Origin of the sequence: Streptomyces sp. NPDC053474, from assembly GCF_044544845.1 — a bacterium.
GTDB lineage: Bacteria > Actinomycetota > Actinomycetes > Streptomycetales > Streptomycetaceae > Streptomyces.
The window spans coordinates 303,482-418,824 of the sequence record NZ_JBITXV010000008.1 but is presented as its reverse complement, the minus strand read 5'-3'; the positions used below and the strand labels follow the sequence as shown (position 1 = coordinate 418,824).

Annotated in this window: 93 protein-coding genes (2 of these 93 running past the window's edge); 39 read left to right on the top strand and 54 right to left on the bottom strand. The window is 74.1% G+C overall.

Features of this window, described 5'->3' with window-relative positions; all coding sequences use genetic code 11:
• Positions 1-610, top strand: the 3' portion of a protein-coding gene (locus ACIG3E_RS21520; RefSeq protein WP_399618685.1) for a MerR family transcriptional regulator. It extends 20 nt beyond the left edge of the window; only the last 610 of its 630 coding nucleotides appear in the window; its start codon lies off the left edge, out of view; it ends in the stop codon at positions 608-610.
• A gap of 33 nt (positions 611-643) precedes the next feature.
• Here the strand turns inward: ACIG3E_RS21520 and ACIG3E_RS21515 are convergent, their stop codons facing one another.
• The 3 genes from ACIG3E_RS21515 to ACIG3E_RS21505 all read right to left on the bottom strand — a co-directional run bounded on the left by ACIG3E_RS21515 (position 644) and on the right by ACIG3E_RS21505 (position 2,838).
• A complete protein-coding gene (locus tag ACIG3E_RS21515; protein ID WP_399618683.1) occupies positions 644-1,246 on the bottom strand; it encodes a Uma2 family endonuclease in 603 nt (200 codons plus the stop codon).
• A gap of 130 nt (positions 1,247-1,376) precedes the next feature.
• Positions 1,377-1,766, bottom strand: coding sequence for a VOC family protein (locus ACIG3E_RS21510; RefSeq protein ID WP_399618680.1), 390 nt, complete (start codon positions 1,764-1,766; stop codon positions 1,377-1,379).
• 106 nt (positions 1,767-1,872) lie between these two features.
• Positions 1,873-2,838 (bottom strand): SMP-30/gluconolactonase/LRE family protein, encoded by a 966-nt coding sequence (locus tag ACIG3E_RS21505; RefSeq protein ID WP_399618678.1) that lies wholly within the window; start codon positions 2,836-2,838, stop codon positions 1,873-1,875.
• An 89-nt stretch (positions 2,839-2,927) separates the two neighbouring features.
• Here ACIG3E_RS21505 and ACIG3E_RS21500 point away from each other — a divergent pair, with 89 nt between their 5' ends.
• Positions 2,928-3,386 carry an Lrp/AsnC family transcriptional regulator gene (locus tag ACIG3E_RS21500; protein ID WP_399618675.1) on the top strand — a complete coding sequence of 153 codons (459 nt, stop codon included), beginning with the start codon at positions 2,928-2,930 and terminating at the stop codon, positions 3,384-3,386.
• A 147-nt stretch (positions 3,387-3,533) separates the two neighbouring features.
• On the opposite strand, the gene ACIG3E_RS21495 is transcribed toward ACIG3E_RS21500, so the two are convergent.
• From ACIG3E_RS21495 to ACIG3E_RS21480, 4 genes are read right to left on the bottom strand one after another with little or no spacing between them, the layout of a single operon-like run.
• On the bottom strand, positions 3,534-5,795 hold the full coding sequence (locus tag ACIG3E_RS21495) for a HEAT repeat domain-containing protein (protein WP_399618673.1): 2,262 nt from the start codon (positions 5,793-5,795) through the stop codon (positions 3,534-3,536).
• Positions 5,796-5,810: 15 nt separating this feature from the next.
• Positions 5,811-6,488 carry a DUF7019 family protein gene (locus ACIG3E_RS21490; RefSeq protein ID WP_399618670.1) on the bottom strand — a complete coding sequence of 226 codons (678 nt, stop codon included), beginning with the start codon at positions 6,486-6,488 and terminating at the stop codon, positions 5,811-5,813.
• 13 nt (positions 6,489-6,501) lie between these two features.
• Entirely contained in the window at positions 6,502-6,690 is a 189-nt protein-coding gene (locus tag ACIG3E_RS21485; protein ID WP_399618667.1) for a DUF397 domain-containing protein, read from the bottom strand.
• The gene (locus tag ACIG3E_RS21480; protein WP_399618664.1) at positions 6,687-7,514 is read right to left on the bottom strand and encodes a Scr1 family TA system antitoxin-like transcriptional regulator; all 828 of its coding nucleotides are present in this window, start codon (positions 7,512-7,514) and stop codon (positions 6,687-6,689) included. The genes ACIG3E_RS21485 and ACIG3E_RS21480 overlap by 4 nt, the downstream gene beginning before the upstream one ends.
• A gap of 111 nt (positions 7,515-7,625) precedes the next feature.
• On the opposite strand from ACIG3E_RS21480, the gene ACIG3E_RS21475 reads away from it, so the two are divergent.
• Complete coding sequence (locus tag ACIG3E_RS21475) at positions 7,626-8,072, top strand: ATP-binding protein (protein ID WP_399618661.1); 447 nt, start codon at positions 7,626-7,628, stop codon at positions 8,070-8,072.
• On the opposite strand, the gene ACIG3E_RS21470 is transcribed toward ACIG3E_RS21475, so the two are convergent.
• From ACIG3E_RS21470 to ACIG3E_RS21455, 4 genes are all read right to left on the bottom strand, one after another.
• Positions 8,026-11,883 carry a GH92 family glycosyl hydrolase gene (locus tag ACIG3E_RS21470; RefSeq protein ID WP_399618658.1) on the bottom strand — a complete coding sequence of 1,286 codons (3,858 nt, stop codon included), beginning with the start codon at positions 11,881-11,883 and terminating at the stop codon, positions 8,026-8,028. The two genes, ACIG3E_RS21475 and ACIG3E_RS21470, sit on opposite strands and share 47 nt — an antisense overlap.
• 157 nt (positions 11,884-12,040) lie before the next feature.
• On the bottom strand, positions 12,041-13,225 hold the full coding sequence (locus ACIG3E_RS21465; RefSeq protein ID WP_399618655.1) for a serine hydrolase domain-containing protein: 1,185 nt from the start codon (positions 13,223-13,225) through the stop codon (positions 12,041-12,043).
• A gap of 36 nt (positions 13,226-13,261) precedes the next feature.
• Positions 13,262-14,923, bottom strand: a complete 1,662-nt coding sequence (locus ACIG3E_RS21460; protein WP_399618653.1) for an alpha/beta hydrolase — start codon at positions 14,921-14,923, stop codon at positions 13,262-13,264.
• Positions 14,924-14,926: 3 nt separating this feature from the next.
• On the bottom strand, positions 14,927-15,352 hold the full coding sequence (locus ACIG3E_RS21455) for a DUF4190 domain-containing protein (protein WP_399618650.1): 426 nt from the start codon (positions 15,350-15,352) through the stop codon (positions 14,927-14,929).
• A gap of 137 nt (positions 15,353-15,489) precedes the next feature.
• Between ACIG3E_RS21455 and ACIG3E_RS21450 the strand changes: the two genes are divergently transcribed.
• The 11 genes from ACIG3E_RS21450 (at position 15,490) to ACIG3E_RS21400 (ending at position 29,974) form a co-directional block, all read left to right on the top strand.
• Positions 15,490-16,722: a sensor histidine kinase gene (locus ACIG3E_RS21450; protein WP_399618647.1), complete on the top strand. Its 1,233-nt coding sequence runs from the start codon at positions 15,490-15,492 to the stop codon at positions 16,720-16,722.
• Positions 16,719-17,426, top strand: a complete 708-nt coding sequence (locus ACIG3E_RS21445; RefSeq protein WP_399618644.1) for a response regulator — start codon at positions 16,719-16,721, stop codon at positions 17,424-17,426. Before ACIG3E_RS21450 ends, ACIG3E_RS21445 begins: the two co-directional genes overlap by 4 nt.
• Positions 17,427-17,846: 420 nt before the next feature.
• Positions 17,847-19,289, top strand: a complete 1,443-nt coding sequence (ngcE, locus tag ACIG3E_RS21440) for an N-acetylglucosamine/diacetylchitobiose ABC transporter substrate-binding protein (protein WP_399618641.1) — start codon at positions 17,847-17,849, stop codon at positions 19,287-19,289.
• Positions 19,290-19,323: 34 nt separating this feature from the next.
• A complete protein-coding gene (locus tag ACIG3E_RS21435) occupies positions 19,324-20,253 on the top strand; it encodes a carbohydrate ABC transporter permease (protein ID WP_399618638.1) in 930 nt (309 codons plus the stop codon).
• A gap of 15 nt (positions 20,254-20,268) precedes the next feature.
• Positions 20,269-21,201 carry a carbohydrate ABC transporter permease gene (locus ACIG3E_RS21430; RefSeq protein ID WP_399618634.1) on the top strand — a complete coding sequence of 311 codons (933 nt, stop codon included), beginning with the start codon at positions 20,269-20,271 and terminating at the stop codon, positions 21,199-21,201.
• A 248-nt stretch (positions 21,202-21,449) separates the two neighbouring features.
• A complete protein-coding gene (locus tag ACIG3E_RS21425) occupies positions 21,450-22,649 on the top strand; it encodes an ROK family protein (protein WP_399618631.1) in 1,200 nt (399 codons plus the stop codon).
• Positions 22,650-22,771: 122 nt separating this feature from the next.
• The gene (locus ACIG3E_RS21420) at positions 22,772-23,869 is read left to right on the top strand and encodes a substrate-binding domain-containing protein (RefSeq protein WP_399618629.1); all 1,098 of its coding nucleotides are present in this window, start codon (positions 22,772-22,774) and stop codon (positions 23,867-23,869) included.
• 164 nt (positions 23,870-24,033) lie between these two features.
• Entirely contained in the window at positions 24,034-24,828 is a 795-nt protein-coding gene (locus ACIG3E_RS21415; RefSeq protein WP_399618861.1) for an ATP-binding cassette domain-containing protein, read from the top strand.
• The gene (locus tag ACIG3E_RS21410) at positions 24,825-26,126 is read left to right on the top strand and encodes a sugar ABC transporter permease (protein ID WP_172386991.1); all 1,302 of its coding nucleotides are present in this window, start codon (positions 24,825-24,827) and stop codon (positions 26,124-26,126) included. Before ACIG3E_RS21415 ends, ACIG3E_RS21410 begins: the two co-directional genes overlap by 4 nt.
• A 236-nt stretch (positions 26,127-26,362) precedes the next feature.
• The gene (gene dxs / locus ACIG3E_RS21405) at positions 26,363-28,291 is read left to right on the top strand and encodes a 1-deoxy-D-xylulose-5-phosphate synthase (RefSeq protein WP_399618859.1); all 1,929 of its coding nucleotides are present in this window, start codon (positions 26,363-26,365) and stop codon (positions 28,289-28,291) included.
• A gap of 159 nt (positions 28,292-28,450) precedes the next feature.
• Positions 28,451-29,974 carry an amino acid permease gene (locus tag ACIG3E_RS21400; RefSeq protein ID WP_399618625.1) on the top strand — a complete coding sequence of 508 codons (1,524 nt, stop codon included), beginning with the start codon at positions 28,451-28,453 and terminating at the stop codon, positions 29,972-29,974.
• Between the two features lie 11 nt (positions 29,975-29,985).
• On the opposite strand, the gene ACIG3E_RS21395 is transcribed toward ACIG3E_RS21400, so the two are convergent.
• The gene (locus tag ACIG3E_RS21395; protein WP_399618622.1) at positions 29,986-30,957 is read right to left on the bottom strand and encodes a hypothetical protein; all 972 of its coding nucleotides are present in this window, start codon (positions 30,955-30,957) and stop codon (positions 29,986-29,988) included.
• A gap of 110 nt (positions 30,958-31,067) precedes the next feature.
• Here ACIG3E_RS21395 and ACIG3E_RS21390 point away from each other — a divergent pair, with 110 nt between their 5' ends.
• The 5 genes from ACIG3E_RS21390 (at position 31,068) to ACIG3E_RS21370 (ending at position 38,227) form a co-directional block, all read left to right on the top strand.
• The gene (locus ACIG3E_RS21390) at positions 31,068-32,267 is read left to right on the top strand and encodes a CapA family protein (protein ID WP_399618619.1); all 1,200 of its coding nucleotides are present in this window, start codon (positions 31,068-31,070) and stop codon (positions 32,265-32,267) included.
• 289 nt (positions 32,268-32,556) lie between these two features.
• Positions 32,557-34,794, top strand: coding sequence for a HAMP domain-containing protein (locus tag ACIG3E_RS21385; RefSeq protein ID WP_399618616.1), 2,238 nt, complete (start codon positions 32,557-32,559; stop codon positions 34,792-34,794).
• Between the two features lie 6 nt (positions 34,795-34,800).
• Complete coding sequence (pgsB, locus tag ACIG3E_RS21380) at positions 34,801-36,648, top strand: poly-gamma-glutamate synthase PgsB (RefSeq protein WP_399618614.1); 1,848 nt, start codon at positions 34,801-34,803, stop codon at positions 36,646-36,648.
• On the top strand, positions 36,645-37,127 hold the full coding sequence (locus tag ACIG3E_RS21375; protein ID WP_030682587.1) for a poly-gamma-glutamate biosynthesis protein PgsC/CapC: 483 nt from the start codon (positions 36,645-36,647) through the stop codon (positions 37,125-37,127). Before pgsB ends, ACIG3E_RS21375 begins: the two co-directional genes overlap by 4 nt.
• 26 nt (positions 37,128-37,153) lie before the next feature.
• Positions 37,154-38,227, top strand: a complete 1,074-nt coding sequence (locus ACIG3E_RS21370; protein ID WP_399618611.1) for a C40 family peptidase — start codon at positions 37,154-37,156, stop codon at positions 38,225-38,227.
• A gap of 154 nt (positions 38,228-38,381) precedes the next feature.
• Here ACIG3E_RS21370 and ACIG3E_RS21365 read toward each other — a convergent pair whose 3' ends face one another.
• The gene (locus ACIG3E_RS21365; RefSeq protein WP_399618608.1) at positions 38,382-38,756 is read right to left on the bottom strand and encodes an NTP pyrophosphohydrolase; all 375 of its coding nucleotides are present in this window, start codon (positions 38,754-38,756) and stop codon (positions 38,382-38,384) included.
• Between the two features lie 117 nt (positions 38,757-38,873).
• On the opposite strand from ACIG3E_RS21365, the gene ACIG3E_RS21360 reads away from it, so the two are divergent.
• On the top strand, positions 38,874-39,908 hold the full coding sequence (locus ACIG3E_RS21360) for a hypothetical protein (protein ID WP_399618856.1): 1,035 nt from the start codon (positions 38,874-38,876) through the stop codon (positions 39,906-39,908).
• A gap of 62 nt (positions 39,909-39,970) precedes the next feature.
• On the opposite strand, the gene ACIG3E_RS21355 is transcribed toward ACIG3E_RS21360, so the two are convergent.
• The 6 genes from ACIG3E_RS21355 to ACIG3E_RS21330 form a co-directional block, all read right to left on the bottom strand.
• Positions 39,971-42,100: a 3-hydroxyacyl-CoA dehydrogenase NAD-binding domain-containing protein gene (locus tag ACIG3E_RS21355; RefSeq protein WP_399618605.1), complete on the bottom strand. Its 2,130-nt coding sequence runs from the start codon at positions 42,098-42,100 to the stop codon at positions 39,971-39,973.
• Positions 42,097-43,311, bottom strand: a complete 1,215-nt coding sequence (locus tag ACIG3E_RS21350; protein ID WP_138962318.1) for an acetyl-CoA C-acyltransferase — start codon at positions 43,309-43,311, stop codon at positions 42,097-42,099. The genes ACIG3E_RS21355 and ACIG3E_RS21350 overlap by 4 nt, the downstream gene beginning before the upstream one ends.
• Before the next feature lie 390 nt (positions 43,312-43,701).
• Positions 43,702-44,064 (bottom strand): DUF1304 domain-containing protein, encoded by a 363-nt coding sequence (locus ACIG3E_RS21345; RefSeq protein WP_399618601.1) that lies wholly within the window; start codon positions 44,062-44,064, stop codon positions 43,702-43,704.
• Between the two features lie 333 nt (positions 44,065-44,397).
• Positions 44,398-45,681, bottom strand: coding sequence for a ribonuclease D (locus ACIG3E_RS21340; RefSeq protein ID WP_399618599.1), 1,284 nt, complete (start codon positions 45,679-45,681; stop codon positions 44,398-44,400).
• A gap of 78 nt (positions 45,682-45,759) precedes the next feature.
• Positions 45,760-46,422 (bottom strand): response regulator transcription factor, encoded by a 663-nt coding sequence (locus ACIG3E_RS21335; RefSeq protein WP_242725025.1) that lies wholly within the window; start codon positions 46,420-46,422, stop codon positions 45,760-45,762.
• Positions 46,423-46,709: 287 nt separating this feature from the next.
• Positions 46,710-47,369: a DUF3000 domain-containing protein gene (locus ACIG3E_RS21330; protein ID WP_399618596.1), complete on the bottom strand. Its 660-nt coding sequence runs from the start codon at positions 47,367-47,369 to the stop codon at positions 46,710-46,712.
• Between the two features lie 155 nt (positions 47,370-47,524).
• Here ACIG3E_RS21330 and hemE point away from each other — a divergent pair, with 155 nt between their 5' ends.
• The gene (hemE, locus tag ACIG3E_RS21325; RefSeq protein ID WP_399618594.1) at positions 47,525-48,592 is read left to right on the top strand and encodes a uroporphyrinogen decarboxylase; all 1,068 of its coding nucleotides are present in this window, start codon (positions 47,525-47,527) and stop codon (positions 48,590-48,592) included.
• A gap of 4 nt (positions 48,593-48,596) precedes the next feature.
• Here the strand turns inward: hemE and ACIG3E_RS21320 are convergent, their stop codons facing one another.
• The 9 genes from ACIG3E_RS21320 to ACIG3E_RS21280 form a co-directional block, all read right to left on the bottom strand.
• Positions 48,597-49,289 (bottom strand): spherulation-specific family 4 protein, encoded by a 693-nt coding sequence (locus ACIG3E_RS21320; RefSeq protein ID WP_399618592.1) that lies wholly within the window; start codon positions 49,287-49,289, stop codon positions 48,597-48,599.
• Positions 49,286-50,215, bottom strand: coding sequence for an NAD-dependent epimerase/dehydratase family protein (locus ACIG3E_RS21315; RefSeq protein WP_399618589.1), 930 nt, complete (start codon positions 50,213-50,215; stop codon positions 49,286-49,288). The genes ACIG3E_RS21320 and ACIG3E_RS21315 overlap by 4 nt, the downstream gene beginning before the upstream one ends.
• Positions 50,216-50,218: 3 nt before the next feature.
• Complete coding sequence (locus ACIG3E_RS21310; protein WP_399618586.1) at positions 50,219-50,932, bottom strand: NDP-sugar synthase; 714 nt, start codon at positions 50,930-50,932, stop codon at positions 50,219-50,221.
• 39 nt (positions 50,933-50,971) lie between these two features.
• Positions 50,972-51,973 carry an SDR family NAD(P)-dependent oxidoreductase gene (locus ACIG3E_RS21305; RefSeq protein WP_399618583.1) on the bottom strand — a complete coding sequence of 334 codons (1,002 nt, stop codon included), beginning with the start codon at positions 51,971-51,973 and terminating at the stop codon, positions 50,972-50,974.
• A 49-nt stretch (positions 51,974-52,022) separates the two neighbouring features.
• Positions 52,023-53,525, bottom strand: a complete 1,503-nt coding sequence (locus tag ACIG3E_RS21300; RefSeq protein ID WP_399618580.1) for a hypothetical protein — start codon at positions 53,523-53,525, stop codon at positions 52,023-52,025.
• The gene (pelF, locus tag ACIG3E_RS21295) at positions 53,522-55,099 is read right to left on the bottom strand and encodes a GT4 family glycosyltransferase PelF (protein WP_399618577.1); all 1,578 of its coding nucleotides are present in this window, start codon (positions 55,097-55,099) and stop codon (positions 53,522-53,524) included. The genes ACIG3E_RS21300 and pelF overlap by 4 nt, the downstream gene beginning before the upstream one ends.
• 263 nt (positions 55,100-55,362) lie before the next feature.
• The gene (locus ACIG3E_RS21290; RefSeq protein ID WP_399618574.1) at positions 55,363-57,522 is read right to left on the bottom strand and encodes a hypothetical protein; all 2,160 of its coding nucleotides are present in this window, start codon (positions 57,520-57,522) and stop codon (positions 55,363-55,365) included.
• Positions 57,523-58,262: 740 nt separating this feature from the next.
• Entirely contained in the window at positions 58,263-59,648 is a 1,386-nt protein-coding gene (locus ACIG3E_RS21285) for an FAD-dependent oxidoreductase (RefSeq protein ID WP_399618571.1), read from the bottom strand.
• A gap of 97 nt (positions 59,649-59,745) precedes the next feature.
• Complete coding sequence (locus ACIG3E_RS21280) at positions 59,746-60,732, bottom strand: DUF4349 domain-containing protein (protein WP_399618568.1); 987 nt, start codon at positions 60,730-60,732, stop codon at positions 59,746-59,748.
• A 154-nt stretch (positions 60,733-60,886) separates the two neighbouring features.
• On the opposite strand from ACIG3E_RS21280, the gene hemG reads away from it, so the two are divergent.
• Both hemG and hemQ read left to right on the top strand, forming a co-directional pair.
• Positions 60,887-62,377, top strand: a complete 1,491-nt coding sequence (gene hemG, locus ACIG3E_RS21275) for a protoporphyrinogen oxidase (protein ID WP_399618564.1) — start codon at positions 60,887-60,889, stop codon at positions 62,375-62,377.
• Between the two features lie 4 nt (positions 62,378-62,381).
• Positions 62,382-63,101, top strand: coding sequence for a hydrogen peroxide-dependent heme synthase (hemQ, locus tag ACIG3E_RS21270; protein ID WP_138962332.1), 720 nt, complete (start codon positions 62,382-62,384; stop codon positions 63,099-63,101).
• A 9-nt stretch (positions 63,102-63,110) separates the two neighbouring features.
• Here the strand turns inward: hemQ and ACIG3E_RS21265 are convergent, their stop codons facing one another.
• The 6 genes from ACIG3E_RS21265 to ACIG3E_RS21240 all read right to left on the bottom strand — a co-directional run bounded on the left by ACIG3E_RS21265 (position 63,111) and on the right by ACIG3E_RS21240 (position 70,057).
• Positions 63,111-64,715, bottom strand: coding sequence for an alpha/beta hydrolase (locus ACIG3E_RS21265; protein ID WP_399618560.1), 1,605 nt, complete (start codon positions 64,713-64,715; stop codon positions 63,111-63,113).
• 102 nt (positions 64,716-64,817) lie between these two features.
• Positions 64,818-65,615: a TIGR04222 domain-containing membrane protein gene (locus tag ACIG3E_RS21260; RefSeq protein WP_399618557.1), complete on the bottom strand. Its 798-nt coding sequence runs from the start codon at positions 65,613-65,615 to the stop codon at positions 64,818-64,820.
• Positions 65,616-65,687: 72 nt separating this feature from the next.
• Positions 65,688-66,494 carry a DUF4142 domain-containing protein gene (locus ACIG3E_RS21255; RefSeq protein WP_399618554.1) on the bottom strand — a complete coding sequence of 269 codons (807 nt, stop codon included), beginning with the start codon at positions 66,492-66,494 and terminating at the stop codon, positions 65,688-65,690.
• 207 nt (positions 66,495-66,701) lie between these two features.
• Positions 66,702-67,769, bottom strand: a complete 1,068-nt coding sequence (locus tag ACIG3E_RS21250) for a TIGR04222 domain-containing membrane protein (protein WP_399618551.1) — start codon at positions 67,767-67,769, stop codon at positions 66,702-66,704.
• A 46-nt stretch (positions 67,770-67,815) separates the two neighbouring features.
• Positions 67,816-69,177, bottom strand: a complete 1,362-nt coding sequence (locus ACIG3E_RS21245) for a DUF692 family multinuclear iron-containing protein (RefSeq protein ID WP_399618549.1) — start codon at positions 69,175-69,177, stop codon at positions 67,816-67,818.
• Between the two features lie 115 nt (positions 69,178-69,292).
• Positions 69,293-70,057 (bottom strand): DUF4142 domain-containing protein, encoded by a 765-nt coding sequence (locus ACIG3E_RS21240; protein WP_399618854.1) that lies wholly within the window; start codon positions 70,055-70,057, stop codon positions 69,293-69,295.
• Between the two features lie 177 nt (positions 70,058-70,234).
• Here ACIG3E_RS21240 and ACIG3E_RS21235 point away from each other — a divergent pair, with 177 nt between their 5' ends.
• A complete protein-coding gene (locus tag ACIG3E_RS21235; RefSeq protein WP_399618546.1) occupies positions 70,235-70,837 on the top strand; it encodes a hypothetical protein in 603 nt (200 codons plus the stop codon).
• Here ACIG3E_RS21235 and ACIG3E_RS21230 read toward each other — a convergent pair.
• Complete coding sequence (locus ACIG3E_RS21230; RefSeq protein ID WP_399618543.1) at positions 70,771-71,490, bottom strand: peptidyl-tRNA hydrolase; 720 nt, start codon at positions 71,488-71,490, stop codon at positions 70,771-70,773. The two genes, ACIG3E_RS21235 and ACIG3E_RS21230, sit on opposite strands and share 67 nt — an antisense overlap.
• Positions 71,491-71,550: 60 nt before the next feature.
• Between ACIG3E_RS21230 and ACIG3E_RS21225 the strand changes: the two genes are divergently transcribed.
• Positions 71,551-72,441: an ATP-binding cassette domain-containing protein gene (locus tag ACIG3E_RS21225; protein WP_399618540.1), complete on the top strand. Its 891-nt coding sequence runs from the start codon at positions 71,551-71,553 to the stop codon at positions 72,439-72,441.
• A complete protein-coding gene (locus ACIG3E_RS21220; RefSeq protein WP_399618537.1) occupies positions 72,438-73,109 on the top strand; it encodes an ABC transporter in 672 nt (223 codons plus the stop codon). The genes ACIG3E_RS21225 and ACIG3E_RS21220 overlap by 4 nt, the downstream gene beginning before the upstream one ends.
• Positions 73,110-73,119: 10 nt before the next feature.
• Here the strand turns inward: ACIG3E_RS21220 and ACIG3E_RS21215 are convergent, their stop codons facing one another.
• Positions 73,120-73,983: a polysaccharide deacetylase family protein gene (locus ACIG3E_RS21215; protein WP_399618535.1), complete on the bottom strand. Its 864-nt coding sequence runs from the start codon at positions 73,981-73,983 to the stop codon at positions 73,120-73,122.
• Between the two features lie 148 nt (positions 73,984-74,131).
• On the opposite strand from ACIG3E_RS21215, the gene ACIG3E_RS21210 reads away from it, so the two are divergent.
• On the top strand, positions 74,132-75,289 hold the full coding sequence (locus ACIG3E_RS21210; RefSeq protein WP_399618532.1) for a methyltransferase: 1,158 nt from the start codon (positions 74,132-74,134) through the stop codon (positions 75,287-75,289).
• A 19-nt stretch (positions 75,290-75,308) separates the two neighbouring features.
• Here ACIG3E_RS21210 and ACIG3E_RS21205 read toward each other — a convergent pair whose 3' ends face one another.
• Together ACIG3E_RS21205 and zapE are read right to left on the bottom strand one after the other, a co-directional pair.
• Complete coding sequence (locus tag ACIG3E_RS21205; RefSeq protein WP_399618530.1) at positions 75,309-76,691, bottom strand: alkaline phosphatase PhoX; 1,383 nt, start codon at positions 76,689-76,691, stop codon at positions 75,309-75,311.
• A gap of 55 nt (positions 76,692-76,746) precedes the next feature.
• Positions 76,747-77,841, bottom strand: a complete 1,095-nt coding sequence (gene zapE / locus ACIG3E_RS21200; RefSeq protein ID WP_399618527.1) for a cell division protein ZapE — start codon at positions 77,839-77,841, stop codon at positions 76,747-76,749.
• Positions 77,842-77,888: 47 nt separating this feature from the next.
• Between zapE and ACIG3E_RS21195 the strand changes: the two genes are divergently transcribed.
• The 4 genes from ACIG3E_RS21195 (at position 77,889) to msrB (ending at position 81,230) form a co-directional block, all read left to right on the top strand.
• Positions 77,889-78,674: a pyrimidine reductase family protein gene (locus tag ACIG3E_RS21195; protein WP_399618525.1), complete on the top strand. Its 786-nt coding sequence runs from the start codon at positions 77,889-77,891 to the stop codon at positions 78,672-78,674.
• 133 nt (positions 78,675-78,807) lie between these two features.
• On the top strand, positions 78,808-79,281 hold the full coding sequence (locus tag ACIG3E_RS21190) for an indole-3-glycerol phosphate synthase (protein WP_399618522.1): 474 nt from the start codon (positions 78,808-78,810) through the stop codon (positions 79,279-79,281).
• 96 nt (positions 79,282-79,377) lie between these two features.
• Positions 79,378-80,778 carry a UDP-N-acetylmuramate--L-alanine ligase gene (gene murC / locus ACIG3E_RS21185; RefSeq protein WP_399618851.1) on the top strand — a complete coding sequence of 467 codons (1,401 nt, stop codon included), beginning with the start codon at positions 79,378-79,380 and terminating at the stop codon, positions 80,776-80,778.
• Between the two features lie 44 nt (positions 80,779-80,822).
• Positions 80,823-81,230: a peptide-methionine (R)-S-oxide reductase MsrB gene (gene msrB, locus ACIG3E_RS21180; RefSeq protein WP_399618518.1), complete on the top strand. Its 408-nt coding sequence runs from the start codon at positions 80,823-80,825 to the stop codon at positions 81,228-81,230.
• Between the two features lie 27 nt (positions 81,231-81,257).
• Here msrB and ACIG3E_RS21175 read toward each other — a convergent pair whose 3' ends face one another.
• Positions 81,258-82,538: a cytochrome P450 gene (locus tag ACIG3E_RS21175; protein ID WP_399618848.1), complete on the bottom strand. Its 1,281-nt coding sequence runs from the start codon at positions 82,536-82,538 to the stop codon at positions 81,258-81,260.
• 80 nt (positions 82,539-82,618) lie between these two features.
• Entirely contained in the window at positions 82,619-83,422 is an 804-nt protein-coding gene (locus ACIG3E_RS21170) for an alpha/beta fold hydrolase (protein ID WP_399618516.1), read from the bottom strand.
• Positions 83,423-83,579: 157 nt separating this feature from the next.
• Between ACIG3E_RS21170 and ACIG3E_RS21165 the strand changes: the two genes are divergently transcribed.
• The 4 genes from ACIG3E_RS21165 to ACIG3E_RS21150 all read left to right on the top strand — a co-directional run bounded on the left by ACIG3E_RS21165 (position 83,580) and on the right by ACIG3E_RS21150 (position 89,031).
• Positions 83,580-85,949 (top strand): GTPase-associated protein 1-related protein, encoded by a 2,370-nt coding sequence (locus ACIG3E_RS21165; protein ID WP_399618513.1) that lies wholly within the window; start codon positions 83,580-83,582, stop codon positions 85,947-85,949.
• 146 nt (positions 85,950-86,095) lie between these two features.
• The gene (locus ACIG3E_RS21160) at positions 86,096-86,755 is read left to right on the top strand and encodes a tellurium resistance protein (protein WP_138967199.1); all 660 of its coding nucleotides are present in this window, start codon (positions 86,096-86,098) and stop codon (positions 86,753-86,755) included.
• Positions 86,752-87,660, top strand: coding sequence for a protein phosphatase 2C domain-containing protein (locus ACIG3E_RS21155; protein ID WP_399618511.1), 909 nt, complete (start codon positions 86,752-86,754; stop codon positions 87,658-87,660). The genes ACIG3E_RS21160 and ACIG3E_RS21155 overlap by 4 nt, the downstream gene beginning before the upstream one ends.
• An 18-nt stretch (positions 87,661-87,678) precedes the next feature.
• Entirely contained in the window at positions 87,679-89,031 is a 1,353-nt protein-coding gene (locus ACIG3E_RS21150) for a protein kinase (protein ID WP_366795414.1), read from the top strand.
• 11 nt (positions 89,032-89,042) lie between these two features.
• Here the strand turns inward: ACIG3E_RS21150 and ACIG3E_RS21145 are convergent, their stop codons facing one another.
• The 10 genes from ACIG3E_RS21145 to ACIG3E_RS21100 form a co-directional block, all read right to left on the bottom strand.
• Positions 89,043-91,109, bottom strand: a complete 2,067-nt coding sequence (locus tag ACIG3E_RS21145) for a hypothetical protein (RefSeq protein ID WP_399618509.1) — start codon at positions 91,107-91,109, stop codon at positions 89,043-89,045.
• A 3-nt stretch (positions 91,110-91,112) separates the two neighbouring features.
• Complete coding sequence (locus ACIG3E_RS21140; protein WP_399618506.1) at positions 91,113-91,601, bottom strand: hypothetical protein; 489 nt, start codon at positions 91,599-91,601, stop codon at positions 91,113-91,115.
• Positions 91,598-93,130, bottom strand: a complete 1,533-nt coding sequence (locus tag ACIG3E_RS21135) for a hypothetical protein (RefSeq protein WP_399618503.1) — start codon at positions 93,128-93,130, stop codon at positions 91,598-91,600. The genes ACIG3E_RS21140 and ACIG3E_RS21135 overlap by 4 nt, the downstream gene beginning before the upstream one ends.
• A gap of 63 nt (positions 93,131-93,193) precedes the next feature.
• Positions 93,194-95,179: an Hsp70 family protein gene (locus ACIG3E_RS21130; RefSeq protein ID WP_399618501.1), complete on the bottom strand. Its 1,986-nt coding sequence runs from the start codon at positions 95,177-95,179 to the stop codon at positions 93,194-93,196.
• The gene (locus tag ACIG3E_RS21125) at positions 95,176-97,317 is read right to left on the bottom strand and encodes an Hsp70 family protein (RefSeq protein WP_399618499.1); all 2,142 of its coding nucleotides are present in this window, start codon (positions 97,315-97,317) and stop codon (positions 95,176-95,178) included. Before ACIG3E_RS21125 ends, ACIG3E_RS21130 begins: the two co-directional genes overlap by 4 nt.
• Positions 97,314-97,778, bottom strand: coding sequence for a nucleotide exchange factor GrpE (locus tag ACIG3E_RS21120; RefSeq protein WP_399618496.1), 465 nt, complete (start codon positions 97,776-97,778; stop codon positions 97,314-97,316). Before ACIG3E_RS21120 ends, ACIG3E_RS21125 begins: the two co-directional genes overlap by 4 nt.
• Positions 97,779-97,820: 42 nt before the next feature.
• A complete protein-coding gene (locus ACIG3E_RS21115) occupies positions 97,821-98,168 on the bottom strand; it encodes a hypothetical protein (protein WP_399618494.1) in 348 nt (115 codons plus the stop codon).
• The gene (locus ACIG3E_RS21110) at positions 98,165-103,933 is read right to left on the bottom strand and encodes a CHAT domain-containing protein (protein WP_399618491.1); all 5,769 of its coding nucleotides are present in this window, start codon (positions 103,931-103,933) and stop codon (positions 98,165-98,167) included. Before ACIG3E_RS21110 ends, ACIG3E_RS21115 begins: the two co-directional genes overlap by 4 nt.
• 9 nt (positions 103,934-103,942) lie before the next feature.
• A complete protein-coding gene (locus tag ACIG3E_RS21105; protein ID WP_399618488.1) occupies positions 103,943-106,111 on the bottom strand; it encodes a tetratricopeptide repeat protein in 2,169 nt (722 codons plus the stop codon).
• Between the two features lie 35 nt (positions 106,112-106,146).
• Entirely contained in the window at positions 106,147-106,662 is a 516-nt protein-coding gene (locus ACIG3E_RS21100) for a hypothetical protein (RefSeq protein ID WP_399618485.1), read from the bottom strand.
• Positions 106,663-106,997: 335 nt separating this feature from the next.
• On the opposite strand from ACIG3E_RS21100, the gene phsA reads away from it, so the two are divergent.
• Complete coding sequence (gene phsA / locus ACIG3E_RS21095; protein ID WP_399618845.1) at positions 106,998-108,875, top strand: O-aminophenol oxidase PhsA; 1,878 nt, start codon at positions 106,998-107,000, stop codon at positions 108,873-108,875.
• Between the two features lie 126 nt (positions 108,876-109,001).
• On the opposite strand, the gene ACIG3E_RS21090 is transcribed toward phsA, so the two are convergent.
• Positions 109,002-109,718, bottom strand: a complete 717-nt coding sequence (locus ACIG3E_RS21090; protein ID WP_399618482.1) for a hypothetical protein — start codon at positions 109,716-109,718, stop codon at positions 109,002-109,004.
• A gap of 469 nt (positions 109,719-110,187) precedes the next feature.
• On the opposite strand from ACIG3E_RS21090, the gene ACIG3E_RS21085 reads away from it, so the two are divergent.
• Positions 110,188-111,075: a LysR family transcriptional regulator gene (locus tag ACIG3E_RS21085; RefSeq protein ID WP_399618479.1), complete on the top strand. Its 888-nt coding sequence runs from the start codon at positions 110,188-110,190 to the stop codon at positions 111,073-111,075.
• 48 nt (positions 111,076-111,123) lie between these two features.
• The gene (locus ACIG3E_RS21080) at positions 111,124-111,807 is read left to right on the top strand and encodes a PDZ domain-containing protein (protein ID WP_399618476.1); all 684 of its coding nucleotides are present in this window, start codon (positions 111,124-111,126) and stop codon (positions 111,805-111,807) included.
• Between the two features lie 53 nt (positions 111,808-111,860).
• Here the strand turns inward: ACIG3E_RS21080 and ACIG3E_RS21075 are convergent, their stop codons facing one another.
• On the bottom strand, positions 111,861-112,616 hold the full coding sequence (locus tag ACIG3E_RS21075; protein WP_399618473.1) for a metallophosphoesterase: 756 nt from the start codon (positions 112,614-112,616) through the stop codon (positions 111,861-111,863).
• A gap of 286 nt (positions 112,617-112,902) precedes the next feature.
• On the opposite strand from ACIG3E_RS21075, the gene ACIG3E_RS21070 reads away from it, so the two are divergent.
• Positions 112,903-114,030, top strand: a complete 1,128-nt coding sequence (locus ACIG3E_RS21070; protein ID WP_399618470.1) for a M24 family metallopeptidase — start codon at positions 112,903-112,905, stop codon at positions 114,028-114,030.
• A gap of 98 nt (positions 114,031-114,128) precedes the next feature.
• On the opposite strand, the gene ACIG3E_RS21065 is transcribed toward ACIG3E_RS21070, so the two are convergent.
• A complete protein-coding gene (locus ACIG3E_RS21065) occupies positions 114,129-115,109 on the bottom strand; it encodes an aldo/keto reductase (RefSeq protein WP_399618468.1) in 981 nt (326 codons plus the stop codon).
• A gap of 59 nt (positions 115,110-115,168) precedes the next feature.
• Positions 115,169-115,343 carry the end of a malto-oligosyltrehalose trehalohydrolase gene (gene treZ / locus ACIG3E_RS21060; RefSeq protein WP_399618465.1) on the bottom strand. Its footprint extends 1,580 nt past the window's final position, so 175 of the gene's 1,755 nt are visible here — the last part of the coding sequence; its start codon lies off the right edge, out of view; the stop codon is at positions 115,169-115,171.

The following is a 115,343-nucleotide window of genomic DNA, read 5'->3' as shown; positions in this document are numbered from 1 at the left end:
GCGGGACAGCGCGGTGTCCATCGGTGAAGCGGCGGCTCTGTACGGCCTGGCGCCGTCCACGGTGCGGTGGTGGGAGCGGCAGGGCGTGCTCAACGAGCCCGCCCGCGAGGGCGGCAAGCGGCGCTACGGCGCTACTGACCTGCGCCGCATCGGCCTCGCCTATCTGTGCTGTGTCGTCGGGCGGATGCCCCTCGACCAGGCCGCGGTCGTCACCTCCGGCAAGGCCACGCGCGGCGCCTGGCAGGGCGCGATCGAGGCCCAACTCGTGCGGGTGGAGCGGCAGATCGCGGAGTTGGAGGCGGCCCGGCGCTATCTCCGCCACGCCCTGGCCTGCACGAACGACGACATCGCGGGCGACTGCCCGGTCCTGGACGCCGAGTTGGCCACCCACACCCCACGCGGGCGCGTCCCGACCCCGGACCTCATCACCGCCGCCCGCACGGCTGAGCCGCCGCGTGACGAAACCCCGGCACCCACCCCTCCACGTGACGAAACCCCCTGCCCCACCTGCGGCACCCCGCCCCCACGCTCACCGCGCGGACGCCCCCGGACGTACTGCTCGGCCGCGTGCCGCCAGCGCGCCTACCGCGCGCGTAGCGGTGGCCAGTGAGGGCTCGAGCGCGGTCCGGGTCGGGCGGCCGGGTCAGAACTCCAGCAGTGCCGCGAGATCGATCTCGACCGGGAAGGGGAGTTCCGTGCTCAGCTTGTCGTGGTGCACGGGGTGCATGGGGGCGGGGATGTACGTCCGGGTCTCGGCGTGCTGCCAGTACTCGTGTACGGCGAGGCGCTTGTCCCGGTCGAGCTCCACGCGCCAGTAGCACGGGACTTTGGTCTCGGCGAAGAGCGCGGGCTTGAGGATGCGGTCGTCATGACGGGAGCCGGGGGAGACCACCTCTACGGCCAGCGAGACCTCGTCGACCGGTACGCACTCCAGCTCGAAGAGGTCGAGCTTCCTGGGGTCGAAGACGATGACGTCGGGTTTCACCACGTTCTGGTTGTCGAGCATGACGCACTGCTCAAGGACGACCTCATACGGTGTCGCGGCAGCGTCCTCCAATGCGCGCGCGATCCTGTCCCGCACTCGGTTGTGCCAGAACTTGGTCTGCCCACGTACCACGATCACTCCGTCCACGAGGTCCCAGTCGAAGGGCAGCTCCAAGTGTTTGACCTGGTCGAACGTCCAGCCGTCGGCAGGCGGGAACATCCAGGTCTCTTCGGTGGCCCGCTGCTGCCGCTGTGTGGTCATCACTGCTCCCATGGGTGCGAGTGCGGACGCGGTACGCGCCGTGGTCTCATGCACGACGGTACCGTCACTCGAAGTGATGACGGGTGGGACCGAGGTCGCGTCGGCGCGTGGCCCCACCCGTCCGCTGAGGCTATGCGGGGAAGCCGCCGTACGGGACTGTGATCAACTCCATGGCGTGGCCTGTTGGGTCCAGGAAGTAGACGCCCTTGCCGCCGTCGTTGTGGTTGATCTCTCCGGGGTGCTTCTGGTGGGGGTCGGCCCAGTGGGGGAGGCCGCGTGTCTGGATCTTCTCGTACGCCGCGTCGAATTCGGGTTCCGAGACCAGGAAGGCGTAGTGCTGCGGGGTGATGTGTTCCGCGGGGACGGTGGCGAAGTCGAGGGTGATGCCGTTCGCCAGGGCCACCGCGATGAACGGGCCCCATTCGGCGGTGATGTCGAGGCCGAGGAGGTCCGCGAGGAAGGTGGCGGACTCCCGGTTGTCCCGGGCGTGGACGATCGTGTGGTTGAGCTGAACTGACAAGGAATGCCTCCGAGGGCATGTCCCGCACCTCCATGCCTCACCCGGTCGGTGACCGGCACGCGATGCTGGCGGGATCTTAGGCGGGCCCGCGGCGCCCTGTCGAGCGTCAGTTCGCGGCGTCGCGCCAGGGGCGGTGGCCCGGCCCCGTCGGGTGGGTGCCCGTGACGCCCATGACCACCGAGTACAGGCTGGTCTGGGCGGTGATGAAGAGGCGGTTGCGCTTGGCGCCGCCCCAGGCGATGTTGGCGACGGTCTCGGGCACGTTCAGGCGGCCGATCAGGGTGCCGTCGGGGTCGTAGCAGTGCACCCCGTCGTCCATGGCCGCCGCCCACAGCCTGCCGCCGTCGTCGAAGCGCAGGTTGTCGAAGCGGGCGCCCGCCCGCGCCCCCGCCTCGGCGAAGACCTCGCCGTCCGACAGCGTGCCGTCGTCGCGCACGTCGAAGACGCGGATGCGGCCGCCCCGGGTGTCGGAGACGTACAGGCGGCTCTCGTCCGCCGAGAAGACGAGGCCGTTCGGCGCCTCCAAGGAGTCGGCGACCAGGCGTACTTCGCCCGTCGCCGGGTCGATCCGGTACACGTTGTTGGCACCGATCTCGCTGTCCGCGCGGAAGCCCTCGTAGTCGCTGGTGATGCCGAAGTCCGGGTCGGAGAACCAGATGGAGCCGTCCGACTTCACCGCCGCGTCGTTCGGACTGTTGAGGCGCTTGCCCCGCCAGCGGTCGGCGAGGACGGTGACGGTGCCGTCGTGCTCGGTCCTGGTCACGCGGCGATTGCCCTGCTCGCAGCTGATGAGGCGGCCCTCGCGGTCGAGGGTGTTGCCGTTGGTGTACCCGGCGCCCCGCCGGAAGACGCTGACGGCGCCGGTCTCCTCGTCCCAGCGCAGCATCCGGTCGTTGGGGATGTCGCTCCAGACCACCTGCCGCCAGGCGGGTACGTAGAGCGGCCCCTCGGCCCAGCGGCAGCCGGTGTACAGGACCTCCAGGCCGTCGTCGCCGTTCATGCACCGGCCCGTGCGGAACCGGTCGTCGAACATCTCGTACAGCGCGGGTCGTTCGCTCGACGTGCCTGCCATGAGTCCGTCCCCTCCGAATGTGATCTGGCTCAGTGCGCAGATTGCAGTACGGGATATGGTTCGGACAAGAACCTGTCGAATGGAGAGTCGTGGATCACATTGACCGGGCCCTGCTGGCGCAGCTCCAGGAGGACGCCACCCGGCCGTACGCCGCCCTGGGCGAGGCCGTGGGGCTCTCCGCGGGCGCCGCGCACGAGCGCGTGCGGAAGCTGCGGGAGCGCGGCGTCATCCGCCGCACCGCGGCCGACGTCGACCCGGCGGCGGTGGGCAGCGGCGTCCTCGCGTACGTGATGGTCGACTCGACGTCGTGGATGGGCGACTCGGCGGACGCCTTCGCCGCGCTCCCCGAGATCCTGGAGGCCCACGTCATCGCGGGCAGCGCCTCGGTCCTGGTGAAGGTCAGGACGGCGACGACGGAGCAGCTCCAGGACGTGCTGCGCCGGATCTACGCGATCGGCGGTGTCAGCGGGACGCAGGCCACGGTGGTCCTGGAGACCTTCTTCGAGCGGCCGGTGTCGCCGCACGTGGGGGCCGACCTGCCGGGCTGAGCGGTTCGCTGGGATTGCCGGGATGGGCCGTCGATCGCCTGCGGGTTCGTCGTGGCTGGTCGCGCCCGCGCGGCGGAGCCGCATATCGGCACAGCCCCGCGCCCCTTCGGGGCGCTGCCGAACTGCGCCACACTTCCACAAGACCGCTTAGTCGAGCCGGACGCCGCGGGCCTCGGCGACGGTGTCCAGGGCCTCGACGTGCCAGTCGTAGAAGTGCGTGGCCCGGCGGCAGAACGCCAGCACGTGGTCGTGCGCCTCGGCGGTGCCGATCGTCAACAGGGCCTGTACGGCGGCCTCTTGGGCGCCGGACCAGGCGCCGGGGGCCAGGAGCGCCGTCAGGGGAGCGAGGTCCTTGGGGGTGCCCCGCTCGAGCAGCGCGAGGGACGCGGCCTCCCGGGCCGGGCTCGACAGGGCGAGCGGCCCGCCGAGGGGTGCGCCGTACCTGGCCTTCGACTCCGGCGCCGCCGCGAGCCGGAGCAGGACGGCGGTCGCCTCGGGTTCGGGGCGGGCGGCGAGCGCGGCGACGATCTGTTCGGCCAAGTCGTCGCCGAGGTCGTCCGCGCCGATGGCGAGCGAGGTGAGGACGGGCAGGGCGGGGGTGCCGATCCGGCCTAGGGCGTGCACGGCGGCGCGGGCGAGCTCGGCCCTGGCGCTGTCGGCCTGGGCGTCGCCTGGCGTGGTGCCGCTCGGTGTGGTGCGGTCTGGCCTGGTGCCGCTCGGCGTGGTGTGGCCTGGCTTGGCGTCGCTCGGTGTGGTGCGGTCTGGCCCGGTCTCGTCCGGCGTGGTGTGGCCTGGCCCCGTGCTGCCCGGCCTGGTGCCGCTCGGTGTGGTGCGGTCCGGCTCGGTGTCGTCCGGCGTGGTCCGGTCCGGCCCGGTCTCGTCCAGCGTGGCGTCGTCCGGCGTGGTGCCGTCCGGCCCGGGATCGCCCGGCCCCCCGCGCCCCTTGACGACCTCCCCGAGCGCCCGTGCGGCCTCCGGTACCGGGAACCCGCCGAGCGCCGTCACCGCCCGCGCCCGTACCGCCTCGTGCGGCGAGCGCGCGCAGGCAAGGACCACGGGCAGGGACTCCGGCGCGCCGATCAGGCCGAGGGCCCGGACGGCACGGGCGCGCAGGGTCCCGGGCTGCTCCGCGTCCGACGCCAGGGCCGCGAGGGGCGCGGCGGCCTGCCGGTGGCGCAGGGCGCCGAGGGCGTCGGCGGCGGACGCGCGCACCGCCACCGGGGCCGCGTGGTCCGTCGCGAGGGCGAGCAGCGCCGGGGCGGCCCCCGCGTCCCCGATGCCGCCCAACGCCCGTGCCGCGCCCCGCTGTTGGCCCGGCGTCGCGAGCAGACTCAGGAGCCTCGCAAGCGGTGGATGGGCGAGCCCGGCGACGAGGTCCGCCGCCGTGTCCCTGACGTGCGGGTCGCCAAGCGCCGCGAGCAGGGCGTCCGCCGCCCCGCCACCCTCGAACGCGGCGAGGGCCCCGGCGGCAGCCCGGCGCACGGTCGGCGCGGCCGACGCGCGCAGGTGGTGCCGGAGCAGGGCGCGGTGCTCGCCGGGGTCCGCCACGGCGAACAGTCCGGGCTCCGCCGCCACCCGCGCGCAGACGGCGGCGACGGCGTGGGGCGGGCACTCGGGGTCGCCCGGGGCGCTCGCCGCCGCCCGCAGGACGTGCCACAGATGGTCCCTGCCAGCGGCCGTCCTGGAGAGCAGGGCGGTCGCGCGGCGCGCCGTTTCGGGGTCGGGGTCGCGCTGCGGGGCGTGGAGAAGCGATTCAGCGGCCGGATACGGGTGCGCGGGCGGCCACGCGGCCTCGGGCAGCTCGTGCAGCGCCCTGAGCGCGGCCCTGCGCAGCCGGGTGCCCGACGCGGGCGACTGCGCGAGAACGAGCAGGGCGGAGCCCGCGCGCGGGTCGCCGATCTCCCCGAGCGCCCGCACCACGTGCTCCGCCTGGGCGGGCAGGCGGCTCCAGAGCGTGGCGAGCAGCGGGGTCACGGCCTCGGGCGCCCGCAGCCGGGCCAGCGCGTCGATCACCCGGAACGTGCCCTTCCCCGTGGCCGTCTGCTCCTCCAGCAGCTCGACCAGGCCGCGGACGACCTGCGGTCCGCCGATGTCGACCAGGGCGTCGGCGGCCGGGAGGTCCAGTTGCTCGCGGTCGTGCGGGCCCGCCGCAAGGAGCCGCAGCAGGTCCGGCACGGCGCGGTCCGCCCGCAGCCGCCCCAGCGCCCTGGCCGCCTGCCAGCGCGACCCGACCGGCCGCTCGCCCCGCTGCCGCAGGCGGGCCAGAAGCGTCTCGACGACCTCCGGCGTTCCCGCGCCCCCACCCAGCGCCCTCGTGGCGAACGCCGCTACGGCGATGGAGTCCGACCCCGTGGCCCGGCACAGCCCCGCCGCGTCCCCCGCCATCCGCAGGTCCACCAGGTCGGCCATGGCTCCCCGCCCCACTCAGGCCCCCTGCTCCCCGGGCTCCCCGTCCGACATCGCCACGTACACCGGCGTCCCCACGACGACCGTCAGCTCCCGCCCGTCCTCCCGCGTCACGGTGCCGCTCAGCAGTCGCCGCGCCAGGAACTCGCAGTACACCGGTGGCACCGTCAACGCCTCCGCGAAGTGCAGCACGTCGCGCGTCACGCTCTCCCTGCTCGGCATCCGGCCCCGCCAGCGCACGTTGAACTGGCCCTCCCACTCCGGTGGGACCTCCTGGAGCAGCCGGAACATCGACGGCAGCCCCGAGTGGCCGACCCGGTGCAGGTCCGGCGCGGCCTGATGCCCGATCAGGTGGTGTGCCGACCCGATCAGCGCGACGACCGTGTCGCCGTCGCGGCCCGTCATCAGCGTCGGGCCGTTCGGCCCGCCGTCCCCCACGATCCGCAGCCCCGCCTCTCCCCGGAACCAGGCCGTCGGCTCCGACATCCAGCTGACGTCGAACTCCCGCTCCAGGTACGCCTCCACGAGGTCGAGCCGGTCGTACGCACCCGTGTCGCCGCGCGGCGCCTGCACGGCCAGGCTGAGCACCTTCAGGTCGACCTTGGCCTCCACGGCGAGGCGCCGCGCCAGCGGGGGCGGGATCTGCGCGTGGAGCATGTCCAGTTTGGCCGTGGAGAGGTAGATGTAGTACCTCACGCGCCCGCCGTTCTCAGGGCTGCCGCGGGAGGGCCAGGAAGGCGGTCCAGGTGGCCGGGGTGACGGTGAGGTGCCCCCTGCTGGGGTCCTTGGAGTCGCGTACGTGGATCGTGGTGAGGTGCGTGGCGACTTCGAGGCAGGCCTGCCCGTCTTCGTCGCTGTAGCTGGACTTGAACCACTCAAGCGCGCTGCTGTCGCTCATAGCTCTCCTAGCAACCGGTCCAACAGTTCCCTGGTGTGCTCGACGTTGAGGGCCTCTGCGCGCAGCATTCCATACTTCTGGACGAGGATCGCCACCGAGTCCGGGTCGGCGATCAGGTGGCTGCCGCGATGGGTCTCCGTGTAGACGAGCCGCTGGTGCTCGGGGGTCTCCAGCACGATGAACGGGCCTGTGAGCGCCGCGTTGGAGGTATGGCGCAGGGGCAGAACCTGCAAGGTGAGACCGGGCAGTTCGGAGCACTCCCGCAAGTGGCGCAGTTGCTCGGCCTGCACACTCTTCCCGCCCAGGCGGGCGTGCAGCGCCGCCTCCGCCACCACGAAGCTGACGATCGGCGGATGCTTGCGATGGAGAAGGCCCTGCCGCGCCATCCGCTTGGTGACGAGTTCCTCGATCTTGTCCTCGTCGAACGGCGGAATGCGGCCCCGGAAGAGCTCTCGCGCGTACGCCTCCGTCTGGAGCAGGCCGGGCACCAGCATGGTCTCCAGCCACTCGATCACGATGGCCTCTTGCTCCTGGTCCATGAACTCCTCGGCGAACCGGGGAAGCAGGTCGACCTCCGGCATGTGCTCAACGGCCGTCTCGAACGTCCGGTACGTGCCCAGTAGTTGGTCGAGTTGGATCGCCAGGTCCAACTTCAGGAGTCGTCGGCCCTGCTCGATGGAGGCGATCTGGTCCTCGCTGAGGGCGAAGTGTTCGGCCAGGGACTTCTGGGTGTACCCGGCGCGTTCTCGATGGAGGGCGAGCAGCGCGCCCACCATCTTCATAGCTGAGGCGTTCTTCCGCGATCGTCGCTTCGGCCTACTCATGCGCTGTAACTCCCCGCGAGGGCGGCTGTGTTCACACGTTCAGCTCGTACAACGGATCTGTACGAGTTCGCGTACTGCACACCGGGCGGTGCTACCTGTGACTCTCGTCACGTGAATGCGAAAGCTCCCCCCACGCCCCTGCGCGAACGCTTCTACCGGCGTGAGCGGCAGTCGATCCCGGCGGCCCGGGCGTACACACGCTCCGTGCTCGCCGCCTGGGGGATCGAGGACCGGGCGGACGACATCACGCTCTGCGTAGGCGAGCTGACCACCAACGCCCTCGTGCACGGCGCCCCGCCCGGGCGGGGGTTCAAGCTCCGCCTCACCCGGAACGGGGCCGCCGTACGGATCGAGGTCCACGACAGTGGCGACGGCACGCCCCGGCTCGGCGGCGGCGGGGACGCCGACGAGTCGGGGCGCGGGCTCCTGCTGGTGGCGGCCCTGGCCGACAGATGGGGCGTGGCGGAGCGTCACCCCGGCAAGGTCGTGTGGGCCGAGTTCGCCGAAGGCGTCAGCGCAGCAGCTCCACCTCCGAGAGGCTGGCGCGGCCCCCGGTGAAGACCAGGCGGTACTTCACGTACGAGCCGGGATCGCTGACGGTGAACGGACGGGTCTGCCGGTCCCAGGCGAAGGTCTGGCCGGACCGCTTGTCCACCGTCGTCCACTTCTCGCCGTCGGGCGAGCCCTGGAGCACCCACCCGCGCGGAGCCTTCGCGGCGTCCGCCGAGGTGAGGGTGTACTGCACGGCCTTGGTGCGGGAGCCGACCGGCACCACGACCGACGAGGCGCTGGCGTACGTCGACGAGGAGTTGTCGAACAGCTCACCCTCGACCCTGGTCGCATCCTCGCGCGGCGACGGAACCTTGTCGTCGTCCGTGACGGACACCGGCTGGGCGCCCTTGCCGGAGCCCCACGCGGACGGCTTCGGGCCCATGTCGAATTCGAGGACGCCGCCGCGCGCGATCTCCTCGTGCGGCAGGGCGGTCGAGTTCCACTTCTTGCCGTTGACCTTCAGCCCCTGCACGTACACGTTCCGCGCACTGTTCTTCGGAGCCTTGACGACCAACGTGCCGCCGTTGTCGAGGCGTACCGTCGCCTTCTTGAACTGCGGGGAGCCGACGGCGTATTCACCGCTGCCCATGACCAGCGGGTAGAAGCCGAGCGAGGAGAACAGGTACCAGGCCGACTGCTCGCCGTTGTCCTCGTCGCCGTGGTAGCCCTGGCCGATCTCGCTGCCCGTGTACAGGCGGGAGAGGACCTCGCGGACCTTCTCCTGGGTCTTCCAGGGCTGCCCGGCCGCGTCGTACATGTACGCGGCGTGGTGCGCGACCTGGTTGGAGTGCCCGTACATGCCCATGCGCACATCACGCGCCTCGGTCATCTCGTGGATGACGCCCGGGTAGGAGCCGACGAACTCCGGGGACGCGGTCTCGGGCGTCGCGAAGTACGTGTCGAGCTTCTTGGCGAGGCCGCCCCGGCCGCCGTACAGATTGGCCAGACCGCGCGAGTCCTGCGGCGCGGTGAAGGCGTAGCCCCAGGCGTTGGTCTCCGTGTAGTCGTGGCCCCACACGCGCGGGTCGAACTTCTCCGAGGGGACGCGCCAGGCGCCCTTCTTGTCCTTGCCCTGGAAGAACCCGGCCTTGGCGTCGAAGAGTTGCACGTAGTCACGGGCGCGGTTGAGGAAGTAGGACGACTCCTCCTTGTAGCGCTTGTCGCCCGTCTTCTTGTAGAGGGCCTGGCCCATCCTCGCGATGCCGTAGTCGTTGACGTATCCCTCAAGGGCCCACGAGAGGCCCTCGTGGGTCTCGGACGGCGTGTAGCCGAGGAACGGCGCGTTCGTCATGCCCTTGCGGCCGTAGCCCGGCTTGTCGGGGGCGACCGTCGCGTTCTTCACGGCCGCGTCGTACGCCGCCTTCGCGTCGAAGCCCTTCACGCCCTTCACGTACGCGTCGGCGAACGCCACGTCCGAGGACGTGCCGGTCATCAGGTCCGCGTAGCCCGGCGAGGACCAGCGCGAGGTCCAGCCGCCGTCCTTGTAGTGCTGCACGAAGCCGTCGACCAGCTCGCCCGCCTTCTTCGGCGTCAGGAGCGAGTACGCGGGCCATGTCGTGCGATAGGTGTCCCAGAAGCCGTTGTTGACGTACGGCTTGCCCTCGACGACCTTCGCGCCGGTGTGGGTCGGCGTGTCCGGACTCGGCTGCTTGGTGAACGGCGACGCGTACTTGTACGTCGAACCGACCTTCTCGAAGCCGGAGTTGGGGTAGAGGTAGAGCCGGTACAGGCTGGAGTACAGCGACGTCCGCTGGCCCTCGCTCGCGCCCTCCACCTCGACCCGGCCGAGAATGTCGTCCCACTGCTGCTGGGCCTTGTCCTTGACCTTCGCGAAGGACGTGCCCGCGGGGATCTCCGCGTCCAGGTTCGCCTTCGCCTGGTCGACGCTGATCAGGGAGGTGGCCAGGCGCAGCGAGACCTCGCGGTCGGCGCCGGTCTTGAAGCGGAAGTAGCCGGTGGCGTCCGTGGTGCCGCCGCCCGTCAGCTTGCCGCCGCCGGTGACCGGACGGTCGAACGTGCCGTACACGAACATGCGGGTCGCGCCCACCGACAGGCCCGACTTCACGTCGGAGTAGCCGGTGACGATCCCCTTCTCCTTGTCGAGGGTGAGGCCGACGGCGTGCTTGGTGTCGCCCGTCTTCTCGATGTTGTCGAAGATCACGCTCGCGTCGTCACCGGGGTAGGTGAACTTGAACATCGCCGCGTGGTCGGTCGGCGTCATCTCGGCCTTCAGGCCGTTCTCGAAGGTCACGCCGTAGTAGTGCGGGCGCGCCGTCTCGTTCTCGTGCTTGAACGGCAGCGCGCGCTTGTCACGGGCCGCGTCCGGGGTGTCCTTCGCGGCCGACGGCATGATCTGGAACGTCTGCCGGTCACCCATCCACGGGCTCGGCTCGTGACTCGCGCCGAACGCCTGGAGGGTGGGGAGGTTGTCGTCGTTGTTGCCCCGGGCGTAGTCGTACAGCCAGTCGATGCTGCCAGCGTTGGTCACCGGGGTCCAGAAGTTGAAGCCGTGCGGGACGGCCGTCGCGGGGAAGGTGTTGCCGCGCGAGAAGTCACGGCTGGAGTTGGTGCCGCGCGTGGTCGAGGCGTAGTCGGAGGGGTGCGCCTTGGGTTTCGGCTGTGCCTTCTCCGCCAGGGATATGTCGTCCACCCAGCCGCGGAACTTCACCGGGCCCTTGGGGGAGTCGTACGCGAGCAGGATCCGGTCCACGGTCTTGCCCGCGGCCACCTCGCCGATCCGCGACGCCACGTCGTTCCACTGGTTGACGTAGAGCACCTTGGCGTCGCCCTGCCCGCGCGGCGTGAGCGGGAAGCCGTGCTGGTCGGTGGCGCCCAGATCGCTCAGATACGTACCGTCGGTGAAGGCGAGGTCCACGGAGACGTTCGTGGCGTCGTACGGCGCCTTCTTGTACTCCTCGTCGTCCATCGACGGGAAGACGCGGTACCCGAGCTCGGTGTCCCGCTGCACCTGCACGTCCACGTCGAAGACCTTGTTGTACGAGTAGCCGCGTGCGTCGGCGGTGTGCGTGCCCGCGTACCTGAGGGCCTGCTTGCCGGTGAAGCCCGCCCGGCCCTTCGCCGTCGGCGACCCGGCCGGGCCCCGGTCGACCGCGCTGCGCATGTCCTCGGGCGGCACGGGGCTGTCGGAGCCGCCGACGGACAGCTGGAGGTCGGCCAGCTGGATCTCGGCGCCGCCGTTGTTCGCCGCGATGTCCAGGCGGAAGTGCGTGTACGCGGTGTCGTTCGCGAAGTCGTACGTCTTGGTCTGGAACCGCTCGCCGAAGGTCTCGCCCTCGCGCCTGTCGAGGTCCTTCCAGTCCCGGCCGTCCGTGGAGCCCTGGAGCGTCCAGCTCTTCGGGTCGCGCTGCGCGTGGTCGTTCGCGGAGGTCAGCGCGTACCGCACCACCTTGGTGGGGGAGTCGAGCGTGAACTCCACCCAGCCGGACTTGGCGAACGTGAGCCACTTCGTGGTCTTCTCGCCGTCGACCAGGTTCTCCTTCACCTCGCCGGAGCCGCTGTGCTCACCGCTGGCCCTGACGCCCACGACCCGGTCGTTGACGCCGCCGGGTATCCCGGAGGTGAAGGCGCCGTTCACCCCGCCCGCGCGCTTCTTGCCGTCAGGACCGGTCTCCACGGTGTTCAGCCAGTCCGGCGCGGGCTGCCCCGCCTCGAACGAGGAGCTGAACTCCCGCTCCGCGCGCGGCCTCTGCTCCGGCCCCGCCACGGCCGTGCCCTGCGAGGCGGCGACCACGGTCAGGGCGGTGACCCCGACAAGCAGCCCCCCGCCCGGTCTGCGTCCCCGACGTCCGTACCCCATCCCTGACTCCCTCCCTGCCCATCCGGACAACGTTGTCACGCGGCTGCGCAAGGACCAGTAGGGCGGCAAGTGGCGAGCGGTGTCAAGGGTGTTGCGGATGCCGAGAGGCACCCCCTGGGGGCGGGGGTGCCTCGCGGGTCCGTCCGTCATCCGTCCGTCAGCGGCAGAGGGCCTTGTTCACGATGCGGTCCATGTCGTCCTTGACCGCCTGGCCCGGTTGCGTGGTCACGGCGACGTTGACCGCGCGGACCGGCTTGCCGTGCTTCAGGACGACGCCGCCGCGGGTCTCGTAGCCCGTCATGCTGCCGCCGTGGCCCCAGTAGACGCCGCCGCAGGCCAGGGGCGTCTTTACGAGGCCGAGGCCGTACCCGGCGCCCTTGGGGAAGGGGTACTTGGCGTCCACGGTCTTCTGCATCTGCCTGAGCTGGGGCTCCTTCAGCAGGCGGCCACCCAGGAGCGCGGTGTAGAACCGGTTCAAGTCGGTGTTCGTGGAGACCATCTGCCCCGCGGCCCAGGCCCAGGAGGGGTCCCACTCCGTGGCGTTGACCAGCGGCGCGCCCGCTGCGGACTGGTAGTAGCCCTGGGGGTGGCGTTCCTTGATGGTCGCGTCGCCGTGGGCGGGGAAGTAGGTGTGGCGCAGGCCGATGCGCTTGATGACGCGCCGGTCGATCTCCTGGGCGATCGAGTGGTGGGTGACCTTCTCCACGATGAGGCCGAGGACGAGGTAGTTGGTGTTGTTGTACTCCCACTTCCCCTTCTGGCCGGGCTTGAAGTGGGCCTTGTGCTTCAGGGCGCGGGCCAGGAGGTCGCGGGGCTCGTAGGGGTGGATGTCCTCGTCGAGGTAGTCGACGTAGCTGGGCAGGCCGCTGCGGTGCTGGAGGAGGTGGCGGATGGTGATCTTCCGCCCGTCGATGCCGTCGCCGCGCAGGACGCCGGGCAGATGGTCGTCGACCTTGTCGCTCAGCCGGATCTTCTTCTCGCCGACCAGCTGGAGCACGACCGTCGCGGTGAAGGCCTTGGTGTTGCTGCCGATCCGCACCTGCCCGTCCTGGGGCACCCGCGCGCCGGTGGCGACGTCACCGACGCCCGCGGTGTACGTACGGGTGCGGCCTTCGCGGTCCGTCACGCTCGCCAGGGCGCCGGGCACGCTGTCGGGGTTCACCAGGGCGTTCAGCCCCTTCTGTACGGGGTCCGGCGCGGCGGAGGCCGTCGCCGATGGGGCGAGTGCGCCGAGGGCCATCACGGCGGCGGCTGCCACGGACACCGTCGGCACGAGGGAGCGCCGACTGTGTCGTCGCCGCGGCTCGGACGGGCGGGGCCTCTGCCATGTCTGCGTGCGCATGGGTCAACTCCTCAAGGGGGATGTTTGGGATGGGTACTAGTCGGCCGGGCAGGTCAGGTCCCTGGCGGGGAGCCTGCCCGTGGTCAGGTAGCGCGTGGCGGCGTCGTCCGCGCAGGAGTTGGTGCCGTTGACGATGTGGCCCTCTCCTCCGGCGACGGTGACCATCCGGGAGCCGCGCAGGGCCCGGTGCATGGCCTGGGCACCGGCCAGGGGGGTGCTGGGGTCCCACGCGTTCTGCACGATCAGCGCGCGGGCCGTGTTGTTGACCGTGGTCGCGGGCTCGCTGCCCGGCTGCCAGAAGGCGCACGGCTTGATACCGGACGCGAAGTCGCCGGACAGCGGATACCGGGCCTTGTCGCGGATCGCGTCACGGCGGTACCGCTCGGGGTCGCCCGGCCACGAGGCGCGGGTGTCGGCGCAGAGGACGGACCAGGCGGCGGCGGTGTCGTTGTCGGTGGGGGTGCCGGGGGCGGCGGGGGCGCGGGGGGAGGCGAGGGCTCCGGGGGCGCCGGGGGCAGCGGGGGTGCCGGGTGTGCCGGGGGCGGCGAGGGTGCCGGGGGCTTCGGGTGCGCCGTGGGCGGCGAGGGTGGGCGTCGGCGGGGCGGGGCGCGGGGCCCGGACCGGTGAGGTCGCCTCTCCGGGCTTGGCCCGCTTCCCGTTCTCTGCCGCCTTCTTCAGTTCGGCGACCCACGTGGAGGCCTTCCGTACGTGGAAGAACTGGGTGCGCTGTGCGCGGATGTCGTCGCCGGTGAGGGGCTGTCCTTCGATGGTGAGGGGTGCGTGGTCGGCCCGGGCGACCAGGGTCCAGAAGGTCGCGCGGACCTTGGCCGGGGTGGTGCCGAGTCCGTAGGTCGCGTGCCGTCGGGCGGCCCACCCGGTCCAGCGTGTGAAGGCGGGCTCGGCCCCCTCCGCCATCACCTGGAACAGGCCGCGCCCGTACCGCGCCGGGTCGGCCGCGCTGTCCAGGACGAAGCGGTCGGCCCGCCGCGGGAACATCTGCGTGTACACGGCGCCGAGGTAGGTGCCGTAGGAGAACGCCAGGTACGAGATCTTCTTCTCGCCCAGCACGGCACGGATGACGTCCATGTCGCGAGCGGTGTTGCGGGTGGTGAGGTGCCGCAGCACCGCGCCGTTCGAGGCCCGGCACTTGGCGGCCACCGTACGGGCCCACCGGACGTCCCTCGCGAAGGTCCGCGCCGCGTACGGGTGCTCCATCTCCTGCTCGCCGCGCGTCAGACCGCAGCCGACGGGAGAGCTCCGCCCGATGCCCCGCGGGTCGAACCCGATGAGGTCGTACCGTTCGCGTACGTCGTCAAAGAGGCGTACCGCCGGGTCGACCGGCAAATGGAGGCCGGGCCCGCCGGGGCCGCCGGGGTTGAGCAGCAGAACGCCCCGGCGTTCCGCCGCGCTTGTCGCCTTCAGGCGGGATATCGCGATGGTCGTCCTTCTGCCGCCCGGGTCGCCGTAGTCCAGCGGCACTTCGAGGGTCGCGCACCGAAAGGCGGCGGGGCTCCGGGCGTCGCAGCGCTGCCAGTGGGGCTTCTGCTGTGCGTACGGGCGAAGAGGGTTTGCGGTCGCGGCGGCTTCGGGCGCGGCGGTTGCCGTCGCGGGTGTCAGGGCCGGGACGAAGGCCGCCGTAATGCCGACCGCCAGAAGAGACGCCGTGCGCGTGGCACGCGCCACGATGTGCGTTCCCATCGGTCAGGCACCGCCGAACTGGTCGCGGACGCACTGCGCGTACTGCCGGAAGCTGCCGGGCTCGTAGCACTCCTGCGTCTGGTTCGCGTACCAGACGAAGAGGAAGGCGGCCGCGACGGACGCCATGATCGCGAGGGCCGACGTCACCACACCGGCGAGGGCCCTGCCCCGGCCGACGCCGGTCCGCCGGGCCGTCCGCAGGCCACCGAGGCCCAGGCCCAGACCGACGACCCCGAGCAGGCCGCCGACGAAGACGACCGAGGTGCCCAGGCCGACGACACCGAGGACCAGGGCGGCCCGGGCCGTGCGGTTCCCGCCGCCCGGGGCCCGCGTGCCGCAGCCCTGCGGGCCGGGGGCGCCACGGTGCGTTCCCGTCCCCGCGGGCCGTGCCGGGTGGCGCTGGGGCCTTTCCAGCTCTTGCGTGTTCATCGGTCGTCCTCCGGTCCGTCGTTCCGGGAAAGATCCTGCTTTTCGGGGCCCGGAAACACATCGCGGAAAAGCGGGAAAAGGCGCTCCCCCGATCGGGGGAGGCCGCCCGTGGGACCTCCGGCGATACTGGACGAATCATGTTCAGGGGAATACGGCCGCTGCTGCGCGGCTCCACATACGCAGGCATGCTGTTCGCCGTTCTCGGCGCCTTCGCGAGCCTTCCGCTGCTGCCTTTCGCCATGCTTCCGGCGCTGGGATGGCGGTCCGCTCCCTATGGCGTGCAGGCCGCTGTGACCCTGCTCGTCTGGGCGGCGCTGATCGGCGCGGTGGGCCTCGCGCGCACCACGCGGCGCGGTCTTGTCGCGGCCGCCCGCCGACTGCTGAGGGTGGCGTTGCCGGATCCCGCGGCCGCGCCCGCCCCCGCCGCCGACCGCCTGCGAACCCCCCTCTGGCTGCTGCTGCACGTGGCCATCGGGTGGACAGGGGCGCTGGTGGGCGGCCTGCTGCTGCTCCTCGGCGTGACCCTGCCGGGCGGCTGGCTCGACGCCGAACTCGAGCTGAGCCTGTTCGGCCGCTCCGCGCGGCCGGGCGACGGCTGGGCGAGCTGGGCGGTGGGGCTCGCCTGCCTGCTCCTCGCGGCGGCCGTGTGCGCGGCGGTGACGAGCGCCCTGCGGCGGCTCGCGCCCGGGCTCCTCGGGCCGTCGTCGGCCGAGCGGCTCGCGCTCGCGGCCGAGCGGGAGCGGGCCCTCGCCGAACGCAACCGCCTCGCCCACGAGCTGCACGACTCGATCGGGCACACGCTCACGGCGACCACGATCCAGGCGGCCGTCGCGGGCGAGGTGCTCGCCGCCGACCCGGTGGCCGCGCGGGCCGCCCTGCGCAGCATCGAGGAGTCGGCCCGCTCCGCCCTCGAAGACCTCGACTACGTGCTCGGCGCGCTGCGCGAGCAGGAGTCGGAGACGGCCCCGGCCCGCACCCTGGCCGATCTGCCCGAGCTCTTCGACCGGCTGCGGCACGCGGGCGCGGCGGTGGAGCCCGACCTCACGGGCGACCTCGCGCGGGTGCAGGGCACGCTCTCCCGGGCCGCGTACCGGATCCTCCAGGAAGGCCTGACGAACGCGCTGCGGCACGGGGCGGGCGGCCCCGTCCAGGTCCGCGTGGCGGCCACCCCCGACAGCCTCGAACTTGGCGTCGTCAACCGGACCGGGGCGGGCCCTGGCCACAGCCCGGGCGCCTTCCCGACCTCCGGGCACGGCCTGACCGGACTCGCCGAGCGGGTGCGGCTGCTGCACGGCGAGATGGAGTCCGGCGCGGCCGGGCCGCACCACTGGCGGCTCGCGGTCCGGCTGCCCGTACGGTGGTCGGCGTGATCGACTCCGCACCCGACTCCGGCGCGGGCGCGGCTGCCCCGGCCGACGCCTCCGTCACCCTCCTGATCGCGGACGACGACGCGGTGACGCGCAGCGGGTTGCGCGTGCTGCTCGCGGCGCAGCCGGGCATCGCCGTGGTCGGTGAGGCCGCCGATGGCGTCGAGGCGGTGGAGCAGGCGCGGCGGCTGCGCCCCGACGTGGTCCTGATGGACGTACGGATGCCGCGCCGCAACGGGATCGAGGCCACCCGGCTCCTCCTCGCCGACGCGGCCGAACCCCCGAAGGTCGTGGTGATCACCACCTTCGAGAACGACGACTACGTCACCGCCGCGCTCAGCGCCGGGGCCAGCGGGTTCGTGCTCAAGCGGCGCCCGGTGCCGCAGATCGCGGAGGCGGTGCGCGTGGTGGCGGCGGGGGAGGCGATCCTCTTCCCCTCGGCGCTGCGCCGGATGGTCGCGGCCCGGCCGCTGGGCTCCGCCGACGCGCTGCCGAACGCGGCGCTCACGGGGCGCGAGGAGGAGGTGCTGCGGCGCATGGCCACCGGTCTGTCCAACCCGGAGATCGCCGAGTCGCTCACGGTGAGCCTGGAGACGGTGAAGACCCACGTCGGGAACGTGCTCACCAAGCTCGGCGCCCAGAACAGGACCCACGCCGTGGTGATCGCCTACGAATCCGGCCTGGTGGTCCCGGGCTTCCCCGGCTGACCAGCCCCGGGCTCCCCGCCCGCCGCACTCCCGGCTGCCCGGCCCGAGGCATCCCCGCCCCCGGCCCACCCCAGTCGCGGCCGCCCCACCCACCCCGTCCGCCCCGCGGTCAAGGCACCGACGGCATCGGGGAATTGGACTTTCCGAATTGGTCCGTACTATTTCCCGGCATGCCCGCCATAAAGAGGTCTCAACTCGGAAAAGGTGGCTGCCCAAAGCTGCATTCGATCTTGCCTGGTCAGCGGCGAGTGGACTATACCTGTGCGCGTCCGCACGGCCCGGTCGGCAAGCCGTGGTTCGCCCCTTCGAGCGCCGCCGGACACGTCCCGCACCATCGCACGACCCCAGCTTCACTACTCCGCGGTGCCGGGGAGGATCCGGTTCACCGCCTGAGTCCTGGAAGAGAGCGAGGACTTGAGCATGGGATCCACCTCTGGAACGCCCGGTACGTCCGGCGTCGGCCGCCGCGATCTGATCAAGCGGAGCGCGGCCCTCGGCCTCATCACCGTCCCCACGATGGGCTTCCTGTCCGCGTGCGCCTCCGGCGGCGGCGGTGACGACGAGAAGGCCAAGACGGTCAAGAAGACCAAGGACAACCCCTTCGGCGTCGCCAAGGACAACGACCTGGACGTCTTCATCTTCAAGGGCGGCTACGGCGACGAGTACGCCAAGGCCTGGGAGGCGTCCTTCGAGAAGAAGTACGGCGGCGAGGTCTCCCACAGCGGCGAGCAGGACGTGACCGGAAAGCTCCAGCCCCGCTTCAACAAGGGCAATCCGCCGGACGTCGTCGACGACTCCGGGTCGAAGAAGATGAAGCTCGACACGCTGTTCAAGGACGGCCACCTGACCGACCTCACCCAGCTGCTCGACGCGCCGTCCATCGACGACCCGAGCAAGAAGATCCGGGACATCATGCTGCCCGGCACCATCGAACAGGGCACGTTCGGCGGGAAGTTCCACGCGCTGTTCTACGTCTACGCGGCCTGGGGCCTGTGGTACTCCAACAAGCTCTTCAAGAAGCACGGTTGGGACGTCCCCAAGACCTGGGACCAGCTCCTGGACATCATGAAGGACGCCAAGTCCAAGGGCATCGGCGGCCTCGCCCACCAGGGCAAGTACCCGTACTACATGAACATCGTGATCATGGACCTGATCGCCAAGACCGGCGGCATGGACGCCGTGAAGGCGATCGACAACCTCGACCCCAAGGCGTTCGTCGGCAACGACGCCGCCGAGCGCTCCATCGAGGCGGTCTACGAGATCGTGGAGAAGGGCCTGCTGATGCCGGGCACCAACTCCCTGGAGCACACCGAGGCCCAGACCAAGTGGAACGAGTACAAGGCGGTCTTCATCCCGTCCGGCTCCTGGCTGGAGAACGAGCAGGCCAAGCAGACGCCCACGGACTTCGAGATGACCTTCCTGCCGCTGCCGCTGCTGCCCGACTCCAAGATGAAGCTGCACGCCGTGCGCGTCGGCGCCGACGAGCCCTTCATCGTGCCGTCCAAGGCCAAGAACGTCCCCGGCGGCCTGGAGTTCCTGCGCCGGATGCTGTCGAAGGAAGGCGCCACGGACTTCGCCAAGAAGGCCAGTTCGCTCTCCGTGCTCGGCCCGGAGTACGTCGACAAGAGCGTCCAGCTGCGCCCCGGCATCAAGACCGCGCTCGCGGCCGTCGACAACTGCCCGGTCCCGGAGCGCTTCAACTTCCGCTATTCGGAGTGGTACGGCGAACTGGACGTCGAGATCCAGAACGCCACCGGTGAACTGATGGCCAAGCGCCTCACCCCGAAGAAGTGGCTAGAGCGCTGCCAGAAAGCGGTCGACAAGGAACGCGCGAAGGGCACCGACAAGAACAAGAGGAAGTAGCCGCGAGGTTCAGGCGAGCCAGGAGCAGGGTGTCATGCATCGGAATAAGTACCCGTTCATCGTGGGATTCCTCGTCCTTCCCGTCGGGCTCTACCTGTTGCTGGTGATCTGGCCCTACATCCAGACCATCAGCTACTCGTTCACCGACTGGAGCGGCGCCTCCCAGAAGTTCAGTTTCGTCGGGTTCGACAATTACAAGGACCTGGCCGACGACGACGTCTTCTTGAAGGCGCTCCAGCACAACGCCCTGCTCCTGGTCCTCGTGCCGACCCTGACCATCCTGCTCTCGCTGTTCTTCGCCTTCATGGTGAACGTCGGCGGGCGCGGCGGCGCGGGCGGCGTCGCGGGCGTGAAGGGGTCCGGTTTCTACCGGATCATCTTCTTCTTCCCGCAGGTCCTGTCCGTCGCGATCCTCGCCATCCTCTTCAAGGCGGTCTACCGCGGCGACGACTCGGGCCTGATCAACGGCAGTCTCCAGGCCGTCGGGCTCGGCGACAAGAACCACCCGACGGAGTGGCTGAACGACCCCGACCTGGTCCTGTGGTGCATCGTCTTCGTGATGATCTGGGCCGGCGCGGGCTTCTACATGGTCCTGTTCTCCGCCGCCATGCAGTCCATCCCGAGGGACATCTACGAGGCCGCGCTCCTCGACGGCGCCGGGCGGCTCCAGACCTTCTTCCGGGTGACGCTCCCGCTGCTCTGGGAGACCATCCAGACGGCCTGGGTGTTCCTCGCGATCCTCTCCATGGACGCGTTCCTGCTGATCTCCACGCTCACCTCCCAGGACTTCGGCGGCGGCCCCGACCACGGCAGCGAGGTCATCTCGACGTACCTGATGCGCAACTTCCAGACGTACAGCAAGAGCGGCTACGCCTGCGCCATGGGCGTCGTGATGCTGCTGCTCACCCTGATCGTGTCCATCGTCACGCTGCGGCTCAGCCGCCGCGAGCGCATCGAGTACTAGGGAGGCGCGAGCGACATGACGGCTCCCGCGACGCAACCCCCCGTCACCAAGGCCGCCGTACCGGGGCAGCGCGGCGGCACACGCGGCGGCCCCGGCCGCCGCGACGGGATGGAGGGCAAGACCCTCAACGCCTTCTCGCACGGCTTCCTGGTCCTGTGGGCGATCATGATCGTCCTGCCGCTCTTCTGGATCCTGCTCGGCAACTTCAAGACCGACTCGCAGATCAAGTCCAGCGCCTGGGCCTGGCCCACGGAGTGGACCTTCGACGCCTTCCAGCGCGGCTGGGAGAAGGGCGTGGGCGACTATCTGCTCAACACCCTCATCGTGATGGTCTTCTCGGTCCCGCTCACGATGCTGCTCGGCGCCATGGCGGCCTACGTCCTGGCCCGCTACGAGTTCTTCGGCAACCGGTTCCTGTACTACTTCTTCGTGGCCGGGTCGATGTTCCCGGTGTTCCTCGCGCTCGTCCCGCTGTACTTCATGGTCGACCGCCTGGGCATGCTGAACACGTACCAAGGGCTGATCCTCGTGTACGTGGCGTACTCGCTGCCCTTCACCGTGTTCTACCTGTACTCGTTCTTCCGGACGCTGCCCACGGCCGTGCACGAGGCCGCGGTGATCGACGGGGCCTCGCACACCCGGGTCTTCTTCCAGATCATGGTGCCGATGGCCAAGCCCGGCCTGATCAGCGTCGGGATCTTCAACGTGCTCGGCCAGTGGAACCAGTACATCCTGCCGCTCACCCTCATGCAGAAGCAGAGCGGCGGCGACGAGGACCGCTCGATGCTCGCCCAGGGCCTGGTGAGCCTGATGAACCAGGGGAACTACGAGACCGACCTGCCCGCCCTGTACGCGGGCATGACGATCTCCATGATCCCGGTGCTCGTCGTCTACATGTCCTTCCAGCGGCAGGTCCAGTCGGGCCTCACGGTGGCCACCCTGAAGTGAGCCCGGCGCCCCGCGGGCGTCAACCCATCAAGTGAAGACGAAAGCCCTGTGCGCGGGCCGGGGCCGGACGGAGAGGTGTGACCTCGGCCTCCGGTCCCGGCCCGCGCGCGTGCCCCGACGGGGCCGCCGGGCACCCCTGGATTTCCCTCAAGGACTTGACTGCGATAACACCTTCAGCGGAGCTTGGAGTTCACAACTTGTACGGGCGGCGAGGGCGCCGTCCGCCATAGGCGGGAGTGGATGAGTCGATGGAGACTCCGGGGTCGCAGTCGTCACTGCACCGAGCAAACCTCGAGCGGGTCGTGCGCGCGGTACGGCTCGCGGGATCGCTCACGCAGGCGGAGATCGCCAGGACGACGGGCCTGTCCGCCGCGACCGTGTCGAACATCGTCCGGGAGCTGAAGGACGGCGGCACCGTCGAGGTCACGCCCACGTCGGCGGGCGGCCGCCGGGCCCGCAGCGTCTCGCTCAGCGGCGACGCGGGCATGGTCATCGGCGTGGACTTCGGCCACACCCACCTGCGCGTGGCCCTCGGCAACCTGGCCCACAAGGTGCTCGCCGAGCAGTCCGAGCCCCTGGACGTGGACGCCTCCGCGGCCCAGGGCTTCGACCGGGCCGAGCGCCTGGTCGGCCAGCTGATCGAGCAGGCGGGCGTGGACCGGGCCAAGGTCGCGGGCGTCGGCGTCGGCGTGCCCGGGCCCATCGACGTGGAGTCCGGCACCCTCGGCTCCACCTCGATCCTGCCGGGCTGGACGGGCACCAAGCCCGCCGAGGAGCTGGGGGACCGCCTCGGCGTGCCCGTGCACGTGGACAACGACGCCAACCTGGGCGCCCTGGGCGAGCTGGTCTGGGGCAGCGGCAAGGGCGTCAAGGACCTCGCGTACATCAAGGTCGCGAGCGGGGTCGGCGCCGGGCTCGTGATCAGCGGGCGGATCTACCGCGGCCCCGGCGGCACGGCGGGCGAGATCGGGCACATCACCCTGGACGAGTCCGGGCCCGTCTGCCGCTGCGGCAACCGCGGCTGCCTGGAGACCTTCACCGCCGCGCGCTACGTGCTCCCGCTGCTCCAGTCCAGCCACGGCACCGATCTGACCATGGAGCGTGTGGTGGCCCTCGCCCGCGAGGGCGACCCGGGCTGCCGCCGGGTGATCGCCGACGTCGGGCGGCACATCGGCAGCGGTGTCGCGAACCTCTGCAACCTCCTGAACCCCAGCCGGGTGGTCCTCGGCGGCGCCCTCGCGGACGCCGGCGAGCTGGTGCTCGGGCCGATCCGCGAGTCGGTTGGGCGGTACGCCATCCCGAGCGCGGCCCGTCAACTGTCCGTACGCCCCGGGGCACTTGGCTCGCGCGCGGAGGTGCTCGGCGCCCTCGCCCTCGCCCTCAGCGAGATGGGGGATTCGACGCTTTTGGACGGGTCAGTTCCGGCCGCCACACCTGTCTTCACTTAGATAACGCATGGCACCGTTGTCATCTCGTTAAGGATTTACTCCTTGACGCGTGTCGGGCGGCCGAGTTGACTTCGAGCCACCTCGGCCGCAACGACGCGGCCACGTCAGGGAGGCACCCTCACATGAATGCATGGACGCGCCGCGTCGTCATAGGCACCGCGACCCTTTCCATGGCCCTCGGCCTCGCCGCCTGCGGTGAGGCCGGAGGCGACGACGACAAGGGAAGCGGCGGCGACGGAAAGACCATTGGTCTGCTCCTTCCGGAGAACAAGACCACCCGTTACGAGACCTTCGACCGTCCGATCATGGAGTCGAAGATCAAGTCGCTGTGCGGCGACTGCGAGATCAAGTACAACAATGCCGCACAGGACATCGAGACCCAGAAGAAGCAATTCGACGCGCTCATCACGCAGGGCGTCAAGGTGATCATTCTCGACTCCGTGGACTACAAGTCCACGAAGGGCTGGATCGAGCGGGCCGACAAGGAGGGCGTCAAGGTCGTCGCGTACGACCGACTGGCCGAGGGCCCGCTGTCCGCGTACGTCAGCTACGACAACGAGAAGATCGGCCGCCTCCAGGGCGGCGCCCTGATCAAGGCCCTCGGGGCCAAGGCCAAGAGCGCCAACGTGGTCATGATCAACGGCTCGCCGACCGACCCGAACGCCCCGTTCTTCAAGAAGGGCGCCCACTCGGTGCTCGACAAGAACGTGAAGAAGGTCGTCTACGAGCAGGACATCCCCGACTGGTCGCCCGACGAGGCCAACCGGAAGATGGCCACCGCCATCGACAAGCTCGGCAAGGACGGCTTCGACGGCGTCTACTCCGCCAACGACGGCATGGCCGGCGGCATCATCACCGCCCTCAAGCAGCGCGGCATCGAGGTCCCCGTCGGCGGCCAGGACGCCGAGCTCGCGGGCGTCCAGCGGCTGCTGAGCGGCGAGCAGGACTTCACGATCTACAAGCAGATCAAGCCCGAGGCCGAGACCACCGCCGAGATCGCGGTCCGCCTGCTCAAGGGCAAGAAGATCGACGACCTCATCGACCGCAAGGTCAACTCCCTGAGCGGCGACTACAAGGGCATCCCCGCCAAGCTCTACGACGCCCAGGCGATCACCAAGGACGACGTGGCCGGCACGATCGTCAAGGACAAGGTCTACAAGGCGAGCGAGATCTGCACCAAGCAGTTCAAGGCCGCCTGCGCCGAGGCCGGGATCAAGTAGCCCCGGCCGTTCCTCCCGGGAGTTGACGCGGCCGCGCGGCCGCGAGACACCTTCCCCAGCGTCCGGTGCCCGCACGTTCCTCACGGCGCCTCCCGCCCCGCAGCCGGAGGGCGGGCACCGGCACCCCCTTGTCCACCATCCCCGCCGGTCAGGCGGCGAAGGAGATGATTCACGTGTCCGCTACGCCCGTGCTGGCGTTGCGCGGGGTCTCCAAGCGGTTCGGCGCCGTCCAGGCGCTCACGGACGTAGACCTCGAGATCCACACCGGTGAGGTGGTCGCCCTCGTCGGCGACAACGGCGCCGGAAAGTCCACGCTCGTCAAGACCATCTCGGGTGTCCACCCCATCGACGAGGGTGCCATCGAGTGGGAGGGCCGCGAGGTCCGCGTCGGCCGTCCCCACGACGCCCAGAACCTCGGCGTCGCCACCGTCTACCAGGACCTCGCGCTCTGCGACAACCTCGACGTCGTCGCCAATCTGTTCCTCGGCAGCGAGCTGAAGACCGCCTCCGTCCTCGACGAGATCAGGATGGAGAAGCGCGCCCGGGAGCTCCTGGAGACGCTGTCCATCCGGATTCCGAGCGTCCGCATCCCCATCGCCGCCCTCTCCGGCGGCCAGCGGCAGGTCGTCGCCATCGCCCGCGCCCTCGTCGGCGACCCCAAGGTGGTCATCCTCGACGAGCCCACCGCGGCCCTCGGCGTCGAGCAGACCGCGCAGGTCCTCGACCTCGTGGAGCGGCTGCGCGAGCGCGGCCACGGCGTCATCCTCATCAGCCACAACATGGCCGACGTGCGCGCCGTCGCCGACCGCGTCGCGGTCCTCAGGCTCGGCCGCAACAACGGCGTCTTCAACGTCGCCGACACCTCCCCCGAAGAGATCATCGCCGCCATCACCGGCGCCACGGACAACGCCGTGACCCGCCGCCGGGCGCGTACCGCCACGAAGGAGGACGCGAAGTGAGCGACCTCGCCAAGACCCCCACCGACAAGCCCGCCGCCCCCGTCGACGCCGAGCCGTCGGCGACGCCCGCCGCGGCCGTCGACCCCCGGCTGCTCGTGCGCGAGCAGGGCTTCGCCGGGTACTGGACGGAGTTCCTGCGCAAGGTGCGCGGCGGTGAGCTCGGCTCGCTGCCCGTCGTCGTGGGCCTCATCGTCATCGCCCTGGTCTTCCAGCTGCAGAACGACAAGTTCCTGTCCGCCTCCAGCCTTGCCAACATCGCCGTGTTCACCTCCGGCGTCGGCATCATGTCCGTCGGCATCGTCTTCGTGCTGCTGCTCGGCGAGATCGACCTGTCCGTCGGCTCCGTCGCCGGTGTGGGCGCCGCCGTGTGGGCGGTGCTGAGCGTCAACCACGGCTGGGGCGACTGGCTCTCCGTGGTCAGCGCCGTCGTCTGCGGCATGGTCATCGGCGTCCTCCACGGGATCTTCTTCGCCAAGGTCGGCGTGCCCGCCTTCGTCGTCACCCTCGCGGGCTTCCTCGGCTGGAGCGGCCTGCAGATCTGGCTGATGGGCAAGGAAGGCAGCATCAACACGCCGAGCGGCTCCGTCGTCGAGGACCTCACCACCCACTACTTCGCCGACAAGGCCGCCGCGTACGGCCTCGCGCTCGTCGCCGTCCTCCTCTACGCGGGCTCGCAGCTGCTCGACGCCAAGCGCCGCAAGGGCGCGGGCCTGCCCTCGCGGCCGCTCAGCGAGATCCTCCTGCGCACCGGCGTGCTCGCGGTCCTGTGCTTCGTCGTCGCGTACTTCCTGAACGAGCCGGACGGCGCCCGCGGCCTGCCGCTGGCCCTGGTGCTCTTCCTGGCCGTGCTCGTCATCGCGGACTTCGTGGTCCGCCGCACCACCTTCGGCCGCCAGGTCTTCGCGGTCGGCGGCAACGCGGAGGCCGCGCGGCGCGCGGGCATCAACGTCGACCGCGTACGGATCACCGTCTTCGCGATCTCCGGCATGCTCGCGGCCTTCGGCGGCCTGTTCATCGCGAGCCTGTCCGGCGGCGCCACCAAGAGCCTCGGCAGCGGCAACACCCTGATGATCGTCATCGCGGCGGCCGTCATCGGCGGCACCAGCCTCTTCGGCGGCCGGGGCAAGATCTGGTCCGCGCTGCTCGGCATGCTCGTGATCCAGTCGATCCAGCAGGGGCTGAACCTGGAAGGCATGGCGAGTGAGATCCAGTACATGATCACCGGTGCGGTGCTGCTCGCCGCCGTCGTGATCGACTCGGTCTCCCGGCGCACCCAGAAGTCCGCGGGCCGCGCCTGATCAAGCGCTCTCGTGCCCGGTACCGGCCCTTCCGGTACCGGGCACGCCGCTGTCTGTGAACTGTCCGCTGAATAGAACGTTCGTTTCAGTCACGAGGTTGTGTCCCCGGCGATTTACGGCCGATCGCGTGACGTAGGACTCCCGGGCCGGACTCCGCCGTCAACGGCGGAACATTAGACTCGACAGGCCCGGCAATGCTCGAACAGCGCTACACGCTCTACTGCAAGGAGGCACGGGTGCCGCTGCTGACCCGCATCACGGGACCGCGCGATCTGGACCGGCTCAGCCCGGAGCAGCTGAACCAGCTGGCCACCGAGGTCCGCGGCTTCCTCGTCGACGCAGTCTCCAAGACCGGCGGCCACCTCGGCCCCAACCTCGGTGTCGTCGAGCTGACCATCGCCCTGCACCGCGTCTTCGACTCGCCCAGGGACAAGGTCCTGTGGGACACCGGCCACCAGGCCTACGTCCACAAGCTGCTCACCGGCCGCCAGGACTTCGCGGGGCTGCGCGGCAAGGGCGGCCTGTCCGGCTACCCCTCGCGCGCCGAGTCCGACCACGACGTGATCGAGAACAGCCACGCCTCCACCGTCCTCGGCTGGGCCGACGGCCTCGCCAAGGCCAACGAGGTCCTCAAGAAGGACGACCACGTCGTCGCCGTCATCGGCGACGGCGCGCTCACCGGCGGCATGGCCTGGGAGGCGCTGAACAACATCGCCGCCGCCAAGGACCGCCCCCTGGTCATCGTCGTCAACGACAACGAGCGCTCCTACGCCCCCACCATCGGCGGCCTCGCCAACCACCTGGCGACCCTGCGCACCACCGACGGCTACGAGCGCTTCCTCGCCCGCGGCAAGGACCTGCTGGAGCGCACCCCCGTCGTCGGCAAGCCGCTGTACGAGACGCTGCACGGCGCCAAGAAGGGCCTGAAGGACTTCATCGCCCCCCAGGGCATGTTCGAGGACCTCGGCCTGAAGTACGTCGGCCCCATCGACGGCCACGACATCGAGGCCCTGGAGTCCGCGCTGGCCCGCGCCAAGCGCTTCAACGGCCCGGTCATCGTGCACTGCATCACCGAGAAGGGCCGCGGCTACAAGCCCGCCGAGCAGGACGAGGCCGACCACTTCCACGGCATCGGCCCCATCCACCCCGACACCGGCCTGCCCATCGCCGCCGGCGGCATGGACTGGACGTCCGTGTTCGGCGAGGAGATGGTGAAGCTCGGGCACGAGCGCGAGGACATCGTGGCGATCACCGCCGCCATGCTCCAGCCCGTCGGCCTGAAGAAGTTCGCCGAGGAGTTCCCCGACCGCGTCTACGACGTCGGCATCGCCGAGCAGCACGCGGCCGTGTCCGCGGCCGGGCTCGCCACCGGCGGGCTCCACCCCGTCTTCGCGGTGTACGCCACCTTCCTCAACCGCGCCTTCGACCAGCTCCTGATGGACGTGGCCCTGCACAAGTGCGGCGTCACCTTCGTCCTGGACCGCGCGGGCGTCACCGGCACGGACGGCGCCTCCCACAACGGCATGTGGGACATGTCGATCCTCCAGTGCGTGCCCACGCTGCGCATCGCCGCGCCGCGCGACGCCGACCAGGTCCGCCTCCAGCTGCGCGAGGCCGTCGAGGTCGACGACGCCCCGACCGTCGTGCGCTACTCCAAGGGCGCCGTCGGCCCGGCCGTCAAGGCCGTCGCCCGCGTCGGCGGCATGGACGTGCTGCGCCGCCCGGACGTGCCCCGGCCCGATGTGCTCCTCGTCTCCGTCGGGGCCCTCGCCCCGATGTGCCTGGAGATCGCGGACCTCCTCGACAAGCAGGGCATCTCCACGACCGTGGTCGACCCGCGCTGGGTCAAGCCGGTCGACGAGGCGATGGCGCCGCTCGCCGAGCAGCACCGGGTCGTCGTGACCGTCGAGGACAACTCCCGTGCCGGAGGCGTCGGTTCGGCGATCTCGCAGGCGCTGCGGGACGCGGGCGTGGACGTGCCGCTGCGCGACTTCGGCATTCCGCCGCGGTTCCTCGACCACGCCTCGCGCAAGGAGGTCATGGCCGAGATCGGGCTGACCGCGCCCGACATCGCCCGTCAGGTCACGGGGCTCGTCGCCAAGCTCGACGGCCGGGTCGAGCGCGGCCGCGCGGCCGTGGACTCCGTCGAACCGGTCCGCGACTGACCACCCGGGCGGGCGGGGCCCCACCCCGCCCGCCCGTACCCGCTCCACCCGGACGGCCGTAGGTTTCGGGTCCCTTCGCGTGAATCGGACCGCGCCGGGGCACTGGGAGTACATCCCCTCTCGAAGATGTCGAAGACGACTCGCGTGGGAGGTACGCCAGTGAGCAGCACCCTCTTCCGGACGAAGAAGGTCGAGCAGTCCATCCTCGACACCGAGGAGCCAGAGCACGCGCTCAAGAAATCGCTGTCCGCGCTCGACCTGACGGTCTTCGGCGTCGGCGTCATCATCGGCACCGGCATCTTCGTGCTCACCGGCACCGTCGCCAAGAACAACGCGGGCCCCTCCGTCGCCCTGGCCTTCGTCGTGGCCGGCGTCGTCTGCGCCCTCGCCGCGCTCTGCTACGCCGAGTTCGCCTCGACGCTCCCCGTGGCCGGGTCCGCGTACACGTTTTCGTACGCGTCCCTGGGCGAACTGCCCGCGTGGATCATCGGCTGGGACCTCGTCCTGGAGTTCGCGCTGGGCACGGCGGTGGTCGCCGTCGGCTGGTCCGGGTACATCGCCTCGCTGCTCGACAACGCGGGCTGGGCGCTGCCGGAGGCGCTCAGCGGCCGGGACGGCGCCGACGGCTTCGGCTTCGACATCATGGCCGCCGCCCTGGTCCTGGTGCTCACCGGCATCCTCGTGCTCGGCATGAAGCTCTCCGCGCGGATCACCTCGATCGTCGTCGCCATCAAGGTGATCGTCGTCCTCGTGGTGATCGTCGCGGGCGCCTTCTTCGTCAAGGGCGACAACTACGACCCGTTCATCCCCGAGTCCCAGGCCGTGGAGGCGGGCGGCGGCCTCCACTCCCCGCTGATCCAGCTGATGTTCGGCTGGGCGCCGTCGAACTTCGGCGTGATGGGCATCTTCACCGCCGCCTCGGTCGTCTTCTTCGCCTTCATCGGCTTCGACATCGTGGCCACCGCCGCGGAGGAGACGAAGAACCCGCAGCGGGACATGCCGCGCGGCATCCTGGGCTCCCTGTTCATCTGCACGACGCTGTACGTGGCCGTGTCCATCGTCGTCACCGGCATGCAGCACTACACCCAGCTGTCCGTGGACGCCCCGCTCGCCGACGCCTTCAAGGCCACCGGGCACCCCTGGTACGCGGGCTTCATCAGCTTCGGCGCCGCCGTCGGCCTGACCACGGTCTGCATGATCCTGCTCCTCGGCCAGACCCGGGTGTTCTTCGCGATGAGCCGCGACGGGCTGCTCCCGCGCTTCTTCTCCCGCGTCCACCCGCGCTTCAAGACCCCGCACCGGCCGACCATCCTCCTCGGGGTGATCATCGCGGTCGTGGCCGGGTTCACGCCCCTGAGCGAACTCGCCGAGCTGGTGAACATCGGCACCCTCTTCGCCTTCGTGATCGTGGCCGTCAGCGTGATCATCCTCCGGCGCACCCGCCCCGACCTGCACCGCTCCTTCCGCACCCCGTGGGTGCCCGTGCTGCCGATCGCCTCGGTCGCCGCCTCGCTGTGGCTGATGCTCAACCTGCCCGCCGAGACCTGGGTCCGCTTCGCGGGCTGGATGCTCCTCGGCGTCGTCGTCTACTTCCTCTACGGGCGCTCGCACAGCCGCCTCGGACAGCGCGAGGAGACGAGCGTGGGCGAGGTGCTGAGGCCGCCGGGCCGGGGCACCGAGTAGAGCCGGGGCGGCTACGACCCGGCCCGCCGCCAGCCGCGCGTCACCTCGGCCATGGCCGCCACGGCGGCCCGCCGGTGCTTGCTCTCGCCGCGCAGCTTCGGGGCGAACTCCACGTGCAGGAACTCGGTCTCCTGCTCGGCGGCGTCACGGCCCTGCATATTGGTGCGGCCCTCCAGGGGGCAGGAGCGGGCCCAGGCGCGGCAGACCGCGTAGCCCCGGCGGCGCAGGGCGTCCGCGAGGTCGCGGCCCGCGGCGACGGCCACGCGGCCCTTGCCGGTGGAGGCCACCACGTCGTGGTCCGGCGCCGAGTCGTCCGCCATGCCGTGGATCTGGATCCCGGGCAGTCCACGCCGTGCCAACTCGTCGCAGATGGCGTGGAACACGCTCTTCCGCCGGTGTGCCACATCCGCCTCGTTGCCGCGGCCCGCTTTGCGATGTGCGCCAGCGATGATCAGTACGCCACCGGGCGAACGCCGCATCAGCTGCACGCCGAGCCGCTCGGTGTTCTTGTCGGCCACGGGGTGCGGCACCTGCGCGGACCAGCGCACCGGGGAGTCGAGGTCCACATAGACCCGGCCCCAGCCGCGCGGCGCGGGGGCGTGGTCGGAGCGGTCGGTGACCTCCGCGTACCGCCGCCCGGTGGCCGCGTCGGTGATCGTGCGCACGGTGAAGTCCACGTCGGAGAGGCGGCGCTCGGCCCGCTCCCGCTCGCGGTCCACGAGCAGGGAGACGCCCTCGGCGACCTTGCGGCGCTCGACGGCCGAGGGGCGCCGGTAGCCGGTGTCCGCGGCGAAGTCCGACGTGTAGTCGGTGACCAGGCGCTCCAGGTTCTCCTCGTCGCTGCCGTCGGCGTCGGTGGGGCGGCTGCCCGGCGTCGAGGGCGCGGGGGAGGAGGACCCGCGCTCCGGGGACCGGGTTCCGTCCGACGCGGCGGGGCGGCGCTCCTCGTCGGACGGCGAGCCGCACTGCGTGAGGCTCGCCATGGCGGCGAGCGCCACGGCGACCCCGACCAGGGGACGAACTCGACGCCGCTTTGCGTTTGTTATCGACCGAATTGGAGGGTGAGTCATGGTTGTATAAAGATATCCTCGTGATGACACGTCCCTCCCGCAGGCTAATAACGACCTGCGCAGCCTCGCTCGCCCTTCTGGCGGGCACCGCGTGCGGCCCCTTCGGCGGCGATGACGACAAGGCCTCCGACGGCGGCCCCTCGTTCACCGTCGCGGCCGCGGGCGACATCCTCATCCACCCTCAACTCACCGAGCAGGCACGCAAGGACGCCAAGGTGACCGGCAAGGGGGAGAAGGGCATCGACTTCGGCCCGATGCTCGCCGGGATCAAGCCCGTCATCAGCAAGGCCGACCTCGGGATCTGTCACTTCGAGCCGGTCGTGAGCAAGCCCGAGGGGCCCTTCCAGAGCTACCCGGACTTCCTGGTGCCGCCGCAGATCACCACGGCGGTCAAGGGCGTCGGCTACGACCAGTGCTCCAGCGTGTCCAACCACACCCTCGACCACGGCCCCAAGGGCGTCACGCGCACCCTGAACGCCCTGGACAAGGCGGGCCTGAAGCACACCGGTTCGGCGCGCAGCGCGGCCGAGGCGAAGAAGCCGCTGATCACCACCGTCAAGGGCGTCAAGGTCGGGCAGATCGCCTTCGCCTTCGGCTTCAACGGCCGCGAGGTGCCCAAGGACAAGCCCTGGATCGTCAACCAGAACGACTTCGACAAGATCGCGGCGGCCGAGAAGGCCACCCGTGCCGCCGGCGCCGACGTGGTGATCCTGAGCATCCACTGGGGCCGGGAGAACCAGCCCAACGCCAGCACCCCGCAGATCAAGCTCGCCCGCCGCATCGCCGAGGAGACCGGGATCAACCTGGTCATCGGCCACCACGCGCACGTGGTCCAGCCGATGGAGAAGATCGGCGACACCTGGATCGCGTACGGACTCGGCAACCAGATCGCCCGGCACGACGTGCCCAGCGGGCTGACCGAGGAGGGCGCCATCGGCTGGTTCACGTTCACCAAGCGCGGCGGCAAGTGGGACGTCGACGCGAAGTACGTGCCCACCTTCACGGAGATCCCGCCGGACCCGGACGAGACCGGCGAGCTGCCCAAGGGCGCCGTCAAGGACCACCGCCTGCTCGACGTCGCCGCCACGCTGCGTGACGGCAAGGGGCTCAGCGAGGAGCGGCGATCGCGCTACCGCCTCGCCTTCGAGCGCACCCAGGGCACGCTCCTCAACCGCGGAGCCGGCCAGGACGGCCTGACGGCCCTGGAGGATCTGCCGGACTGAAACATTCCGCGAAGCCTGGTTTAACGCCAGGTCGCGGAGGTGTGCCCGGCCACGGGGGTGGCCAGTAAGTGATCTTTGACGTAGGTCACATCTCGCCATCCCCGTACATCCATTCCCGTCCCCGGCGGGTCAAGTCATTCCGATCGCACTCGCGTGCGCCCGAGCGCCGCCGTGCGCCCACCGCGTTGATTCCGTACTCAGTGTCACGAACGTGTCACTCCAGGAGAGGAGCTCCCCCTTGGCCGCTTCGCCCACGAAGCGGCGGCACAAGGTCCGCCGAAGGACCGACATGTCACTCATCGGCGGCATCCGCCCGCCGATCGCCGTGCTGTCGGTCCTGCTCCTCGCCCTGGCGGGTGTCACCGCCCTCACCCTCGGCCGCGTCGGTCAGGACGCGGTACCGAAGGCCGTCAAGCAGTCCCAGCAGCACTTCGCCGAGGACGGCGCCATCGCCCTGCGCGCCTCCATCGACGAGTCCGTCACCGACCTGACCCGCACCGCGGGCCTGTTCAGCGCCGGCGACCCGGTGCCCGCCGACGCCGTGCTCGACAAGATCGGCAGCGTCTACCAGAAGTGGATGGGCACCGCCGTCGTCGAGATCCGGTCCGGCAAGCTCCTCGCCGCCCGCGGCGAGAACGTGCCCCTGGCCGCCATCGACCGCTCCACGCTCAAGGACGACGACGGCCTCCAGCCGCGCATGGTCCGCCTGGAGAACGGCGAGACCCGGCTGCTCGCCTTCGCGGTGCTCAGCTGGAAGGGCCAGCCGCAGCAGCTGCTCGTGGCCTCCACCAGCCTGCGCTTCCCCGGCATCAGCCTCGGCAACTTCCGCGCCATCGCCGTCGTCGGGCAGGACGGCAACGTCCTGAGCACCGACGGCATCCCCGAGCCCGAGCAGGTGCTCACCGACCTCCAGCGCAAGGAGGTCAAGCAGTCCAACAAGCAGCTCAACGCGTTCGCCAAGGCCGCCGCGAAGAAGTCGCGCCAGCACCCCCTGTCGGCCAAGGAGCCCGGCTCCGGCGGCTACAAGGGCGTCAGCGGCTACCTCATCGGCGACAGCTTCCTCAGCGAGCGGGCCGTCGCCGGCTACGCCACCCTCGCTGCCCCCGAGCCGGGCGAGCAGACCGTGGCCACCCGGCTCGGCCTCAGCGTCGTCGCCATGCAGCCCGTCGCCGAGGACGAGGACCGGGCCGACAGCTCGGCGTTCGGCCTGATCGCCGCGGGCGCCCTGCTGCTCATCGGCGGCGTCACGGTCTTCCTGCTCCTGCGCACCGTGCAGCGCCCGCTGATCCGGCTCTTCCTGGAGAGCCGCCGCCTCACCCGCGGCGACCTGAACCGCCCGGTGACCGTGCCCAAGTCCGGCGAGGCCGCCCGCATCGGCGCCGCCCTCGAACGGCTGCGCCGCCAGCTGCTCGGCGAACCCGCGTCGGCGAGCGAGACCCCCGCGCGCCGCCGCAGGTTCGGCAGCCGCGCCCTCCTCGCGGTCTGCGGCGTGCTCCTGCTCGTCTGGTCGGCGCCGCTGCTGCTCCTGCTCAACCGCGCGGGCGACGACGTGCAGGTGCCGCAGCAGCTCGTCAACGACCAGCGCGAGCGCACCGACACCCTCACCGACCGGGTCCGCCGCGCCCTCAACGAGGGCCACGCCGACCTCACCTCGGTGGCCTCCCTCATCGGCGCCCGCACCGCGTCCGACGACATGGGCAAGGTCCTCGACGGCACCCTGAACCAGCACAGCCGCTACCGCTCCCTGTACGTCCTCGACAAGGACGGCAAGGTCCTGTCGAAGGCGGGCCAGGACCCGCGCAGCCCCTCCGGCGAGAAGCCGTCCGACGAGGCCATCCGGGTGCTCGACGACGGCGGCAAGGAGCCGGTGATCATCGGCACCGCCGAGGTGCCGGGCCGCGGCGGCGCCGCCGTCGTGGGCGAGTTCCGCATCGACTTCCTCAACTCGCTGCTCAAGCGCCCCGGCCTCGGCGCGGTCCGCGTCGTCGACAAGGACCGCAAGGTCATCGGCGGCAACACCGGCTACCTGGAGTTCGAGGGCCTGCCCAGCGAGCGCCTCAACGCGCTCGTCGAGGGCACCAGCCAGAAGGTCGGCCTCAGCCCCCGGCCCAGCGGCGTGCTCTACCGCGACGGCGGCGACATCCAGATCGCGGCCGCGGCCCCGTTCGTCGGCGGCGGCGCCGCCAAGTCGCTCGGCTGGACCGTGGTCAGCTGGCAGCCCGCCTCCCGGCTCCCGATCCCCGCGTACACGCTGCAGAACCGCACCGTCCTCGCGGGCATGCTCGGCGTCACCGCCGCCGCGGCCTGCCTCGGCTGGCTGCACATCGTCGTCGTACGGCCGCTGCGCAAGCTCGCCGACCAGGCGGAGGCACTGGCCGACGGCGACCGCAAGACCGTCCTGTACCCGGTCCACCACGACGAGGTCGGTGCCGTCACCCGCAGCCTGGAGCTCATCAGGCAGCAGCTGCCCACGGGCGCGCAGCGCAAGCGGGACGGCGTGTCGGCGCCGCTCGCCGGAAGGAACTGAACCGCCGTGTACTTCCTCTTCACCGTCCTCGTGGTGTGCTGCGCCGTCCTGCTGGTCGCCGGGGTGATCGAGCAGCGGCGGCACTTCACGAACCTGGAGCACATACCGACGCGGGTGCTCGTCAACGGCATCCGCGGCAAGAGCTCCATCACCCGCCTGTGCGCGGGCGCGCTGCGCGGCGGCGACCTGACGACCGTCGCCAAGACCACCGGCACGGCCGCCCGGTTCATCCACCCGGACGCCACCGAGGAGCCGGTCTACCGCAAGTTCGGCATCGCCAACGTCGTGGAGCAGATCGGCATCGTGCGCCGCGCGGCGGCGTACAACCCGGACGCCCTGGTCATCGAGTGCATGGCGGTCATGCCCGCGCTCCAGGAGATCAACCAGTCCAAGCTGATCCGCTCCACCATCGGCGTGCTCTGCAACGTCCGCGAGGACCACCTCGCCGAGATGGGCCCCACCCTCGACGACGTCGCGCGCTCCCTGTCCCGCTCCATGCCGGAGAACGGCATCTGCGTGACCGCGGAGAAGGACCGCTTCGACATCCTCAAGGAGGAGGCCGAGGCCCGGAACTGCGAGCTGATCTACGCCGACCCCGAGACGGTCACCGACGACGAGCTGCGCGGCTTCAGCTGGTTCACCTTCAAGGAGAACGTGGCGATCGCGCTCAAGGTCGCCGAACTCCTCGGCGTCGGCCGCGAGGTCGCCCTCCAGGGCATGTACGACGCCCCGCCGGACCCCGGTGTCCTCTCCGTCGAGCGGTACGTCACCGAGGACCACAAGAAGCTCCGCTTCGCCAACGTCTTCGCGGCCAACGACCCCGAGTCGACGCTGATGAACATCAACCAGCTGCTCGACCTCGGCGCGATCCACCGCCCGCTGAACGTCGTCATCAACTGCCGCCCCGACCGCGTCGAGCGCAACGGCCAGATGGGCGAGATCATCCCCGACCTCCAGCCGGAGAAGGTCTTCGTCATCGGCCACCCCGCCAAGAGCGCCATCGACGCCATCCCCGCCGAGTGGCGCTCGCGCGCCGTCGACCTCGGCGGCGACCGGCGCGACCCCGAGGAGTTCATGGGGCAGCTGCTCGGCCAGCTCGGCCCGGACTCCTCGCTCGTCGCCATCGGCAACATCCACGGCCAGGGCGAGGTGCTCCTGGAGCACCTCGCCGAGCTCCCCGCCGACGAGAGCGAGGACCCGGCCACCGCCCCGGCGGCCGCCCCCGCGCAGGGCGCCGCGCCCGTCGAGGGCGTCGTGGAGCGGACCCAGCCGACCCCGCTGTACGAGCCGCACATCGACCCGTACCAGCACTACCCGGAGGCGTACGAGAACCGCTACGCCCACCATCAGCTGACGCCCGCCGCGGCCGTGCACGTGCCCGCCCAGCGGACGGCGGAGCAGCCGTACGGCCACCAGTACCAGCACGAGCAGCAGCCGTACGACCAGCACCAGCAGCACCAGCAGTACGGCCAGGAGCAGTACGGTCAGCAGTACCAGCACCCGCAGCAGTACGAGCAGCAGGCGTACGCCCAGCAGCAGAACTACCAGCCGTACGACCAGCAGCCCGGTCAGCAGCAGTACGACGCGCCGTACGCGGCGCAGGGCCACCCCGGCCACCAGCAGGACGCGTACGCCGCCCACGACCCCTACGGCCAGCAGGCCGCCTACGCGTCCGTGCCCCAGGGAACGGCGGCCCCCTACGAGGCGTCCTACCCGTCGCACGAGGGCCAGGAGCCCAGCCAGCCCGAGCCGGACGAGGTCCGGCCCCGCGGCCTGTTCGAGCCGCGCGTCCCGCCCGTTTCCCCCGCCGCCGACGACACGCAGCAGTGGCACAGCCCAGGAGAGCCCCGTTGATCCCCTCCGTCCTCACCCCCGAGATCGCCGCGATCGGGATCGCGCTCGGGCTGCTCTTCTCCCTGGTCTGCTATCTGACGACCAACCTCTCGCCCGGCGGCATGATCACCCCGGGCTGGCTCGCGCTGACCCTCGTCGAGGACCTCCAGCGCGCCGCCATGGTGGTCGGCGTCACCGTCCTCACCTACGTCTGCACGCTGCTCATGCAGCGCTTCATCATCCTGTACGGCAAGCGCCTGTTCGCCGCGGTCGTCCTGACCGGCGTGGTGCTCCAGGCCACGGTGATGATCGTGCTCTCGATCGAGTTCCCGCTGATGTACAGCAACCAGACCCTCGGCTTCATCGTGCCGGGCCTGATCGCCTACCAGCTCGTGCGCCAGCCCAAGGGCCCCACCCTGCTCGCCACGGGCTCGGTGACGCTCATGGCCTACGTCGTCCTCACCGCCGGGATTCTCCTCGGCTTCATGCCGTCCGCCTGACCTCGGCCTGACTTCCGGAGCCACACATGCCGCCCAAGAAGAAGCGCCCCGCCCTCCACGCCGCGACCGTGCTCGCCCTGCTCGCCGGCAGCGCCTTCCTGACCGTCGAACTGCGCAAGGACGAACAGGACAAGGCGCCCGAGGTGCAGGCCGTCACCGACACCCCCGGCCGTCTCAGCAACGGCGCCTCGGCGCAGGGCGGCAAGCAGACCTGGGAGCGGCTGCGCAACCCCGACCGCTCCGTGCTGCGCACCGAGGGCGGCAAGGTGCTCGCCACCTTCACCGACGGGGCCCGCGCCGCGACCCTCACCGGGCCGAGCCGCACCTTCACCGAGCCCGCCAACACCAAGTCCCGGGTCGTCACCGAGGACTGGGTGCGGCTGATGCCGGAGGTGTGGCGCAAGGGCGCGGAGAAGGAGAAGTGGTTCAAGGACTGGTACAAGCAGTTCGCGGGCAGCGAGGAGGACGACGTCTTCGCCATGGCCTTCCAGTACGTGGAGGGCGCGCCCGTCAAGAAGGACGACGAGGGCATCGCCTACCGCGGCGACGCCAACTTCGGGCCGCTGAACCCCAACGGCAGCGAGGGCAACGACCTGCGCGAGGAGCAGTCCGACTTCTACGACTACCTCGGCATCCCCTACACCTTCCGCGACGGCACCACCCTCCAGCCCGAGGCCAAGCGGGCCCGGTCCATGGACTGCTCCGGCTTCATCCGCACCGTCTTCGGCTACCGCGCGCGGTACCCCCTGATGTCCTCCGACACCGCCGGTGACGGGCTTCCCCGCACCGCCAACGGCATGGCCCGCGGCAAGGTCGGCACGGACGTCATCAAGCTGAAGGGGGTCGGCCCGGCCGACCGCCCCAAGACCATCGACGTCATCCAGCCCGGCGACCTGGTCTTCTTCAAGCTCGACGCGCGGACGAAGCAGCGCCTCGACCACGTGGGGATCTTCCTCGGCCACGACGCGGACGGCCACAAGATCTTCATCTCCAGCCGCGAGGAGGTCAACGGGCCGACGATCGGCGACAAGGGCGGCACGTCCCGCCTGGACGGGAACGGGTACTACGCCTCGACCCTCCGCAGCGCGAAGCGCCTTTAGCGGCGGCGCTGGACCGGGGCCGGGCCGGGGGCGCTACCGCGCCGTGCGCGCCCCCGCCGCTGCCGCGGCGGCCTTTCCCACCCGCCCACCCGTATCTCCCCAGCTTCGCGGGCCGGGCCCCGACGCGGAGCGCTTGCGGGTGGCGCCGGTGGGCCTAAGGGCCCGGGCGGACCGTGCGGGGGCCGACGCAGGTGGCGCCGTGGGCGGAGACCCGGGCGCGCAGGGCCCGGTCGGCCGTGACGACGACGCACGGCCCGGACGCCTCGGCGACCAGTTCCACGATGCGGTCGTCCCCGCTCGCGGGCGCGGAGTCGACCCGCACCCCGGGCACCGAGGACACCCCCCGGGCCTGCCCCTCCACCACGAGGACCACGTCCAAGGGCCCCGGCACCCCGTCCAGACCGCCCTCGGCACAGGGCACGAGCCGGTCCCGCAACCGCTCCGCCGCCCCCTTCCGGTCCCGCCACCACCCGTCCGGCACGGACCCGACCACGTTCGCGGCATCGACCACAAGGGTCACTCTCTCCATGCGGCAAGGGTCGCACGCCCGGGTAGGGCCCCCGGGCCCGCGCGCATTAGAGTGGGTTTCACCGCACCCACCCCTCGCCCCGGAAGCCGCATGCCCCCAGCCCCCACCTCCTCGGCCGTGAACGGCGACTGGCTCATACGCGGACGCGACGGCCGGCTCTGCGTGTACGCCTTCGGCCCGGACGGCGGCACCGTCGAGTGCCGCACCGAGCGCTCCCCGGGCGGCCCCTGGACCGCCCCCCGCGTCGTCGGCGGCGACCAGCGCGTGCACCCGGTGCTCGCCGTCGCCCAGGGCGCCGACGCCTACGCCCACCTGGTCTCGTGGCGCCCCACCGTCCCGGGCGAGTCCGGCCTGGTCCACTCCACGCACTTCCAGCCGCACCTCGCGGCCCTGGACTGGAACCCCCTCGGCCACCCGAACAAGAAGGGCGAGCGCACCGGCACCCCCGCCGTCACCGTCGACGCCGAGGGCCGCGCCCATGTGTTCGTACCGAACAGGGGCGGCGGAGTGAGCATGCGCGGCCAGAAGCAGCTCGGCGGCTGGGGGCCCTGGCGGGACCTCAAGGGCCAGGGCGTCCAGGGCGAACTCGCCGTGGTGACCGCCGAGTCGGGGCGCGTGGTGGCGTACGCGAGCACGCCGGACGCGATCCTGCGCTGGCGCCAGAGCGGCCCGGGCAAGGTCCCGGTCATGGACGAGCCGCTGGCGGTCCGCGCCCGCCCCGGCACCCTGCGGGCCCTCGCCACCTCGGCGGAGTACACCACGCTCTTCTTCACGGACGAGGAGGGCGACGTGCGCGCCTGGCGCGGGGACGAGGAGCCCGCGCGCCTGCTCCGCGCCGCGGGTCCTGGCCCCGTCGCCGCCGTGCGCTGCGAACTCGACGGCTACGATTGCACGTTGCTGGCCCAGCGCGCGGACAGCGGCCGCGTCGCCTTCGCCGCGTACCCGACCGAGCTGGAGTCGGCGGGCGCCTGGTGGACCGAGTCGGGCCCCGCCCTCCCGGTGGACGCGCGGATCGCGCTCGGCACGGACGCCGCGGGCCGGGTGGTCGCCGCGACCTTCGTGCCCGGCACCGACGACCTGCGCCTGACCTACCGCAAGGACGAGCCGGGCCTCGCCCTGAAGGCGTGGGAGCAGCCGGTCACCGGCCGCTGAACCGTACGGAAAAGGGGCCCGGCCCGCCGACTGGCGGACCGGGCCCCTTCCGGTGTCCTTCGCTACGCGGGGACGCTGGCGACTCCCTGCTCAAGGAACCGCTTGCCGTTCACGCGCTCGCTGACGCCCTCGCGGTCCAGGTACGGCGTGACGCCGCCCAGGTGGAAGGGCCAGCCCGCGCCGGTGATCAGGCACAGGTCGATGTCCTGCGCCTCGGCGACGACGCCTTCGTCGAGCATGAGGCCGATCTCCTGGGCGACCGCGTCCAGGACGCGGGCGCGGACCTGCTCTTCGGTGAGGACCGTGTCGCCCTGCTTCAGGAGCGCCGCGACCTCCGGGTCCAGCTCCGGCTTGCCGCTGTCGTAGACGTAGAAGCCGCGCTTGCCCGCCTCGACGACGGCCTTGAGGTTCGGCGACACCGTGAAGCGGTCCGGGAAGGACCGGTTGAGGGTCTCCGAGACGTGCAGGCCGATGGCGGGACCGACCAGTTCGAGCAGGACGAGCGGGGACATCGGCAGACCGAGCGGCTCCACGGCCTTCTCTGCGACCTCGACCGGCGTGCCCTCGTCGATGACGTTCTGGATCTCGCCCATGAAGCGGGTGAGGATGCGGTTCACGACGAACGCCGGGGCGTCCTTCACCAGGACCGCGGTCTTCTTCAGCTTCTTGGCGACGCCGAAGGCCGTGGCCAGGGAGGCGTCGTCGGTCTGCTCGCCGCGCACGATCTCCAGGAGCGGGAGGATCGCGACCGGGTTGAAGAAGTGGAAGCCGACGACCCGCTCGGGGTGCTTCAGCTTCGACGCCATCTCGGTCACCGAGAGCGAGGAGGTGTTGGTGGCGAGGATCGCGTGCGCCGGGGCGACGGCCTCGACCTCCGCGAACACCTGCTGCTTGACGCCGATCTCCTCGAAGACGGCCTCGATGACGAAGTCCGCGTCGGAGAAGCCCTCGGCCTTGTCCAGGACGCCGGTCACCAGGGCCTTGAGGCGGTTGGCCTTGTCCTGGTTGATGCGGCCCTTGCCGAGCAGCTTGTCGATCTCGGCGTGGACGTAACCGACGCCCTTGTCGACGCGCTCCTGGTCGATGTCGGTCAGGACGACCGGCACCTCCAGGCGGCGCAGGAAGAGCAGGGCCAGCTGCGAGGCCATCAGACCGGCGCCGACGACGCCCACCTTGGTGACCGGGCGGGCCAGGTTCTTGTCGGGCGCGCCCGCGGGGCGCTTGCCGCGCTTCTGCACCAGGTTGAACGCGTAGATGCCGGAGCGCAGTTCGCCGCCCATGATGAGGTCGGCGAGCGCGGTGTCCTCGGCGTCGAAGCCCTTCTGGACGTCGCCGTCCTTCGCGGCCGCGATGATCTCCAGGGCGCGGTACGCGGCCGGGGCCGCGCCGTGCACCTTGGCGTCGGCGATGGCGCGGCCGCGGGCGACCGCCGCGTCCCAGGCCTCGCCGCGGTCGACGTCGCCGCGGGTCACCTCGATGTCGCCCTTGAGGACGGAGGCCGTCCACAGCAGCGACTGCTCCAGGAAGTCGGCGCCCTCGAACAGCGCGTCGGCGATGCCGAGCTCGAAGACCTGCTGGCCCTTGAGCTGCTTGTTCTGGTTCAGCGAGTTCTCGATGATGACCGAAACCGCGCGGTCCGCACCGATCAGGTTCGGCAGCAGGGCGCAGCCGCCCCAGCCCGGCACGAGGCCGAGGAAGACCTCGGGCAGCGAGAAGGCGGGCAGCGCCTTCGACACCGTGCGGTAGGTGCAGTGCAGACCGACCTCGACGCCACCGCCCATGGCGGCGCCGTTGTAGTACGCGAACGTCGGTACGGCGAGCGCGGACAGGCGCTTGAAGACGTCGTGGCCGCCCTTGCCGATGGCCAGCGCGTCCTCGTGCCGCTTCAGGAGCTCGACGCCCTTGAGGTCGGCGCCGACGGCGAAGATGAACGGCTTGCCGGTGATGCCCGCGCCGACGATCGTGCCCGCGGTGGCCTCCTGCTCGACCTGGTCGATCGCGGCGTTCAGGTTCGCGAGCGACTGCGGGCCGAAGGTGGTCGGCTTGGTGTGGTCGAAGCCGTTGTCGAGCGTGATCAGCGCGAAGCGGCCCGCGCCCGGCAGGTCGAGGTGGCGTACGTGCGCCTGGGTCACGACCTCGTCCGGGAACAGCTCGGCGGCACCCTTCAGAAGCTCGGCGGTGGTGGTGCTCACTTGCCCTCCCAGTGGGGGTTCTCCCAGATGACCGTCGCGCCCATGCCGAAGCCGACGCACATGGTGGTGAGGCCGTAGCGGACCTCCGGCTGCTCCTCGAACTGCCGCGCCAGCTGCGTCATCAGACGCACGCCGGAGGAGGCCAGCGGGTGGCCGAAGGCGATGGCGCCGCCGTACTGGTTGACGCGCGCGTCGTCGTCGGCGATGCCGTAGTGCTCCAGGAAGGCGAGCACCTGGACGGCGAAGGCCTCGTTGATCTCGAACAGGCCGATGTCGCCGATGCCGAGCCCGGCCTTGGCGAGGGCCTTCTCGGTGGCCGGGATCGGGCCGTAGCCCATGACCTCGGGCTCCACCCCGGCGAACGCGTAGGACACCAGCCGCATCTTGACCGGCAGGCCGTTCTCGCGGGCGAAGTCCTCGGAGGCGATGATCGAGGCGGTGGCACCGTCGTTGAGCCCGGCGGCGTTTCCGGCGGTGACGCGGCCGTGCGTACGGAACGGCGTCTTCAGGCCCGCGAGGTTCTCCAGGGTGGTGCCCGGGCGCATCGGCTCGTCCTGCGTGGCGAGGCCCCAGCCGGTCTCCCCGGTCTCGGGGGTCGTGCGCCGGACCGAGATCGGCACGAGGTCCTGCTGGATCTTGCCGTTGGCGTACGCCTTGGCGGCCTTCTCCTGCGAGCGCACGGCGTATTCGTCGGCGCGGAGCTTGGTGATGGAGGGGTAGCGGTCGTGCAGGTTCTCGGCGGTCATGCCCATGAACAGGGCGGACTCGTCGACCAGCTTCTCGCTCACGAACCGCGGGTTCGGGTCGACGCCCTCGCCCATCGGGTGGCGGCCCATGTGCTCGACACCACCGGCGATCACGGCGTCGTACGCGCCGAAGGCGATCGACCCGGCGGTCGACGTCACGGCGGTGAGCGCGCCCGCGCACATCCGGTCGATCGAGTAGCCCGGCACGGACTGCGGAAGGCCCGCGAGGATCCCGGCCGTGCGGCCGAGGGTGAGCCCCTGGTCACCGATCTGCGTGGTGGCGGCGACGGCGACCTCGTCGATCTTGGCGGGGTCCAGGGCCGGGTTGCGGCGGAGCAGCTCCCGGATCGCCTTGACGATCATGTCGTCGGCCCGGGTCTCGTGGTAGATGCCCTTCGGGCCCGCCTTGCCGAACGGGGTGCGGACGCCGTCGACGAAGACGACGTCCCTGACGGTACGAGGCACGATGGCTCTCCTCCAGGGTGCGGTGCGCCTGCGGCGCGCTTCCTGGGGTCATGCTACTTACCGGTAACTAGTAGGCCAAGGGTGGTCCCGGGGAGGCCCATGTCACATGCGCGACACCTGACCGAATCCTTGCGCCCCGCGCCCCCTCCGGCGACGCCGCCACGCCTCCACGCACCTGCCCGGGAGGGGCTACGCCGTAACTCTCGGGCTCCCGTGCCGCCTCCCGCTGTGGCGCCAGCTCGACGACGAGCTCGGCGAGGTTTTGGCGGGAGATCCGGGTGAAGGCAGGGTGGGACGGGGCGGCATGGTTCAGGGCAGACATCACATCTCCCGATCGTGCCGCCCGCCACTGACATTCCGTCAGCCCGCTTGCTTGGCCGAACCGGTCGCTCAGCGGGCCGCCAGCACCAGCGCCAGACCGATCAGCGCCGGAACGGTCTGCACGAAGAGGATCTTCCGGCTGGCCGTGGCCGCGCCGTACGCACCGGCCACGGCCACGCACGCCAGGAAGAACACCTTCGCCTGGAAGCCCACCGGGTCGGACGCCACCACGCCCCACACCAGCCCTGCGGCGAGGAACCCGTTGTACAGCCCTTGGTTGGCCGCGAGTGCCTTCGTCTCGGAGGCGAACGCGGCACTGGTCCCGAAGGCGGCCCGGGCCCTCGGGCCAGTCCACAGAAACATCTCCAGGACCAGGATGTAGACGTGCAGAGCGGCGATGAGCAGCACCACGGTGGTTGCGATGATCGACATAGGCAACAGATTCACACACGGCACGCGTAACCAGCCCAGCCACGCACTGGACACCAGCGCACCCCTCTCATCGGCCCTCAAGGCCGTTAGGGCGCCAGCCGCGAGCGCTCCGCGTCGGGGCCCGGCCGGGCCGCTGAGGCAGGAACGGGTGGGCGGGTGGGAGAAGCCCCGCCGCGGTAGCGGCGGGCCGGACGCGCAGCCGCAGCGCTCCGCGTCGGGGCCGGGGCGGCAAGGCCGGGGAGATTCGGGTGGGCGGGCGGGGAGTCCCGCCGCGGCAGCGGCGGGGCCCGGTCAGGGCCAGGCGTGGGGTGGGGGTGCCTGGCCCGGGTGGGGTTAGGTGAGGGCCGTGGTGAGGGCCGGGGTCACCAGTTCGATCTGCCAGGCGCGGGCGCCATGCGCGGCGAGGGCCGCGGCCACGGACTCGACCCCCACCGGCGCGGGCGGCTCCCAGCACACCCGCCGCACCGTATCCGGAGTGATCAGATTCTCCTGCGGCATGTTCAGCCGCTCCGCGAGCTCGGAGACGGCGGCCCGCGCGGTGGAGAGCCGCGCCGCCGCGGCGGGGTCCCGGTCCGCCCAGGAGCGGGGCGGCGGCGGCCCGGTCACGGCCTGACCGGGCTGCGGCAGCTCCGCCTCGGGCAGCGCCTTGGCCCGCTCCACGGCGGCCTGCCACTGTTCGAGCTGGCGGCGGCCCATGCGGTGGCCGAAGCCGGGCAGGGCGGTCAGGGCGTGCACGTTGGCGGGCAGGGCGAGGGCGGCCTCGACGATGGCGCCGTCGCTGAGCACCTTGCCGGGCGAGACGTCACGGCGCTGGGCGATCCGGTCCCGGGCGGTCCACAGCTCCCGTACGACGGCCATCTGGCGGCGGCGGCGCACCTTGTGCATGCCGGAGGTGCGCCGCCAGGGGTCCTTGCGGGGCGGCGCGGGCGGCGCGCTGGCGATGGCGTCGAACTCCTGGCGGGCCCAGTCGAGCTTGCCCTGCCGGTCGAGCTCCTTCTCCAGGGCGTCGCGCAGGTCGACGAGGAGTTCCACGTCGAGGGCGGCGTACCGCAGCCAGGGCTCGGGCAGCGGGCGGGTCGACCAGTCGACGGCGGAGTGGCCCTTCTCCAGGACGTAGCCGAGGACGCTCTCCACCATCGCGCCGAGTCCGACGCGCGGGAATCCGGCGAGGCGGCCCGCCAGCTCCGTGTCGAAGATGAGCGACGGAATCATGCCTATTTCCCGGAGGCACGGGAGGTCCTGGGTGGCTGCGTGCAGCACCCATTCGGTGTCGGCGAGGGCGTCGCCGAGGCCGGACAGGTCGGGGCAGGCGACGGGGTCGATCAGCGCGGTGCCCGCGCCTTCGCGGCGCAGCTGGACGAGGTAGGCGCGCTGGCCGTAGCGGTAGCCGGAGGCTCTCTCGGCGTCCACGGCCACGGGTCCCGTACCAGCGGCAAATGCCGCGATGACCTGCGTGAGTGTGTCCTGGTCCGCGACGACGGGCGGGATGCCGTCGCGTGGTTCGAGCAGGGGTGTGGGAGTCCCGTCGACAAAGACGCCTGTGACGCCTTCGTCCGGAGGAGCGCCTCCGGTGGTTCGCAGTGAGCTGTCTGCTGCGGTCTCTTGGGCGTCGGTCACCTGTCAAGGGTATCTGTGAACGGACGGCGCCCGTCGACGGAACGTTACGTCGACGGGCGCGCAGGGGGTGTAAATCAGTCAGTGGATGATTCCGGTGCGGAGGGCCACGGCTACCATTCCGGCCCGGTCTCCGGTGCCGAGCTTGCGGGCGATCCGGGCGAGGTGGCTCTTGACGGTGAGTGCGGACAGGCCCATGGAGACGCCGATCGCCTTGTTGGACTGGCCCTCGGCGACGAGCCGCAGGACCTCGACCTCACGGCCCGACAGCTCGCGGTAGCCGCCGGGGTGGCTCGGGGCGCCCGGGGGGCGGCGGTGCATGCGGGAGGCGGCGGAGCCGATGGGGGCGGCGCCCGGACGGGTGGGGAGCCCGACGTTGGTGCGGGTGCCGGTGACGACGTACCCCTTCACGCCGCCCGCGAGGGCGTTGCGTACGGCGCCGATGTCGTCGGCGGCGGACAGGGCGAGCCCGTTGGGCCAGCCCGCGGCGCGGGTCTCGGACAGGAGGGTCAGGCCGGAGCCGTCGGGAAGGTGGACGTCCGCGACGCAGATGTCGCGGGGGTTGCCGATGCGGGGACGAGCCTCCGCGATGGACGAGGCTTCGATGACGTCCCGTACCCCGAGGGCCCACAGGTGGCGGGTCACGGTGGAGCGGACACGGGGGTCGGCCACGACGACCATGGCGGTCGGCTTGTTCGGGCGGTAGGCGACCAGGCTTGCGGGCTGCTCGAGGAGAACGGACACCAGGCCTCCTGGGGGTGGCGGCGGGACGGGCCGGCTGGGGGATGAAGCCGGGGCGAACCGTATGTTTCAAGGTCACAGACCTCTTCGGCACCTCCTGTCCCGGGCTTTAGGGGATGATCACGATTTGGTGAGTAACAATTCGGGGCGATTCGGACATGCGATCGATCATCCGACGATTCACCTGGGCGTATGGCGCACCCGGCGCGTCAAGCGGGCGCACGCGCCCCCAACCCGTGCGACGGACCGGCCGCCGTCCCGAGTGACGCCCCGCCGCCGCCCCCGCGGCCTCAGCTGGGGCGCGGGCCCCGGCGCTGCGGCAGCGTCACCACCGAGCCGTCCACGGGCCCCGCGGGCGGCAGCCCCGCCACCTGGCACAGCAGATCGCACCACGCCGCGAGATGCGCCCCCGCGTCCGGTACGCCCCCCGCGCCCTCCCGCGGCGTCCACGAGGCGCGGATCTCGATCTGCGAGGCGGGCGGCCGCTCCGCGAGCCCGCCGAAGTAGTACGACCCCGCACGCGTGACCGTCCCGCTCGGCTCCCCGCAGGAGAGCCCGCGCGCCTGGAGCGCCCCGGTCAGCCACGACCAGCACACCTCGGGAAGCAGCGGATCGGCCGCCATCTCCGGCTCCAGCTCCGCCCGCACCAGGGTCACGAGCCGGAAGGTGCCCTTCCAGGCCTCGTGCCCCGCCGGGTCGTGCAGCAGCACCAGGCGCCCGTCCGCCAGGTCCTCGTCGTCCTCGACGACCGCCGCCTCCACGGCGTACGCGAACGGCGCGAGCCGCTGCGGCGGCCGCGTCGGGTCGATCTCGACCTGCGGCCGCAGCCGTGCCTCCCGCAGCGCGTCGACCGCCGCGCGAAAGGGCGGCGGCGCCGTGTCCGCCACCACCCCCTGCGCTCCGTCCATCTCGCCAGCGCCGTCCGACCGTTGTCCCTGAGCCGCAGCCATGCGGGGAACATTAAGGGGAACTGCGGCTTCGCGCAGTCACCCCGCCGTTGCGCGGCGAGGTGTTCCGCCCCCGCGGGCCGCCCGCACGCCCCGCGTCCGGCCTCGAACACCGACGGGCTTTTCCGCCGCGGGACGGGCCGTGCGAGACTTTCCCGGTGACTGTCAACGACCAGGCCACCGGCCAGCAGCCCGCAGCGACGTACGACTCCGCCTTCCTCAAGGCGTGCCGGCGCGAGGCGGTGCCGCACACGCCCGTGTGGTTCATGCGGCAGGCCGGGCGCTCCCTGCCCGAGTACCGCAAGGTCCGCGAGGGCACGGGCATGCTGGAGTCCTGCATGCGGCCCGACCTCGTCACCGAGATCACCCTGCAGCCGGTGCGCCGCCACGGCGTCGACGCCGCCATCTACTTCAGCGACATCGTCGTCCCCCTGAAGGCCATCGGCGTCGACCTCGACATCAAGCCGGGCGTCGGGCCCGTCGTGGAGCGGCCCATCCGCACGCGCGCCGACCTCGCACAGCTGCGCGACCTCACCCCGGACGACGTCTCGTACGTGACCGAGGCCATCGGCATGCTGACCGGCGAACTGGGCGCCACGCCGCTCATCGGGTTCGCCGGTGCGCCGTTCACCCTCGCGAGCTACCTCGTCGAGGGCGGACCGAGCCGCAACCACGAGCACACCAAGGCGCTCATGTACGGCGACCCGCAGCTGTGGGCCGATCTGCTCGACCGGCTCGCGGAGATCACCAGCGCCTTCCTGAAGGTGCAGATCGAGGCGGGCGCCTCCGCCGTGCAGCTCTTCGACTCCTGGGTGGGCGCCCTCGCGCCCGCCGACTACCGCCGCTCGATCATGCCCGCGTCGCGCAAGGTCTTCGACGCCGTCGCGTCGTACGGCGTGCCGCGCATCCACTTCGGCGTCGGCACCGGCGAACTGCTCGGACTGCTCGGCGAGGCCGGGGCCGACGTCGTCGGCGTCGACTGGCGCGTGCCGCTCGACGAGGCGGCCCGCCGCGTGGGCCCCGGCAAGGCGCTCCAGGGCAACCTCGACCCCGCCGTGCTCTTCGCCCCGCGCGAGGCCGTCGAGGCGAAGACCGACGAGGTGCTCGCGGCGGCGGCCGGGCTTGAGGGCCACGTCTTCAACCTGGGCCACGGCGTGCTGCCCTCCATGGACCCGGACGCCCTGACCCGGCTCGTGGAGTACGTGCACACGCGCACCGCCCGCTGACCCCTCACACCCAGCAGCCGGGGGCCCACGGCACCTCGGGGGGCTCCGGCGGCTCCGGCGGCTCCATCCAGGGGTTGGGGCCCGCCCCCGGCACCGCGCAGTGCACCCCCGCCCCGCGCCGCGCCGCCGTGCGCGCCGCGAGGCGGGACAGGGCGGGCGGCACCCCGTACACCAGATGGCAGAACCGGTCGGGGGAGTGCCGCGCCGTCCACGGCGGAGCGCTGAACGAGCGCAGATACGTCGTCCAGTGCCCTTCGAAGGTGACGAGCAGGTCCGCGGCCCGCGCGTAGCCCGGCGACGCCGGATGCGTGCCCGGGTTCAGGACCACCGGCGCGAGGCCGCGCTCGCGCGCGCGGCGGACCAGGCGCCGGCAGTGCCGCAGCTCGCCCCGGCCCGGCGCGATCCGGTCGAGGAAGCAGCCGTCGACCCGGTAGAAGTCGAGGTGCCGGTCCAGATCGGCGGCGACCTCGCGGGCCGGGCGCCCGCCGTACGCCGCGTCGACGTAACCGAGCACCGGCACCCCCGCCGAGCGCAGCGCGTGCGCGGCGGCGGCGAACGCCGGGTCCGGGGCCGCGCCCGGCCCGTCGGCGGCGTTCAGCACGACGCCGTACAGGTGGGGCGCGACCGCCACGAGCGCCCGCCAGGCCGCGGGGGCGGCGGCCGGGTGGACGTACAGCGGGACGAGCAGCGGACTCATCGCCGGTCCGCGGGGACGCGCGCACCGGCGTCCGTGACCCCGTCCGCGGCCCACAGCGCGGCCAGCGCGTCGGCGAGGTCGTGCCGCGGCCGCCAGCCGAGCACCCGGTCCGCGGCCCCGATGTCCGCGCAACTCCAGGGCACCGCCGCCGAGCGGCCCGTGGCGGGCGGCGACTCCTCGATCCGGCCCCGGAAGCCCGCCGCCCGCACCAGGCCGTGCACCAGCTCGCGCACCGGCTCGGCCCGGCCGCCGCCGATGTTGAGCAGCTGCGGCACCGGGCCCGGCGCGGTCACCGCGAGCTCCACCGCCCGCGCCACGTCGCGCACGTACACGAAGTCCCGGAACGCGGACAGGTCCCCGACCCGGACCGTGCCGTGCGGCGACTCGCCGACGGCGCGCCGCAGTTCGGCGGTGAGCCGCCCCGGCAGGCCCGCCGCGGGGGCGCCGGGGCCGACCGGGTTCGTCACGCGCAGGACCACCGCGTCGAGCCCCGACGACGTCACCGCCAGGGTGCCCGCCAGCTTGGTGGCGCCGTAGGGCGTGACCGGGTGGGCCGGGCCGTCCTCGGTGGTGCGCGTGCCGCGCGGCTGGGGGCCGTACTCGGCGGCGGAGCCGAGGTGGACCAGGCGGGCGGCGGGCGCCGCCGCGCGCAGCGCCTCGCACAGCAGCGCGGGGCCGCGGGAGTTGACCTCCGCGAGGGTCAGGGCGGTGCCGCCGACCGCGCCCGCGCAGTTCACCACGGCGTCGGGCGCGGCCCGTACCAGCAGCTCCACCAGGTCGCCGGGGGCGGCCGTGGCCAGGTCGCAGCGCAGGTCGGCGGCGGGGGCACGGCCGCAGGTGCGCAGCCGGGCGCCGGGCAGCGCGCGCAGCCGCTGGGTGATGTGCGTGCCCAGGTAGCCGGTCGCGCCCAGGACGAGTATCCGCACGGCTCACGCCCCCTTGAGCAGCAGGGAGCGGTGGGTGGTGAACTCGGCGTTGGCGCGGTCGTAGTCGTCGGGGCGGCCGATGTCCAGCCAGTAGCCGTCGAACGCGTAGGCGTGCGGCGGGTTCTCGGTCTTCAGCAGGTCGAGGACCAGCTCGTCGAAGCCGAGCGGCAGGCCCGGCGTGTACGGGGCGAGCGTGTCCCGGGAGACGCCGTAGACGCCCATGGAGACGCGGTAGTCCACGCTCGGCTTCTCGGTGAAGGCGACCACGCGCCGCTCCTCGGTGGTCAGGACGCCGAAGTCGATGTGCACCTCGCGCGGGTAGGTCGCGATGGTCAGCGGGGCCTTCGACTCCTGGTGGCTGCGCAGGACGTCCGCGAAGTCGAGGTCGGTGAGGACGTCGCCGTTCATGACCAGGAAGTGCTCGGGGAGGCGGTCGAGCATCGTGAGCAGCGGGCCCATGGTGCCGAGCGGGCTCTCCTCGGTGGAGTAGCCGATGCGCAGGTTCCAGCGCGAGCCGTTGCCGACGTAGGCGCGGATGATGTGGCCGAGGTGGCCGATGGCGATGGTGCAGCTGGTGAATCCGGCCGCGGAGAGCTGGCGCAGGACGATCTCCAGGATCGCGTGCTGGTCGCCGATCGGGACCAGCGGCTTGGGCAGCGCGGTGGTGTACGGGCGGAGCCTGACGCCCTTGCCTCCGGCGAGGATGACTGCGTGCATGAGGGTGCTCCCTGTCTGTGAGTCGGTGGTGATGGAGCGTCAGATGTTGTAGATGTCCGTCTTGTAGCGGGCCAGGTTGGCGGGGTCGAGGAAGAACTCCACGGTCCGGGCGAGGCCTTCCTCCAGGCCGTGCTCCGGGCTCCAGCCGGTGGCCTCGCGCAGCCGGGTGGCGTCCGCGACCAGGCGCAGCACCTCCGAGGCGGCGGGCCGCACGCGCTGTGCGTCGGCCCGCACGTCGAGGGCGGTGTCCATGACCTTGCCGATGAGGCGCACCAGGTCGCCGACGGAGATCTCGCCGCCGGTCCCGGCGTTGAAGGTGCGGCCGAGCACGGCGTCGGCGGGCGCGGTGCCGACGGCGCGGAAGGCGCGGGCGGTGTCCTTGACGAAGGTGAAGTCCCGGGTGGGGCGCAGATCGCCGAGCGTGACGGTGCGCTCCCCGGCCGCGACCTGGCCGATCACCGTCGGGATGACGGCCCGCATGGACTGGCGCGGGCCGTAGGTGTTGAACGGCCTGAGCGTGACCACGGGCGTCGCGAAGCTCGCGTAGTAGCTGTCGGCGAGCCGGTCGCCGCCCGCCTTCGAAGCGGCGTACGGGGACTGGGTGTTGATGGGGTGGTCCTCGGTGATCGGCACGGTCCGCGCGGTGCCGTACGTCTCGCTGGTGGAGGTGTGCACCAGGCGCGGGACCTCGGCGTGGCGCACGGCCTCCAGGACGTTGAGGGTGCCGGTGACGTTCGTGTCGACGTAGGAGTGCGGCGCCCGGTACGAGTACGGGATCGCGATCAGCGCGGCCAGGTGGTAGACGGTCTCGGCCCCGGTGACCAGGGCGCGGGTCGAGCCGGGGTCGCGCACGTCGCCGAGGACGACCTCGACCTCGGCGAGCACGTCGGCGGGCAGGGTCTCCAGCCAGCCGTAGGAGGAGAAGGAGTTGTACTGGACCAGGGCGCGCACGCGGTGGCCCGAGGCGACGAGTTCCTCGGTGAGGTGCGAGCCGATGAAGCCCTCGGCTCCGGTGACGACGGCGAGCGGTGCGGACGTCATGCGGGTCTCCTGGCGGTCGTGGTGGGTCGAGCGGTGCGGGAGGCGCTGTTCAGCTGTGGGCGGTGGGGCTGCCCAAGTGGCGTACGGCGGCGCCGAACAGGGCGAGCGCCGCCGCCGTACAGCCCACGAGCTGGGCCGTGCTCGCGGGCAGGTCCGACAGGCGGGGGAGCGCCGTGGCCACGGCCGCCGCGCCCAGGCACAGCGCGGCGGACGGCCAGGCCACGCCGAAGGCCTGGAGCAGCAGCGCCGTCCACAGGGCCGCGCCGAGGGCGAGCAGCGGGCCCGGGGAGGTGCCGGTCAGCGGGATGCCCACGGCGAGGGACGCCAGATACGCGGCGACGCACAGGCCGAGCGCGCGGGCGGCGCGCAGCCGGAAGCCGAGCGGTGTGGTGGAGGCCCGCAGCGCGGCCACCGCGAGCCCCCGGAAGCGGTAGAGCAGCCATTCGGCGGGGCCCATGCTGAGGGTGAGCACGATGACGGCGTACGGGTCCTGGAGGCCCGCGGCCGTCGCGAGGGTCCCGGCGGCGAGCCCGAACAGGCCGTACGGCAGCGAGCGGATCAGGTGCGGCACCGCCCCGGCCGCCGGGGCGGTGGCCAGGGCGGCCCGCAGGGCGAGCCCCGCCGCGCCTGTGGTGAGCAGCACGGTGAGCACCGGCAGGCCGACGCCCAGCGGCGCCGGGGGGTGCCACCAGGGCAGCACGGCCGCGCCCGCCACGACCGGCAGCAGCGCGACGGCGAGGCGGCGCTCGTGGCCGAGCACGAGGAGCACGCCCGCCGCCGCCAGATAGCAGGACTGCCCGGCCGCGAACGCGGCGGCGGACCCGGGCCCCGCCACGGCGAGCCCGGTGAGGGCCGCGCACCCGACGCCGGGCGGGGCGCCGCGCAGCAGGGCGCGCGCCGCCTCGTGGCGCCCGGTCACGAGCCGTACGTACGCCCGGTGGCTGAGCGCCTGCGACCAGGCCCAGGACACCAGGGCCGCGGCGATCAGACCGTGCGGGCCCGTCTCGCCCCAGGCGCCCGAGGCGAGGAGGTAGGCGGCGCCGGGCAGCGCGAAGAGCAGCCCGCGCAGGGCGCACTTGGCGTGGTCGGGCCGCCAGGGGTCGGGCGGCAGCGGCGGCTCCGGATGGCTGCGCGGGACCCGCCGGTAGAGGGCGTCGGCGAGCGAGAACAGGTCGCGGTGCCCGTACTCCTCCTGGATCCGCTCGCCGGTCATGCCCTGCGACTCCAGGACCGCGGCGACCTCGTAGGGATGCACGGCGGCCCCGATGTCCTCGGCGAGCTCGGCCGCGAGCGCGTCGACGGGGTCGTCGGCGCGCGCGGCCCGCAGGCCGGGGCGGTGGCCCCCGGGCCGGGCGCCGCACCCCGGGGCGTGCGGGCAGGGCGCGGGGCGGGTGCGGGGCTCGGGGTCGCCCCGGGCCCAGGAGGGCCGTCTGCGGCGCGGCGCGGGGCCGGACCCGGGGGTGCGGTCGGGCAGCGCCCAGGACGGGCGGCGGCGCCCGGCGAGCCCGTCGACGCCGTCCTCGCGGGGCGGCAGCGCCATCGGTCCGCTCATCCGGCCGCCTCGCTTCCGGCGAAGTCGTACGCAGTCGGGCCCGGCTCCCGGCCGGACGGCTGCCCGGTGCGCGGCGCGGGTTCGCGCGGCTCCCGGAGCGCGGCCTTGGCGCCCGCGGCCAGCTCGCGGTAGATCTCCCGGAACGCCTCCACCGTCTGCCGCAGCGTGAACTGCTCGATGACGCGGACCCGGGCCGCCGCGCCCATCGCGGCGCGGCGCCGCGGATCCGACAGGAGCTCCACGGCCGCGCCCGCCATGGCCTCCGGGGCGCGCGGCGGCACCACGAGGCCGGTCGGGCCGACGGCCTCGCGGACGCCGCCGACGTCGGTGGAGACCGTGGCGCGGCCGCACGACATGGCCTCGATGAGGGTGAAGGGAAAGCCCTCGCTGATGCTGGACAGCATCACCACGTTGCCCGCGGCGTAGGCGTCCTTGATGTACTCCACGCGGCCCTCGAAGACCACCGACTCCGCGTGGCCGAGCGCGGTGGCCAGGGCCTCGCAGCGCTCCCGGTAGGCCTCGCCGCCGCGCGGGGTGCCGCCGAACAGGCGCAGCCTGGCGTCCGGCACCCGCTCCCTGACCAGGGCGAAGGAGCGGATCAGGGTCTCCAGGTCCTTGATCGGGTCCACGCGCCCGGCCCAGCTCAGGGTGGGCGTGTCCGGCTCGGGGCCCGCGGCGGGGAACGCCTCGGGGTCCACGCCGTTGTAGACGGTGCGGATCAGCGCGGGGTCGGCGCCGCCGCGCTCCTCCCAGAGCCGGTTGTAGCGGTTGCCGGGCGTGATCAGGGCCGCGCTGCGGTACGACTCCTCGGCGAGCAGCCGGAAGAAGCCGAGCAGGACCGCCTTCACCGGCCAGCGGTAGGGGCCCGTGCGGTAGCCCAGGTAGCGCTCGCGCAGATACACGCCGTGCTCGGTCAACAGCAGGGGCACGCCGTGGGTGTGACGGGCGATCAGGCCGGGCAGGGCCGCGATGCCGCCGCTCACCGCGTGCGCCACGCCGTGCTCCGGCGGGCGGGCGGCCAGCGGCCGCAGGGCGTGTTCGAGCAGCTGGGTCGCGGTGACGGCGTCGTGCAGCGTGGGGCGGGCCTCGGCCACCGCGAGCCCCGGCGTGCGCCACACCGAGGCGAGCACGCCGACCGCGCCGTCGCCGCGCAGCGCAGGGGAGAGGGCGCCGTCTTGGGCGTAGGGGGCCAGGGCGTACAGGGCCGGGGCGAAGGCGCTCTCGGCGGTGGGGTCGAGCAGGGCGGTGAGGAAGGCCTCGTAGTGCGTGAGGAGGTCCCGGCGCGCCCGGCCGCGCGGGGGGCGCCCGGCCGGGTCGGGGCCCCACATGGGCAGACAGACCGGCTCGGCCACGTGCGGCGGCAGCTCCCAGGCGAGCGGCTCGCGCCCGGTGCCGGTCACCGCGAGCACGCCGAAGTCGACGTCGGGCATGCCGCGCACCAGCTGGTCGCACCAGACGCTGACGCCGCCGTGGCTGTGCGGGTACGTGCCCTCGGTCAGCAGCGTGACGCGGGTGCGCCCGGACGGGCCGGGCGGGGGTGCGGGTAACGGCACCGTCGCGGACGGTGTGGGCATGGGTGGGGCTCCCCAAGTGACGTCGCGGTGCGGGTGGCGGGCGGCCGTGTGCCGGAGGCAGGCGGGGGACACGCCGCGTCGCCTTGGTGCGTGAGAGGTGGAGCGGGCCCGCCGGGCCCGTGGGCCCGGCGGGTGTTCTTCCCCGCCGCTCCCGCCGCGTCGGCGCACGGGCGGGAACGGCGGCCCCCGTTGGTCCCCGGCGCGCTGCCGGAGGCGGTGGCGCGGGCCAAAGCCGCCGGTGGCGCGGCCCGGCCCGCGGCCGTTCAGCGGCCGGTCGGCAGGGACTTCGGGGTGTGCCCCGCGGTCCCCGGCGGCACGTGCGTCACCGCGCCGGACGGCACGTGCGCGCGCGGGGCCGCGGGCACCGCCGCGGGCGCGCCGCCGCCGGTCCTGCCGGTCGGGGGCGCCGACGGCAGCGTCAGGGTCACCCGGTCCTGGAGCGGCCCGGGGGAGACCCAGCCGGAGGACCTGCCGGCGTACGGGGAGCCGAACGCCTTGGTCCCGACGGCTAGTTGCTGCCGCGTCCCGGTGGGCATGGTGGCGGTCGCGGCGACACCCGCGGGCGCCTGCACGGTCACCGTGTCACCGACGCGGTACGCCGTGACGCGCCCGGCGCCGAGGGCCGCGTCCCAGGCCGCACGCGAGCGCAGCTCCGCCCCGATGTCGGCCATGCGCGGCTTCACCAGCGGCGCGGACGGCGCGTACAGCTCCTCGTAGGCGTCGAGCACCTGGTCGAGGACGGGGTAGCCGATGCGGTCCTCGGCGAGGTTGGACTGGTGGATGAAGTGCGGCCGCGGGTTGCCCGACAGGGCGTGGCCGAGGGCGATGGCCGACTCCACGGGCACGATGTGGTCCGCGTATCCGGTCGTGAGGTCGAGCGGCTTGTCCAGACAGGTCGTGACCGGCGAGTTCTCGCACAGACCGCTGCCGCCGTCGGCTTTGCGGGTGTAGATCCAGTTGTACTCGTCGACCTGCTCGGCCTCGTGGCCCGCGTTGTAGAAGACGTTCATCGGGTAGCGCGGCACCGTGAGCGACGGGCCGACCTGGCGCTGTCCGGGCTCGCGGGAGTTGTCCGAGCCGAGCCAGCGCACGCCGTTGTCGCCGAGCGCGGGGGCCAGGTTCGGGTTGTCGTCGGGCTGCTGCGGCAGGACGCGCAGGCCCGAATGCTCGCCGGTCACCAACTCGCCGTTGTCGAGCGGCAGTTCGGCGCGCTCGCCCCAGGCGCGGTTGAGCGAGACCTGCTGGTCTATCTCGGTCCGCGACACGTACTTCGTACTGCCGTCCGCGTTCTTCGCGCAGCTCCAGGGCACGTGGGAGGTGTCCTGCTCGCACCCGAGGAAGGGGTGGTTGTAGGTGTGGTTGACCCAGCGGAAGGCGCTCCGGTCCTCGATGAGGTGGTCGGCGAGCGGGTCGTCGCCGCCGTTCTCCTCGCGGTACAGCTCGCTGCCGCCGCCGTTGTAGGCCAGGTCGAGCGGCAGTCCCCGCCGCTCGGACCACTCGGCCGCGTACGCGGCGTCCTCGGGCGTCATCCGGATGCCGTCCTGCTGGCCCTGCCCCGGTGGGCAGTCGACGTCGCCCGGGGTGCAGTTGAGCTCCATGTCCCAGCGGTCGTCGGAGCCGAAGACGTCGTCCACGTGGACGGCGAAGTAGTTCCGCGACGCGCCGACGCGCACGCCCTGCGTCAGCCAGTCGACGACGCCCCGGGCGAGCAGCCTGAACTGCTGCTGGTGCTGGTTGTAGACGAACGTCACCACCAGCTCGCGCCGCCCGTCGTGCCGGTACTCCCCGACGAGCGAGCCGCGGCTCGACCCGCCCGGGGCCGTCGCCTCCACGTACGGGGTGAAGTCGGCGCCCGGCGCGGGCTTCGCCAGATGGCCGTAGCTCTCCCCGACCGCGGGGGAGTTGTCCTCGAAGGGCACGGCTCCGGCGAGGTAGCCGAACGGGCCCGCCTCGCCCGCCGCGGTGACCTCGGCGCGGACGCCGTCGAGCGAACCGCTGTACTCCGGTGCCTGGAGGCCCGCCTGGGGGCGGGCGTAGGTGTAGGCGTCCACCTGCGGGACGTCGTACGTCCGCGCGTAGGCGGCGAGCGCGGCCAGCTCGGCCGAGCCGGTGCCGAACGGGTTGTCGTTCGGCAGCACGACGGCCTGGAACCTGGCGCGCGGCCTGCCGTCCACGGTGTCCGCGAGGAAGGCCGCGTCGATCACCGGTCGGCCGCTGCGGCTCAGGTCGACGGTGGTGAACGGCGTGCCCTGGGCGTCGAGTTCGGCGGCGATGGCGGCGGTCGCGGGGCCGCCGTCGGTCACCACCAGGACGCGTAGGTCGATCCGGGGCTGCTCCGCGGCCGCCACTGGCTGAGCGGGCAGCGAGAGCGCGATGAGCAGAGCGCCGGCCCCGAGTGCCGCCGCCCGTGCGGTGCGATTCATCTGGTGTGGTCCCCTCCGCGGTCGGATCACGACGGTGCGGACACCGCGGGACCCGCCCCCAACGGCACGCGCGCACAGATCGCGGTGCGTGTCCGTGCCACTCTGACGCGTCACATAGTGCGACTCCGCCGGGGGTGTGGTGCCGATTCCGTGAGATCTGGCGGAAAAGAGCGGGCAAGCACCGTGTGGTGCGGGAGTGGGCTCCTGGCAGGGGCGTGGTTTGACGGAGTGTTGACCCGTGAACCGTCGCCGGGGAGCCGTGCCCGCTCAACGGGGTCGGGTCTGCCTCGCCGCCGAAGTGGTTGGCGGCCACACCTAAGGGGCGTGCGCGGAGGCGCGTTCAACCTCGGCCGCACTCCTGTGGGCGCGCGCGGGAACCGGCCATGTCCGGGGGCGCGCGGGGCTTGACGGAAGGCCACAAAGCGCGTTCGACCTGCGTTGCCGTCGGGATACGGGGCGCGGACCTTCGGACCTGAGGCCAGGGAGGGCGGGGGCGCCCTGGTGCGCGGGGGAATTCAATGGTCCTCGCGCCGGGCGGACGGCGGAAATTGGTGCGGACCAATGCCCTCCTCCGCCCCCGCCGCCCCGCGCGGCGGGGCGCTTCCCGGTCGCCCGTCGGGGCCCGGCCCGCACACGCGCACCCCTACGTGCCTCGCCTCACCGAGGGACGTGCCCCGGCGGCTCCCCCCCGGCGGCGGCTCCCCCGGGGGCGGTTCCCTCCGGGGGCGGGGCGCGCTCCGTCAGCCGCTGGTCCCGCGCACCGCTGTCACCGCCTTGCGGGCCGCCACCAGGACGGGGTCCCAGACGGGGGAGAAGGGCGGTGCGTAGCCGAGGTCCAGAGCCGTCATCTGCTCGACCGTCATCCGGGCCGTCAGGGCCACCGCCGCGACGTCGACCCGCTTGGCCGCCCCCTCGCGCCCCACGATCTGCGTCCCGAGCAGCCGCCCCGTCCGGCGCTCCGCCAGCATCTTCACCGTCATCGGGGCCGCCCCCGGGTAGTACCCCGCCCGGCTCGTCGACTCGATGGTCACGGTCTCGTACCGCAGGCCCACCGCCTTCGCGTCCTTCTCGCGCAGGCCCGTGCGCGCGATCTCCAGGTCGCAGACCTTGCTCACGGCCGTCCCGACGACCCCCGGGAAGGTCGCGTAGCCGCCGCCCACGTTCGAGCCGATGACCTGCCCGTGCTTGTTCGCGTGCGTGCCGAGCGCGATGTGCCGCTGCTGCCCGGAGACCAGGTCGAGGACCTCCACGCAGTCGCCGCCCGCCCAGACGGCCCCGTCCGCGACGGGCCCCCGCACCCGCATCGACAGGTCCGTGAGCAGCCCGCCGTGCTCCCCGAGCGGCAGCCCCGCCGCCCGCGCGAGCTCCGTCTCGGGCCGCACGCCCATCCCGAGCACCACCACGTCCGCCGGGTACTCGGCGTCCTCGGTGGCCACGGCCCGCACCGCGCCGTCCTCACCGGTGAGAATTTTCGTGACCTCGGCGTCGTTCACCATCGCGATGCCCATGCCGGACATCGCGTCGCAGACCAGGCGTCCCATGTCGGGGTCGAGCGTCGACATCGGCTGCTCGCCGCGGTTGAGGACCGTCACCTCGAAGCCCCGGTGCAGCAGCGCCTCGGCCATCTCCACGCCGATGTAGCCCGCGCCGACCACCACCGCCCTGCGCCCCCGGGTGACCCCGAGCCTCTCCAGGAGAGCCTGGCCGTCGCCCAGGGTCTGCACCCCGTGCACGCCCGGCGCCTCGATGCCGGGCAGCCGCGGGCGCCGCGGCCGCGCGCCGGTGGCGATCACGAGCTTGTCGTACGCCGTCCACTCCTCGGCGCCCGAGGCGAGGTCGCGCGAGCGCACCCGCCGCCGGGCCGGGTCGATCTCCACGACCTCCGTTCGCATCCGCAGATCGATCGCGCGGGCCCGGTGCTCCTCCGGCGTCCGGGCGATCAGGTCGTCGCGTTCGGAGACCTCGCCGCCGACCCAGTACGGGATGCCGCAGGCGGAGTAGGAGGTGAAGGAGCCGCGCTCGAACGCGACGATCTCCAGCTCCTCGGGCGCCTTGAGCCTGCGTGCCTGGGACGCGGCGGACATGCCCGCCGCGTCGCCGCCGATGACCACCAGTCTTTCGCTCATGCGCCCACGCTACGTCGCCGGTCAACGCGCCCGTCGCACCCCCGCGTTGCCGCCGGGACCGGACCGGTCGGCACGACCCGGCCCGGGCCGGGCCGCCTCAGGAACCGTCCGGCGCCCGGGGCGTGGTCTCCGGCGCGCGGGGCGTGCGCGACGGCCGCACCGTGCGTCCCCGGCCCCACCGCAGCCACGCCGCGCCCAGGAGCGCCACGCCCGCCACGAACGGCAGCGCCGCGCCCAGGGCGACCGCCGCCCAGCGCAGCATCGTCACGAACGCGCCCCAGCCGCCCGCCAGGGCGTCCACGACGGTCGGGTCGTCGTCATCGGCTCCGCCGCGCCCGGCCGGGGACTCGGTGAGCGTCAGCGTCACGGTGGCGAGCGCCGTGCGGTCCTTGAGCGAGGCCTGCCGCGCGAGCAGCGCCTCCAGATCCGCCTGACGGGTGCTCAACTCGCCCTCCAGGGACACGATGTCGCTGATCTTCGTGGCCTTGTCCATCAGCTCCCGCACCCGCGCCACGCTCGCCCGCTGCGTCCTGACCCGGCTCTCGACGTCGACGACCTCCTCGGTGACGTCCTCGGCCTTGGCGGTGCGCGACAGGAGCCTGCCCGTGCCCGCCAGGTCGGCGAGCACCTGCGCGTACCGCTCCTGCGGCACCCGGAGCACCACGCGCGAGCGCTCCCTGCCGTGCCGGTCGCGGTCCGTGGTCTCGTCGCCGACCAGGCCGTCCGCCTCCGCGGCCACCGCGCGGGCCCGCTCCAGGGCCTTCGACACGTCCCGTACGCGCACGGCCAGCGACGCCGTGCGGATGATGTGCTGGCCCTCGGCCCGCGGCCGCCCGGGCGGCTTCCTCGCCCCGGCCTCCTTGCCGCCGGGCGCCGCCGCCTTGTCGTCACCGGCGGCCCGGTCGGCGCCGCCCGCCCCCTCGGAGGACCCCGCGTCGCCGTCGCCCCGCTCGGCCCGGGCCGCCTCGGCGCCCGACGCCTTCCCGTCGTCGCCGCCCGCGCCGCACCCCGTGAGCGCGAGCGTCCCCGCGAGCAGCGCGACGGCCAGCGCCCGCACGCCCCCGCCTGTCCTGGCCCTGCGCATGTCGTACCCCCGAGCTCGTCGTGACTGTGCCCCTACGACGGTCCGGGCGCCCGGGGCGTTCGCCCCGTACGGTCCCGAAGCGGTCACGAACGGGACTCGCCCCGGCGGAAGGACGGCCGTCGGACGCCCCAAGGCCGTCTGAGACAGTGGGGGCATGCGCGCAACGGATCACTCGGCAGGTCAGGTACACGCAGGTCAGGAACGTGCGGGACAGGCGGCCCACGTCGTCGTGGTGGGCGGCGGCATCGCCGGGCTCGCCGCCGCGCACCGGGCGCTCGCGGCCGGGTGCCGCGTGACCGTCGTCGAGGCCTCCGAGCGCGTCGGCGGCAAGCTGCTCCCGGGCGAGATCGAGGGCGCGCGGGTCGACCTCGGCGCCGAGTCGATGCTGGCCCGCCGCCCCGAGGCCCTCGCGCTCGCCCGCGAGGCCGGGCTCGGCGACGCGCTCCAGGCACCCGCCACCGCGAGCGCCTCGCTGTGGACGCGCGGCGCCCTGGTGCCCATGCCCAAGGGCCATGTGATGGGCGTGCCCGGCGACCCCTCGGTGCTCGCCGGGGTGCTGTCCGACGACGGTCTGCGGCGCATCGCCCGGGACGCGGAGCTCGCGCCCACCGAGGTCGGCGAGGACGTCGCGGTCGGCGCGTACGTGGCGGCCCGGGTCGGCCGCGAGGTCGTGGACCGCCTGGTCGAGCCGCTGCTCGGCGGGGTGTACGCCGGGGACGCCTACCGCCTGTCGATGCGCATGGCCGTGCCGCAGCTGTACGAGGCCGCGCGCACCCACGCCTCCCTGCTCGACGGCGTCCGCGCGATCCAGGACAGGGCCGCCGCGCGGCAGCAGACAGGACCGGTGTTCATGGGCATCGCGGGCGGCGTGGGCCGCCTGCCGCTCGCCGTCGCGGACGCCGTCCGCGCGCGGGGCGGCGAGATCCTCCTGGGCACCTCCGCGCAGGCGGTGCGCAAGATGCCCGACGGCTGGGAGGTGCGCACCGGGGACCGGCTGATCGCGGCGGACGCCGTGGTCCTCGCCGTCCCCGCCCCGCCCGCCGCCCGCCTCCTCGACCCGGTGTCCCCGGGGGCCGCCGCCGAGCTGCGGGCCGTCGAGTACGCCTCCATGGCCCTGATGACGCTCGCCTACCGGCGCGCCGACGTGTCCCTGCCCGAGGGCAGCGGCTTCCTCGTGCCGCCCGTGGAAGGGCGCACCATCAAGGCGTCCACGTTCGCCTCCCAGAAGTGGGGCTGGATCGCCGAGGAGAACCCGGACCTCCTCGTCCTGCGCACCTCGGTGGGCCGCTACGGCGAGGAGCGGGACCTCCAGCGCGACGACGAGGAGCTGATCGACGTCTCCCGCGGCGATCTGCGCGCGGCCGTCGGCCTGACCGCGCGGCCCGTCGCCGCCCGCGTCACGCGCTGGCACGACGGCCTGCCCCAGTACCCCGTCGGCCACCACGCGCGCGTGGCCCGCGTCCGCGCCCACGTGGGCCGCCTGCCGGGCCTGGCCGTCTGCGGGGCCGCGTACGACGGCGTCGGCATCCCCGCCTGCATCGCCAGCGCGTACGCCGCCGTCGACCAGCTCAGGGGCGACTCCTCCGGCGTCGAGGAGCTGACGGCCAACCCGGTGCAGAGCCTGCACGGCGGCGCGGGAGAATAGCGACATGAGTGACGACGCCCCCGCCAAGATCCCGAACGCCGGCAAGAAGGCCAAGGACCTCAACGAGGTCATCCGCTACACCCTGTGGTCCGTCTTCAAGCTGCGCGACGTCCTGCCCGAGAGCCGCCTCGGGTACGCGGACGAGGTCCAGGAGCTGTTCGACAAGCTGGCCGCCCAGGACGTCACCGTCCGCGGCGTCTACGACGTGTCGGGGCTCCGTGCCGACGCCGACATCATGATCTGGTGGCACGCGGAGACCAGCGACGAGCTCCAGACCGCGTACAACCTCTTCCGCCGCACCAAGCTCGGCCGCGCCCTGGAGCCGGTCTGGTCGAACATGGCGCTGCACCGCCCGGCCGAGTTCAACAAGTCGCACATCCCGGCGTTCCTCGCCGACGAGACGCCGCGGAACTACGTGAGCGTCTACCCCTTCGTGCGCTCCTACGACTGGTACCTGCTGCCCGACGAGGACCGTCGCCGCATGCTCGCCGACCACGGCAAGATGGCCCGCGGCTACCCCGACGTGCGCGCCAACACCGTCGCCTCGTTCTCGCTTGGCGACTACGAGTGGCTGCTGGCCTTCGAGGCCGACGAGCTGTACCGCATCGTCGACCTCATGCGTCACCTGCGGGCCTCCGAGGCCCGGATGCACGTCCGCGAGGAAGTGCCGTTCTACACCGGCCGCCGCAAGTCCGTGGCGGACCTGGTGGAGGGCCTGGCGTAGCCGCTCGGCTCACCGCCAGGCGGCCCGCGGCCCGCGCGTCTTCGCCCGGGTCGTGGGCCGCGGCTCCCGGTGCGGAGCGCACTCCGCGTGCCTGTCCGGCAGGCGGCCCTCCAGGAGGTACGCGTCCACGTAGCCGTTGACGCAGGCGTTCGGGCCGCCCGCGATGCCGTGGGTGCCCGCGCCGCGCTCGGTCACGAGGACCGAGCCGAAGAGCCGCTCGTGCAGCTCCCGGGCGCCCGCGTACGGCGTCGCCGCGTCCCGCTCGGCGGCCAGGACCAGCGTCGGCGGCAGGGCACCCGCCGGGGCCCACACGTCCACCGGCCGCTGCCGGGGCGCGGGCCAGTAGGCGCACGGCAGGTTCATCCAGGCGTTGTCCCACGTCTCGAACGGGGCGGTGCGCGCCAGGTCCGTGTTGTCGCGGTCCCACACCGCGAAGTCGGTGGGCCAGGAGGCGTCGTTGCACAGCACCGCGGTGTACACGGCGTTGCCGTTCTCCTCCTCGGCGGCCGCCGCGGGCCGGGGCCCGGCCTGCGCGACCAGCGGCCGCGGATTGCCCTTGAGGTACTGCGACAGGGCGCTCGCCCGCATCGGCCAGTAGTCGTCGTAGTACCCGGCCTGCAGGAACGCCGAGTGCAGCTGGTCGGAGCCGACCGTGCCGCCCGCGGGCTCGCGGGTCACCGCCGCCCGCACCTTGTCGTAGGCGCGCGCTACGGCGTCGGGCGTCGCGCCCAGGCCGTACGTCTCGTCGTGCTTGGCCACCCACGCCCGGAAGTCGGCCCAGCGCCGCTCGAACGCGGCCGACTGGTCGAGGTTGTTGGCGTACCAGACCTGCTTCGGGTCCGGGTTCACCGCCGAGTCGAACACCATGCGGCGCACGTGGTCGGGGAACAGCGTCGCGTACACCGCGCCGAAGTACGTGCCGTACGAGGCGCCCATGAAGGTCAGCTTCTCCTCGCCGAGCGCGGCGCGCAGCACGTCCAGGTCCCGGGCGTTGTTGAGCGTGGTGTAGTGCGGCAGGGCGGCACCGGCCCGCTCGGCGCAGCCGCGCGCGTACGCCCGCGCCCGCTCGATCCGCTCGGCCTTGGCCGCCGGGCCCGGGTGCACCGGCGAGTGCGTGGGCGCCTTCGTGAACTCCTTCGGGTCCTGGCAGGACAGCGGCGCGGAGCGGCCGACACCGCGCGGGGCGTAGCCGACGAGGTCGTACGCCGCCGCCAGGCGCCGGAACTCCGGCAGGCCGCGGACCAGCGGGAAGTACATGCCGGACGCGCCGGGACCGCCCGGGTTGAAGACCAGCGCGCCCTGCCGCGCCACCCGGTGGCCGCCCGCTCTGCCGGTGGCCTCGGCGCGGCTGACGGTCAGGTCGATCTGCTTGCCGTCGGGGTCCGCGTAGTCGAGCGGGACCCGCACCGTGCCGCAGCGCACGGACGGCGGCAGGCCCTCCGCCGTCGGGCAGGCCCCGAAGCGGACGCCCGCGGCGCGGGCGCGCTCGGCGGCGACGGCGGTGCCCCGCTCCTCCCGGGTGGGCTGGGGGAAGGGGTGCGCGGGGGCGGCGACGAGGGCGGAGAGGACCAGGGACCCTGCGGCTCCGTACAGGACGGCTGCGGCTGCTCTCATCGCGGTTCTGGGCCCTTTCGCACAAGAAAGCCATGAATTGGGACGAAAGGGATGTTTCGCTCAGCGGTTGGCGAAGTAAAGCACCGGCCGGTCGGTGTCGGCTCAATGACCCTGTTGGCGCGTGGACCGGTAGCCGTCGAGGTTCGGGTCCCGGTGCGAGAGCGCGGCGCGCAGGCCCGGGTCGTTCAGGGCGCGCACCCCGCGCACGGCGAGCGCCGTGAGGTCGTCGCGCGAGGGCACCGCGCCGAGCAGCCGCTGCCCGGCGGGCGACGCCCAGCGCGAGGCGGGCACCTCGAAGCGGGCGATGGCCAGACAGCTCAGGGTGAGCAGCAGCGGCAGCGCGAACCACGCCGCGACCGGCACGTCGTCGCCCTGCCCCTGGCCGGGGAGCAGCGTCGCGCACGCCCCGAGCACGGCGATCGCGGCCGCCGCGGCCCGCACCTGCCGGAGCGCGCCCGCGATGCCCGACCAGGAGCCGTCCGGCACCGCGAGCCCCGCCGCGACCAGGCGGTCGGCGAGGGCCCGCACCGCGTCCGCGGTGGCCGTCGCCCGGCGCACCGGGGGGATCCGGGACTGCCCGCCGGGGCCGATCGCGCCCAGGACCGACCGCTCCATGGCGTCCGGGGCGTCCCGGGCGTCGCAGCCGACCGGGTCGACGACCGTGGCCCAGCCGGTGTGCGCGAGCAGCAGCCGCCGCCGTCGCGCCATCGAGACAAGCGCCACGTCGGCCACGCGGCCGGGGCCGCCGGACAGGAACGCCGCCTCGTACAGCGTGAGGCTCCGCGTCGACCGGGGGGTCCTGGCCTCGGCGGCCGCGGCGTGCACGGCGGCCAGGCACAGCCGCCCGCAGGACAGGGCGGCGACGGTGCAGGCGAGGAGCAGCAGCGGAACCCAGAACATGCCGGTGTTTCTATGGGAACCTCCGGTGCCGGCGCCAGCGGAATTCCACGATGTGGACGAGGATCACAGGGCTCAGGGGCGGGGCCGCGGCCGGGACACGGCGGGCGGCAGCGTGAAGCTCGGCGTCGGCGTCACCGGCGACGCCGGGGGCGGCGAGCCGTCCACGGGGCCCGGTGGCGCGGGCGAGCGGGTCGCGGGCCGCGGGCCCGAGGTCGCGCCGTCGCGGGCGATCCGGTCGAAGTCGACGAGCCCGGTGGCCTCCAGGACCTTGATGTGGTCGAGGACCGTGGTGTTCGCGTCCTCGGCGAGGGCCCGCACCAGCGAGTTGCGGGTACCGGCGCGGACCTGGGCGACGAGGGCGAAGACCTTGCCGTGCGCGAGCCGCAGGACGTTCGCGAACGTCTCGTCGTACGCCGCGCCGCGCGCCGCGCTCAGCTCCGCCAGCCAGCGCCGCTGCTGGGCCGTGGGCTGGCTGGGCAGTTCGAGCCGCAGCCGCGCCGCGACCTCGCGGACGCGCGCGTCGAGGAAGGTGTGCCCCTCCACGAGGTGCTCGCCCGCGGTGTGCACGGCCTGGGTGGTGCCGCGCTCCTCGGCCTGCTGTCCGGCGGGCAGCTCCCACAGGCCCGCGAGCCGCACCTTGGTGACGAAGTCCCGGTCGAGCGCGGACAGCGGCCCGAACTCGGACGGTTCGGTCTGCGCGTTGAGCGCGTCGAGGCCGGTGCCGGACCGGTCCTCGTAGGACCACACCGGAAAGACCAGCGCGGCCAGGGTGACGACGAGCCCCACGAGCACGAGCCCGCTGCCGCTGATGAGCCCGCCGCCTCGGGTGAGTCCGCCGCCTCGGGTGAGTCCGCCGCCGCGGACGAATCGGGATCGCATGAAGCCTCCTGTAGCGCCTGTGCACGCTAGTGCGTGTCGGAGGCCGGGGGCCGCGATACCGCGCGAGGTACGTCAACGTCCGTACGGGGGCGTGCACGTGGGGCGGTCGTGCGCGCCCGTGGGATGCGGCAGGGGCGGTCGCGGGGGCGCCTCGGCGGCGCCCTCGGCGGCGCCCTCGGCGGTGGCGCGTCGGCCGTGCCCCGGCGGTCAGTCGCCTCCGCCGCCGCCCCCGCCGCAGCCGCCCCCGCAGCCCGACCCGCAGCCGCCCCCGCCGCAGCCGCTCCCGCCGCTGCCGCAGCCGGACCCGCCGCGGCCCTCGCCCTCGCCGTCGCGGTTCGCGGTGCCGCAGCTGGGGCCGCCGCAGCCGGTGCCGCCCGCGCACCAGGCGACGGGGGCGCCGGTCCACAGCTCGGTGGTCCCGGAGGGCGCGGGGGAGGCGGCGACGGGCACGGCGGGCGGATGGCCGACGCGCAGCCGCCGCGCCTGCGCGAGCTGCTTGCGCAGCTCGGTGTCCTCGACGCCGCGCAGGCCGCGCGCGGCGACCGCGTGCGCGGCACCCCGCTCCTCCTTGCGGGTGCGGGCCCGGTGCAGGCGCAGCGCCACGCGGCCGCGCGCGGTCGCCCGGTCCCTGGCCACCCGGGAGCAGAGCACGCCGACGGCACCGCCGAGCAGCACCACGAGGACCACTTGGAGGTCCGAGAACGCGGAGTTGGACCCGCCGACCGAGGACGTCGAGGGCAGGACGAGGCCGAGCGGCACGCCCGCCGCGCACAGGACCAGATGCGCGGTGATCCGGCGCCGCCAGGGCCGCAGCGGGCCCGGCGGCACCATCAGACCGCGGGCGGCGAGCTGGTCCCCGAGCCCCTGCACGGCCGGGGCGCGCATCACCGCGGCGCGCAGCCAGTGCAGGGCGCCGCTGGGCGCGGTGGCGTACGTGGCGAGCACCGCGGCCTCCACCGGGTGCCGGGCCGCGGCGCCCGGGGCGACACCGGCGAGGCCGGGCTGCGTGACCAGCAGGCGGCCGTCCTCGTGCAGGGCGGCGAGCGCGGCGTCGGCGACCCGGCCGGGCCCGCCCGCGAGGAACGCGGCCTCGTAGGCGTCGTCCAAGGAGCCGTGGGGCGGCTTCGCGCGGCCGCGCCCCGGACGCCGCCGGGTCAGGAAGACCCCGGCGACGACGGCGGCGCACGAGGCGACGACGAGCAGGAAGTAGCACCCCGCGAGGGCCTCGGCGGCCGCGTCGGACAGGGCGGTCTGCGTCAGGTGGGTGCGGTGCATGGCTGATCCCCCGAGAACGGCGTGTGCGTGCGTGTGGGGCGCCGCGTCAGCGGAGCGCCTGGCTCCGGCGCAGCGCGAGCCGCGCGGTGCGCAGCCAGCGCGTCACCGGGCGGCCCTCCAGGGGGCGCGGCCCCGAGCGGTCCAGCCACCAGTGGGTGAGGCGGCCGCGCGCCGCGGCGTCCTCGGGGCGGCCCGCGAGCAGCAGGTGCTCGGCGAAGGACAGGGCGTCGCGGCGGTAGCCCGCGGTCATCGCACGCCCCGCCGCGTAGGCCCGGAACTCGCTCCGGTACGCGTCCCCGAGGATCTCCGGCAGCTCGGGCGCGACCTTCGCCACGACGTCCGCCCGCTTGGCGGCGAGCGCCCGGCTCTGCACGCGAAGGCGGGCCCGGTCGAAGCCCTCCGGCGCGGGCGTCCCCGCGACGAGCGCGGACAGCAGCGACGCCTGCGCGAGGGCCACGCGCTCACGGGCGGTGGCCAGGGCCTCGGCGTCCGGGACCGCGACCGGGGCCTGCGGGGCCGAAGCCGGGGCCTGCGGGGCCGCGCCCGTGCCGGGGAGGGGCCCGGCGCCGAGGTCCCCCGACCCCGCCGCCTTCGCCACCGTCGCGCGGATCGCGTCCAGTTCGCCTTCGAGCTCGCCCGGCGCGGGGAAGTTCTCGTCCCGCTCCAGGAGCACGCCCGGCGGGTCCGTGCGCGCCGCCAGCTCGGCGAGGACGTCGAGGACCGGCTGCGGCACGGGGTGCGCGTGGCTGTCGTGCCAGACGCCGTCCCGCTCGAAGCCGCCCGCCACGTGCACGTACGCGAGGGCTTCCAGGGGCAGCTCGGCGAGGGCCTCGACGGGGTCCTCGCCGCGGTTCACGTGGTTGGTGTGCAGGTTCGCCACGTCGATGAGCAGCCGTACGCCGGTGCGCTCCACCAGCTCGGAGAGGAACTGCCCCTCCGTCAGCTCCTCGCCCGGCCACGCGAGCAGGGCCGCGATGTTCTCCACGGCGAGCGGCACGGGCAGGGCGTCCTGCGCGATCCGGACGTTCTCGCACAGCACGGCGAGGGCGTCGCGGGTACGCGGCACCGGCAGCAGGTGTCCCGCTTCGAGCCGCTGCGAGGCGGTGAGCGGCCCCCCGGCCCGGACGAAGGCGATGTGCTCGGTGACGAGCGGCGCGCCCAGGGCCACGGCGCGCTCCGCGAGCGCGGCGAGCCGCGTCTCGTCGGGCCGGTCGGCGCCGCCGAGACCGAGCGAGACGCCGTGCGGCACGACCGTGACGCCGCGCTCGCGCAGCCGCGTCAGGGACTCGGGCAGATGCCCCGGGCAGACGTTCTCCGCCACGACCTCGACCCAGTCGACGCCGGGCATGCGCTCCACGGCCTCCGCTATCTCCGGCCGCCAGCCGATCCCCGTACCCAACCGCACCATGCTTCCCCCCGTGTCCTTGGTCCTTCGCTCCGTGACGCGCCTTTGCATCCTCCTTCGACGCCGGAGTCATGACCGCGACAGGGCTGCCCGAACCCTCTGATCAGCGGGTTCAGAGCTACATTTGAGGTTCGGGCCGGTCGGTGACGACGGTGCCCGGGGCGCCGGGCGAGGGCCGTGAGGTGCCGGAGACGTCGCCGCTCGGACCGGCGGGGGCGGGCTCCGGGGGCGTGCCGCCGGGCGCCGGGGGACCGGTGGGGCTCGCGGTGGAGGTCGCGGCGTTGCCGTCCGCGATGGCGTCGAAGTCGACGAGGCCGGTGCCTTCCAGCATGGTGATGTGGTCCAGGACGGTCTGGTTGGCGTCCGAGGCGAGCTGGCGCACCAGGGAGTTGCGGGTGCCGTCCCGCACCTGGGCGATCAGGGCGAACACCTTGCCGTGCGCGACGCGCAGCAGGTTCGCGAACTTGCGCTGGTACGTCTCGCCGCTCGCCGCGGTCAACTCCTTGAGCCAGCCCTGCTGTTGCTCGTTGGGCTGGTTGGGCAGCTCCACGTTGAGCTGCGCGGCGACCCCGCGCACCCGCTGGTCGAGGTCGGTGTGCCCGACGATCAGGTGGTCACCGGCCTCCTTGACGGCCTTGGTGGGCGCGCGCTCCACGGCCTGCTGCCCGGCCGGTATCTCCCACAGACCGGCGAGCCGCACCCGCACGAGGAAGTCCCGGTCGGTGGCCGACAGCGGGCCCCAACGCGTCGGTACGCTCCCGGCGTTGAGGTTCGCCTGGCCCGTTCCGGAGCGGTCGGCGTACGACCACACGGGGAACGCGAGCGCCCCCACGGTGACGACGAGGGCCGCGATGATCAGGGCCGTGCCGTTGATGTGCCTGATGGGCATGGTGCGCCGCAAGGTGCCTCCCGGGCCGCAACGGAACTGCTGACCAAGCCACTTGGTGGTACGGGAAGGTACGGGAGGGGTGGGCGGGGTGTTCACGGCGGGGCCCGGCTGTGACGGGAGTCACGCGCCACCCGGGAGAGGCGCCGGTACGGGGCCTGGAGCCTGGAGGCCGTGCGGCTGCGCGACGAGGCGACCCTGCGGGTGCGGCGCGCGGACCGCAGAGCGCTGTGGTGGGCGGTGGTCGACGTCGTCCTCGGCTTCCCCGCGGCGCTGCTCGCCGGGGTCTCCGGCGCGGCGGGCCTCGCCACCGCGGACGCGCGGGTGCCCGCGGCCTTCCTCGCGCTGCTCTCGGCGGGCCTCGCCGCCGGGGCGGGCTTCCTGCGCAGCGACACCCGGTGCGTCGCCAACAAGCGGGCCCGCAGGGCCTGGGCGGCCGTCCAGGACGAGGCGGCGCAGCGCTTCGCTGGAATCGCCGCACTGGGCCGTCGATCGCCTGCGGGTCCGTCGTGGCTGGTCGGGCCCGCGCGGCGGAGCCGCATATCGGCACAGCCCCGCGCCCCTTCGGGGCGCTGCCGAACCGCACCACACTTCCACAAGACCGCTGAGAAGCGCCAGGCGGCCCTGTCGGCGTACGAGGGTAAGGACGGCCCCGGGGTAGCCCGGCGGGGCCCGCTGCCGGGCGGTCGGGCCGGGGGCCGTCGTGGCGGTCAGGGGCGTCGCAGGGCCGGGTGGTCGGCGACCACCGTGCAGGAGCCGGGGGCGATCTCCGTGTAGCCCGCGTCCCGCACCACCGGGAGGCCGCTCGCGGTCAACTCCCGCCAGCGGGACGGCGGCGCGGTCCGCACCGCCAGGGCGAAACCGGCGTTCCGCCACGCCGCCCGGTCCGCCGCCGTCAGCTCCCACCAGGCGAGCTGCGCGCCGTGCCCGGCCTGCGCCATGGCCTTGCCCGCCGACATCGTCACCTCGGGGTTCAGCCAGAGCACCGGCGTGCCCGGCTCCGGGTCCAGGGGCGGCTCCGGGTCGTCCAGGTCCGTGCCCGACACCTGGAGGCGGGCCAGGTCCTTGGGCCAGCCGTCCAGCGGGACCGGCGGATAGACGCGGACCTCCGCCGCCTTGCCCGCGACCGTGATGCCGTCCAGGGCCTCCGCGCGACGCCACTCCGCGCCCCGCGCCCTGCGCACCACCTTGCGGATCCGGGCGTCCTGCCAGTCCCGCATCGCCTGCGCCCACGCGCCCTCGCCGAGGGACCGCTCGTCGCTGAGGATCGTCAGGACCGCGCGCGCCGCCGTCTCCAGGGCGTCCGTACGCGCCGGGGGAGCCGCCCGCTCGATGCGCGCCACCAGGGGCAGCACGAACTGCGGCGCCCGGTCGCGCTCGCTGGGCTCGGCACGGAAGGGACTGTCGGCCTGGGGTTCGTAAGCACTCACCGAACCAGTCTGCCAGGGACGCCCGACAGCGCCCGGGGCCGGTGCGCGAGGATGGGACGCATGGGACGTACGGGGGGCATCGGCAGGGGAACCACGGACTTCGCGCTACGACTGGACGGCGCGGGCCGCCGCTACGGCCTGCGCGGCCCCTGGGTGCTGCGCGGCGTGACCCTCGGCGTGCGCGCCGGGACCCTCACCCGCGTCCAGGGCGCGAACGGCACCGGCAAGTCCACGCTCCTGCGGCTCCTCGCCCGCGTCGACGCCCCCACCGAGGGCCGCGTGCACGGCCGCCCCCGCACCGCCTACGTCCCCGAACGCTTCCCGGCCGCCCTGCCGTTCACCGCCGCGGGCTACCTCACGCACATGGGCCGCGTGCACGGCCTGAGCGGCACCGAGGCGGCCCGGCGCGCCCGCGCGTGGCTGGAGCGCTTCGACGCCGCGGGCCACGCGGACACCCCCCTGCCCGAACTGTCCAAGGGCAGCAGCCAGAAGGTCGCCGTCGCCCAGGCCCTGCTCGCGGAGCCCGGCCTGCTCGTCCTCGACGAGGCGTGGACGGGCCTGGACGCGGCCGCCCGTGACGTCCTCGACCGCGCCGTCGCCGAGCACACGGCCACCGGCGGCGCCGCCGTCTTCGTCGACCACGACCCGCGACGGCTCGCGGGGCTCCCCGACGAGACGTACGAGACGACCGGCACGGGCGTGCACCGCCGCGCGGAGCGGCCCGCGCCGGACCCGGCGGCCGCGGGTCCCGCCGTGGTCATCGAGGTCCGCGGCCCGCGCGGCGCGCCGCTGCCGCCCGGCCTCCCGGGGACGGCCGAGCCGGGCCCCGAGCCGGACACCCAGTGCCTCCGCGTCGCGGAGCCGCACTCGGACCTGGTCCTGCGGGAACTCCTGACGGCGAGCCCGCCCTGGCACGTCATCGGCGTACGGACGGCAAAGGAGCGGCGATGACGGCGGCCCTGCTGCGGTACCAGACGGCCCTGCTCCTTCGCTCCCAGCGCTGGCTCGCGCCGGTCATCCTCTACGCGGTGTTCCTCGCCGTCGGCGTCCAGGGCGGGCAGCCCGTGCTCGACTCGCTCGCGTACGCGGCGGCGGCCCTGCTGCCCGTGACGGCCTGGCTGGTGCGGATCTGCGTCACCAACGAACCGCCCGCCGCGCGCGGTTGCACGGCGGCCGCCGCGGGGCCCGGGCGCGCGCACCTCGCCGCGCTGCTCACCGCCTTCCTGGCGGCGAGCGCGCTTGGGGCGGCGGCCGCCGCGGCCGTCGCCGTCATCAGCGACGCGGCGAGCACCGACCACCGGACGGCCGTGGCGCGCGGGCCCGCCGCCGCGGCGGGGCTCCTCGCGATGCTGGTCAGCGCGCTGCTCGGCACGGCCGTCGGCGCCCTCACCAGCAGGCCGCTGCTGCGCTCGCCGGGGCGGGCGGTGCCCGCGCTCCTGCTTGTCGCGCTCCTGGCCCTGGTGACCACGGGATCGCCCGCCAAGGCGGTCCTCACCGACCTCACGCGCGGATCGCGCGACGGCACGGTGCCGCTGCCGGTGGGGGCGGTCGCCGCGGCCCTCGCGGTGGCCGCGGCGGCGGTGGCCCTCGCCTGCGGGGCCTGCGCGCGCCGGGAGTGAGCCGGGCCGCTCAGCCGCCCTGGCTGTGGGCGCGGGCGGCCCCGATCTGCTCCGACACCCGGACCAGGCGGAAGCCGCGCTCGCGGAGCGCGGGGACGATGCGCCGAAGCGCGCCCTCCGTGGCCGGGGCCGCGCTGCGCGTGCAGTGCAGGACCACGACCGAACCGGGGCGCACCTCCCGCAGGACCTGGCGCGCCACCGCGTCCGGGTCCGTCGCGAAGGCGTCGCCGCTCACCACGTCCCACTGCACCGCCGTGACCCCGGCCGGGGCCAGGGCGCGCAGGGCGGCGCGGTCGTGGCAGCCGCCGGGGAAGCGGAAGTACGGCACGGTCCGGGTGACGCCCGCCCGCCGGAAGGCGGCGAACGCGCGCTCCACGTCGGCACGCGCGCGGTCGCGGGGCAGCGTGGGCAGGCCGTAGCAGTCGGCCGTGAAGGCGTAGTGGCTGTAGGAGTGGTTGGCCACCTCGAAGAGCGGGTCCCGGCCGATGGAGCGGGCCTGCGCCGGGTACTCCTCGGCCCAGCGGCCCGTCATGAAGAACGTCGCGGGGACCTTCAGGCGGCGCAGCGTCGCGACGAGCTCGGGGTTGTCGAACCGCTCGCCCCCGGTGGCGCGGGGACCTTGGCCCGCGGTCATGTCGGCGTCGAAGGTGAGGGCCACGGCGGGCCGCGCCCGCTCGCCGGGCGCCCTGCTGAACACCGGGGTCAGACCCTGCGGGCCCGGGGCGAGGGTGGGCGGGGCCGCGCGGTGGGCGGGGGCGGCGGGCCGCTCGGGCCGGGGCGCGGAGGCGGGCGCGTCGGGGGTGGTGCCGCAGGCCGTGAGGGCGGCCGCGGCGAGGGTGAGGAGGGCGGTCCACTTCCGGGTACGAGTGATCACACGCAGGACGGTATCGGCACACAAGCGGTAAATCGGGTAAGTGAGAGGTGGCGTCGCGGGGCCCGTTTGGCCTGGTGGGCACGGTGTGCCATCGTCCTGAGGGCGTCCATCGGCGCCCAGGGGAACCCGAGGAGTTGACGAGGCACCGATGTCCGAGACGCCCGACATCAGCTGGACCGAGCCCGCGGGGCCCGAGCCCGGGGCCGTTCGCGGAGCCCGCTGGCACTCCGAGAGCGGCGCGGCCGCCCCCAAAAGGGTGATCGTCGCGGACGACCGGATGAAGGCCGACAAGGCCTACCGCCTGGTCTGCGAGGGCACCGCGCTGCTGTGGCGCGGTGACTACCAAGGCGCGCGCCAGCTCCTGAAGGCGCTGGGGCGGCGCCTGGACCGCCTCACCCCGAAGCCCGGGTCGACCCCCGCGGAGACGTTCCACCGGCACCGCCAGTCCCGGGGCCACCGCGCCCGCGTGCTCGGCATGCTCCTGGTCGTCCTGGAGGACGACCACGCGCTCGACCTGCGCCGCGCCCCCGACGTGCGCCAGGCCTGCGCGGAGGCGTACGGCCCGCCCCAGGGGCGCACGGTCGTCTCGCTGCGCGAGCTGCTCGGTGTGATCGGCGCCCACGAGTGGCGCAAGAAGGGCGTGGAGATCCCGGCTGTCGGCGGCCGTATCCACCCGCACTACGGAGTGTTCTCGCCGATCCGCGGCGAGTACGTCGACCTGGTGGCCACGGCCCCGCTGCCCGCGCCCGCCCTCCAGGCGACCGGCACCGCCTTCGACCTCGGCACCGGCACCGGCGTGCTCGCCGCCGTCCTCGCCCGCCGCGGCGTCGGCCGGGTCGTCGCCACCGACAGCAGCCCCCGCGCCCTCGCCTGCGCCCGCGACAACGTGGAGCGGCTCGGCCTCACCGGCCGCGTCGAGGTCGTCGACGGCGGCGCGCTGTACCCGCGAGGCCGCGCCGCGCTCGTCGTGTGCAATCCGCCCTGGCTCCCCGCCCGCCCCACCTCCGCGGTGGAGCAGGGCGTGTACGACCCGGACAGCGCCATGCTGAAGGCGTTCCTCGCCGGGCTCGCCGCGCACCTGGAGCCCGCGGGCGAGGGCTGGCTGATCCTCTCCGACCTGGCAGAACACCTCGGCCTGCGCGGCCGCCAGGAGCTCCTGGACGCCTTCGACGCGGCGGGGCTCACCGTCGTCGACCGGCACGACGCCAAGCCCCGCCACCCGCGCGCCTCGGACCCCGGCGACCCCCTGCACACGGCCCGAGCCGCCGAGACCACCTCCCTGTGGCGGCTCGCCCCGGCCGGTTAGCCGCGGCTCCAGCGAAGCGCTACCCGTGCCAAGGGCCCGTGACGGCGAACGTCGTCCCCGGGTTGTAGCAGTTCACGTACATCGTGCGGTGGTCGGGGGAGAAGGTGACGCCCGCGAACTCGCCGTACTCGGGATCCTGCGGGGTGCCGATGGCCTGGGCGTTGCGGGCCATCGCGTACACCCGGCCGCCGCGCGTGACGCCGTACACGTGCTGGATCCCGCTGCCGTCCTCGCAGACCATGAGGCCGCCGCTGGGCGTCAGACAGATGTTGTCGGGGGACTCGCCGGGCAGCTGGACGTCCGTGTCCGGGCCGAAGACGATCACGAGGGTGAGGCAGCGGCGCGCGGGGTCGTAGCGCCAGACCTGGCCGTAGTGGTCGCCCGCCGAGCCCTCCGTTCTGCGCGCGTAGCTGGAGACGAAGTAGACGCAGCGGCCGCCCCAGTAGCAGCCCTCCAACTTCTGGGCGTGCGTGATGCCCTTCGGGCCGAAGTCCTGGTTGCGGATGGGCGTGGAGACCGCGAGCGGGTCCGGTACGTCGACCCACTCGACCCCGCGGAAGGACGCGCCGGTCTCCTGGACCGCCGACAGGTCGGGCAGTCCGGGCACGCGCATGGCCTGGAGGCGGCCGCCCGCGCGCAGCGAGCCCCTGCCGCCCTCGGGCCGGTCCGGCAGGAAGCGGTAGAACAGGCCGAACGGCTTCTGGAAGGCGTCCTCCGTCTCGTACACCACACCGCGCCACGGGTCGACCGCGATCGCCTCGTGCTGGAAGCGGCCCATGGCCGTCAGCGGGACGGCCCCGGTGCGGCGCGGGTCGACGGGGTCGACCTCGAAGATGAAGCCGTGGTCCTTGGTGTAGCCGTTCGTCCCGGCCTTGTCCTCGGTCTCCTCGCAGGTCAGCCAGGTGCCCCAGGGGGTCGGGCCGCCCGCGCAGTTGACGGCGGTGCCCGCGATGGCGACGCGCTCGCCGAGCACGTCGCCGTCGCGGTCGAGGGCGAGCGCCGTACAGCCGCCCTTGGCGGCCGGGTCGTAGGTCAGGCCCTTGACGGTCGGGACGCCGATCTTCGCGCCGACGCGGTTCTCGTGGTTGCGCACCAGGTGGACGCCGCCGCGCCGGCCGCGGAAGGCGGCCATGCCGTCGTGGTTGCTCGGCACCCTGCCCTCGCCGGAGCGCAGCGGGTCGCCCTCGCGGGACAGGACCTGGTAGCGGAAGCCCTCGGGCAGGTCGAGGAGTCCGGCCGGGTCGGGCACGAGCGGGCCGTAGCCCGCCCGGCCCTGGGCGGCCGCGGTGGCCGTGCCCGCGAACAGCTCCGACAGGGCGCCGGTGAAGGCGATGGACGCCCCCAAGGCGCCGGTGCGGGCGAGTACTTGACGTCTGGTCGCGCTGGGTCGTGTCGCGGACATGGGGCAACCTCCTGCTGGCGGACAGGACATGACCCGATTGTGTGTACCACGCGTCTCAGCCGTTCACGAGCCCCTTGGCGTCGCGTGCCAGCGCCGTCAGCCGCGAAATCGCCCGGAAGTACTTCTTTCGGTAGCCGCCGTTGAGCATGTCCTCGCCGAACAGCCGGTCGAAGGGGACACCGGAGGCGAGCACCGGCACCTCGCGGTCGTAGAGCCGGTCGGCGAGCACCACCAGGCGCAGCGCCGTCGACTGGTCGGGCACCGGCGTGACGTCGGTGAGGCAGACCGCGCGGAGGCCGTCGGTGAGGGCGCCGTACCGGCTCGGGTGGACGCGCGCGAGGTGGTCGAGCAGGTGCGGGAAGTCGTCCAGGCTCGCGCCCTCGGTGGCGTACGCGGCCTTGGTGACCTCCTCGTCCGAGTACGGCGCCGGGGCCTCGGGCAGGCCGCGGTGGCGGTAGTCCTCGCCGTCGATGCGCAGCGCTTTGAAGTGTGCCGACAGGCCCTGGATCTCACGCAGGAAGTCGGCGGCCGCGAACCGGCCCTCGCCGAGCTTGCCCGGCAGCGTGTTGGAGGTCGCGGCAAGGGCGACGCCCGCCTCGACGAGCTTGCCGAGCAGCGTGGACACCAGGACCGTGTCGCCCGGGTCGTCCAGCTCGAACTCGTCGATGCACAGCAGCCGGTGGCCGCTGAGGGTCTTGACCGTCTGCTGGAAGCCGAGCGCCCCGACGAGGTTCGTCAGCTCCACGAACGTGCCGAAGGCCTTCAGCGACGGCTCGGCCGGGGTGGCGTGCCACAGGGAGGCGAGCAGATGGGTCTTGCCGACGCCGTAGCCACCGTCGAGATACACCCCGCGCGGACCGGCGGGCGCGGCCTGCTTGGCCCGCCCGAACCACCTGCGTTTGCCCGACCCGCTCGCGTGCGCCCCGCCGAGCCCGGCCGCGAAGGTGCTCAGGACCCCGACGGCCTCGGTCTGGCTCGGCTGGTTCGGGTCCGGGATGTACGTAGCGAAGCGGACCGAGTCGAAGCGCGGCGGCGGCACCATCTCGGCGACGAGGCGGTCCGCGGGCACGTGCGGCTCGCGGGCGCACAGGGAGAGGGGGCCCGCTTCGGGTATGGGGCTCTGCCCGGAGGCGGCGGTGGAGGCTGACACGTCTATCCACTCTAGGCCCGGCCCGGGACCGTGTAAGACTGCCGGGCATGCGACGCCTGTTCCCTGTGACCGATCAGACATCCGAAACCGCCGGAACGCCGGGTTCTGTGACCGATCGCGAGTGGACCCTCGACGAGCTGGCCGAAGCCTACGCCTACCCGGACCAAAAGGGCCCCTGGCTGCGCGCCAACATGGTCTCCACCCTCGACGGCGCGGCCCAGCACGACGGCCGTTCCCAGCCCCTCTCCGGCGCCACCGACATGCGGATCTTCGGCGCCCTGCGGGGCCTCGCGGACGCCGTCGTGGTCGGTGCGGAAACGGTACGCCAGGAGGGTTACCGGCCAGCCCGCGCGCGGGAGGCCTTCGCCGCGCGCCGCGCCGGGGCCGGGCAGACGCCCGCGCCCGCCGTCGTCGTGCTCAGCGCGAGCCTGGAGCTCGACTTCACCCTGCCGCTGTTCACCGCGCCGCTGACGCCGACGCTCCTGGTGACCGGCGCCGCGGCGCCCACGGACCGGGTGGAGGCCGCGCGCAAGGCCGGGGCGGAGGTCGTGCTCGCCGGTGAGGGGGCCGGGGCGGAGCCCGCGCGGGTGGTCGCGGAGCTGGCCGAACGCGGGTTCGCCCGGCTGCTCACCGAGGGCGGGCCCCGGCTGCTCGGGCAGTTCGTGGCGGCGGGCGTGCTCGACGAGCTGTGTCTGACGGTGTCCCCGATGCTCACCGCGGGCGGGGCGCAGCGGATCGCGGGCGGGCCCGGGGTGCCGGTGCCGGAGCGGTTCGTACTGACGTCCGTACTGGAAGAGGCCGGGTTCCTCTTCACCCGATACCGTCGGTCCTGAGAATCAGCGGAATCCCCCGTTCCGTTTGCCGTCGGCGGGGCACACTAAAGTGCGCAGCCCCCGTCCAGGCACGGGGCAGGATGGTTTCCGCAGGGGCCTTGTCCACGGCCCACGGAGGAGAAGGGCGCCTGTCGTGTTCACAAGCGTATTGATGATCGAGAAGGCCCTGACGTCCGCCGACGTGGAGTTCGTCACCACCTTGCACGGCGAGGAGCCGGTCACCTTCCACGTCCTCCTGCAGCCGCGCGGGGACCAGGCGGACCGCCTCCTGCGGGCGATCGACGACGTGGCACTCGGCGAGCTCGACGAGGCGGTGCGCGAGGGGGGCGTACCGGAGGGCGACGCGGCCGTCGGCCCCGCCGAGCAGGCCCTCAGGGTCTCCCTCACCGCCCTGCGGGCCGCGGGCAGCACGGCCGAGGGCAAGCTCATCGAGGATCACCCCCTCGACGCGCTGCGCGAGCTCGTGGACGCGGCCGGGGCGGACGAGGTCATCGTGCTCACCGACCCCCACTACGTGGAGGAGTTCTTCCACCGCGACTGGGCCTCCCGGGCGCGCCACAAGGTCGGCGTGCCGGTCCTGAAGCTCTTCTCGCACAGCGAGAAGTAGCGGGCGCGGGAGCGGCCGGCGGCGCTCCGGCGGGGCTCCGGCGGGGCGGATAGGGTGGAGGCGCTCATGTCACCGTCACACCTCTCGGGAGAGAAGATGGCACCCGGCCTCCCCTCCGCCATGCCCCGACCGCACTTCATCGGCATCGGCGGCGCCGGAATGTCGGGCATCGCCAAGATCCTCGCCCAGCGCGGCGCCCGCGTCGCGGGCAGCGACGCCCGGGACTCCGCGACCGCCGCCGCCCTGCGCGAGCTCGGCGTGACGGTGCACGTCGGGCACGCCGCGGAGCACCTGGCCGACGACGCCAGCTGCGTCGTCGTCTCCTCGGCGATCCGCGCCGACAACCCGGAGCTGGCCCGCGCCGCGGAGCTCGGCATCCCGGTCGTGCACCGCTCGGACGCGCTCGCCGCGCTGATGGACGGCCTGCGTCCGCTCGCCGTCGCGGGCACGCACGGCAAGACCACGACCACGTCCATGCTCGCCGTGAGCCTGTCCGCGCTCGGCCTGCACCCCTCGTACGCCATCGGCGGCGACCTCGACGCCCCCGGCTCCAACGCCGACCACGGCACCGGCGAGATCTTCGTCGCCGAGGCCGATGAAAGCGACCGCAGCTTCCACAAGTACGCCCCCGAGGTCGCCATCGTCCTCAACGTGGAGCTGGACCACCACGCCAACTACGCCTCCATGGACGAGATCTACGAGTCCTTCGAGACGTTCGCCGACAAGATCGTCCCCGGTGGCACGCTGGTGGTCGCCGCCGACCACGACGGCGCCCGCGAACTGACCCGGCGGCTCGCCAAGCGCGGCACCGGCCCGCGGATCGTCACCTACGGCGAGTCCGCCGACGCCGACGTGCGGATCACGGACGTGACCCCCCAGGGCCTCAAGAGCGAGGTCACCGTCGTCCTCGACGGCACCGAGCTGCGCTTCGCCGTGTCCGTGCCCGGCCGCCACTACGCGCACAACGCGGTCGCCGCGCTCGCCGCGGGCGTCGCCCTCGGCGTCCCCGCCGCCGAGCTGGCCCCCGCCCTCGCCGCCTACACCGGCGTCAAGCGCCGCCTCCAGCTCAAGGGCGAGGCGCGCGGCGTCCAGGTCGTCGACAGCTACGCGCACCACCCGACGGAGATGACCGCCGACCTGGAGGCGATGCGCGGCGCCGCGGCCGACGCCCGCCTCCTCGTCCTCTTCCAGCCGCACCTGTTCTCCCGCACCCAGGAGCTGGGCCGCGAGATGGGCGCGGCCCTGGCGCTCGCCGACGCCTCCGTCGTGCTCGACATCTACCCCGCGCGCGAGGACCCGATCCCCGGCGTGACCAGCGCACTCATCATCGACGCCGCCACCGCCGCGGGCGCCGACGTACGGGCCGCGCGGGACAAGGAGAGCGCCCCGGAGCTGATCGCGGGAATGGCGCGCCCCGGTGACCTCGTTCTCACCATGGGAGCGGGCGACGTCACCGACCTCGGCCCGCGGATCCTGGACCACCTGGCCGCCCAGTAGGACCACCGCGTACATCGCGTACTTCACGTAAGGGGATGCGTTCCATGGCGTACGACGTCGAGAAGCCCGACGAGCAGTGGCGTGCGGAGCTGACCCCCGCGGAGTACGCCGTCCTGCGCCAGGCGGGCACCGAGCCCGCCTTCCGGGGCGAGTACACGGACACGACGACCAAGGGCGTCTACTCCTGCCGGGCCTGCGGCGCGGAGCTGTTCACGTCCGGCGAGAAGTTCGAGTCCCACTGCGGCTGGCCGAGCTTCTTCGACCCCAAGGACAGCGACGCCGTGGAGCTCCTGTCGGACACCTCGCACGGCATGGTCCGCACGGAGGTCCGCTGCGCCCGCTGCGGCTCCCACCTCGGCCACGTCTTCGAGGGCGAGGGCTACCCGACCCCGACGGACCAGCGCTACTGCATCAACTCCATCTCGCTGCGGCTGACGCCGGACGAGGGCTGACCGGCCGGGACGGCCCGCGACGTCCCGTCACGCGGTGAGCGTGAGCCGCAGTGACTTGAGGCCGTTGATGAAGTGCGAGACCAGGCGGGCGGGCGGGGCGGCGAGGCCGATGAACGGGGTGACCGCGAGCGACTCCTCGTACAGGACCGACAGTTGCAGGCGGGCGAAGTGCGCGCCCAGGCAGACGTGCGGGCCGTCGCCGAACGCCACGTGCGGGTTCGGGGACCGCGTCAGGTCGAGCCGGTCGGGGTCGGCGAAGGCGCGCTCGTCGCGGTGGGCGGCGGCGTGGAAGACCACCACCTTGTCGCCGCGCCGGATCCGCCGCCCGGCCAGCTCGGTGTCGCGCGCGGCGGTGCGCCTAAAGCTCAGCACCGGCGGGTGCCAGCGCAGCAGCTCCTCCACCGCCCCGGCCAGCGGGGCCGCGCCCGCGCGCAGGCGGCGCTGCTCGTCCGGGTGCTCGGCGAGCGCCAGCAGGCCGCCGGGCGCGGCCCCGCGCACGGTGTCGTTGCCCGCGACCGTGAGCAGGAAGAAGCACATCTCCAGCTCCGGCGCGCTCACCTCGGGCGTGGTGGCCAGCGTGGTGAGCACGTCGTCGCCGGGGTGGCGCCGCTTGTACGCCGCGAGCTCGCCCGCGTACGCGAACATGTCGCGCAGCATCGCGGGGGAGCGCGGGTTCACCGGCCGCCCGTCGGCGCCGACGACCGGCTCGCCCGCCTCGTCCGGGTCCTGGTAGCCGATGACGCGCCGCGTCCAGTCCAGGAGCAGGCCCCGGTCGGAGGGCGGCACGCCGAGCAGGTCCGCGAGGTTGAGGACCGCGTAGTCGTCGGTGACCGCCGCGACCACGTCGCAGCCGCCGTCCCCGGCGCGGGCCTCGGCGACGGCCCCCGCGAGGAGCGTGCGCGCCCGCCGCCGGGCCAGGGCCTCGAACCGCGCCACCCGGCGCGGCGTGAAGGCCCGGCTCACCAGGCGGCGCAGCCTGCCGTGGTCCGTGGACTCCCCGCTGCCCGACCGGAGCCGAGAGCTCGGGGAAGGATCCTGATTGAGCATCATGCGGCGGATGAACGGCAGGTCGTCCGGGTCCGGGTCGCGGATCTGGGTGGCGCCCAGATACGAGGAGTACGCCGTCGCGTCCTTGAGTACCGCCGTCACGTCCGCGTGCCGCGTCACCGCCCAGAAGCCGGGCCCGGCGGGCCAGCCGAGCACCGACGGCTCCTCCTGCCAGGCCACCGGGTGGTGGTCGCGCAGCACGCGGTAGCGGTCGTAGGGCACGGCTCGCGCGTACAGGCGCGGGTCGAAGACGTCCGGCACCCCGACGACCCCGCCGCCCGCCGCCGCGCGGCTCTCCGGCGCGGGGGCCCGGCGTACGGAGGGCCGCTCCGGGGTGGACGTCACGCGCTGCCGGTCCCGGCCGTCTCCGCCGTGCCGTCGTCCGCCCGGAGGAAGTCCTCCACCACGCGGATCAGGTCCAGGGGCGACTCGTCCATGGCGTTGTGCCCGGTGCCCGGCAGTTCCACGAGTTCGGCGCGGGGGAAGGCGGGCAGCCAGGTCTGGCGCATGACGTCCGCCGACAGGGCCGGGTCGAGGGCGCCGACCACGGCGAGCGCGGGCACCGGTGAACCCGCCACGCGGTCCTGGAAGTCGTTGCCCGCCCAGGAGTCGAGCCAGGCGCGGAACGCCTTCGCGTCGCTGCGGGCGAAGGACAGGTCCACCATGCGGCGCAGCCACGCGGCCGGGCGCCCGCCGCCGGTGGTGAAGTCGATGATGGCCCGGCGGCTGTCGGCCGCGTGCCCGGCCGACTCGAACAGCTCCCGCTGCTCCGGCGGCATCGCGACGCCCGACGCGGGCACCGGGGAGATCCCGACGATCCGGCGCACCCGGTCCGGCACGTCGGCGAGGACGTGCTGCGCCACGCCGCCGCCCATCGAGTGCCCGACCACCGAGAACCGCGCCCAGCCCAGGTGGTCCGCGAGGGCCACGACGTCGGCGGCGGCCTCGGCCGTGGTGAACGCCCCGGGCACGTCCCGCGCCTCGCCGTAGCCGCGCAGGTCCACCACGGCGAACTCGAAGGCGCCCGTGTCCAGGTCGGCGAGGACCGGCGCGTACGCCGACCGGTCGGCGAGCCAGCCGTGGACGACGATCACCTTGTGCGGGCCTTCGCCCACCAGGTCATGAGGGAGCGTGAAGGAGGTCACGACCGCCACGATGGCCGCGAATCCCAAGCCGCGCAAGGGTGCGGCGGCCCGTCGGGACCGGCGTCCCCAGGGCCCCGCGGGCGGCTGGATTTCCCCCTGGTGGCGGGAAGTTGGCCGACCGCCTGCGGGCGGCGCCCCCGGGTGGTCAGAATGTGGCATGGCCATCCGCCGCCGCAGCTACCGGCTCGCCGAGGAGCCGGTCACCGGAGCCGTCCGACTGATCCCTGTCCCCGCGTCCGCGCCCCCGTCACCCCTGTCCGCGCACGCCGACGGGGCCGAACGCGAGGACCAGCGACAGCTCCGGGAGTGGGCCGAACTGGCCATCGGCACCGGGCACACCCGGAGCCGAGGCCACTCGGGCGACGGCACCGGCCTCAGTTACAGCAGGCTGCCGGACGGCGGCAGCCTGCTGTGCGCCACGGCCCCCGGGGGCGACGTGGCGGCGTACCACCTGACCGAAGCCGACACGCTCGCCCGGTTCGCCGAGGAGTGGCCCATCACCTGGTGGGGAGCGGGGGAAACCGGGGAAGCCGCCGCGGACCCCGTGCCCGCCGCCGTCGGGCACGACGAGCTCGTCGCCTTCGCCCGCGCCCACGAGACCCGCGTCGCCCCCTTCCTCGCCGACGTACGGCGCCTGTTCGACGACCCGGCCGGGCGGCAGCTCGTCGTCGCCGAGGAGAGACCCGGGGCCGTCGCCCGCTGGATCGCCCTGGCCTGCGCCTCGCTGCCCGCCGCGTACGTGCCGTCGCTGACGTTCACCACCGGCGCCGCCGACCCCGGGCGCGCCCCGCAGCACATCGTCGGCATCGGGCCCGACGCCGACTTCGACCGGGGCGACCCCACCGTCCTCGACCACCTCTACCGCGTCCACGACGGCCTCGGCGGGCCCGGCAGCCCGCCCCGCACCGACACCTGGGCCACCTGGACCGCCCGCCTCTGGCTCGCCGGGGAGCCGCTGCCCGAGGCCGCCGCCGACGGCGACCCCTTCGCGCCGGGCCCGCTCGTCCCGCGCATGCTGCGCGCCGGGCTCCTCACCGGGCGCGAGCTGACCGGGCTCGACGGCGACGCGCTGCGGGCGGCCGTCGCCACCCTCGCCGCGTCCGTGGCCGACCCCCGCGCCGACCCCGCCGCCCTGCTCGCCGTCTGCCGCGAGCTGCACGCCCACGACCCCGGCGCCGCGGCCCCCCTCGCGCTCGCCCTCGCCCGGCACCGGCTCGGCGCCGCGCGCCCCGAGGAACTGCCCGGCGAACTCACCGCCGTCTGCGCCGAGGTGCCGCTCGACGCCGAGGCCGAGCGGGCCCTGCGCGGCGAGTACGGCGGCGACGCCGACAAGGCGCTGCGGCGCGCCCTGCGCGACCCCGTCGACACCTGGGCCGAGCCGCTGCGCGTCGCCCTCGCCGTCGGCGCCGACGACGGGCGCGGCATCGACGAGGCCATCGAGAGGCTCGCCCGCGCGCTGCGCGACCCCACCGGAGCCGAGCGCGCACCGGCCGTGCGGGTCCTCGACGGCGTCGGCAGCGAGCCGCTGACCCGCCGCGTCCTGCGCCGCCTCGCCGACACCCCGCACACCCGCCGCCTCGACCTGCTCGTGTCGCTCGCCGACTCGCCGTACGGCGACTGGCTGCGCCGCAACCTCGACGAGAACGCGCCGCTGCCGCTGCGCCTCGCCGAGGCCGCCGCCCGCTGGCGGGCGGGCGGCGCGGGCCTGCGCGGCATGGAGCTGTTCGCGAAGCTCACCGAGGTCCTCCCGCGCCGCCGTGTCACCGACGCGGACACGCTCCAGCAGCTGTGGTGGCTGGTCTGGGGCAGCTCCTGCCCCGCCCCCGCCGAACTGTCGTGGGTGGCGCACACCTGCACGATGCGGCTGCTCGTCGCCGCCGGGTACGGGCTGCGCATGACGGGCCTGCTCGCCGCGCCGGACGGCGTGGACAGGGAGCTCGTCGGGTTCGCCGCCGACCTGCTGCACGAGACGCAGCTGCCCCGGCGGGACCGCGCCACCGCCGAACTGCTCGTCGTCGCCCAGGACCTCGCCGACGGCCGCAAGGTTGCCCTGCGGCAGGGCCTGCGCCGCTTCGAGGCGCTGTGCGTCGACGCGGGCCCCCTCGGCGCCAACGTGCGGCGCGGCGTGTTCCGGCTCGTCGCCCTCGCCCTGGCCCGCGCGGACGCCGACCAGCTGGCCCGCCCGCCCGCCTTCGGCCAGCTGGTCGCGGCCGGACCCGAACTCCTCGACCCCTACCGGGCGTTCATGCTCGACGAGGGCCGCAGGGAGCGCCTGGAGCGCGAGCTCCCGCTGCGGCCCGCCGAGGTCGCCGCGTACTACTACCTGTGGCGGCCGCGCGAGCGCCGCGGCATCAGCCACGACTGGCGGCGCGTCGCCGCCGAACTGCTCGACGAGGTCCTCGGGCCCGTCGCCGTCCGCCTCGACGACCGGCAGCTCTCCCAGGTGGCCGACGCCATGCTCGACCGCCAGGGCATCGACCGCGTCCGGGAGTGGACCGCCTGGCGCAACAGCTTCCGTGCCCGCTGACCGCCGCGGGCGCCCCGGGGCGAAACCGGCGCCCGGCGCCCGGCGTCCTTACGTACCGACCGATCCCCCTGGAGAGGGCCAGCGTGAAACAAGCCGACCACAGCAGTGACACCACCGAGATCGTCGACAACTTCCCGGGCGGCTCCATGGCCAGCCGCCCCGTCCACTTCATCTGGATGCTCGACTGCTCGGGCTCCATGAGCGTCAACGGCAAGATCGGCCAGCTGAACTTCGCCATCCGCGAGGCCATCCCGGAGATGCAGCAGGCCGCCGACTCCAACCCCGCCGCGTCGCTGCTCGTCCGCGCCATCTCCTTCGCCAGCGGCGCCAGTTGGCACGTCGGCGAGCCGACCCCGGTGAACAACTTCTCCTGGGAGGACGTCCACACGTACGGCGGCACGGACATGGGCGCCGCCTTCAAGCTCGCCGCGGGAGCCCTGCAGACGCCGCCGATGCCGCAGCGCGCGCTGCCGCCGGTGCTCGCGCTCGCCTCGGACGGACAGCCCACCGACGACTGGCGGGCGGGCCTGCGCGCCATCGACAGCACGCCCTGGGGCAAGCGGGCCGTGCGCGTCGCCGTGGCCATCGGCGACGACGCGGACAAGAGCATGCTCAAGGAGTTCCTCGCCAACCCCGAGCTGGAGCCGCTCCAGGCCAAGAACCCGCGCCAGCTCGCCGCCGCCATCCGCTGGATGTCCACGGCGGTCGTCAAGGACGCCTCGACGCCCAAGGTCGAGGACGCCAAGCCCGCGACGCCCCTTGGCCCGCCGCTGACCAAGGTCGAGGGCGAAGCCGACATCTGGTGACCGCCGAGCAGGGGACAGGCCGCGCCACGGACGTCCGCTGGGCCCTCCTCACCGGCGGGGTCAAGGGCGTCGGCAAGAAGTACAGCCAGGACTGCTGGGCCGCCAAGGCCACCGCGGACGGCCGCGCCGTCGTCCTCACGGTCGCCGACGGCCACGGCTCCGCCGCGCACTTCCGCAGCGACCTGGGGGCCCGCTGGGCCGTCGAGGAGTTCACGGCGTGCGCGGAGGTCTTCGCGCACGAGGCGGTGCGGGTCGGCGCGGACGCCGCGGCCTGGCCGGAGCTGCGGGCCGAGGCCCGGCTCCTGCCGCAGGCCGTCGGGCACCGCTGGCACCGGCGCGCGCTGTTCCACGACAGCAGCGCGCCCGCGCGGGGCGCCGCCCCCGCCCAGCGCGCCGCAGCCCACCGGCGGGCGCGCGGCCGCGGCGCCCCGGACCTGGCCGCCTACGGCAGCACGCTGCTCGGCGCCGTCCTCACCGAACACACGCTGCTGTGCTGGCAGTTGGGCGACGGCGACATCGTCCTCGTGGACGACGGGGGCGAGCCGCACACCCCGCTGTCCAGCGGCCCGGACCTGGGCGACGAGACCGACTCGCTGTGCGAGCCGGAGCCGTGGCGCAAGACCCGTACGCACTGGCAGCCCATCACCGGGGGACCGCCGCCCGCCGTGCTGCTCTCCACCGACGGCCTGTCGAAGAGCTTCGCCGACCACCAGGGCTTCCTCGACTTCGCCACCGGGGTGCGCGAGCGGGCCGTCGCGCAGGGCCTGGCGGCGGTGCAGGGCCAGCTCGCGGACTGGCTGGCGCGGGCGGCGAAGTACTCGGGCGACGACACGACCCTCGTCGGGGCGTTCGGCGCCCGGCACGACACGAGTGACGCCACAGGAGGACACGAACCGCATGAGTGAAGGAACGGGGACCCCAGCATGAGCAACGGCATGCTCGCCCGCGGGAAGAAGCTGGTGGCCGAGTCGGGAGAGCGCGTCACGGTCGCGGAGCTCTTCGGCTCCGGCGGCCAGGGCGAGGTGTACCGCGTCACGACGGCCACCGGCGACCGGGCCGTGAAGTGGTACTACCCGCAGCTCGCCGACGCCCGCCAGAAGCACATCCTGGAAGGCCTCATCGAGAAGGGGTGGGACGACGACCGCTTCCTGTGGCCGCAGTCCATCGTGATGGACCCCGACGGCAAGGAGCCCGGCTTCGGCTACCTCATGGACGTGCGCCCGGCGCGGTTCCAGGACCTGCCCGCCCTGTTCCGCCGCGACCCGTCCGTCAAGGACGCCACGATGCGCACCCTGGTGACGGTCGCCCTGCACACCGTCGAGGCCTACCGCGCGCTGCACTCCAAGGGCATCGCCTACCGCGACATCAACTGGGGCAACATCTTCTTCGACCCGCGCACCGGCGACGTCCTGGTGTGCGACAACGACAACGCGGTCGTGGAGGGCGCCCTCGCCGGAGTCGCGGGCACCATGGACTTCATGGCGCCGGAGCTGGTGCGCGGCGACAAGGGCGCCCAGCCCGGCACCCAGACCGACCTGCACTCCCTCGCGGTGCTCCTGTTCCTGCTCCTGATGAACGACCACCCCTTCAACGGCGCCCTCGCCCTGCGCATCCACTGCATGGGCGAGTCCGCCAAGCGCAAGCTGTACGGCTCCGACCCGGTGTTCGTGTACGACCCCGAGGACACCCGCAACCGCCCGGTGGTGGGGGAGCAGCCGACCGTCATCGCCACCTGGGCGGCCCTGCCGCGGATCCTGCGGGACCTGTTCGTCCAGACGTTCACGCACGGGCTGCGCAGCCCGGCGCGGCGGGTGCGCGAGTCCCAGTGGCGGGACGCGCTCAGCCAGGTCCTGGACGCGATCACGCAGTGCCGGGGCTGCGGCAAGCAGAACCTCACCCAGCCCGACGGGGCGCCGCCCGACTGCTGGAAGTGCGGCAAGCCGCTCCAGCTGCCGCCCCGGCTCGAGCTGGTCACCGCCACCGGCACCACGCTGCGCACCCGGCGCGGCATCCGCCTCGACCCGAGCGCCCGCCTCTACGCCCACCACCTGGACGGCGACCCGGAGCGCCACGACTTCCGGGCCGTGGTCGGCGAGGTCACCGAACACCCTCAGCAGCGCGGCCGGTTCGGCCTCACCAACCGCACCCGCGGTACGTGGACGGCCCGCAAGCAGGACGGTACGGTCCTGGACGTGGAGCCGGGCCGCACGGTCGGCCTCCAGCGGGGGCTGCTCCTGGAGTTCGGCGGCGGCGCGGAGGCCGAGGTCAAGGACTAGGGCCCGGCCCGTCAGGGAGCGGGAGTCGTGCCGCGCCGCAGGAAGCGGTGCCACCACGGCCTGCGCGCGGGCGGCCCGGGCGGGAGCGGGGGCGGCGCCGCGGGCAGGGTGACCCGGGCGGGCGCGGCCGGGACGGCCACGGCGTCCGGGCGCGGCAGCGGCGCGACCGTCACCGTGCAGGCCGTCTCCGGCACGGCGAGGGTGACCTTCCCGCCCGCGGCCAGATGCGTGCTGCGGGCCACGCTGCGCTCCTCGCGGCGGGCCCCGTCGTCCCAGGCCACGCGCGCGAGCACGGCGGGCTCGGGCCAGGTGAAGCGCACCTCGGCCCGGCCCGCACCGATCCGGCGTACCGTCACATCCCTGATGGGGCAGGGGTGTTCGACGACGACGCTCGGCCCGGCCACCGCGCGCTCGCCGAGCGTGCTCACCGCGGTGAGGCGCAGCCGCCGCCCGGGCGGCGCCGTCACCTCCAGCTTCCGCGCCGGGGCCGGGGCGGCGCCGAGTTCCACGTACCGCGCCGACACGTCCGCGCCGGGTGCGACCGGGCCCGCGGGCCACGCCACCAGCGTGCCCTCGCCCCGCTCCGGGGCGCTCCAGGCGAGCCGCACCCGGTCCCCGGCGCGGTGCGCGGTCAGCTCCGTGACCGGCGCGGGCCACTCCTCGACCCGGACGGTGACGCGCGCCCCCGGCGACCAGGCGGTGCCGCCGCCCGGGCCGCCGCCCGGATAGCCGCAGCTCACCTCGTACGCGTACGTCCCCACGGGCAGGGACACGTCCAGGAGGCGGTCGGGCCCGCTCGCCACGACGGTGGGCGGGGCGCCGTCCGCCGAGCGCCGCACGCGGACGGCGGTCGCGGCCGGGTGGGGGCGCCAGTGCAGCCGGACGCCGTCGGGCACGAGGACCGCCGTCAGATCGGAGGCGTCCGGGGCGATCAGGACGGGCGCGGTGACGAGCGGCACCCCGATCACCCGGCCGCCGCGCAGCGGCACGACCGCGTAGCGCAGGGCCCGGCCGAGGGGGGCCCGGGCGTCCTCGGCGGTCAACCCCGAGGGCGGGACGGTGAGTTCGGTGGCCCGCTCCGGCTCGCCGTCGGGGAAGCGAAGGACCTGGTACGTCACGGTGGTGCTGACCCGGGGCGGCCGCCAGGTCAGGCGTACGCGGAGGTCGTCGACGGCCACCGTGGTGGGGGCCCGGCCGGGTGCCGCGGTGGCGTCGGCCAGGCCGGTGGCGGCGCGCAGCAGGCCCGTACGGGTCTCCGGGGCGTCCTCGGCCTCCCGCAGCGCACCGAGCCACGCGGTGGCGGCGCCGCGCCAGTCGCCGCGCTCCTCCAGGGCGTCCGCGCGGGCGGCGAGCCGGGCCACGGCGGCGGAGCGGGCCCGCAGCGAGCCGAGCAGCCGCGCGAGGACGTGGTCCTGGGGCGCCCGGGGCAGCGCGTCGGCCACGCGTTCGGCGGCGCGCAGGCGGCGCCCCGGCCAGACGTCGTTCACGGTCTCGGCGGCCCGGCGCAGCGGCCCTTCGGCCGGGAAGCCCGCGTCGACGGCGGCGGCGAGCAGCCGGGCCTCGCTGCGGTGCACGCCGAGCGCGGCCACGTCGTCGGCGGTGGTCGCGGCGCCCTCCGGCCCCGGTGCGCGGTCCTTGAGCAGACAGCACAGCTCCCACAGGACCACCCGGCGCAGGCCCATCGGGTCGTCGCGGGCGAGGGTCTCCAGGGTGTCGACGACGGCCGCCGCGGTGAGGGCGCGCGGGTCGGCGGACGTCCGCCAGGCGTCCTGCGCCTGCCGTACGTACGGCACGTCCACGCGCTGCCACAGGCCGCCGCGGCCGGGGAACCACAGGCCGTCCAGGACGCGGAAGCCGTCGTCCGTCTCCGCCTGCGGCAGGGTGCCGAAGACTCCGGCGGCCGCGCGCCGCCGCGCGGGTTCGCGCAGCAGGCCCGCGGCGTGCTGGAACCCCAGGTCGCGCAGCGCGGCGCGCAGGGCGGTGTAGCCGCGCATGCCGGGGAACTCGGGGAGCGCGGGCAGCGGCGGCAGCGTGCCGGTGCCCGTGGCCCGGACGCCGGGCCGCCAGCTCTGCGCCACCGGTCAGCCTCCGGGCGCCGTGAAGAAGTACACGCGGACCACGGCCGTGGACGTGTCGGCGCTCAGGTCGTGGAAGTCGTCGGTGGCGGTCTTGCCGCTGAACATCGCCGGACGCCCCTTGCTCAGCTGGGAGTTGACCAGATGGGCGTACTCCGTGCCGCCCGGGCCGCCGCCGAAGGTCAGCACGAGCGCGGCCCTGCGCCCCTCCCACCTGCGGGTCTCGCGGCCGATCTGCCGCGCGAGCGACTTCTTGTCGACGCCCTTGACCGCGAACTCCTCCGGCTCGCGCGCCACCGACGGCGGGCCGGTGGGTTTGGGCTTCTCCTTGGCGTGCGCGCCCGCGCCGCCCGGCGGCTTCGGGCGCGCGGCCAGCGGGTCGGGCCGGTCGGCCATCGACACCAGGGCGAGGACGAGCAGCAGGTCGGCGAAGAGCCAGCCCGCGAGGACGACCCCGGCGACCCGGCTGCCGCGCTGCCGTCGGCGCGGGGTCACGTGTCGGCTCCGGGGGGCGCGGCCGGGCGCCGTGGCGGCGGGCGCAGGGCGGTGGTGCGGTCGGACCGCACGTCGTCCTCGGCGGCCTCGTGGCGGCGCCCGCCGCTCAGGGCGGGGTCGTCCTGGACGTCCTCCGGCTCGGGGGCGGGGTCCGGCCGCGGGGGCGGGGGCGCCGGGCCCTCGTCCGCCGGGGGTGGCGCGGAGGCCGGGGAGCCGTTCGTGCCGCGCGTGCCGTTCGGGCCGTTCGGGCCGTTCGTGCCGGGCCAGGGCGACGCCGCAGGAGCCGCCGCTCCGTACGGACCGGGTTCCCCGTACGGGGCGGACGTTCCGTACGGACTCGACGTCCCGTACGGGTCCGGTCCGGCGCGGTGTCCCTCCGACCCGTTCCGTGAGGGCGCCGTCGCGAGGGACCGGACGCCCGTCTCCAAGCGGGCCGCCGCGTCCTGCCAGTGCGCGGCCGCCGCGTCCCAGCGCTCGGTGGCCTCGCGCATGCCGTCCACCGCGTCGTTCGTACGGCCCGTGCTGGTCACCAGGGCCGCGCAGGCCTGCTCGGTGGCCTGGGCCACCGCGTCCGTCTTGGTGACGAGGTCCTTCTGGGTGGTGACGAGGGAGCGCAGCGAGGTCTCGACGGTCGTGCCCACCGTCTTGACCAGGTCGCCGAGCTGCCGCGTGGCGGCGACGCCCACGGTGCTCGCCTCGGCCGTGGCGCGCTGGCCCTCGCGCACCGCCGTCTCGATGCGGTCGGCGGCCGCGCCCAGCTTCGGCACCTCGGCGGTGAGCTTGCCCGCCGCCGTCTGGAGGGCCGTCGTCGCGCTGGTGACGGAGCCGGTGGCGGCGACGAGCGCCTTGTGGTTGTGGTCGGCCTCGGCGGCCAGCGAGCGCATCTCCTTGGCGGCTTTGGTGAGTTCGGAGGTGAACTGCTTCGGCGAGGCGCTGCGGTGCGGCGCGAGCAGCATCTGGAGGCGGGTCAGGACGGACGCGAGGTCCGCGAGCAGCCGCTCGCGCTCCGCCTCCTGGGCGTCCTCCTCGCGCTCGGCCCGCGTGCGTACGCGCGCGTGCACCACGGACAGGAGGACGAGCAGGGCGATGAGGACCACCGCCATCAGGGCCACGTTCTCGAACCGGCCAAGGGGCGACAGATGGCCGCCGAAGCCCGACTGCCACAGCTGGAGGAAGGGCCGCGTGGCCTCCTTGCGGTCCACCTTGCTCAGTTCCCCGTACGCGTGCACCGCCTCGCGCAGGCCGAACCAGGTCACCAGGAGCGGGACGAAGACCAGCGCGCCGAGCGCGGCCTCCAGGAGCCCGTCGCGCCGCGCCGAGGGTCTCCTGCCGCGCGCGGTGACGCTCTCCGGGCGGACGTAGACGTGCACGAGGTCCAGCTCGGACCAGCGGTCCAGGCGTTTGTCGTTGGTCACGTCGTGGGCCAGGACGTCGAGTTCGGCGGCGCGCGGGCCGAGCGCCGGGTGTCCCGCAAGGTCCTGCAGTTGCTTGATGAGCTCCTGCTTGTCCAGCAGCTGTGCGGGCGTCAAGCGCGTACTCCCTGTCTCGGGACCGGTGCGTGACCGTCGAGTGCCTCGCCCTTGAGGGCCTCGTCAGTCGAGGACGTCACCCCTGCCGCGACGGTTCCTGCCGTCGCGACTCAGCCGGGCCAACAGCGCCTCGGCGTCGGGGTGTTCAGGGTCCCACGTGAGGCACTTGCCAAGGGCCTCAATCGCCTCATCGCGTGCGCCCCGCCGGTGCAGCTCCCGGGCGTGGCGGTAGGTGCGGCGGGCGAGCAGGTCCCGCACCCGCTCGTTCGTGGGGTCGTGGCCGTACGCGCAGCGCAGCCAGCGCTCGGCGTCGGGGAAGTGGTCGGGCGCCACGTCGGCCATGGCGGCCGCGCAGTGCACGTCGATCATCGCGTCGAGCACGTCGGCGCGCGCCGGGTGCGCGGTGGCCTCCTGCCAGGCCAGGTGCGAGGCCTGCACGGCGTGCTCGTACCGGCCGAGGTCGAGCAGGACCCGGGCCCGGGCCAGCTGCCGCCGGGCGGCGTGGCTGAGGGGGTCGGCCTCCTCGGAGGGTGCCGGTGGGGCCGGGGCTTCCGGTTGGCCGGAGGGCTGTGGGGGTGGCTGGTCGGAGAGCTGTGGTCGTGGCGGGTCGGAGAGCTGTAGTGGTGGCCGGTCGGAGACGTGCGGGGATGGCCGGTCGGAGAGGTGTGGGGGCGGCCGGTCGGAGTCGTCCGGCTCCGCTGCTGTCTCCACTGCCGTCTCCGGTGCCGCCGTCGCTCCCGTCAGGCCTTCGAGGAGCTCCCGTGCCTCCGCCACGATGTCCCTGAGCAGCGCCACCGCTTCCTTTCTGCGGCCCTGCCCGGCCAGTTCGCGGGCCTGCGCCACATCGCGGCGCGCCGGACCGGGGGCATCGTCCGGGGCGAGCAGCGTCGCGGTGAGCGAGGGCGCCTCCGCGAGGGTGTCGCGCCCCGGGTCGGGGGGTTCGAGCGGGCCCTCCTCCAGGGACGCCGCGCCGGACGCGGAGGCGCCCCCGCCCGCGAGCCGCACCGCGTGCTTGAGGGCGCCGAGCGCGAGCAGCTCCCGGGGCCCGTGCGCGGTGCTCCGGCCCAGGTCCGCCACGCCCGAGCGGACCTGCGCGAGCCGCGTGGCGCCCCCGACGAGCAGCAGCGTGTCCACGTCCGGGCGGGCCAGGGCCGACGCGCCGAGCAGGTCGTGGGCGCGCCGCACGGTCCGGCGCACATGCGGTTCGAGGAAGGCGTCGAGGTGCGGCCGGGTGATCCGCATCCGCAGCGGCGGCCCGTGGCCGAGGTCGAGGGTGAGCGCGGCGGAGTCCGCGGCCGACCCCTCGGCGCCGCCCAGCTCCTCGCGCGCCTCCTGGGCCCGCTCCCGGTGGCCGAGCCACCGCCGCGCGCTGCCCCCGGTCACGGAGGCGGGGCCCCGGTGGGCCCGAAGCAGCCGGACCGCGGAGGCGAGCGCGGCCTCGTCGAAGGCCCGGCCGCCGGAGGTGGCCGCGCCGTCGTAGCCGAGCGCGCGGTAGTGGCCGCGCACCCCGCGCACCAGGCCCAGTTCGAAGCCGTCGTAGCCCATGCCGTACACCAGGAAGGTGCCGCTGTCGCGGTCCGTGGTGTGCCCCATGACGGCGGCCAGCGAGTCGCTGATGAGGCGCACCGGCGTGAGCCCGGCCGCGGCCGCCGCGTCGCGCAGGGCCTGGCGCTGCCGCGACTGGAAGGCGGCGGGCACGCTGATCACCGTCTGCGTCACGGCCCCCGCGCGGGCCTCGACGCGCTCGCGCAGCGCCCGCAGCATCCGCGCCGCGACCGTCTCGGCGTCCTCCGTGCCGTCCCGCCACGGCACCGGACTGCCGCTGCCGAGCAGGGACTTGACGCTGGGGAACACCACCGGCAGGACCCCCGCGGCGGCCGGGGCGCACACCAGCCACGGCCACTCGGCGGCGGGCAGGTCGAGGCGGCGCACCGGCTTGCCGGGCACCGCGTAGAGCGCCCGCACCCCCGTCGCGCCGAAGTCCACGCCGAGGCTGACCCGGCCCTCGGCGTCCCGCGCCGTCACCCCCGTGCCCCCCGCTGCCGTCATCCGCCTGCCATATCGTCAGGGACTTGGAGGATGCCGTCGTAGTCCCGCCTGCTCGGCAGCGACGGCACGGCGCGCTCGGAGTAGGCCACCGCGATCATGCTGCGCAGGTTCTTGGCCTGCTCGGCGGTCTGGATGCGGTTGCCGTTGCGGTGGGCCGACTTGACCTGCTCCACGGCCTCGCTGATCGCCTTGACGGTCTCCAGGGGCGCGCCGTCCGAGGCCAGTTCGGCCTGGCGGAACTGGCTGGCGAGCCCGCACTGGTGGTACATGTCGTCGAGCAGCAGCTCGGTGAGGCGCTGGTACTCGCCGCTGTCGCCCATCTCCACGGCCCGCTGCGCCTGGGTGATGTCGCGGCGCACCTTCAGCTCCTGGGTGTGCTCGATGTAGGGCCCGTACCGCTTCAGGAAGTGCTGGGCCTCCCGCTCGGCGAGGCCCAGCTCCTCGCGGAGCACCGCGCTGTCGACCTCCCGCTCGGTCTCGGGCGGCGGCGTGCGCGGCTTGTCGCGCCGCGGCGTCGCCTCCAGGGCCATGTCGGTGCCGCGCACGCTGACGCGGACCGTGATGATGCGGTCCGCCGAGTAGTTGAACGACACGTCCACATGGCGGTTGATCTCGATCTCCTGCGGCAGCTCGAACTCCACGACGCCCTGCTCGTCGTTCTCGCTCGCCACATGGCTGTCGCCCTCGTACACCGGCACCCGGATCAGTCGGCTGTCCGTCGCGTGGAAGGTGCGCGTGCGCGGCTCCGGCAGCGGGAAGGGCGAGCCCGCCGGGATGATCGGCACGAACACGTCGCGGCGCGCGCCCTTGACCGCGGCGATGCCCATCGCCATGGGCGTCGACTCGAACAGCCCCGTGGCGCCCACCGGCCGCGCGTTGACCAGGCTCTGGCCGCAGTCCGCGCACGCCTCGGCGGTGTACTCGTTGGCCTTCAGGCACTGCGGCGCCGGACACTCCACGCCGCTCAGGGTCTCGGCGAGCACGCCCGCGCCGTAGGCCACGCACTCCATGGGGTTGATGTTCCGGCGCACCTTGTCGCCGCCGAAGTACGCCTCGACCGCCTCGTACACCGGCCGGGTCAGGGTGCCGCCGCCGACGAGGAGCACGTCCGAGATGTCGTCGGGCGTCAGCTCGTAGCCCGTCAGGGTCTCCTTGACGAGGTCCATGGTGCGGGTGACCAGGGGGGCGATCATCCGCTGGAACTCCTCGCGGGTGAGCGCCATTTCGACGTCGACGATGCCCTCCGGGCCGTGGTACGCCGCCGGGATCACGATGTACGTCTCCGACAGCTCGTTCAGCTCCCGCTTGGCGGCCTCGGCGGCCTTCTTCGCCTGGAACAGGAACTCCTTGTCGCGGGACGGGTCGACACCCCGCTCGTCCCGCATCCAGGCGATGATCCGCTCCACGATCGCCAGGTCGAAGTCGTCGCCGCCGAGCCAGATGTCCCCGGCGGAGCGCAGCACCTGGAACTGGCTGTGGCCCTCGGCGTCCTTGACGGTGTTCAGGACGGAGATGTCGAACGTGCCGCCGCCCAGGTCGTAGACGAGCACCCGGCTGCGCGCCCCGCCCGGCTTGTGCAGGCCGAACGCGACCGCCGCCGCGGTCGGCTCATCGATGATCTTCTTCACCACCAGGCCCGCGCGCTCCGCCGCCTCCCGGGTCGCGGCGCGCTGCGCGTCGCGGAAGTACGCGGGCACGGTGATCACCGCGTGCGTCACCTGCTCGCCGAGGGTGCGGGCCGCGTCCCGCACCAGCTTGTCGAGGATCACGCTGGAGATCTCGGAGGGGGTGCGGCTACGGCCGCCGAGCAGCACGTGGGCGCGCGGGTCGTCGTCGGGCCCCGGCACGATCTCGTACGAGAGGCGCTCGCGGGCCTGCGCCACCGAGCGGTCCGCGAAGTCGCGGCCCATCAGGCGCTTCACGGACACGACGGTCTCCCGGGGCTGGCGCACCGCCCATCTGAGGGCGTCCTCGCCGACGAGGGTCTGGTCCTTGCCGTCGCGCCGCGCGAGGCCGACCACCGACGGCGTGAGCCGGTCGCCCTTGCTGTTGGTGAGGACCGCGATGTCGTCGCGGTGCGGGTCGTGGGCGGCGACGGCGCTGTTCGTCGTGCCGAGGTCGATCCCGATGGCCTTCATCCCTGTGCTGTCCCTTCCTGTGCTGCCTGGGTCCGTTCCTCCGCGGCGCTGCCCGCGGCGACCACGACCCGGGCGGCGCGCAGCACGTGCCCCCGGTATCGATACCCGCGCCGCGCCACCTCAAGGACCTCGTCGTCGACCGCGCCCGCGGGCGCCGGGCGCACGGCCACGACGTGGTGCGTGGCCGGGTCCGCGCGCTCCCCGACCGCGCCGAGCGGCTCCAGGCCCGCGCCGGTCGCGGCCGCCTCCAGCTGCCCCGCGATGAGCCGGACGCTGTGCTGGTACGCGGCCGGGTCCTGCGGCCCGGCGGCGAGCAGCCGGTCGCACGCGTCCAGGGCGTCGGCGCACGCCAGGAGCAGCCGCTCGGTGTGCGCGCGGTGCGCGGCGTCGCGCTCGGCGAGCGCCCGCGCCCCCTCGTACGCGACGCGCGCGGCCGCCGCGGTGGACTCCTGCTCGGTCACGGTGCCCTCCTCATGGGACCTCAGGCCGCCCTTCGGCCGTTGTCATACGTCGAACCGGATCAGCTCGTCGAGCAGCCCGGCGACCGCCTCGTCGGGCAGCGGCTCCCCCGCGTCCGGCCCCGCCGCCCCGGCGAGCAGCCGGTCGATCTCCTCGATGGCGCCCGGCAGTTCGGCCGCCACGTCCACGTCGTACAGGAAGAGGTCGACGAGCAGCCGCCCCGGCACCGTGCGCAGCTTCTCCAGCGCCGCCTGCGCGGCCGGGGTCATCAGGCGCCGGGCGAGCAGCTCGAAGGGGGCGTCCCGCAGCTCGGCGTGCGAGGTCCACGGCGTGACCGAGGCCGCCGCGAGCGCGTCGTAGGGGCTCGGGGGCCCGTCGGGGTCCTGCATCACGGCGGGGTGCCTCCCTCGGCGGGCGTATCGGCGGTCAGGGCGGTGCGCCAGCCGCGCACCGCGTCGAGCAGCGCGCGGCGCACCCGCGGGTCCATCGCGTCCGCGCGGGTCGCGCGGATCAGGTGGTGCAGGGCCTTGCGCACGTCGCCCCGGGCCCGTTCGGCCTCCGCGCGGTCGGTCAGCTCCGCGGCCCAGGAGGCCAGGTCGTCCTCGTCCGGCGGCGGCTCCGCGCCGTCGCTGCGGATCAGCGCGCCCATGCCCGCGACGCCCAGGTCGGTGGCGAGCAGCCGGTCCAGCTCCTCCAGGGCCTCGCCGAGGGTCTCGCGGTAGTTGTGCGTGAGGGCCTGGCCGAGGCCGACGTCGAGCAGGCCGAGGGCCTCGTGCAGGTGGCGCAGGCGGACGGGCAGCGGGTCGCCGCGCTCGTCGAGGGTGAAGACCAGGGCGCGGGCGAGGTTGTCCCGGGCGTGGTTGGAGGCCGGGTTGAGGTCGAGGGCCCGGCGCAGGTCGGCCTCGGCGCCGTACACGTCCGCGCGCATGCCGTGCTTGGTGCGGGTGTAGCCGCGCCACACCCCGCGCATCGAGTACAGCGAGGAGAGCCTGCCCTCCAGCTGGTCGCGGACCTCGCGGTCCAGCGGGTGCAGCAGCGGCGGCACGGCCTCGACGAGCGCGATGGCCTCGTCCAGGCCGTCGCCGCGGCGCGCCCGGGGCCCGGACGGCTCGCTGACGAGGGCCTCCACCCGGCCGAGCGCGGTGCGTACGACCGCCTTCTTCGCGCGGGCCGACATCCCGGCGCGGCGGGCGACCCGCACCAGGCGCTCCCACTGCTCGAGGGCGCGGCTCAGGCCGTCCTCGCCGTCGGCGAGCGCCGTGCGGGACAGTTCGAGGCGGGCGCGCACGGCGAGTTCGACGCCGTCCTGGAGCAGCCGCGCGTGCCGGTGCGCCAGCTGGACGTACGCGGGGTCCCGGCGCAGGAAGTCCCGGCAGTGCCCGCAGTCCTCGATGTGGCGGCGCGGGTCGGCCGCGGCGGCGGGGCCCGCGCAGTCCTCGGGCAGCGTGGTGAGCGTGGGGAAGGCGGGCAGGGCGTCCAGGGCCCCGGGGAACTTGTGGACCGCGCACAGCGCGAGCGACCGGGCCAGGCCGGAGAACGCCCAGCGCAGCTCGCGGGCCGCGTACTCGCCCGGGTCCCTGCCGTCCTTGGCGGCGGCGTCCAGCTGCGCGGCGAGCGCGGCCAGCGGCAGTTGCAGGTCGAGCAGCCGCAGATAGTGCGGCCCGCAGGCGAGCGCGCCGCGCGCCCCGGGCACCCCGGGGAGCCCGCCCACGTCCTTGAGGACCCGCGCGCCGCCCAGCTCCGCTTCGAGGAAGGCCGCCAACTCGCCGTACTCCTCGGCCTGGTGGGGCCGCCCCTCCTCCGTGTGCCGCTGCTCGTACGCGGACAGCTGCGCGGACAGGTGGCGGCTCAGCTCCCAGCGCAGCCCGTTCATGTCCTCCGGGGTCAGCTCGCGGGCGTAGCAGGCGGCGCGCTCGGCCCGCCAGCCGTCCCAGTACGCGTCGTCGCTGAGCAGCGTCGACCAGTACGCGAGCGCCTGCTCCCAGGTGCGCGTGGCGTGCTCCCAGGCGCCGCTCTGCTCCAGCTCCTGCGCCTGCCAGAGGCGGGCCACGGCGAGGCCGTGCACCACCGCCATGTCGCCGGGGGCCGCGGCCAGGCGCCGCTCCCACTCGGCGGCGGCCGCGTCCCGGCCGCGCGCGAGGAGCAGCAGCAGCGGCGCGTCCTCGGGGAAGCGCTCGCACAGCACGTCCACGAGGCCGGGCCCGGCGTGCTCGTCGTCCGGCGACAGCGTGGCCAGCGCGTCGCGCACGGCCTCGGGCGCGTGCCAGCGGTACAGCAGGGCATCCAACTGGAGCCTGCGGCCCGGCAGTTGGAGCCGGTCCAGGGCGACCCGCTCGGACCAGGTCATGCCGCCGCGCCCCAGGAGCGTGTACGGCGCGTCCCTGACGGCGGCCATCGACACGCCGGGGTGCACGCCCGCCTCGCGCAGCGCCAGATACGGGTACGTGGGGTCGCGCAGCGCGAACGGGTCGGCGGTCAGCGGCGCGTGGGTCAGGCCGTCGGCCCAGGGCAGCAGGTCGAGCAGCCGCCGCAGCCGTCGGCGCCGCACCTCGGCCCGGTCGAGCCGCCCCGCCGCGCGCTCGTACGCGGCCGCGGCGTCGCTCCAGCGGCCGTCGCGCTCCAGCAACCGCCCCTGCGCGTAGGCGAGTTGGGCGTCGGCGTCCCGGTGCCCCAGGCACGCGCCGAACGCCTCCGCTGCCTTCTCCCACTCCTGGTGGGCGTCCGCGATGCGGCCGCGCGCGTACGCGTCGACCGTGTCCACGGCGGCCGCGGCGGCCAGGTCGGGCTGTCCCCGCAGGCCCTGGGCCGCCGCCACGACGGCGTTCCACTCGCCCTCGGCCTCGGCGGCCCGCAGCCGCGCGTAGCGGCAGCGCGCCGCGCAGTCCGCGCCGTCGAGCCCGCCGCCGATCTCCTCGTACGCCGCCGCGACCGCCAGCCACTGCGCCGCCCCGGTCGCCCGTTCCTCGCCGACGCGCGCACCGGCGTAGCGCCGCCGGGCGGGCACGTCCGCCCACGCGTCGGGCAGGACGCGGTAGACCCGTAGCGCGTCCTGCCAGCGGTCGGCGGCCTCGTGGGTGCGGGCGAGGGCGTAGAGGTACAGGTGCAGGGGCTCGGGCGCCGCCGGGGCCTGCGGGGCGGCGGTGCCGTCCTGGAAGGCGCGCCCGTAGATCGCGCAGGCCGCCGCCCAGTCGGGGCGCGCCTCCGCGCGGCGGCCCTCCGCCTTGCGGCGCAGCGGGGCGACCGTGCCCTCGCGCGCGGTGTCCGGCACGCCCGCGAGCAGCGCGCAGGCCGCCGCCCAGTCGCGGTGGACGTCGGCCGCCACCCGGGCGCGGGCGTAGCGGCGGCGCACCCCCACGTCGCCGTCCGCGTAGGCGTCGGGCAGCCGCCCGAAGCCGTCGATGACATCGGCCCAGGCGCCCCGGGCGTCGGCGGCCCGGCCGTGCGCGTACAGGACCTGGTCCGCCACGTCGGCGAAGGAGTCCGAGAGCCCGCCGAGCCAGGCGAGCGCCCCGTCCCAGTCGGCCCGCTCGCGGCACAGCCGCGCCCGGGCGTAGGCGCAGCGGCCGTCGGAGTCGAGATGGGCGAGGACCGGGGAGCCCTGGGCCCCGGGCCCCCCGGGGGACCGGCACTCCTCGAAGGCCGCGACGGCGGCCACCCAGTCCCCGTCCTCGGCGGCCGCGCGACCGCACGCGTAGGACCGACGGAGGGGGGCGTCGGCGATGCTCGGGGCGGGGCGGGGGGTGGCGGGGGCCGGGGGGCCGGGGGCAGGGTGTGGGGCCTCGGGTCCGGGGGGTGTGGCGGTCGGGCCCGGGGTGTTCGGGCCGGGTGGCGCGGGGGTAGGGCGCGGTGGGTTCGGGCTGGATGGTGTGGCGGGCGGGCGCGGGGCGTCCGGGCCGGATGGCGCGGTGGCCGGGTCCGGGGTGTTCGGGCCGGGTGGCGCGGCGGTGGGGCGCGGAGGGTTCGAGCCGGATGGTGCGGCGGGTGGGCCCGGGGCGTCCGGTCCGGGTGGTGCGGCGGTAGGGCCCGGGGAGTGCGGCCCGGGTGGCGCGGCGGCCGGGCCTGGGGAGTGGGGCCCGGGTGCGCCCGGGGCGCGTCCGCACTCCGCGTACGCCGTCGCGGCCTCCCGCCACCGCCCCGCCGACTCCGCCGACCGGCCGCGGACGTACGCCGCGCGGGCCGCCGTGGCCGGGTCGCCGGGGCACAGGGCCGCGGCCTCGGCGTAGGCGTGTGCGGCGGCGTCCCAGTCGCCCTCGTGGTGGGCGCGCTCGGCGGCGGCGCGGACCGAGGCGGCGCGCAGGGCCGTGCGCGCGGCGGCCAGGCGTTCGGCGACCTGCGCGTGGCCGAGCCCGGCGGCGGCCACCTCCTCGTACAGGGAGACGGCCGCGTCCCAGTCGGCGGCGGCCTCCGCCGCCCGCGCGCGGTCGAGGAGTTCGGCGGCGAGCCGCAGCCGCTCCGCGCGGGCGGTCAGCGGCCCCGGCAGCGGCAGGGGCAGCGCCGCGTGGACCACGGCGAGCTGCGCGGCCGCGGCGGCCCCGTCGCCCTCGTGGGCGAGCAGGTCGCACAGCTTCTCCAGGTCGGGCCAGGCCAGTTCGCACGCCGCCTCGGTGCGCAGGCGCCGCTGCTCGTCCTCGTACTGCCGCGTGGGCGTACGCAGGATGCGCTGCACCTGGGGCCACCGCCCCTGGTCGCGCTCGAAGCGGGCGGCGCTGATCAGCGTGGTGGCGTCCACGTGCCCGACCGGGCTCTGGAAGGCGCGCAGGGCGTCCGCGCCCTCGCGCAGCGGGTCGGCCACAGCACCGCCGTCGTCGCGGACCTCGCGCGCCTTGAACAGCCACCCGTGCCGGTACTCCGCGTGCAGGAACAGCGCGGGCGTCGCCCACTCGACGGCGGTGTGGCGCGGCAGGTGCGAGATGCGGCGGCGCGCCGTGGACACCGCCTCGTCGACGGTGCGGTTGGCCGCGAGCTCCTTGAACAGCTCGGGGCTGAAGCGGCCCGCCGACGCGTCGCTGACGCGCCCGCGCATCGCCACCACGGCGGGCAGGCCCCCGGCGACGAGTGCCTGCGCGAGCCCCGAGAACGGCTCGGCGTGCATCCCGTCGGGACCCGAACTGTCCGCCCCCGAACAGAGGTTGAGCACGGCCAGGCGCAACCGCGGCGCCTTCAGGAGGATGCCGCTGAGCAGATCGGCGGGGACGCTGTCGACACCGCCGGACTCGGTCTCCAGCTGGACGACGCCCTTGCCGAGCTCCTCGTCGTAGCGGCCGTGGGCGATGAGCAGCACGGCCGTGGGCAGGTCGCCGTGCGCGGCGAGGGCCGCCTCCAGGCGCTCGCGCGTGGCCGCCTCCACCACGGTGGTGCGCACGGCCACCTCGGGCAGCTCCTGGCGCAGCGCGGCGACCTCCGCGTCCAGGCGCAGGGCCGGGCCCGCGCCGGGCGGCGACGCGCAGGCGACGAGCAGCCGGATCAGGCTCGGCTCGTCCGCGGGCGTGGGAAGGCGCTGGCCCAGCGGACCGCCGGGCAGGGAACGCACCAGCGAGTAGGCGGGGTTGAGGGCCAGCGACTGGTGCGGCAGGTCGGCCGGGGCGCACAGCGCCTCCAGGGGCAGCTCGCGCAGGCGCGGCGGCAGGTCGAAGCGGAGCCGCAGGCGGCGGCCCGGGGCGGTGCGCTGGGCGAGGTCGAGGGCGGAGGCCAGACAGGCGGCGGTGGGGGAGGAGCGGGGGCCGCCGGGCGCCGGGGCGGACGGGCCGAAGCCGGGGCCCGGGGGCGGCGGGGCGAAGCCGGGGGCGGTGAACCCCCGGGCTCCTGGCCCGAACCCGGCGTTGCCGGGAGCCCCGGCCACGGGCCCGCCGTAGCCCCCCGCCGGTGCCGCGTACGGGAGAGGGCCGGGGCCCTCGGGCACCGCCCGGCCGCCGTCCCCGAACAGCAGCCCGTACACCGCGCGCCCCAGCTCCCGCAGCTGCTCGACCGTGTGCCGCTCGCCCATTGGCGCATGGCCGAGGTCGGCCTCGACGAGGCGGTCCCAGCGGGCGCGGAGCGCCGCGGGCTCGCCGTCGACGGCGATGACGTCCGTGGCGCAGGACGGCCCGCTGGCGGCCACCAGGAAGCGCGAGGGGCCGAACGGGCGGACGCGGACGCGCAGTTCCTCGTACTCATGCACCGGCGCCGGTCACCTCCCGCTCTCGTCGAACTGCTCGCGTACGAAGTCGAGTTCGTCCTGGGCCCGGCGCCGCTCCTCGGCGATCTCGGGGTCGTCGGGGAAGCGGGCGAGCGCCGCCGTCAGTGCCTCGACGGCCTCCTCCAGGACGGCGCGCGCGCCGGACAGGCTGCCCGACCCCCACCGCTGGAGGGCCAGGCCGCGCAGCACGATACCGAGGCTGAGCTGTGCCCGCCGCCCGTGCGGACTCAAGGCCACCGAGCGCCGCAGGTCGGCGGCGGGCGCGTCGAGCGTGGAGCCCTCGCGGTTCGCCTCGACGATGCCCCGGTCGGCGAGGGCGCGCGCCAACTGGCCGTCGAGGCGCGGCCGTTCGTTGGCGCCGATGACCGTGCGGGCGGCTTCCAGGGTGGCGACGGCCCGGCTGAGCTGCCCGGCGCGGTGGGCGTCCTTCGCGGTGGCGAGGGCGAGGCCGACGACCTTCGCCTGGGTCGGGCGGTAGCGGCCGAGCTCCCGGGCGTGCACGAGGGCGCGCCGCAGGGAGGCGGTGGCCGCCCCGAAGTCCGGCGGGTCGGCGCGGAGTTGGTCGTGGCCGAGCGTGACGCGGGCGTGCAGCGCGAGGTCCCTGGCGTCGCGGGCGAGCCGTTCGTGGCGGTCGGCCAAGCCCGCGTAGCCCGGGTTCAGCTCGTCGAAGCGCGGGCAGTCCGCCTCGCACACGGGCGCGGCGCCCGGGTCCGCCGCGCGGGCCCGCGCGCGGCAGGCGGGGCAGCGCAGCTCCCCGAGCGCGGCGAGGGCGTCGCCGGGCAGCCCGTGGCGCAACCGCATGTGGGCGAGGCCGAGTTCGGAGAAGGCGTGCACGAGCGTGTCGTCCGGCAGGGCGGCAGCGAACGCGCCGAACTCCCGCGCCGCACCGAGCGCCGCGATCCGCAGGGGGCCGCCGCGCACGGGCACTTCGGGCGGCCGTGGTGACGCTCCGGCCGCCGCGTCGAGCAGCCGCGCCGCCTCGGCCTCGCGCTGGAGCAGCAGGTCGGGCGGCACCCTGGCGCCAGTGTCGGCGCCGCCGTCGGTGAGCCGTCGCGCGAGGTGCTCGCACAGCGCGGTACGGAGGTCCGGCACGAGGGACTCCGCCACGTCGACGCCGTACCGGCCCGCGGCGCCGTGCCGCACCCGCTCCCAGAAGGCGGCGTCGTGCAGCAGCGCGCCCCAGGCGCCCACGCACCGTTCGAGGCGCGAACTGACGTTGTCTGTACGGGAGTTGAGCAGGGCGAGGGCGAGCGCGTGGGTGACCCGGTGATCGGCCGGGTCGTGCCGGGTGGCGTCGTCGAGGAGGCCGACGGCCGCGTCGCGGCGACCGCCCGCGACGAGCGTCACCGCGTACAGCGGTACGAACGTGCCGCGCTCGCGGCACAGCCCCCAGGACGCGGCGGTGAGCGCGGCGGCCCGCTCCCGGTCGGGCGCGTCGCCGCCGAGGGCGGTCAGCGCGGCGCGCCGCAGGCGCAGCGCGACCTCCCGGGCGCCCCCGCCGAGCGCCGCCTCGACCCACCGCGCCTCGTCGTCGAGCGGCCCGGCCCGCGCCGCCGCCCGCAGATCGTCGAGCGCGGCCGCCGCGCGGCCGGACTTGGCGCGGACGTAGGCGCGTTGGACGGCCGCGCGCGGGTGCGGGTCGGGCCGGTCGAGGGCTTCGGTGAAGCACGCCTCGGCCGCCGCGAGGTCCCCGCGCCGCGCGAGCGCGCACCCCGTCCAGAAGGGGGCCGCGGCCCCGCCGGGATCCGCCTCCCGCGCTCCGCGGAACTCCACGAGGGCCTGCTCGGTGTCCCCCGCGGCGAGGCGCAGGCGCCCGAGGCCGATCCGGGCGCGAGCGAGGACGTCGGTGCCGTCTGGGGTGTCGGTGGCCCCCGGGGTGTCGGTGGCCTCCGGAGCGTCGGCGCCGTCCGGGGTGTCGGTGGCGTCGGCGGCCCTTGGGGCGCTGATGGCGCGCGGGGTATCGGTGGCGTCCGGGGCGCCGTTGGTCAGGAGGGGCGTCCCGGGCGGGGAGGCGTCGTCGGCGCGCGCCGGGCGCGCGAGGGCCGCCGCGCGCCGGAAGGAGTCCTCCGCGCCCGGCCCGTCCCCGCGGGCCCACCGGGCCTCGCCCTCGGCGCAGGCCGTTCGCGCCGCGGCGTACGCCGTATCCGTTCGCGCCCCCACGTCTCGCACGCCCCCGATCAGCGGCCGGTGCCGGGTCAGCCCGCGGCCTCGTCCAACTCGGAGCGCCAGCGGGACTGCTGTCGGTCGTAGTGCAGGGGCCCCACCCGGAACGCCGTCAAGTCGAGCCCCACCAGCCGTTCATACGCCTCGGCGGGCAGGTCCGGTTCCAGGACGACGCTCAGGCCGGTGCGGTCGTCCCGCAGCACGAGGGGGCGCGGCGGCGCGGCGGCGGCCCCGTCGCGGCGCGCCAGACGGCCCACCGCCGCCTTGAACGCCCCGTACGCGTCCCGCACCGCCTCCGCGCCCAGACCGCTGAGGAATGCCTGCAACGGCAGCGCGGCGAGGACCAGCCAGGGCACGTCGCCCGCGCCGCGGTGACCGACGGCGCGGCGTACGCGCGCGGTGCGGACGCCGAGTCCGGCGAGCGCGGCGACCAGGTCGTCGCCGAGGGCGTCGGTGACGACCTGGTCCAGGAGCAGCTCGGCGCGCAGCGGCGCGCCGGAAGTGCCGGGCGTACGGGGCGCGTCGGGCAGCGGCGGCGCGTCGGTCATGGGGCGGTCATCCTTCCGCCGGGGGTGCGGGGCGTGCGACGGGGCACGGGCCCGCAGCCTAGAGGCCGCGCACCCTGCCGCGCGGGCGAAACCGGATCTCCGGCCCTGCCGATTCCTCATCCAAGGCCCTGAACAGGCACTCTTGCGAGATTTTTCCGGAATGGGGGATTCATGGAACTTTCGTGCTGTGCCGGGAGTCTTCTGAGGTGAAGGCTGAAACGCAGCTGAACACGGGGGTGTTCACCTTGACCGACATCGACCTCGACTTGGACGTCCGGCGCGGGACCGACGGGCCCGGCGCGCCCCACGAGCCGGACGTGACCGACAAGCCGGACGTGACCGCCGGGCCCGCCGCGGCCGACGGCGGCGGCACGGCCACGGGGGAAGCGGACGGCCGCGAGCTCGTTCCGTACGTGGCGCCGCTGACCGTCCCGCCCGTCCTGCGCCCCGCCGGGGGTGACGTCCGCGAAGAGACGGAGATCGCGGTCCGCCCGGCCTGGGTGCGGCTGCACCCGCAGCTCCCGCCCACCCTGATGTGGGGGTACGAGGGCTCCGTGCCCGGCCCCACCATCGAGGTGCGGCGCGGCGAGCGCATCCGTATCGCGTGGACCAACCGCGTGCCCAAGGAGACCGAGTTCCCCGTCACCGCGGTGGAGGTGCAGCGCACGGGCGAGCCGCCCAGCACCCTCCCGGGCCGCGAGGGCGTCGAGCCGAACAAGGACGTGGCCGCGCTCCCCGCCTGGACCGTCACCCACGTCCACGGCGCCCAGACGGGCGGCGGCAACGACGGCTGGGCGGACAACGCCGTGGGATCCGGCGACGCCCAGCTCTCCGAGTATCCGAACGACCACCAGGCGGTCCAGTGGTGGTACCACGACCACGCCATGAACATCACCAGGTGGAACGTGTTCGCGGGCCTGTACGGCACCTACCTCGTCCGCGACGAGGAGGAGGACGCACTCCAACTCCCCTCCGGCAAGCGGGAGATCCCCCTCCTCATCGCCGACCGCAATCTCGACACGGACGAGGACGGCCGACTGACGGGCCGCCTCCTCCACAAGACCACGATCGTCGACCCGAAGAACGCCGAGACGGGCAAGCCGGTCACGCTCCCCTTCACGGGCCCGTACACCACGGTCAACGGCCGCATCTGGCCCTACGCCGACGTGTCCCCGGCCTGGCACCGCCTCCGCCTGGTCAACGCGTCGAACGCACGCGTGTACGACCTCGTCCTCATCGACGAGGGCGGCCGCCCCGTCCCCGGCGTCCTCCACCAGATCGGCAGCGACGGCGGCCTGCTGCCGCGCCCGGTGCCCATCGACTTCGGAGGCACCGCGGGCTCGTCGCCCACGCTGACCGTCGCGCCCGCCGAGCGCTTCGACCTCCTCGTCGACTTCCGCGCGCTCGCGGGCAAGCGCCTCCGCCTGGTCAACAAGGGGCCGAACGCGGCCCCGGGCTTGCCCGACCCCGCGGGGAACGTGCGCTATCCCCACGTCATGGAGTTCCGCGTCGGCAAGGGCGGCGGCGCGCCCGACACCTTCCGCCTCCCCGAGGTCCTCTCCGGGTCCTTCCGCCCGATCGGCCACGGCGTGCCGCACGGCCACCGGCTGATCGTGCTCACCCCACCGGCCACCAAGGGCGGCGGCGGCCACCCGGAGATCTGGGAGATGGAGGAGGTCAAGGACCCCGGGGGCATCCAGTTCCCCACCGACGGCGTCATCCAGGTCCGCGGGCCCGACGGCGCCCTGAAGACCTACCGCAGGACGGCCCGTACGTTCAACGACGGCCTCGGCTTCACCATCGCCGAGGGCGCGTACGAGCAGTGGAGCTTCCTGAACCTCGCCGTCCGGCCGAACGTGACCCACCCCATGCACATCCACCTGGCCGACTTCCAGCTCCTCGGCCGCGACACGTACGACGCCTCGGGCTTCGACCCGGCCGCCGGCGGCACGCGCACCCCGGTCGCGCACGACCCGGCCACACCCGTCCCGATCGCTCCCAACGAGCGTGGCTGGAAGGACGTGTTCCTGGTCCCCGGCGGCCAGATGCTCCGCGTCATCGGCAAGTTCGACGGGGCGTACGGCCGCTTCATGTACCACTGCCACCTGCTCGAGCACGAGGACATGGGCATGATGCGCCCCTTCGTCGTGATGCCCGAGGAGGCCCTGAAGTTCGACCACGGAGGCCATGGCGGCGGCCACGGCGACCACTGAGGGAGCGGCCCCGGGCCCCGGGCTTTCAGCCCGTCCGGCGTTTGAGGACGAGGCGCGAAGCGCCGATGAGCGGGGTCCGGGGCCGAGCCCCGGTTTCGGGAAGGGGCGGGCTTGGGGAACTCCCCGTTAGGGCACCCGCCCCGCGGCCCGGGCCACCGCCGCCCGCCCGAGGGCCCGCACCATCGGATGGGCCCGCGTCCCGTCCCCGCTCAACTCCGGCTGGAACAAGGCCGCGAGGAAGAAGGGATGCCCGGGCAGCTCGACCACCCGCACCTGCCCCTCCTCGTCCGCCCCGGAGAACCGCAGCCCCCGCGCCCGCAGCACATCGAGCAGCCGGACATCGCTCGGTCCGTACGAGCAGTGGTAGCGCTCCACCGTGCGGCCCGCCCCGAGGACGGCCTCGGCGAGCGACCCGGGCGCGAGGGTCACGGCCCCCTCGTGCCCGACGAGCGAGCAGGCGAGCGGCGCGATGAGCGGGTCCTCGGCGTCGGGGTCGTTCTCGGCGTGCGCGGCGTGGGCGAGACCGCACGCATGACGGGCGTACTCCAGGAGCGCGTGCTGGAAGCCGCCACAGGTGCCGAGGAAGGGAATGCCCTCCTCGCGCGCGGTACGGATCGCGGCCAGCGCCCCCGCCTCGCTGCGGTACGGGCTCCCGGGCAGCATCCACACCGCGTCGAACCCCCGCACGGCGCCCGGCTCGGCGGCGTCCTCGGTAGGGATCCAGTACGCGTCGAGGACGATCCCGTCCCGGGCGGCGAGCGCGTCGAGGAGCAGGGGGACGCGGCCGTGCGAGGCGACGTTGGGGGAGCGGTCCCCGACGAGGGCGAGCCGGGCGGGCGGCACGGGGGAGCCGGAAGCGGAGCCCGCCGGGGGGTCCCCGGCGGAATCCGTGGGTCCCGCATCGGAGTTCGCGCGGGGGTTCACGTGCGGGTTCGCGCGGGGGTTCGGGTCGGGGTTCGCGCGGGGTCCCGCATCGGGGTTCGCGTGGGGGTCCACGTGAGGGTTCGCGCGGGGGTTCGGGTCGGGGCTCGCGTGGGGTCCCGCATCGGAGTTCGCGCGGGGGTTCGCGTGGGGGGCCACGTGCAGGTTCGCGAGGAGGTTCGCGTGGGGGTTCGCGTGGGGGCCCGCATCGGAGTTCGCGTGGCGGTTCACGTGGAGGTTCGGGGCGGAGTTCACGTGAGGGTTCACTGAAGGGCGCTCATAGGGTTTCGCGTGCATGGCGGCCATCCTCCGCACCGGCCCTCGTGCGCGTCCAACGACGAATCCTGCACCCTCCATCAGCGCTGCTAATGATGGAGGGATCCTGTTCCCCATGGACCCGCACCTGCTCCGCACGTACGTCACCGTCGTCCGCCTCGCCTCCTTCTCCGCCGCCGCCCGCACCCTCGGCTACACCCAGTCCGCCGTCTCGCAGCACATCGCCGCCCTGGAGCAGGACCTCGGCACGCCGCTCGTGACCCGCCGCCCCGTCGCGCCCACGCGCGCGGGCGAGCGGCTCCTCGACCACGCGGGGCCGCTGCTGCTGCGGCTCGACGCGGCCCGCGCGGAGGTCCTCGCCCTCGCGGGCGCCCCGGACGAGGGCCTGACGCTGGCCGCCGCGCCCACCGCCCTGACCCCTCGCACGCTGCGGGCCCTGCCGCCGACGGGCGTCACGCTGCGGGTCGTCGACCGGGCCTTGGTCCCCGAGGCCGTCGCGACCGGCGCCGCCCAGCTGGGGCTCGTCGACGGGCTCGCCGCGCCGACCGACCCGCTGCGCGTCCCCGACGTCGCCCCGCTCACCACCCGGGGCACGGGCGAGGAACCGGTGTGCGTCGTGCTGCCCGCCGGGCACCCGCTGGCCCGGCGCGCGGGGCTGCGCCTGGGCGACCTCGCGGACGCCCGCTGGCTGGACGCGCCCGGCGCGGGCCTGCCCCTGGACCAGCTGCGCGCCGCGACGGGCGGCACGGGCTTCCGCCCGGCCCTGCGCTACGACGGCACGGACGTACGGACCCTGATCGCGCTCGTGGCGGCCGGACACGGGCTCGCCCTGCTGCCGCGCTCGGCGGCGACCGCCGAGCCGGACGCGCGAGGCGCCGAGGGCACCGTCGCCGTACCGCTCACCGCGCCCCGCGTCGTGCACCGCACCGAGCTGCTGCACACCGGGGCGCTGCGCGGCGCCGCGGCCGCCTGGGCCGCGCGCCTCGACGTCACCCGTTCGTGAATCGTCACGCCGGGTCACGCCGGGTAGGGCTGTGGCCGGAGGCGAGCCATGAAACAGACCGCGTTGCGTCCCAAGCCCATGCCCGGACGGGAGCCCGGCCGGGGCGAGAGATCCGCCAAGGGCCCCCGCCCGCACGCCGCGCGCCGCCGCGGCAAGCGGCTCACCACGCTCCTGCTCGGCCTGCTGTGCGCGGCGGTCCTGGTGCTCACCGGGGTGGGCATCGGCACGGTCGGCGCCACTGTCATCGGCATGAGCAGCCTCGCAAAGATGCAGCGCCAGGCAGGCGCGGGCGCGCCCCCCGGCGCGCCGGAACACGCGCCCCCCGGCGCGCGGCCCACGGGCGGCAAACCCACGGGCGAGACGGCTTCCGGCGAGTCGGCCTCCGGCGTGCGCCCCACCGACAGGACGGCCACGGCCACCGCCCCGTCGGGCCCGCGGCCGCAGACGCTCCGCTCCCCGGGCCCGCGCCTGGTCCTCGGCGTCGAGGCGGCCGACGCCCCGGCGGTGGGCGGCGCGCTGCTCGTCGGCGTGCACGTGCCGGGCCCCGGCCACGCGGCGGGCCTCGTGCGGCGCGACGTCGTCGTCGCGTTCGACGGCGCCCGGGTGCGCACCGCGGCGGACCTCGTCCGCGCGGTGGCCGCGGCACACCCCGGCAGGAACGTCACTCTGACAGTGCGTCACCCGACCGGCACCCGCAGGACCCTGACGGTCACCCCGGGCTTCACCACCTGAGGGCGCGCGGCGGAGCCGCCGGGCCACGCGGAAGAGGTCGCGCGGCGGAGCCGTCAGACCACGCGGAAGTGGGACGTCAACCGCCCCTCGTCGTCGAGGACATGGAGGGCGAACCCCGCCGGGGCGTCCAGGTCGACCAGGCCCTCGCCCTCCCACGGCAGGCGCAGCGTCGAGACCACGCCGGGCCCGACGACCAGCGGCCGCCCCGCGAAGGTGGTCGCCGCGGGCGTGTGCGCGTGCCCGATGATCAGGCCCGCGATCTCCGGGCGGCGCTCCACCAGCGCCCGCAGCCGGTCCGGCTCGCGCAGCGGCCACGCGGTGTCCAGGCGCGGATGGTGCACGGGCACGGGGTGGTGGTGGAAGGCGAGCAGCACCGGCGTCTCCCCGTCGAGGGCGTCGAGCCGGTCCTCCAGCCAGGCGTACGTCGTCTCGTCGAGCAGCCCGTGGTCGTGGCCGGGCACGCTGGAGTCGAGCAGGAGTACCTCGGCGCCGCCGACGCGGTGGGCGCTGTTCACCGGGGCCTCGGACGCGCTCGCCGCGGGCTCGCCGAGCAGGGCGGTGCGGAACGGCGTGCGCCGGTCGTGGTTGCCGGGGCAGGTGAGCACGGGCCAGGGCGCGTCGGTGAACAGCAGGCGCGCCGCCTCCTTGTACTCGGCCTCCTCGCCGTGGTCGGCGATGTCGCCGGTCACGAGCAGCGCGTCCACGGGCCCGGGCAGCGCCCGCAGCCGCTCCATGACGCGCTCGGCGCGCTCGGTCGCCCGTGCGCCGCCGTCCAGGTGCAGGTCACTGATCTGCGCGAGTACCAGCATGTCGTACGTCCCTCCCGTGCCCCGGGCGCCGTCCAAGTGCCCCTGTCCACACCCGGGCCCGGCCTCAAGCTAATGGATATGCGGCATCTAACCATTAGTCATGGGCCGGGGGAACAGCCACCTGGGAACCGGTGGCCTGCCCCGGCGCGCCGGGTGCCGCAGGCGGGGCCGTCCGGGCCGCGATAACCCGCTCGCGCCGTGCGGGGCGCGCGGGCAGGATGCTGGGGAAGATCCCTGCCCGCGGGACCGCCGCGGGCAGGCGCCGCAGACGCTTACAGGAGGCCCGATGACCCCGGCCACGCCCGCGCCGTTCACCGCCGACGACTACCGCGCCCGGATGGACCGCGCCGCGCGCGCCGCCGCCGAAGCGGGCCTCGCGGGCGTCCTCGTCGCGCCCGGACCCGATCTGGTGTGGCTGACCGGCTACCGCGTGCCCGCCGACACCGAGCGGCTCACCCTGCTCGTGCTCGCGCCCGGCCAGGACCCCGTGCTCGTGGTGCCCACTCTGGAGGCCCCGGACGCCGCGCGCGCGGCGGGTGCCTCCGCGCTGACCCTGCGCGACTGGACCGATGGCGTCGACCCGTACGGGGTGGCCGCGCCGCTGCTCGCGAAGGACGGCCGCTTCGGCGTGAGCGACAACGCCTGGGCGCTCCATCTGCTGGGCATGCAGCGGCAGTTGCCCGGCAGCTCCTACGTCGCGCTCACCGAGGCCCTGCCGATGCTGCGGGCCGTCAAGGACGCGGCGGAGCTGGAGCGCCTCACCGCCGCGGGGGCCGCCGCCGACGCCACGTACGAGGAGATCCAGAAGGTCCCGTTCGCGGGCCGCAAGGAGACCGACGTCGCCGGTGACCTCGCCGACCTGCTGCGCCAGTTCGGGCACGAGCAGGTGGACTTCACCGTCGTCGGCTCGGGGCCGAACGGCGCGAGCCCGCACCACGAGGCGGGCGACCGCGTCATCGCCCACGGCGACATGGTCGTCCTCGACTTCGGCGGCCTGAAGCACGGCTACGGCTCCGACACCTCGCGCACCGTGCACGTCGGGGAGCCCTCCGCCGAGGAGCGGCGCGTGCACGACGTGGTGCGCGAGGCCCAGGACGCCGCGTGCCGCGCGGTGCGCCCCGGCATCGCCTGCCAGGAGGTCGACCGCGTGGCGCGCGCGGTGATCACCGAGGCGGGGTACGGCGAGTACTTCATCCACCGCACCGGGCACGGCATCGGTGTCACCACGCACGAGCCGCCGTACATGATCGAGGGCGAGGAGCAGCCCCTCGTGCCCGGCATGTGCTTCTCGGTGGAGCCCGGCATCTACCTCCCCGGCCGCTTCGGTGTCCGCATCGAGGACATCGTCACGGTGACGGAGGAGGGCGGCCGTCGCCTCAACAACACATCACGTGAAATGGCGATCGTGAACTGACGTTGCGTGTTTCGAGTGCGCGCCGTCTGTGGCTGGTCGCGCTCACGCGGCGGAGCCGCATATCGATACGGTCCCGCGCCCCTTCGGGGCGCTCCTGCTCACTCCTTCGTGAAGTGCGCCAGCACGTCGTACGGGGGCGGCAACGGTCGCGCGCTTGCCTCATCAAGGCGCCGCAGCTGCTCCCCGTCCAACTCCCACCCCACCGCGCCCAGGTTGTCGGTGAGCTGCTCCACGGATCGCGCGCCGACGATCGGCGCGGTCACGCCCGGCCGCTGGAGCAGCCACCGCAGGGAGACCTGCGCGGGTGTGCGCCCTGTCTCCTCGGCGAGAGCCAGCACCGCGTCCACGACCCGCCAGGTCGCCTCCGTGGCCCGCTCGTCCCACTGCCCGCCGCCGCGCGCGCCCCGCGGCGGCGCCGCCATGCCGCGCCGGTACTTCCCCGAGAGCCACCCCGCGTGCAGCGGGCTGTACGGGATGACGCCGACACCCTCCGCGCGGCACAGCGGAAGGAGCTCCCACTCGGCCTCGCGCGCAAGGAGGTTGTAGATCGGCTGGAGGCACACGTACGGCTCCCAGCCGCGCGCGTGGGCCACGTCGCGGGCCTTCTGCAGCTGCGCGGGGCTGTGGTTGCTCGCGCCGAGGTAGCGGACCTTGCCCGCCCGCACCAGGGTGTCGAGCGTGGACAGGGTCTCCTCGATCGGCGTGTGCGCGTCCCACACGTGCGTCTGGTACAGATCCACGTGGTCGGTGCCCAGGCGGCGCAGGCTCGCGTCCACCGCGGCCAGGACGTGCTTGCGGCCGAGCCCGCGCGCGTTCGGCGCCTCGCCCGTCGGCAGGAACACCTTGGTGGCGATCACCAGGTCGTCCCGTACGCGGCCCTTGAGCCAGCGGCCGAGCACCTCCTCCGACACGCCGTCGCCATAGGCGTCGGCGGTGTCGATGAACGTGCCGCCCGCCTCCGTGAACGCGTCCAGCATCGCGTGCGCGACCCGCTCGTCCGCCCCGCCGCCGAACGTCATGGCGCCGAAGCACAGTTCGCTGACCCGGAGTCCGGTGCTCCCCAGCCGCCGCTGTTCCATCGCTGTGTCCTCCTCGAAGTCGCCACCAGGCTAGGCCGGGGCACCGGCACGGCCCCGGGCTACTCCACGGCGAGCACCGCGCACGACTCGCCGGGCAGCCGCACGGTCCCGTCCGCGTCCGGGCCCTCGACGGGCTCCCACGCGGCGAGCACGCGCGCGTGGCGCACGCCCAACGGCACCTGGACGGCGCTCTTCGCGAGGTTCACCACGATCCGCAGGTCCCCGCGCCGCACG

Bases quoted from the DNA above. Each gene is read 5' to 3' on its own strand.
- ACIG3E_RS21470 (WP_399618658.1), bottom strand. From the start codon at position 11,883: ATGGGGTACGGACGTCGGGGACGCAGACCGGGCGGGGGGCTGCTTGTC.
- ACIG3E_RS21480 (WP_399618664.1), bottom strand. From the start codon at position 7,514: ATGAGTAGGCCGAAGCGACGATCGCGGAAGAACGCCTCAGCTATGAAG.
- ACIG3E_RS21450 (WP_399618647.1), top strand. From the start codon at position 15,490: ATGTTCAGGGGAATACGGCCGCTGCTGCGCGGCTCCACATACGCAGGC.
- ACIG3E_RS21080 (WP_399618476.1), top strand. From the start codon at position 111,124: ATGAAACAGACCGCGTTGCGTCCCAAGCCCATGCCCGGACGGGAGCCC.
- ACIG3E_RS21225 (WP_399618540.1), top strand. From the start codon at position 71,551: ATGGGACGTACGGGGGGCATCGGCAGGGGAACCACGGACTTCGCGCTA.
- ACIG3E_RS21310 (WP_399618586.1), bottom strand. From the start codon at position 50,932: ATGCACGCAGTCATCCTCGCCGGAGGCAAGGGCGTCAGGCTCCGCCCG.
- ACIG3E_RS21345 (WP_399618601.1), bottom strand. From the start codon at position 44,064: ATGTCGATCATCGCAACCACCGTGGTGCTGCTCATCGCCGCTCTGCAC.
- ACIG3E_RS21220 (WP_399618537.1), top strand. From the start codon at position 72,438: ATGACGGCGGCCCTGCTGCGGTACCAGACGGCCCTGCTCCTTCGCTCC.
- ACIG3E_RS21365 (WP_399618608.1), bottom strand. From the start codon at position 38,756: ATGGAGAGAGTGACCCTTGTGGTCGATGCCGCGAACGTGGTCGGGTCC.
- murC (WP_399618851.1), top strand. From the start codon at position 79,378: ATGGCACCCGGCCTCCCCTCCGCCATGCCCCGACCGCACTTCATCGGC.
- ACIG3E_RS21425 (WP_399618631.1), top strand. From the start codon at position 21,450: ATGGAGACTCCGGGGTCGCAGTCGTCACTGCACCGAGCAAACCTCGAG.
- ACIG3E_RS21430 (WP_399618634.1), top strand. From the start codon at position 20,269: ATGACGGCTCCCGCGACGCAACCCCCCGTCACCAAGGCCGCCGTACCG.
- ACIG3E_RS21125 (WP_399618499.1), bottom strand. From the start codon at position 97,317: ATGAAGGCCATCGGGATCGACCTCGGCACGACGAACAGCGCCGTCGCC.
- hemG (WP_399618564.1), top strand. From the start codon at position 60,887: ATGCGCGCAACGGATCACTCGGCAGGTCAGGTACACGCAGGTCAGGAA.
- msrB (WP_399618518.1), top strand. From the start codon at position 80,823: ATGGCGTACGACGTCGAGAAGCCCGACGAGCAGTGGCGTGCGGAGCTG.
- ACIG3E_RS21455 (WP_399618650.1), bottom strand. From the start codon at position 15,352: ATGAACACGCAAGAGCTGGAAAGGCCCCAGCGCCACCCGGCACGGCCC.
- hemQ (WP_138962332.1), top strand. From the start codon at position 62,382: ATGAGTGACGACGCCCCCGCCAAGATCCCGAACGCCGGCAAGAAGGCC.
- ACIG3E_RS21165 (WP_399618513.1), top strand. From the start codon at position 83,580: ATGGCCATCCGCCGCCGCAGCTACCGGCTCGCCGAGGAGCCGGTCACC.
- ACIG3E_RS21370 (WP_399618611.1), top strand. From the start codon at position 37,154: ATGCCGCCCAAGAAGAAGCGCCCCGCCCTCCACGCCGCGACCGTGCTC.
- ACIG3E_RS21515 (WP_399618683.1), bottom strand. From the start codon at position 1,246: ATGACCACACAGCGGCAGCAGCGGGCCACCGAAGAGACCTGGATGTTC.
- ACIG3E_RS21260 (WP_399618557.1), bottom strand. From the start codon at position 65,615: ATGTTCTGGGTTCCGCTGCTGCTCCTCGCCTGCACCGTCGCCGCCCTG.
- ACIG3E_RS21205 (WP_399618530.1), bottom strand. From the start codon at position 76,691: ATGTCCGCGACACGACCCAGCGCGACCAGACGTCAAGTACTCGCCCGC.
- ACIG3E_RS21065 (WP_399618468.1), bottom strand. From the start codon at position 115,109: ATGGAACAGCGGCGGCTGGGGAGCACCGGACTCCGGGTCAGCGAACTG.
- ACIG3E_RS21465 (WP_399618655.1), bottom strand. From the start codon at position 13,225: ATGCGCACGCAGACATGGCAGAGGCCCCGCCCGTCCGAGCCGCGGCGA.
- ACIG3E_RS21385 (WP_399618616.1), top strand. From the start codon at position 32,557: ATGTCACTCATCGGCGGCATCCGCCCGCCGATCGCCGTGCTGTCGGTC.
- ACIG3E_RS21485 (WP_399618667.1), bottom strand. From the start codon at position 6,690: ATGAGCGACAGCAGCGCGCTTGAGTGGTTCAAGTCCAGCTACAGCGAC.
- pelF (WP_399618577.1), bottom strand. From the start codon at position 55,099: ATGCCCACACCGTCCGCGACGGTGCCGTTACCCGCACCCCCGCCCGGC.
- ACIG3E_RS21280 (WP_399618568.1), bottom strand. From the start codon at position 60,732: ATGCGCAGGGCCAGGACAGGCGGGGGCGTGCGGGCGCTGGCCGTCGCG.
- ACIG3E_RS21195 (WP_399618525.1), top strand. From the start codon at position 77,889: ATGCGACGCCTGTTCCCTGTGACCGATCAGACATCCGAAACCGCCGGA.
- ACIG3E_RS21160 (WP_138967199.1), top strand. From the start codon at position 86,096: ATGGCCAGCCGCCCCGTCCACTTCATCTGGATGCTCGACTGCTCGGGC.
- ACIG3E_RS21495 (WP_399618673.1), bottom strand. From the start codon at position 5,795: ATGGCCGACCTGGTGGACCTGCGGATGGCGGGGGACGCGGCGGGGCTG.
- ACIG3E_RS21245 (WP_399618549.1), bottom strand. From the start codon at position 69,177: ATGGTGCGGTTGGGTACGGGGATCGGCTGGCGGCCGGAGATAGCGGAG.
- ACIG3E_RS21290 (WP_399618574.1), bottom strand. From the start codon at position 57,522: ATGAATCGCACCGCACGGGCGGCGGCACTCGGGGCCGGCGCTCTGCTC.
- ACIG3E_RS21420 (WP_399618629.1), top strand. From the start codon at position 22,772: ATGAATGCATGGACGCGCCGCGTCGTCATAGGCACCGCGACCCTTTCC.
- ACIG3E_RS21390 (WP_399618619.1), top strand. From the start codon at position 31,068: ATGACACGTCCCTCCCGCAGGCTAATAACGACCTGCGCAGCCTCGCTC.
- ACIG3E_RS21415 (WP_399618861.1), top strand. From the start codon at position 24,034: ATGATTCACGTGTCCGCTACGCCCGTGCTGGCGTTGCGCGGGGTCTCC.
- ngcE (WP_399618641.1), top strand. From the start codon at position 17,847: ATGGGATCCACCTCTGGAACGCCCGGTACGTCCGGCGTCGGCCGCCGC.
- ACIG3E_RS21130 (WP_399618501.1), bottom strand. From the start codon at position 95,179: ATGACGGCAGCGGGGGGCACGGGGGTGACGGCGCGGGACGCCGAGGGC.
- ACIG3E_RS21505 (WP_399618678.1), bottom strand. From the start codon at position 2,838: ATGGCAGGCACGTCGAGCGAACGACCCGCGCTGTACGAGATGTTCGAC.
- ACIG3E_RS21435 (WP_399618638.1), top strand. From the start codon at position 19,324: ATGCATCGGAATAAGTACCCGTTCATCGTGGGATTCCTCGTCCTTCCC.
- ACIG3E_RS21075 (WP_399618473.1), bottom strand. From the start codon at position 112,616: ATGCTGGTACTCGCGCAGATCAGTGACCTGCACCTGGACGGCGGCGCA.
- ACIG3E_RS21395 (WP_399618622.1), bottom strand. From the start codon at position 30,957: ATGGCGAGCCTCACGCAGTGCGGCTCGCCGTCCGACGAGGAGCGCCGC.
- ACIG3E_RS21100 (WP_399618485.1), bottom strand. From the start codon at position 106,662: ATGACCGACGCGCCGCCGCTGCCCGACGCGCCCCGTACGCCCGGCACT.
- ACIG3E_RS21285 (WP_399618571.1), bottom strand. From the start codon at position 59,648: ATGAGCGAAAGACTGGTGGTCATCGGCGGCGACGCGGCGGGCATGTCC.
- ACIG3E_RS21305 (WP_399618583.1), bottom strand. From the start codon at position 51,973: ATGACGTCCGCACCGCTCGCCGTCGTCACCGGAGCCGAGGGCTTCATC.
- ACIG3E_RS21255 (WP_399618554.1), bottom strand. From the start codon at position 66,494: ATGCGATCCCGATTCGTCCGCGGCGGCGGACTCACCCGAGGCGGCGGA.
- ACIG3E_RS21070 (WP_399618470.1), top strand. From the start codon at position 112,903: ATGACCCCGGCCACGCCCGCGCCGTTCACCGCCGACGACTACCGCGCC.
- ACIG3E_RS21085 (WP_399618479.1), top strand. From the start codon at position 110,188: ATGGACCCGCACCTGCTCCGCACGTACGTCACCGTCGTCCGCCTCGCC.
- ACIG3E_RS21150 (WP_366795414.1), top strand. From the start codon at position 87,679: ATGAGCAACGGCATGCTCGCCCGCGGGAAGAAGCTGGTGGCCGAGTCG.
- ACIG3E_RS21210 (WP_399618532.1), top strand. From the start codon at position 74,132: ATGTCCGAGACGCCCGACATCAGCTGGACCGAGCCCGCGGGGCCCGAG.
- ACIG3E_RS21330 (WP_399618596.1), bottom strand. From the start codon at position 47,369: ATGGCTGCGGCTCAGGGACAACGGTCGGACGGCGCTGGCGAGATGGAC.
- ACIG3E_RS21250 (WP_399618551.1), bottom strand. From the start codon at position 67,769: ATGCACCGCACCCACCTGACGCAGACCGCCCTGTCCGACGCGGCCGCC.
- ACIG3E_RS21265 (WP_399618560.1), bottom strand. From the start codon at position 64,715: ATGAGAGCAGCCGCAGCCGTCCTGTACGGAGCCGCAGGGTCCCTGGTC.
- ACIG3E_RS21300 (WP_399618580.1), bottom strand. From the start codon at position 53,525: ATGAGCGGACCGATGGCGCTGCCGCCCCGCGAGGACGGCGTCGACGGG.
- ACIG3E_RS21320 (WP_399618592.1), bottom strand. From the start codon at position 49,289: ATGAGTCCGCTGCTCGTCCCGCTGTACGTCCACCCGGCCGCCGCCCCC.
- ACIG3E_RS21460 (WP_399618653.1), bottom strand. From the start codon at position 14,923: ATGGGAACGCACATCGTGGCGCGTGCCACGCGCACGGCGTCTCTTCTG.